This window comes from Pseudomonas sp. FG13 (genome assembly GCF_057809755.1).
Genome location: NZ_JBMDKO010000015.1, coordinates 1 through 115,343 on the forward strand (window position 1 = coordinate 1; position 115,343 = coordinate 115,343).

A 115,343-nucleotide genomic window follows, 5' to 3' on the forward strand; every position below is an offset into this window, starting at 1 on the left:
AGTCAGCATTTCTGTCGACTGACACACCGCATCGCGAGCAGGCTCGCTCCCACAGGGGGAATGTTGTGCGGCAGGAATTCACACCGGCTGCAGCTTCTTCTCGAACACCGCCACCCCTTCCAGATCCCGCAACACCACGTTCATCTCCCCGCTCTGCCCGTCGATGTTCACCTCGCCAAAGAACTGATAGCCGGCAAACGGCGAGGTGTTCTGGGCCGGTGGCGCCTTCTGGAACACCACTTCGGGGCCGAAGGTCTTGTCCAGGACGTTGGGGCCGAAACTACCCGCGTTCAGCGGTCCGGCGACAAACTCCCAGAACGGCTCGAAATCCTGGAACGCGGCCTGTTCCGGGTGGTAGTGGTGGGCGGCGCAATAGTGGACATCGGCGGTGAGCCAGACGTAGTTGCGTACCTGATGCTTGCGCAGGTAGCCGAGCAGCTCGGCCATTTCCACTTCGCGGCCCTGGGCCTGGCCCGGGTCACCGTTGGCGACGGCTTCCCAGCGTTGCACGCCGGGGCTGACTTCGCCGTCGGGCACGCCCAAGCCGATGGGCATGTCGGCGGCGATGACTTTCCATTGGGCACGGGATTGCTTCAACTCGCGCTTGAGCCAATCCAACTGCTCACGACCGAGGAAAGGTTTGGCCGCGCCGAGGTTGGCGTCATTGGCTTCGCGGTAGCTGCGCATGTCGAGCACGAACACATCCAGCATCGGTCCATAGGCGAGCTTGCGATAGATCCGCCCGCCGCCATCGGCCTTCTGCAAGCGCATCGGCGCGTATTCCAACCAGGCCTGGCGCGCGCGGCCCACCAGGGTGCCAATATCCTTGGTCTGGTAGCGCTCGTCCAACTGCTTGCCCGGCGACCAGTTATTGACCACCTCGTGATCGTCCCACTGCCAGATCTGCGGCACCTCAGCGTTGAAACGCCGCACGTTCTCGTCCATCAGGTTGTAGCGGTAGTTGCCGCGATACTCGTCCAGCGTCTCGGCCACCTTGCTCTTGGCTTCGGTGGTGAGGTTGCGCCAGATGCGCCCGCCTTCCGTGGTGATCTGGGCCGGCACCGGGCCGTCGGCGTAAATCGTGTCGCCGCTGTGGATGAAGAAGTCCGGCAGGCGCAGGCGCATGGCTTCGTAGATGCGCATGCCGCCAAGGTCAGGGTTGATCCCGAAGCCCTGGCCGACGGTGTCGCCGCTCCAGACAAAACGGATATTGCGCTTGAACTGCGGGGCGCTGCGCAGATGGCCCAACCAGGGCTCACTGGCAACGCCGCTCCGGGCGTCTTCGAAGTGTACGCGGTAGAAAATCGCCTGGTCGGGCGGCAGGCCGGTGAGCTCGACCCGGGCGGTGAAATCGCTGCGGCTGTCGGCCAGTGGCGAGACAACGCGCCGAGGGTTGGAGAAGCCGCTACGGGTGTCCCAGTCCACCACCATGCGTGCCGGACGGTCGCTGCGACTCCAGATCATCACCCGATCACCCTGCAAGTCACCGGATTGCACACCATCGGTCAGTACCGGCCGATCCTTGACCGAGGCAATCACCGCCGGCGCCAACCCCGGCAACAACAACCCCGCCCCCACGGCCTGCATCACACGACGACGGCCCAGGTCGAATTCGCTCATGGTGTTCCTCCCAAATGGGAAAACTAGAACATGCTCGTGTTAATCGGGTGTGACAACCATCCCCTGGACACCCCAAACAACTGTGGGAGCGAGCCTGCTCGCGATTGCGGAGGGTCAGTCAACAGAGTCGTTGGCTGATACACCGCTATCGCGAGCAGGCTCGCTCCCACAGGAGGATTGCGTTGGGTCAGGCCTTGGCAGGCTCCAACGCCATCTCGACTTGCTCCGGCCGCTTGAGCAGTGCATATGCCACCGCCGTCAGCAGGCTGCCCGCCACAATCGCCAGCAAGTACAGCAACGCATGGTTGATGGCGTTGGGGATCAGCATCACGAACAGCCCGCCGTGGGGCGCCATGAGCTTGCAACCGAAGTACATCGACAGCGCACCGGTCAGCGCACCACCGGCGATGCTGGCCGGGATCACCCGCAGCGGGTCCTTCGCCGCGAACGGAATCGCACCTTCGGAAATGAAGCACAGCCCCAGCACCAAGGCCGCCTTACCGGCCTCGCGCTCGGTCTGGGCAAACTTGCGCCGGGCGATGAAGGTGGCGATGCCCAGGCCAATTGGCGGCACCATGCCAGCGGCCATGGTCGCGGCCATCGGCGCGTAACTCTGCGACGCCAGCAGGCCCACCGAAAACGCGTAGGCGGCCTTGTTGATCGGGCCACCAAGGTCGACACACATCATCGCCCCCAGCAGCACACCCAACAGAATCGCGTTGGTGGTGCCCATGCTGTCGAGGAAATGGGTCAGGCCTGCGAGCATGCCCGCCACTGGCTTGCCCACCACGTAGATCATCACCAGCCCGGTAAACAGACTCGCCAACAGCGGGATGATCAGGATCGGCTTGAGCGCTTCCAGGCTCTGGGGCAGACGTGCGTAACGGTTGATCGCCTTGGCCGCGTAGCCGGCCAGGAAGCCGGCGATGATCCCGCCGATGAACCCGGCACCCAGGGTGCTCGCCAGCATCCCGCCGATCATCCCCGGCGCGAGACCCGGACGGTCGGCAATGGAATAGGCGATGTAACCGGCCAGCAACGGCACCATCAATTTGAATGCGCTTTCGCCACCGATCTGCATCAGCGCGGCGGCCAAGGTGCCAGGCTCCTTGAACGCGGTAATGCCGAACACGAACGACAACGCGATCAACAGACCACCGGCCACCACCATCGGCAGCATGAACGACACGCCAGTCAATAAATGCTTGTAGACGCCGGTCTTCTCCGCCTTGGCCGGCCCCGCACTGCTACTGGACGCCGTTTCCTGCTGCCCTTCGGCCAAGGCTTTTTTCAGCGTGGCCTCCGCTTGTTTCAAGGCGATGCCCGTGCCGCAGCGGTAGATCTTCTTGCCGGCAAAACGCTCGGTGGCGACTTCGATGTCGGTCGCCAGCAGCACCACGTCCGCCTCGGCAATGGCCTGGGGACTCAACGGATTGCGCGCGCCCACCGAACCCTGGGTTTCCACCTGCAAGTCGTAGCCCAATCGCGCCGCGGCCTGCTGCAATGCTTCGGCGGCCATGAAAGTATGGGCCACGCCCGTCGGGCACGCGGTGATGGCAACCAGGCGCGGCGCATGTTCGCTCACTGCTGCGGACGATTGCGCAGCAACAGCCGCCTCCTGCTGAACATCCGACTCCACCAGGACCGCTGCCTCTTCGGCGCCACGGCGCAGCACCGAATCGACATCCTGCAGGGCCTGGGCCGGGGTGCTGCGGAACAACCGCTTGCCGACGAACCGCGACAAGTCCACCGGGCCGCTGGCAACCAGCAACACCCACTCGGCGGCCTCAAGGGTCGCCGCCGACAACTGGCGCTCCGGATGGGCCGCGTCATGGACTTCGACACTGGTGCTCCATCCCTGGCGCTGGGCCGCCGCGTCCAGCAGGCGGGCGCACAACACACTGGTGACCATGCCGTTCGGGCAGGCCGTCACAATGGCTAATTTCATTCTCGCGAACCCTCTTATTGTTCTGTCAGGGGGCGCACGCGCACGCCCTGTTCAAGCGACGCCAGCAACGCGGTGTCATGAATGCCGAAACCGATCTGCGTGACCGCCATCGCGGCGATGGCCGTGGCAGTGCGCAGGGTCTGCTCCGGCGTATGCGCACCGAGCAGGCCATGCAGCATGCCCGCCAGCAGCGAATCCCCGGCGCCCACGGTACTGGCGACGGTGACCTTGGGGGGAGAAGCGTGCAGTGCCGAACCGACACTGAACCAATTCACACCGTCGGCACCGTGGGAAATCACCACATGCTCGACGCCCTGAGCGTGCAGGCGTTGCGCCGCTTGGGCCTGGGCCTGCTCGGTCACCACTTCGCAGCCCAATGCATCGGCCAATTCCTCGGTGTTCGGCTTGATCAGCCACGGCCCGGCGGCCAATGCAACGCGCAAGGCTTCGCCGCTGGTGTCGAGGGCCACCTTCAGGCCGAGGGTTTTCAGGCGTGTGACCAATGCCTGCAACCACTGTGGGCTGACGCCCCGGGGCAAGCTGCCCGCCACCACCACGACATCGTGCCCAGGGGCGATCTGTTCCAGACGCGCCAGCAACGCCTGCTGCGCCGCCTCATCGACCCTCGGGCCGGGGCCGTTGAGGTCGGTGATACGTCCATCCTGCTCGGCCAGCTTGATGTTGCTGCGGGTTTCCCCGGGCACCCGGATAAAGGCGTCGACAAAACCGCGTTGAGCGAACAACGTCTCGAACGCCTGGGCGTTGTCTTCACCCAAAAAGCCGCTGACGGTCAGCGTATGCCCCAGGTCAGCCAGTACCTGGGCCACGTTCACGCCTTTGCCGGCGGCGTGGCTGTGCATGGCATCGCTGCGGTTGACCTGGCCCGGTTCCAGGCGCGCCAGTTCCACCGTGAGGTCGAGCGCCGGGTTGAGGGTCAGGGTAAGAATCTTCGCCATTACAGCGCCTCCACTAATGCGCGCACGTCATTGGCACTGCCCACGACCAGTGCTTCGCGAGCCAGGGTCTGTGCCTGTTCGAGGCTCAGTTCGCGTACTCGCGCCTTGACCTCGGCAATGCTGCGGGCCGACACGCTCAGTTCATCCACCCCCAGGCCCACCAGCACCGGTACGGCCAGCGGGTCGGCCGCCAGTTCGCCACACACACCCACCCATTTGCCATGGGCATGGGCAGCGCGCACGGTGATGTCGATCAATTGCAGCACCGCCGGGTGCAAGCCGTCGGCCTGGGCGGAAAGACTTGGATGGCCGCGGTCGATGGCCAGGGTGTACTGGGTCAGGTCGTTGGTGCCCACGCTGAAGAAGTCGACTTCCTTGGCGAGCACCGGCGCGAGCAACGCGGCGGACGGCACTTCGATCATGATCCCCAGTTGCAGGTCCGCCACCGGGATTTCCAGGCGCAGGCGCTCGGTCATGTCCCGGGCCTGGCGCCATTCTTCGACGCTGCCCACCATCGGGAACATGATCCGCAACGGACGGTTGTCCGCCGAACGCAGCAAGGCACGCAGTTGCGCCTCCATGATCTGCGGGCGCTGCAAGGTCAGGCGGATGCCCCGCACACCGAGGAACGGGTTTTCTTCTTTCGCGATCGGCCAGTACGGCAACGGTTTATCGCCGCCGACATCCAACGTGCGCACCACCAGCGGTCGGCCGGCCAGGCCATCGAGCACCTTGCGGTATTCGGCCTCCTGGGTCGCTTCGTCCGGGGCCTGAGTGTGGGCCATGAAAATCAGTTCGGTGCGCAACAGGCCGATGCCTTCGGCCCCCTGCTCCACCGCGCCGGCGACACCGGCGCTTTCACCGATGTTGGCGAACACCTCTACCGGGTGGCCATCACGGGTCAGCGCAGGTTGGTGACGCTGTTCGGCGGCGGCCTTGAGGCGTTGCTCACGGGTGTCGCGTTCCTCGACGGCGCGCTGCAGGGTGGCGGCATCAGGCTCCACGTGCAGGCGACCGCGCTGGCCGTCCAGCAACAATGAAGTGCCCGGCGCCAGCAGCAACACCGAGGCTCCCGCCCCCACCAGCGCCGGAATACCCAGGGCCCGGGCGACAATCGCGCTGTGAGCGGTGGCGCCACCACGGGCGGTGAGAATCCCCGCTACACGGCTCGGGTCCAGGCGCGCCACGTCGGACGGCCCGACTTCATCCATCACCAGGATGTACGGTTGCTCGGGTTCGTTCGGGGTTTCGACGCCGCATAATTGCGCCAGCACACGGCGGCCGACGTCGCGAAGATCGGCAGCACGCTCGGCGAGCAGTGCATCCTGCAAGGCTTCCTGCTCTTTCGCGGCGGCTTCAATCACGCCCATCCAGGCCGCTTGCGCACTTTCACCGAGCTTCAGACGGGTGTCGACTTCGTCAGTCAGCTCCGGGTCGTCGAGCATTTCCTGGTGAGTAATGAAAATTTCGCGGATGGCCTTGGCCTTGGCGCGCTCGATCAGGCCTTCGATGTCGCGGCGCACCTGATTCAAGGCGTTTTGCAGACGCTCACGCTCGATGGCGGCCGACTCGCCACGCAGCGGATAGTCGATGGCTTGCAGGACCTGGATATGGGCCGGGCCAATGGCGATGCCCGGAGCGGCAGGCACCGCCTGGATCAAGCTGCCGGATTCGGGAGCCAGCATCACGGTCGCAACCTCGGCCATCGGGCTTTCCTGCGGCGTACTCGGTGGCGGCAGCGGTTCGACTTCTTCGCCCAGGCCTTCTTCGATGGCCGCCAGCAATGCTGGCAGCGCATCGGCGGCAATGCTCGGTTCAGCGATGAATTCCAGAACCTGACCGCGACGGGCGCCCAGGCTCAGCAGCTTGCTCAGGCTCTTGGCCGACACGGCGCTATCCTGGCCGTCGACGATGCGCACGCGGATCTCGCCTTCGAAGCTTTTCGCCAGTTGCGCAAGGACCTTGGCCGGACGCGCGTGCAAGCCATGGGCGTTGGCCAGGCCAATTCGAGCACTGGGCCAGTCGGCAGGCAGTTCGCCCCCCAGCACTTCCAGCACCTTGCGGCTGCTGGTGGCACGGCCCAGCTCGTGGCCGCGACCTTCGATCAGCAAGGCGCAGAGTCGTTCGAGCAACGCCTGGTGAGCTTCGCCGAGGCTGGCGAGGCAGAACAGGCCACTCAAGGGCTGTCCCAGATAACGGATGGGCTTGTCCGGGGTCACGAAGGCCAGGCCCGGGCGCTTGACGGTCTGTTCGCTGTGCAGCCACCACAGGCCATCGCCCAGGGGCAGCGCATCGACTTGCTGCAACACCCCGGCAAAGCCGTTACTCACGCAATCGGCCTGGCGCAGCAAACGGGCGCCACGCCACACCAGCTCCTCGAAATCGTCGGCCGACACCCCAAGCCCGATCATTTGCGCATCCAGGGCCAGCTCCTGCGGCGCACCTTGCAGCAACTTCAGCAAGGCTTCGGCGGAGCCGGCACGACGCAGCGCCTGACCCAGGTCGGTCTCGCCGAGGGCGCGGGTCAGCAGTTGCAGCAGGCGCAGGTGCTCATCGGACTTGGCCGCGATACCGATCGCCAGGTAGACGATTTGCCCGTCGCCCCAGTCCACGCCGTCCGGGAATTGCAGCAAACGAACACCGGTCGAGTGCACCAGGTCGCGGGTTTGCGGCGTACCGTGGGGGATGGCGATACCTTGGCCAAGAAAAGTCGAACCCTGGGCTTCGCGGGCCTGCAAGCCGGCGAGATAACCTTCGGCCACCAGGCCATCGGCCACCAGTTTGTCAGCGAGCAATTGCAGCGCGGCGGCTTTATCCACGGCGGTTTGAGCCATGGATATCTGCTCTGGATTGAGCTCGAGCATGCTTTCTCCTTTTTGGCGTCGGGTTGGCGCCAGGTATTGTTTTGAATGACAGCTTAGCGTTACAGGACGGCTTTTGGCGGTATCGCGGCAGTGCGGCCAGAAAAATCCTGCTAGCCTTGAAAATACGCTTGCTGAAACGTTTAATCTAGAAAGATTGGCACGTTACTCGATAATCTCTCATCCTTGAAGTGCAACTTGTCGCCAGTGTTTGGACAACGACCGTCGCGCCGAATCGGGTAGGATGGGCGCTCAGTGTCGGGCAAACTCGAAAAAACAAGGAAAAACGGGTTGAAACTCAGTGATATCGCCCAACTGGCCGGTGTGTCCGTCACCACCGCCAGCTATGTCATCAACGGCAAGGCCGAACAGCAACGCATCAGCAATGCGACCGTCGAACGGGTGCGTGCGGTGGTCGAAGAACATGGCTTCACGCCTAACCCCCAGGCCGCCGGATTGCGCAGTCGGCATACCCGTACCCTGGGCTTCATCCTGCCGGACCTGGAAAACCCCAGTTACGCCCGCATCGCCAAGCTGCTGGAACAGGGCGCCCGGGCGCAGGGCTACCAGTTGCTGATCGCCAGTTCCGATGACGCGCCAGAAAGTGAGCGGCAGCTGTTGCAGCTGTTCCGCGCCCGGCGCTGCGATGCGCTGATCGTCGCCAGTTGCCTGCCGGCCGGGGATGACAGCTACCGCCAGCTCCAGGCCAAAGGCATTCCGATCATCGCCATCGACCGGGTGATGGAGCCTGAGCACTTCTGCTCGGTGATCAGTGACGACCGCCAAGCCAGCCTGCACCTGACCCGCAGCCTGCTGGAGACGCAACCTCGGCAGATCGTGCTGGTCGGCGCGCGTCCCGAGTTGAGTATCAGCCAGGAACGGGCCGCGGGCTTTCGCGAGGCACTGAGCGGATTCGAAGGCCAGGTGCTGGTCGAGCACGGCGAATCGTTCAGCCGTGAATGCGGTCGCCAGTTGATGGACGACTTGCTCATGCGCTTGGGGCATCTGCCCGATGCGCTGATCACCACTTCCTACGTACTGCTGCAAGGGGTGTTCGACGCCCTGCACGACTTCCCGCTCAAGTCGCGCCCGCTGCGCCTGGGCACCTTTGGTGACACGCAACTGCTGGATTTCCTGCCGCTGCCGGTCAATGCCATGTCCCAGCAGCATCAATTGATCGCCAACAAGGCACTGGAACTGGCCCTGGCGGCCATCGAGAACGGCGACTACCAACCTGGCGTGCAGGCCATTGCGCGGACCTTCAAGCAGCGTATCCACCAGGACTGAATCGTGGAGCTGATCGACACGCACACCCACCTGGACTTTCCCGACTTCGACGCGGATCGTCCAGCGCTGCTGGCCGCAAGCCGCGCCCTGGGTGTCCGGCAGATGGTGGTGCTGGGGGTGTATCGGGACAACTGGCAGCGGGTCTGGGACCTGGTACAAAGCGACCCGGACCTGCACGCCGCACTGGGCCTGCACCCGGTGTACCTCGACCAGCATCGCTCCGATGACGTGGCGCACCTGCGCGACTGGCTGGCCCGTCTGGCCGGGCATCGGCAATTGTGCGCGGTGGGTGAAATCGGCCTGGACTACTACGTCGAGGGCCTGGACCGTGAGCGCCAGCAGACGCTGTTCGAAGCGCAACTGCAACTGGCGGTGGAGTTCGAATTACCGGCACTCATCCACGTGCGTCGCAGCCATGCGGCGGTGATCGCAACCCTCAAGCGCCTTCCCCTGAAACGCGCGGGGATCATCCACGCCTTCGCCGGCAGTTTCGAAGAAGCCCGCGAGTACATCAAGCTCGGCTACAAACTCGGCCTCGGCGGCGCCGCCACCTGGCCCCAGGCCCTGCGCATGCACAGGGTACTGGCGAAACTGCCGCTGGAAGCGGTTGTGCTGGAAACCGACTCCCCAGACATGGCCCCAGCAATGTTCCCCGGCCAACGCAACAGCCCGGCGCACCTGCCAGCGATTTGCGAGGCCCTGGCCGCAATCATGGCGATCAGCCCGGAGCAACTGGCCGAGGCCAGCACCGCGAACACCCGGCAATTGTTCGACTGGTGACCGCACTCTCCTGTGCGGACTCGCTCGCGAAAGCGGTCAGCCTGGGTAAGAGAGGTTGGATGTACCGACGCCATCGCGAGCAGGCTCGCTCCCACAGGGGGAACACGTACGCTCAAAAAGCAGGTCGGCGGCAAAGCCGCCTTGCTTTTGCTTTGCTTTGCTTTTGCTTTTGCTTTTGCTTTTGATCTCCGGGCCCCGTTAACCACGACGGCCGAACGCAGGTATTGCGTAGTGGGCAACCCGGCATGGATGCCGGGTTAGCCGCGCTGGGCCATGGATGGCCCTTCGCGGCGGGCCCACGGAGCAATGCCGGAGTGAGGGCACACCGAGCCTAGGCGAGGTGCCGAGTGGTGGGGCCAAGCCTTTTTGGTTACTTTTGGGGCGTCTGCCAAAAGTAACCCGCTGTAAGAGCGGAACCATAAGTAGCCGTTACCGCAGCAATGGATATGTACCCAGTAAGACCGCCATCGCGAGCAGGCTCGCTCCCACACGAGCCTTCACACCCGAAACGCATTGATCAACACCTTGAGCTGCCCCACCTGGACCGACAATTCACGACTGGCATCCTCAGTCTGGTGCGCCCCCTCGGCCGTGCGCTCACCCGCACGGTTAATCTCGACAATGTTCTGATCGATATCATGGGCCACCGCCGTCTGCTGCTCCACCGCAGCGGCGATCTGCTGGTTCTGGTCGACGATCATGCCAACGGCACCGAGGATATTTTCCAACGCCCGCTGCACCTTCTCCGACTGACCGACCGTGCCGCTGGCCATTTCATGACTGGTGCCCATAGCCTTGACGGCGGCGTCCACGCCACCGTGCAGACGGCTGATCATCGCTTCAATCTCCTCGGTCGATTGCTGGGTCCGCTTGGCCAGGGTCCGCACTTCATCGGCCACCACCGCGAAGCCACGTCCCTGCTCACCGGCCCGAGCCGCCTCAATCGCGGCGTTGAGGGCCAGCAGGTTGGTCTGCTCGGCAATGCTCTTGATCACATCCAGCACGCGACTGATGGCCTGGCTATCGGTCGCCAACTGATTGATCACCTGCACCGATTGATCGATCTCGCTGGCCAGGCGGACGATGCTGCCCTGCTGGGATTCCACCAGCCCGCGCCCGCTAAGCGTTTCATCATTCACACTGTGAGCGCTGCTGACCGCCGCAGCGGCACTGCGGGCCACCTCCTGGGCCGTGGCCGACATCTGGTTCATCGCCGTGGCGACCAGTTCGATCTGGCTGCGCTGGCCCGCTACCGCCTGATTACTCTGGGCCGATACCGACTCCACCTGTCCGGCCTGGCGCTCCACCTCGATGACGGTCTGACCCACCCGTTCGATCAGGTCGTGGATCTTCGCCACCGTGCCGTTGAACACCTCCCCCAACTCCCCCAGTTCGTCTTTGCTGCGGGCCACGAAATTGACCGTCATGTCCCCTGCCGCCACTTTGTCCATCATCCGCCCCAGGTACTGGAGGGTGGTGCGAGTGGAGGCATAGAAGCCGGCATACAAATAGAAAATCAGCAGGAACACCGCCACTAACGCCACGGCTTGCAGCACCATGTGGCTGCGATTCTGCTCCAGGCGATGCTGCAATTGGACACCGAGGAAATCCAGCGCTGCGCTATTCAGCCGGTAGGTCTGCTCCATCAGGCTGCTGACCTGATCGAAAAATGCCGACCAGGGTGCATCGAGGGCGTCGGCCATCACCACCTGTTCTTCGATCAGTTCAGCGGCCTTCTTCAAAGTGCCCTTGCTAGCGTCAGCCGGGCCAGCAAGGGCTTGGCCGGCCGCCTGACTGGAGACCAGCGCATCTTGCAGCTTCAAGCCATATTCACCCTGGATTTTTTCGATCTGCGCCAGCAGCTCATCGAACCGGGTGCTGGAGGCAGAATTGAGAAACCCCAGGCCCAAGGCCGAAGCACCCAGCGCGCGGCCCTCACCCAGGATCTGGGTGACATCGGGGGTCACGCCGGTAATCAGTTCGCCGAGCTGACGAATATCGCTCTGGTTGTCACGACTGAGCCCCGCCTGGCTGGCGATGATCTGGCTGAATATCTGCGAGCTGTTGAGCAGCTTGCTGATCAGCGCACTTTTGCTTTGCAGGGAGCTTTCGGCCTGCTGGGCCTTGAACGCGGCGATTATTTCGTCGCGCTTGGCGTCGAAGAGACTCGCCTGTTCAGGCTCCACGGCCATGGCGGTCATGCCTTGCAGCCGCGCAAGGATCTGTTGCTCGAGGGTGCCTATTTTCGCGTCCACATCGCCGGCCTTGCCGGACTGGCCCAGGCTGGCGTTGATCTGCACCAGGTTGTTCAGGGTTTCCAGATCTCGGCGCAGGGTCAGGCTGCTGCCCAGCAGGTCGAGGCTTTGCAGTTCCACGTGCGTTCCTTGGAATTCACGGTAGGAATCGCGCACCAGAAAGAAGTTGGTCGCTAGCATCGGCAGCAGGAACAACACGCTGATCAGGCTGAACTTCATGCCGAAACTCAGGCGGTTCATCAGGGCGACGGCGGGCCAGAGCAAACTCTTCACAAGGAAGTCTCCCGGGAATGTTTTTATTGTTATGGGGCATGCGCACAGAGACAGCAGAAAGCCACTATCGGGCGCTGTCCCTGTATAGCCTAAATCGGAGGGGAGATTTGTAACTTAAGGTTAACGGCGCCGGGATGGGCTCCGTTCCTTTCCTGGGAGGGTATTTGTCCGTGGGAGCAAGGCTTGCCCGCGATTACGGTAAGTCAATCCGCAACAATGTTGACTGGCTTGTCCCTATCGCGAGCAAGGTTTGCTCCTACAGCTTGTTCCACACAATAAAGGATGAACTCGTCGCCTAAGCCAGCACCGTCCACAAGGCAAACCCGGCATACCAGAGCACCGCCGCACGCAGCAGTAATTCCCAGAGCCGATCGAGGCTGTTGATGCCGTCCGGCCCGGCCACGGGCTCAGGAATTTCGCCAGCCACCAGGCCGACCTTGTCGACCAACTGAGCGGCGCTGATGTTCCAGTTCAGCAGCTCATGCAGCATCACCCGGCTGACCGCCACGAAGTTGCCCACCAAGGCGAAACTCGCCGCCAGCAGCCGCACCGGCAACCAATCGAAGGCATGGCGCAGTTGCGCTGCCCGCTCGGCCACGCCGGGGTTCTGGCTGTGCTCGGCGGCCAATGCCAGCAGGCGATAACTCAAGGCCGCCACCGGGCCCAGCAGGAAGTACCAGAAGATCACCGCGAAAAAGCTCTGGTAGGCCTGCCACAGCAGATGGGCCTGAACACGTCCCAGCAACTGCTCGCCACCGTCGGCTTCAATGCCCAGGTCGCGCTTGGCCACGTGGGTGGCCGCTTGCAGGTCTTCGCGGCGCCAGGCATCGCGAAACGGTCCCAGCTCGGCCAACAGATCCCCACGCCCCAGGCTGTAGATCACCACCAGCAGGTGCACCGGTAGCACCAGCAGCCCGTAGGCCAGCGGCTCCAGTACCCACAGCAACAACGCCAGCAGTGCCACGGGCAGCAGGACCATCACCAGCAGCACCATCCAGGGCCAGTTGGCCCACCGCGGACTCGCCTCGATCCGGTTCAGTTCGCCCAGCCACGCGCCATCGCGCTGGAGCCGCTGGCGCAAGGCCGAGAACTTCTCGATCCAGACCGCCAGTAGCAACACCAGAAAACTCATTGTCCTTCCCCTTCTGTCAGGGCCGCTCGATAGCGTGCCCAATCGAACGCTGGTCCCGGATCGGTCTTGCGCCCCGGAGCGATGTCGCTGTGCCCGCAGATGCGCTGCACGGTGATCGCCTTGAAGGCCGCTTGCAACTGCCGCGTCAGTTCCACCAACGCGGTATATTGCGCGTCGGTGAACGGCAGGTCATCGGTGCCCTCGAGCTCGATGCCAATGGAAAAATCGTTGCAGGTTTCCCGCCCCTCGAAACACGACACGCCCGCATGCCACGCACGCTCCAGACAAGAGACAAACTGAGTGACGGTGCCGTCACGCTCGATCAGAAAATGCGCGGAGACACGCAAGTCGGCTATACCGGCAAAGTAGGGATGTTCCGTGACATCCAGGCGATTCTGGAAGAATTCCTGCACCTTACCGGTGGCGAACTGAGCGGGCGGCAGGCTGATGTTGTGGATCACCAGCAGGGAGATTTCGCCCTCGGGGCGCGCATTGAAGTTGGGTGATGGGCAATGACGCACGCCATCGCACCAACCGCTCGCGGGGTCCAGCTGCATACAGGTTCCTTCGAAGACGACGGGTATGCCGTCAGTATGCCGTGATCGACCCGGACTGTGCGATTACTTGCCGCGATTGAGTTGACGCAGATTGCCGAGCACGGACTCCAGCGCCCGGTCGAACAGCAGGGTGTCGTCCAACAGGCGTGCAGCCCCCCGGCGAAACTCCAGGGCCAGGCTGGTGCGACTGTGCTCTTGTACCTTGAGGCCGGTACGATTGACGAAGATATATTTGCCGGTGCTCTGGATGATCGCCGCCAGCTTGCAACGCAGGCTGTTGTCCTCATCCTCCTGGAACTCGACCCAACTCCCCAGGCGCAACTGGTCGACCTGAAGCAGACCCACGTCATCGGCCGGCAAGCGCACCGTCACGTTGTCCGCCGAGGCTTTGTACGCGGGACGCAGGACAATCTTCTCCCGCACCTCGATCATCACCGGCGCATCCGCCGACTGGGCCTGATCCGTGGCTTGGCCCATACGCTGCAAAGCCTGCACGTGCAGGACTTCCAGTTCGCTGAAGAATTCGCTGGTGGCGAACGGGTCGAATGCCGAACGGCTCAGCCCTTCGCGCAAAGCCTTGAGCAGCTCCGGCACCATGGCCAGCAAGCGCAGGCCCGCATCCGGCTCATCGTGATACTGGACACTCCAGATCAGTTGCTCCAGGGTCAGGACATCGGCCTGCCATTCGGCCGACCGCTCGCCATGCTTGAAGCCGGTCAACAGCAGCACCTGGCTCCAGGCCTGCTGCACGAATTCCACTACGGCCTGGGGCAGCACCTTGCCGAACATGACCTGATTCAACGCGCCCTCGACTCGCTGACGGGCCAACTCCGCCTTGGCCCGCCCCTCCTCGGCATCCCGGATGCGCTGTTCGAGCAGTTCGCTGCGGCGCCGCTCATCACTGGTGAAGGCGAGAAACTCAGCCAGCACTTCGGAGAAAATCGCCGGGTCATCGACGAAGTCGTTCAACAGGCGTTGCACCACTTGTTCGATACGCTGATAAAGGCTATCGCGCTGGTGATCGTCGCAATCGCCCCAGCCCATGGCGGCAGCGGCAATTTCGTTGAGCAGTCGGCGGGCGGGATGATTGCCACGACTGAAGAAACTCTTGTCCTGCACCGCGACCTTGAGCATCGGGATTTGCAGGCGGCCGATCAACGCCTTGAGGGTGTCTGGCAGATTGTGGTCATCGAGAATGAATTCGAACATCATCGCGATCAGGTTGATCACGTCCTCGTCGGCGCCTTCGACCACGCGGGACTTGCCGCTCTTGACGCTGACCCGGGTGAGCAGCTGTTCGAGCTGGCTGCGCAGGTCGAACTCGTCCTGGAGCGTGGGCGCCGGCACGTATTGCTGCAAATGGGAAAGCAGGCGCAGCAGGTCACGGGTCGAGATCGGCTGTGCCGGTGCGCTGGGCTCCAGGGTCGGTGCCACGCTGCCACGCACCTGCATCACCAGTTTCTGCAAGGCGGAGAACACTTCCTGCACGCTGTCATCGACCTCGGCGGCCCGGGGCTTGGCCGCACGCTCCGAGGTGGGGCGCGGAGCCTCGTCGACACGATCCGACGCCCGCCGGGACGGCGAAACCTTGAGGTCCGACAAAATACCCGTGGCCGCCAGCAACTGATTGGCCTCGGCATAAAACTGGTCGCACTCGCTGAGGACATAGCGCTCGAACAGCTTGAGCAGGATCAGTTTGACCTTGATCTCCACTCCCAGGTTGCGCCCGGCTTGCAGAAAGGTCTCGCACAACAGCGCCGGGCTCAGGGGGTTCTGTGAGGTCGTCATCGGTCGGGCCAGCAGTACGCTGAGCCGGGCCGTCAGTTGATCCAGGGAAGCCCCATCGCGACTGAGCACCCGGGTGACCATGGCTTCTACTGCCAGATGGCGCTCCAGATCGTCATGGGTCGACTGGACCGGAGCACCGGGGGCGATGGCAGTGTTCAAGGAGGCATGGGTCAGGTCGTACTGGGCGAGGCTGACGAACGCCTCGAAGAACTGCTCGATGAATTCGCGCTCGATACTTTTGCGTTTCAGGCGCAGGTCCCGCATGGCTTCGAAGAACAGATTCTGCTCGACATCGTTGCGCGCCCGGTCGGCCATTTCGAACAAGGTGTCGTCGGCGTTATCGAACAGCCTCTGCAAACCCAGGCGCAGCTGTTGTGCAGCCTTGTCGCGAACCTGGAGCAGAATCACAGGCAAACGGGCGAGTGGCGAGCGATTCGCCTGATCGGTAGGCACCTTATGCAAAGGCACTACATTCCCGTCGTTGTGCATCCTGGCCTCCTGAAACGGTGTTCTTCGGTTGGCAACGTCAAAGCCATGACGTCAATCGAAAGGCGGATTATCTGGCAAAAGAACCCCGTCGCACCAGAGGACTCTGTGACCCAGCTCGAAATACATCCCAATAAATGACCGGGAAATCGGGGAAACGTTGCGAAGAGCCGACCAAATGCAGGTCAAGGTGAACAATGTTTGTACAACAGGACACTGGCCCTATAATCGGCCCACTTTGCCTGTGGAGCCCGTTATGCCGAACCTACGTCTCGCCGACCTGACCGCCGAAATCGAAGCCAACGTGCGCCGCGCCTTGCTCGAAGACATCGGCAGCGGCGACATCACCGCGCAGTTGATCCCCGCCGAACGCCTGGCCAAGGCCACCATCATTACCCGCGAAGCCGCGATCATCAGCGGCACCGCCTGGGTTGACGCCGTGTTCCGGCAACTGGACCCGCGTGTCGCGGTGCACTGGCAAGTGCGTGACGGCGACCGGGCCAACCCCGACCAGGCGCTGTTCCACCTCGAAGGCCCGGCCCGCTCACTGCTGACCGGCGAGCGCAGCGCGCTGAACTTCCTGCAGATGCTCTCGGGTGTCGCCACCCGCGCCCGCTACCTGGCCGACTTCGTCGCGGACACCCAGGTCAAGCTGCTGGACACCCGCAAGACCCTGCCCGGCTTGCGCCTGGCGCAGAAGTACGCCGTCACCTGTGGCGGCTGCCATAACCACCGCATCGGTCTGTACGATGCCTTCCTGATCAAGGAAAACCACATCGCAGCCTGCGGTGGCATCGCCCAGGCAATCGCGGCCGCCCACAAGATCGCACCGGGCAAACCGGTGGAAGTCGAAGTGGAAAGCCTGGCGGAATTGAAAGAAGCGCTGGCGGCCAATGCCGACATCATCATGCTCGACGAACTGAGCCTGGACGATATGCGTGAAGCCGTGCGCCTGAACGGCGACAAGGCGAAGCTGGAAGCCAGCGGCGGGATCAACGAAAACACCTTGCGGCCGATTGCCGAGACCGGGGTGGACTACATCTCGATCGGGGCGATGACCAAGGATGTGAAGGCGGTGGATCTGTCGATGCGCTTGAGTCTCTGAGCATAAAAAAACGCCAGCCCTGAAGGCTGGCGTTTTTTTTCAGACCACCAGATTATTCATCTCGCAGTACTCATCCCAATCCACACCCAGCACCTCGGCAGCCTCCTTGTGCAAGGCAAGACGCTGCGCCTCGAACTCTTCAGGTGTGCTGGTGTACTTGAGCGTCAGCTCCCAAGGCTGCAAGCCCTGGGCTTCGGCCTCGTCTTCGAAAGCCCACTGAATCTGGTCTTTCTGCTCATCGGCGCTCAGGTTCCCGATTTCTTCCAGTAACTGAGGCGTATCCAGGGCATATTTGCGCAGCGCTTCTTCGTGTCTGGCTTCTTGGGTCAGTTCTTTAGCCGTCATGTCGTTCTCGCTGATCGAAGGAATGGAAGATGGGACTGGATCATCAAGGATCTCTCTGACACAGAACCGCTGGCAGCGCGGTTTTCCTGGTCCTTGGAACCATTCGTGGATCATTTGAAAACTGCTGGGCAATGCTCATGCAGGCAACGAATATAGGACGTTTTGCCGATGATTTACACGGCTCTTTACATCTGCCGCACAAAAACCTTATGTCCACGTACGGAAGAGGTCGAGGAACATCTATCAGAATCCCGAGTCATAGCGATGTGCCACATCGGCGCTTCATAAGGATTCTGTAATGCGCAGCTTTCCAAGGTTAACGTCTATTCGGCGGGCTACCACGACCCTGCTACTCGCCAGCCTGGTATTGACCAGCGCTGCGCAAGCGGCAGTTGAGATCTCGTCCAATTATCCAGAGCCATCCGATGAAATTTCGGCCCTTCGTAGCTCATTTGGCAACGACGTCTTCTACAAAACCGGTATCAGCATCGATAACTTGAAGGACATGCAGCAAGCCGCCAAAGCCAACGCTATCGAACTGGAAAGCCAGAAGCGCACCCTCGCCGAGCAGGCCCGGCAGATCGAAGAGCTCAAACGCAACAGCGGTTCCAGTTCCAACTCCAGCAGCCGGGAAATTGAAGAACTTAAACGCACGGTCAAGGAACAGGAGCGCGACCTGAACGACCTTGGCAAGCAAGTGGAAGAGCTCAAGCGTAATAGCGGCTCCAGCTCGAGTTCGAACAACAGCGAGATGTCGACGCTGAAAGGAAAGATCAGCGATCAGGATCGCGAGATGGATCAGCTCAAACGCATGGTTGAGGAGTTGAGCAGGAAGGTGAAATAAGGAGAGAGGAGATCTTGCCCGAGACAGGAATCGAACCTGCGACCTTCGCGTTACGAGTGCGCTGCTCTACCGACTGAGCTACACGGGCGGTGAGCTAACCTAGCATCCAGCCCGTGACCAAGCAACCTGTGCCACAAGGATTTTCCACACACAGCAAAACGCCCCGAACCAGTCGGGGCGTTTTGTTGTTCAGCAGTCAGGCGAAGGGGTGATTAAACGCCCGATGCCTTGGCCGCCGCCACGTCCTTGATGGACAGCTTGATACGGCCGCGGTTGTCCACGTCCAGTACCAGCACTTCCACTTCCTGGCCTTCTTTCAGGATGTCGGTCACTTTCTCGACGCGAGCATCGCTCAGCATGGAGATGTGAACCAGACCGTCCTTGCCCGGCAGGATGTTGACGAAGGCACCGAAGTCGACGATGCGCTCAACCTTGCCGACGTAGATCTTGCCGATCTCGGCTTCGGCGGTGATACCCAGGACGCGCTGGCGTGCTGCTTCTGCCGCTTCCTTGGTTTCGCCGAAGATCTTGATCGAACCGTCGTCTTCGATGTCGATCGAAGCCTTGGTTTCTTCGCAGATCGCACGGATGGTCGCGCCGCCTTTACCGATGACATCACGGATCTTGTCGGTGTCGATCTTCATAGCGATCATGGTCGGAGCGTTTTCCGACAGTTCGGTACGGGACTGACCGATCACCTGGTTCATCTGGCCGAGGATGTTCAGGCGCGCTTCCAGGGCCTGGCCCAGGGCGATTTCCATGATCTCTTCGGTGATGCCCTTGATCTTGATGTCCATCTGCAGTGCGGTCACGCCTTTGGCGGTACCGGCTACTTTGAAGTCCATGTCGCCCAGGTGGTCTTCGTCACCCAGGATGTCGGTCAGGACGGCGAATTTCTCGCCTTCCTTCACCAGGCCCATGGCGATACCGGCAACCGGTGCCTTCATTGGCACACCGGCGTCCATCAAGGCCAGGGAAGCGCCGCAGACCGAAGCCATGGAGCTCGAACCGTTGGACTCGGTGATTTCCGATACTACGCGAATGGTGTACGGGAACACGTCGGCGTCCGGCAGCATGGCCTGGACCGAACGACGGGCCAGACGGCCGTGACCGATTTCGCGGCGACCGGCGCCACCCATGCGACCGCACTCACCCACCGAGAACGGAGGGAAGTTGTAGTGCAGCATGAACGGGTCTTTCTTTTCGCCTTCCAGGGTGTCCAGCAGTTGCGCGTCACGGGCAGTGCCCAGTGTGGCAACGACCAGGGCCTGGGTTTCGCCACGGGTGAACAGCGCCGAACCGTGAGTCTTCGGCAGAACGCCGACTTCGATGTTCAGCGGACGTACGGTGCGGGTGTCGCGACCGTCGATACGTGGCTTGCCGTTGACGATGTTCTCGCGAACGGTCCGGTATTCGATTTCACCGAAAGCGGCCTTGACGTCGGCAGCCGATGGCTGGCCTTCTTCGCCGGACAGCTTGGCAACGACCTGGTCCTTCAACTCGCCCAGACGCGCGTAACGGTCGGCCTTGACGGTGATGGTGTAGGCCTGGGAGATCGCTTCGCCGAACTCGGCACGGATCGCGCCCAGCAGCTCGGTGGCTTCGGCTTGGGGAGCCCAGGTCCAGGTTGGCTTGGCGGCTTCGGCGGCCAGTTCCTTGACGGCGTTGATCACCACCTGGAACTCGTCATGGGCGAACAGTACGGCGCCCAGCATCTGGTCTTCGGTCAGCTCTTTGGCTTCGGACTCAACCATCAGCACGGCTTCGGAAGTACCGGCAACGACCATGTCCAGGCTCGAGGCCTTCAGTTGCTCGTAGGTCGGGTTCAGCAGGTAGCCGGTGCTTTCGTGGAACGCAACGCGGGCAGCGCCGATCGGGCCATCGAAAGGAATACCGGAGATGGCCAGCGCAGCCGAGGTACCGATCATCGCAGCGATGTCCGGATCGGTCTTCTTGCTGGTGGAAACGACGGTGCAGACAACCTGCACTTCGTTCATGAAGCCTTCTGGGAACAGCGGACGGATCGGACGGTCGATCAGTCGGGAAGTCAGGGTTTCTTTCTCGGAAGGACGGCCTTCGCGCTTGAAGAAACCGCCAGGGATCTTACCGGCAGCGTAAGTCTTTTCCTGGTAGTGAACAGACAGAGGGAAGAAGCCCTTGCCTGGATCGGCTTGCTTGGCACCGACAACGGTCACCAATACGCTGACGTCGTCGTCAACGGTGACCAGCACTGCGCCGGAGGCCTGACGGGCGATACGGCCAGTCTCGAGGGTAACGGTCGACTGACCGAACTGGAATTTTTTGATTACCGGGTTCACGGTGTCCTACCTTCTTTGTGGCTCTTGGGGGAACTTGTCTTCTTGCGAAATTCTTGGGCAGTGCGGGGAATCGGCCCAACGACTGTCCAGATAAAACTTGAGGCTGGGAGCCTGCCGGTTGCCGACGCAAAGCGCAGGCAACTGACAGACCACCAACCTCATAGCGCAATCGCTTATTAGCGACGCAGACCCAGGCGGCCGATCAAGGCGCTGTAACGACTTACGTCCTTACCCTTCAGGTAATCCAGCAGCTTGCGACGCTGGTTTACCATGCGGATCAGACCACGACGGGAGTGGTGGTCTTTACCGTTGGCCTTGAAGTGACCTTGCAGTTTGTTGATGTTGGCGGTCAGCAGTGCAACTTGCACTTCTGGCGAACCAGTATCACCAACAGCTTGCTGGTAGTCGGTCACGATCTGAGCTTTTTCTTCAACGCTGAGTGCCATGTGGCTTTCCTCTTGTGAGGTACCGTTTCCGGGGAAACCGTACCAACAGGCCAGGGACAGATCCCTGTATCTATAAATGAGTAGTGACCGTGCCTGTTAACAGCCACACTCGCCCGCCTGCTGTTACACAGACGGGTTCCGGTCATTCCGACCGAATCAGTCGACGCGGCGCAATGCGCCCGTCTTCGCTCACTTCACCGATACCGATGAAGCGACCGTTGTGATCCTGTACCCGAACCATGCCGAATTTCGGCGCATCCGGGGCTCGCACCGGCTGGCCATTGAGCCAGTAGAATGCGCTGTGTTCCGAGAACTGCAACAGCGGCCAATCCAGCAACCCACTGTCCGATGGCATCAGGAAGCGGTCGACCGCTTCGTTGCCGCCTTCGGCATGTACCGCTTCGAGCTCTTCCAGCGTGACCGTCTGGGCCAGCGTGAAGGGTCCGGCCTGGGTCCGGCGCAACTCCGCCACGTACGCACCACAGCCGAGCTGCTCACCAATATCCTCAACCAGGGTCCGGATATAAGTGCCTTTGCTGCAATCCACGGCTAGCCGTGCAGTATTACCGTCAAAGGCCAGCAATTCCAAGCGCGCAATAGTAACAGAACGTGGTTCACGCTCCACTACTTCGCCTGCACGGGCCAATTTGTACAAGGGCTGCCCATCACGCTTCAGGGCCGAGTACATCGGCGGTATCTGACTGATTTGCCCACGAAATCCGGGCAGCACCGCTTCGATATCAGCCTGACCAACGGTCACCGGCCGCTCGCGTAAAACCTCGCCTTCGGCATCCGCCGTGGTGGTGGTCTTACCCAATTGCGCCAGGGTTTCATACCCCTTGTCGGAGTCGAGCAGGTACTGGGAGAACTTGGTCGCCTCGCCGAAACACAGCGGCAGCACGCCGGTGGCCAGCGGATCGAGGCTGCCGGTGTGCCCGGCCTTCTCGGCATTGAGCAGCCAGCGAACCTTCTGCAAGGCGGCGTTGGAGGTGAACCCCAACGGCTTGTCGAGCAGGATGATACCGCTGACGTTACGACGGATACGTTTGACCTGAGCCACCGGTTACTCCTTGGTGTCTTCGGGTTCAGCCGCGTGTTGACTGTCTTCAGCCACCGCGCGCTCGATCAAGGCCGACAGGTGCGCGCCCCGGGCGACGCTCTCGTCGTAGTGGAAATGCAGCTGTGGAACACTGCGCAGCTTCATTTCCCGGGCCAACTGCATGCGCAGGAAACCGGCGGCCGCGTTGAGCACCTTGATGCTCTGGGCGACGTCATCGGCACCGTCCTGCCCCATCACCGTGATGAAAATCTTTGCGTGACCGACGTCACGGCTGACTTCCACAGCGGTAATGGTGACCAGGCCGACACGCGGGTCCTTGACTTCGCGGCGGATCAGTTGGGCCAGCTCGCGCTGCATCTGATCGCCGATTCGTTGGGTACGGCTATATTCTTTTGCCATGTCTTGCTACCTGTTACTGCCCCACGGTGAAACCCGTGAGGTCTGAAAGCGGCAAACGCCCGGCCTGACAAAAGCCAGACCGGGCGTTGCGTTTAGAGTCCGCCAGCGAAGCAGCGCATGTTCATGCGGCTACCCGATGTGGCTCTTGAAGTGCGCGAGTCAGAGGCTGCGAGCAACCTGGACCTTCTCGAAGACTTCGATCTTGTCACCGACCTTGACGTCGTTGTAGCTCTTGACGCCAATACCGCATTCCATGCCGGCACGTACTTCGGAAGCGTCATCCTTGAAGCGACGCAGGGATTCCAGCTCGCCTTCGAAGATCACGATGTCTTCACGCAGTACACGGATCGGACGGTTACGGTGAACGACACCTTCGATCACCATGCAACCGGCGATGGCACCGAATTTCGGCGAACGGAACACGTCGCGAACTTCGGCCACGCCCAGGATGTTCTCCCGCACGTCGCTGCCCAACATACCGGTCAGGGCTTTCTTGACGTCTTCGATGATGTCGTAGATCACGTTGTAGTAACGCATATCCAGACCTTCCTGCTCGACGATCTTGCGAGCACCGGCATCGGCACGCACGTTGAAGCCGAACAGTACTGCATTGGAAGCCAGTGCCAGGTTGGCGTCGCTTTCGGTGATACCACCGACACCGCCGCCGACCACACGCACTTGCACTTCGTCGTTGCCCAGGCCGTTCAGAGCACCCTGCAAGGCTTCCAGCGAACCACGGACGTCGGATTTGAGGACGATGTTGAGCGTCTTCTTCTCTTCCTGGCCCATGTTCTCGAAGATGTTTTCCAGCTTGCCGGCATGAGCGCGAGCCAGTTTGACTTCGCGGAACTTGCCTTGACGGAACAGAGCCACTTCGCGGGCTTTCTTCTCGTCAGCCACAACGCTCATCTCGTCACCAGCGTCCGGCGTACCGTCCAGGCCGAGGATCTCGACCGGGATAGCCGGACCGGCTTCCTTGATCGGCTTGCCGTTCTCGTCGAGCATGGCTCGAACACGACCATAGTTCGAACCGACCAGCACCATGTCGCCCTGACGCAGCGTACCGTCCTGAACCAGGACCGTGGCCACCGGACCGCGGCCCTTGTCCAGGCGCGATTCAACCACGACACCACGGCCAGGGGCCGATGGGGTGGCGGTCAGTTCGAGCACTTCGGCTTGCAGCAATACCGCTTCGAGCAATTCGTCGACGCCGGTACCCATCTTCGCGGAAACCGGAACGAATGGAGTATCGCCACCCCAGTCTTCCGAAGTCACGCCGTGAACCGACAGCTCGCTGCGGATGCGATCGAGGTCGGCGCCCGGCTTGTCGATCTTGTTCACCGCAACCACCAGCGGCACGCCAGCTGCCTGGGCATGCTGAACAGCTTCGATGGTCTGTGGCATCACGCCGTCGTCCGCCGCGACCACCAGGATCACGATGTCGGTCGCCTTGGCACCACGGGCACGCATGGCGGTAAACGCGGCGTGACCCGGGGTATCGAGGAAGGTGACCATGCCACGATCGGTTTCAACGTGGTACGCACCGATGTGCTGGGTGATACCGCCGGCTTCGCCAGCAGCTACCTTGGCACGACGGATGTAGTCGAGCAGCGAGGTCTTACCGTGGTCGACGTGGCCCATGACGGTCACGACCGGCGCACGAGGAACCGCTTCACCTTCGAATTTCAGGGACTCGGCCAGGGAATCTTCCAGGGCGGTGTCGCTGATCAGGGTCACTTTGTGGCCCAGTTCTTCGGCAACCAGCTGGGCAGTTTCCTGATCCAGTACCTGGTTGATGGTGGCCGGCGTACCCAGCTTGAACATGAACTTGATGATCTCGGCAGCCTTGACCGACATCTGCTGGGCCAGATCGCCCACAGTGATGGTCTCGCCGATCTTCACTTCACGCACGACAGGGCCGGTCGGGCTCTGGAAACCGTGGGCGTTGCGTTTCTTCAGCTTGGCCTTGCCGCGACCGCCACGACGGAAGCCATCGCTTTCTTCGTCGGTGGTACGTGGAGCAACCCGTGGAGCCGGCGCCTTTTCCTTGACCGAGGCACGATGCGGAGCGTTCTTGCGCTCGCCATCACCACCGCCACGACGGTTCTCGTCGGCACGTGGCTTGTCCGGACGACGCGGTTCGTCGCGCTTGCGAGCGTCAGCCGCAGGGGCAGGAGCTGCCTCCAGGACCGGTGCACTTTCACGCACGGGTTCAGCCACCTGGGCAGGCGCCGCTACGGCTTCCGCCGGAGCAGGTTGCGCAGCGGCCGGGGCAGGCTGACGACGCGCTTCTTCTTCGGCGCGGCGCTTGGCTTCTTCTTCAGCCTTCTGGCGCGCGGCATTTTCTACTGCGCGACGTTCATCCAGTTCGCGTTTGCGCTCGGCTTCGATTTCTTCCGGGCTGCGCTGGACGAAAACTTTCTTTTTGCGTACTTCTACGCTGATGCTTTTGCTACCGGCAACACGCAGGGTGCTGGTGGTTTTACGCTGCAGAGTGATCTTGCGCGGTTCTTCCACTTTCGCCTTGTGACTGCTCTTCAAGTGGGTCAGCAGGGACTGCTTCTCACTGTCGGTCACATGTTCCTCGGCGGCGGTGTGCGGCAGACCTGCCTCACGCATCTGCTGCAACAGGCGCTCTACCGGTGTTTTGACCTCATCGGCCAGTTGTTTCACCGTGACTTGCGTCATGCACTTCTCTCCTCAGGCCGCGCCTAATTACTCGAACCAGTGGGCTCGGGCGGCCATGATCAACTTGCCGGCACGATCATCGTCAATGCCGTCGATGTCGAGCAGGTCGTCAATAGACTGCTCGGCCAGGTCTTCGCGGGTAATTACGCCGCGCACCGCCAGTTCCATCGCCAAATCCTTGTCCATACCCTCAAGCGAGAGCAGGTCTTCGGCCGGATGGGCGTCTGCCAGCTTTTCCTCAGTAGCGATGGCTTTGGTCAACAAACGATCCTTGGCCCGAGCGCGAAGCTCGTTGACGATGTCTTCGTCAAAGCCGTCGATGTTGAGCATTTCCTCCACCGGCACGTAGGCAATCTCTTCCAGGCTGGTAAAGCCCTCATCCACCAGTACCTGCGCCAGCTCTTCATCGACTTCGAGCTCTTCGATGAAGTTGCGCAGGATGTCACCGGTTTCAGCTTGCTGTTTGGCCTGGATGTCCGATTCGGTCATCACGTTCAGGGTCCAGCCCGTCAGCTGGCTGGCCAGACGCACGTTCTGACCACCACGACCGATGGCCTGAGCCAGATTGTCTGCGCCAACGGCGATGTCCATGGCATGGGCATCTTCGTCAACGATAATTGCTGCCACTTCTGCTGGCGACATCGCGTTGATCACGAACTGAGCCGGGTTATCGTCCCAGAGAACGATGTCCACACGCTCACCGCCGAGCTCGCCGGATACGGCCTGGACACGCGAACCGCGCATGCCGATGCAGGCACCTTGCGGGTCGATGCGCTTGTCCTTGGAACGGACCGCAATCTTGGCACGCGACCCCGGATCACGGGAGGCAGCCATGACTTCGATCAGGCCTTCGGCGATTTCCGGCACTTCGATGCGGAACAACTCGATCAGCATTTCCGGCGCGGTACGCGACAGAATCAGCTGCGGGCCGCGGTTCTCGGTGCGGATTTCCTTGAGCAGCGCACGCAGTCGCACGCCCACTCGGAAAGTTTCGCGAGAAATGATGTCTTCACGAGCCAACAGCGCCTCGGCGTTGTTGCCCAGGTCGACGATCACGTTGTCGCGGGTAACCTTTTTCACGGTGCCGGAGATGATCTCGCCCAGCTTCTCGCGATAAGCGTCAACGACTTGCGCCCGCTCGGCTTCACGAACCTTCTGCACGATGACCTGCTTGGCCGTCTGTGCAGCGATGCGACCGAACTCGATGGACTCGATCTTCTCTTCTACTACGTCACCTACCTTGGCGCCAGGATGCGTTTCTGCAACCTTGCTCGGCCAGGTTTCGATAGCCGGATCATCCAGGTCGGCTTCCTCGACCACCGTCCAGCGACGGAAAGTTTCATAGGAACCGGTGTGGCGATTGATCTCCACACGCAAATCAACTTCGTCTTCAAACCGCTTCTTGGTAGCAGTGGCCAGAGCCAGCTCCAGCGCTTCAAAAATAACGTTAGCCGGTACGCCCTTTTCATTGGATACCGACTCAACAACCAGCAGTACTTCTTTGCTCATCGTACGCCTCGCCTTTCGCAAGCCATTGGATCCGCGGGATCCGCAGTATCTGGCACGTATCAGTCAAAACTGGGAATAATGTTGGCCTTGTCGATCATATCGATCGGCAACAGGAACTCATGGTCATCTACCTGCACCACGACGTCCTGCTCTTCTACACCGCGCAGAAGGCCTTGAAAGTTGCGTCGACCCTCGAAGGGCGAACGCAGCTTGATCTTCACTTGTTCACCGGCAAACGAAGCAAACTGTTCAAGGCTGAACAGTGGGCGTTCCATGCCGGGCGAGGAAACCTCAAGGGTGTATTCGGTGCTGATTGGATCTTCAACATCCAGCACACCGCTGATCTGACGGCTGACGATGGCGCAATCATCCACCAACACACCGCCTTCCTTATCGATATAAACGCGCAACAGTGAGTGGCGACCTTGAGCCGAAAACTCAATACCCCAGCATTCATAGCCAAGGGCCACGACCACCGGGGCCAACAAGGCCTGCAACTGTTCTAGCTTGCTCGACACCTGAACCCCCTCGTGCATGTTTGTGCATGCTGTGCAAATAAAAAAAAATGGGCGAATCGCCCATCCCTGAAACGCCGTTGAACAGCGGCGTTATAAAGTGTCCAGCTAACAAAAAGCCCCTTGGAAGGGGCCCTAAAACTGGTTGCGGGAGCCGGATTTGAACCGACGACCTTCGGGTTATGAGCCCGACGAGCTACCAGGCTGCTCCATCCCGCGACAAAGCTGGGGCGGAAGTATACGACCGATCCTCTACAGGGTCAATGTAACCCTTCCACCTACAAGAAAGCCCGCTATTGCGGGCTTTCCTGATTCAATTGGTACCGAGAAGGGGACTCGAACCCCTACACCCTATGGGCACAACCACCTCAAGGTTGCGTGTCTACCAATTCCACCACCTCGGCAAATACAGCGTTTGAAACCTTCTTACTTCTGCTCTTGAGCTGGAGGTACGTCAGTCGCCGGGTTGGCCGACTTTTGCTCTTGAAGCACCGGGACATCATCAGAAGCCGGTTTTTGCTTTGGCGCTTCCAACACCGCTGGGCTTGGCAAACCTACTTGAGTCAGCTCATGAGCTTTCTCTTTAGCAAAGTAACCTAACCCTAAGCTGGTCATGAAGAAACCGGCGGCAAGTATAGCAGTAAACTTACTAAGAAAGGTAGAGGAACCTTGGCTTCCGAACACAGTATTTGAAGCACCTGCACCGAAAGACGCACCAGCATCCGCACCTTTACCCTGCTGCAGCAATACCAGAGCAACTACGCCCAATGCACCCAGCAGATGAAAAACGACTACGACTGTTTCCAGCATTTTTTCAGTTTCCCGCGGCGCGACAGATCGCACCGAACTCATCTGCATTCAGGGAAGCTCCACCAATGAGCCCCCCATCGATATCCGGCATGCCGAACAGTTCGACCGCATTGGCCGCCTTCACGCTGCCGCCGTATAGAAGCCGCACACCTCGTGCCACTTCAGAATTCTCTGCCGCCAACTGGGCGCGAATGGCGGCGTGCACATCCTGCGCTTGTTGCGGCGAAGCAGTCAGCCCGGTACCAATGGCCCAGACCGGCTCGTAAGCAATGACTGCCTTTGCAAAAGCACCGACACCCAGATCCTCGATGATGCTGCCCAGCTGACGCCCGACAACTTCAAGGGTCTTCCCGGCTTCACGCTGCTCGAGGGTTTCCCCTACACACAGCACCGGAGTCAGACCGCAGGCCTGAGCCGCTGCAAACTTGCGAATCAGGGCCTTGTCCTGCTCACCCATGATCAGGCGACGCTCGGAGTGCCCGACAAGAACCAGGGAACAACCTGCATCCACCAGCTGACTTGGCGCAATTTCACCGGTCAGCGCACCTTGCATGGATTCCACCGCAGAATTCTGCGCGCCGATCGAAATCGACTTGCCCTTCAAGCCATCAATCACTTGATTGATATACAAGCAAGGCGGGAATACCGCGACATCAACACCGCTTGGCAAGGCCAGATGACGAAGGCCATTGATCAGCTCAGCGACGCTGGCGCGGGTACCGTGCATCTTCCAGTTACCAGCTACCATAGGGCGACGCATGCTGTACCTCGTCGGTCAAAGTGGGCGCAGATGTTACCCAACCGTTTCATGACTGGCAAGCCGAATTCAGGCAGAAACTTCAGTAACGAGCTTTGCCAGTTCTTCGGCATAACCGCGAACCTGTGCTTCGTCCTCGCCTTCGACCATGACGCGCACCAACGGCTCCGTGCCAGACTTGCGCAGCAGCACGCGTCCACGCCCCGCCATCGCCTGTGTCACACGCTCGCTGGCCTGCTGGACCGTGGCATGCTCGATGGGATTCGTCCCACCGCCGAAACGCACGTTGATCAATACCTGCGGACATTTGCGCAATGCCTGGCGTGACTGCGCAAGGCTCTCGTTACGTGCCTTGAGCGCCATCAGCACCTGCAAAGCGGCAATGATCGCATCACCGGTGGTGGTGTGATCGAAGCAAACGATGTGACCGGAGTTCTCGCCCCCGACGACCCAGTTGCGCTCCAGCAGCTCCGAGATGACATAGCGGTCACCCACGTTGGCCCGCACGAATGGAATATCCAGATCCGCAAACGCCAGCTCGAGCCCCAGGTTGCTCATCAGCGTGCCGACCACCCCGCCCTGCAGCTTGTCGCGCTCATGCAGATCGCGCGCGATGATGAACAGCAGTTCATCTCCGTCGACAACAGTACCGGTGTGATCCACCATCAGGACACGATCGCCGTCGCCATCGAAGGCGATCCCGAGATCGGCCTGCTCGGCCAGGACCGCGGCCTGCAATGCGTCGGTATGAGTGGAACCACAGTTGTGGTTGATGTTCAGCCCGTTAGGCTGGGCGGACAGCACCACCACCTCGGCACCCAACTCGCGAAATACACTCGGCGCGACTTTATAGGTCGCACCGTGGGCGCAATCGACGACGACTTTCAGCCCCTCGAAGCTGGTGCCGGTCGGCACGCTGCCCTTGCAGAACTCGATATAACGACCCGATGCATCATTGATCCGCGACACTTTGCCGATCTTGCTCGACTCGACCACCGTCATCGGCGTATCCAGCAGCTCTTCGATCATCAGCTCGACTTCATCTGGCAATTTGGTGCCCTTGCCAGAGAAAAACTTGATGCCGTTGTCATCATGGGGGTTATGGGAAGCGCTGATCACGATACCCGCCTGGGCATGGAACGTGCGCGTCAGATAGGCAATGGCAGGAGTCGGCATCGGCCCCAGCAACATCACGTCAGCACCCGCCGAAGTCAGGCCGGCTTCGAGAGCCGACTCGAACATGTAACCGGAAATTCGCGTGTCCTTGCCGACCAACACCTTGCAGGCGCCCATCTTGCGGAACGCCATGCCGGCAGCCCAACCGAGCTTGAGCATGAAATCAGGGGTAATAGGGTATTCGCCGACCCGACCACGGATACCGTCGGTGCCAAAATATTTCTTGCTCATAAGTGCTCCGTCATTCTTATTCGGCTGAATCCACTGCTGCGATCATCCGCACAACATCCATCGTTTCGGTCACATCGTGCACGCGCAATATGCGCGCGCCTTTGGTAATGGCCAGCGCCGCGAGAGCGAGGCCGCCATACAATCGCTCACCCACCGGACGCCCCAAGGCATTGCCTATCATGCTTTTTCGCGAGACCCCGACCAACAGCGGTCGCCCCAGGGCATGCAAGGCTTCCATATGCTTGAACAGGCTCAGATTATGCTCCAGGGTCTTGGCAAAGCCGAAACCGGGATCCAGCACCACCCGCTCGGCAGGAATACCCGCCAGCGCACACTGATTCATGCGCTCGACCAGAAATTCGCCAACCTCCCGGGTCACATCGCCGTAGTGCGGGTCGTTCTGCATGGTTCCCGGCTCACCGAGCATATGCATCAGGCACACCGGCAATCCGGTAGCCGCCGCGGCATCCAGGGCACCATCTCGCTGCAGGGAGCGGACATCGTTGATCAACCCCGCTCCCAACCGAGCCGTCTCGCGCATGACCGCTGGCGTGGACGTATCGACCGAGATTATGACATCCAGTTCACGGTGTATGCGCTCTACAACCGGCGCCACCCGCTCCAGCTCCTCGACAGGCGAAACAGCCCGCGCGCCCGGCCGGGTCGACTCGCCACCGACATCGATCAGCGTCGCACCGGCAGCCACCATGGACTCGGCATGCCGCAGCGCAGCATCGAGCTGACCAAACCGGCCGCCGTCGGAAAAGGAGTCGGGAGTGACATTGAGAATGCCCATGACATGCACACGGGCCAAATCAAGAACCCGGTTGCCACAAGGCAACCGGGTCGAGGACTGAACAGAAGTCATTTCAAGCCTTAGACATCAGCAGCGGGACCGCCGATCGGTGTTTCCGGGCGCTCGCCCTGTACCGCCGGAGGCGTACCAGGCGTACCCGTACCACCCGTCCAATCCCGCGGCTCGCGAGGCGGACGCCCCGCCATGATGTCATCGATCTGTTCGGCATCGATGGTTTCATACTTCATCAAGGCATCAGCCATGGCATCAAGCTTGTCACGGTTGTCCGTGAGGATCTGCTTCGCGGTGCCATAGCACTGGTCGATGATGCTGCGCACTTCGGAATCGATCAGCTTGGCGGTCTCACCGGAGAAACTTGCATGCTGGCCGCTACCGCCGCGACCGAGGAATACTTCACCCTCTTCTTCGGCATACATCAGCGGACCGAGCTTCTCGGAAAGGCCCCACTTGGTCACCATGTTCCGTGCGATCTGGCTGGCACGCATGATGTCGTTCGATGCACCAGTGGTTACACCGTCGAAGCCCAATGTCATCTCTTCGGCGATACGGCCACCGTAGAGCGAACAGATCTGGCTGATCAGCGCCCGCTTGGACAAGCTGTAGCGGTCTTCTTCCGGCAGGAACATGGTCACACCCAGCGCACGACCGCGCGGGATGATCGAAACCTTGTAGACGGGATCATGCTCAGGCACGACGCGACCGACGATGGCGTGACCCGCCTCGTGGTAAGCCGTGTTCTGCTTTTCTTTCTCCGACATGACCATGGATTTGCGCTCGGCGCCCATCATGATCTTGTCTTTAGCCAGTTCGAACTCTTTCATCTCCACGACGCGCTTACCGGCGCGAGCGGCGAACAGCGATGCTTCGTTGACCAGGTTGGCCAGGTCGGCGCCGGAGAAGCCCGGCGTGCCGCGAGCGATAACAGCCGCAACCACATCGTCGCCCATCGGCACTTTACGCATGTGGACCTTGAGAATCTGTTCACGACCGCGGATATCCGGCAGCCCCACCACGACCTGGCGGTCGAAGCGGCCCGGACGCAGCAGCGCGGGGTCGAGCACGTCCGGACGGTTGGTGGCAGCAATGACGATGATGCCGTCATTCATTTCGAAACCGTCCATCTCCACCAGCAACTGGTTGAGGGTCTGCTCACGTTCGTCGTGACCGCCGCCCATGCCCGCGCCACGATGGCGACCAACGGCGTCGATCTCGTCGATGAAGATGATGCATGGTGCGTGCTTCTTGGCCTGTTCGAACATGTCACGAACACGGCTGGCACCCACGCCAACGAACATTTCAACGAAGTCGGAACCGGAAATGGTGAAGAACGGTACCTTGGCTTCGCCGGCGATGGCCTTGGCCAGCAAGGTTTTACCGGTACCCGGCGGGCCGACCATCAGTACGCCACGAGGGATACGACCGCCCAGGCGCTGGAACTTACCCGGATCGCGCAGGAATTCGACCAGCTCGCCCACTTCTTCCTTGGCTTCGTCACAACCTGCGACGTCGGCCAGGGTGGTTTTCACCTGATCTTCGGAAAGCAGCCTTGCCTTGCTCTTGCCGAAACTCATCGGGCCGCCTTTGCCGCCGGCACCGCCCTGCATCTGGCGCATGAAGAACATGAACACCGCGATGATCACCAGGATCGGGAAGCTGGCCACGAGCAGTTGGGTCCAGATGCTTTGTTGTTCAGGCTGCTTGCCTTCGACTACGACATGGTTGTCCACCAGGTCGCCGATCAGGCCATTGTCCTGGATGGCCGGACGAATGGTCTTGAAGTTGTCGCCATCGGTACGCTTGCCGGTGATGACATAGCCATCGACGGCAACGCGCTCGACCTTGCCATCCTTGACCTGCTGAATGAAGTCGGAATAGTTGAGGGTCTGTGGCTCGTTAGGGCTGGAGAAGTTGTTCATCACGGTCACAAGGACAGCGGCGATGATCAACCACAGGATCAGATTCTTTGCCATATCGTTCAATTAACTACCCTCTGAAGCTGGCTCCGCTATCGGCGCGAGCTTCGCATGATATTCACCGGCCTAACTTACTACATTACCTACGACTCTGGCAGGCGCCGTCTGTAACCCTTTGTGAAACCTGGCCGCGCCATTGTCATTACGCGGCGTTTGCAAGGCGAAACAAAAAAACTATCGAGGTCTTTCAAAGACGCTCATCACTGCCCGATCCTTCCCCTCCGCGAAAGCCGCGCGCCAACAGATACTGCTCGCGGGAGCGGTCACGGGACGACAAAGGTTTGCGCATCTGCACCTTGTCGAACAGCTTGCGGATGCCCTTGTGGTATTCGTCGAAGCCTTCCCCCTGGAAGACCTTGATCAGGAAATCACCGCCTGGACGCAGAACCCGCCCAGCAAGATCCAGGGCCAGTTCGCTGAGAAACATTGCACGAGGCATGTCGACAGCCGCTAATCCACTCATATTGGGGGCCATATCGGAAATCACAAGGTCAACCTGTGTATTTCCGACGGCCTCCAGAATTTTTGCCAGGACGGCGTCTTCCGTGAAATCGCCCTGGATGAAGGTCACATCGGGGATGCTGTCCATTTCCAGGATGTCGGAAGCGATCAATCGCCCTTGACCACCGATCAGACGACTGGTCACCTGGGACCACCCGCCCGGCGCGGCGCCGAGGTCGATCACGGTCATGCCCGGACGGATCAATCGATCCTTTTCCTGGATCTCCAGCAATTTATAGCTGGCACGAGAACGATAGCCGTCCTTCTGCGCCATCTTGACGTATGGATCGTTGAAATGCTCTTTGAGCCAGTTCAGGCTAGTCTTGGAACGGGCCACAGGCCACCTCTACATAAAACGGGTCGTGATTAAGTGGGCGGTCCCGGACTCGCTCGGGTAAACTGGCCGCCGCTTTTTTACAAGATCAGACGCAGGGGTCAGATTATGCCGCTCACTCAAGAGCAGAAGAAACAATACAAATCCATTGGCCACCACCTGAAACCGGTTCTGATTGTGGCGGACAACGGCTTGACTGAAGGTGTACTGGCCGAGCTGGAGCGCGCATTGAGCGATCACGAGCTGATCAAGATCAAGCTCAACATCCTCGACCGCGAAGCCCGTCTGGCTGCCATTGCAGAACTGTGCAAGACCGGCAAGGCGGACCTGGTACAGGTCATCGGTAAGATGGCATTGCTTTATCGCAAGAATTTCAGCGTCAACAAGCAACTGTCGAACGTACACCGCTTCAAGTAATGCCAAAGGGTCAAGGGTGCGCTTCGCGCACCCTGCCACTCCATCCAGGCACTGGCTGCAACACCAGCACCAACCCGGAAAGCCCCAGCACCACGTAGCTGAACACTCGCCATTGGCTCGCATCCGGCCAGCCGAGACTCACCGCCAGAAACATCCCACAGGCGTACAACGACATGAGCAGCAATTGCCCACGAATGTCGCGCCATAGGCTGGCACGGCCCTCGGCCTGAACCAGCACCAACGCCTGGAATATCACACAGACCGCTGAAAACGCCACCATCAGCGCCGTCAGCATGTCTACAATTTCATCGATCAGCAGCGGTGCCAGGCCGATTCGCCCCAGCACCGGCAGCAGGCCGATATGCAGCAGCCAAAGGCCACCGACCCAGAGCATCTGGGCAAGTTGCCAGAGCATGGCACCCGCACGCAGCGGGCGCCTTCGTTCAGATGTGGCGGACTTCGACAATCTCATACTCGATGACGCCACCGGGCGTTTTCACTGCCACCACATCGCCCTCTTCCTTGGCAATCAAGGCACGAGCAATCGGTGAACCGACGGAAATCTTGCCCAGCTTGATGTCTGCTTCATCCTCACCCACGATCTGGTAAGTGACGCTTTCATCCGTCTCGACGTTGGCGATTTCCACGGTGGTGCCGAAGATCACCTTGCCGGTGTGGGGGATGGTGGTGACGTCAATGATCACTGCGTTCTGCATGCGACCTTCAATGTCACGCACCCGCGCCTCGACCATGCCCTGCTCTTCGCGAGCGGCATGGTATTCGGCGTTTTCCTTGAGATCGCCCAGTTCACGCGCTTCACCAATGGCCTGGCTCAAGCGCGGGCGCTCGACCTTGGTCAGGAAAGCGTGCTCTTCTTCCAGGGCCTTCGCGCCCTGAACAGTCATCGGGTACTTGGTTATGCTCATGCCTTCAATCCTGCATGTAGATCCTGCAAGCGACGGACGGTCTTCTCGGGACCGAACTTGAGCGCTTCGCAGATCGCTTCGCCCGCAGCAATGGTGGTGGTGCAATAGATCTTGTGCTGCAGCGCATTGCGACGAATGGAGTAGGAGTCGGCGATCGACTGACGCCCCTCAGTGGTGTTGATGATCAGCGTGACTTCGTCATTCTTGATCATATCGACCACATGCGGACGCCCTTCGGTCACCTTGTTCACGCGGCGCACTTTCAGGCCCGCCGCCTCGATCAGCCTGGCGGTACCGGCAGTGGCGACCACTTCGAAGCCCAAGTTGATCAGATCACGGGCCACGCCTGCAACCAGTGGCTTGTCGTCATCACGCACGCTGATGAACGCCGTGCCGCCTGTCGGCAGGACTTCACTGGCGCCCATCTGGGCCTTGGCGAATGCTTCGCCAAAGGTATCGCCAACACCCATCACTTCACCGGTGGATTTCATCTCCGGGCCGAGGATCGGGTCGACACCAGGGAACTTGGCGAACGGGAACACCGCCTCTTTCACGCTGTAGAAGTTCGGAATGATCTCCTTGGTGAAGTTCAGCTCCGCCAGGGTCTTACCGGCCATGACGCGGGCAGCGATCATTGCCAGGGAAACACCGATGCACTTGGAGACGAACGGCACGGTCCGGGAAGCGCGCGGGTTCACTTCGATGACGTAGATGTCTTCGCCCTGAAGCGCCAGTTGCACGTTCATCAGGCCGACCACACCCAGTTCCAGGGCCATTTTCTTGACCTGCTCACGCATCTCGTCCTGGATGTGCGCCGGCAGCGAGTAAGGCGGCAGCGAGCACGCGGAGTCACCGGAGTGAACACCGGCCTGCTCAATGTGCTGCATGATCGCGCCGATCACCACGTCCTTGCCGTCGCAGACCGCATCCACGTCCATCTCGATGGCGCAGTTGAGGAAGTGATCCAGCAGCACCGGGCTGTCGTTGGACACCTGGACCGCTTCACGCAGGTAGCGCTTGAGTTCTTCTTCCTGGTAAACGATTTCCATCGCACGACCGCCCAGTACATAGGACGGGCGCACCACCAGCGGATAACCGATCTTGGCGGCGGCACGAATCGCTTCGTCTTCGCTGCGCACAGTGGCGTTTGGCGGCTGACGCAGGTTCAGGCGCTCGACCATCTGCTGGAAACGCTCACGGTCTTCGGCGCGGTCGATGGCATCCGGGCTGGTACCGATGATCGGTACGCCAGCGGCTTCCAGGGCGCGAGCCAATTTCAATGGGGTCTGGCCGCCGTACTGGACGATCACGCCTTTCGGCTTCTCGACACGGACGATTTCCAGCACGTCTTCCAGGGTCACTGGCTCGAAGTACAGACGGTCGGAGGTGTCGTAGTCGGTGGAGACGGTTTCCGGGTTGCAGTTGACCATGATGGTCTCGTACCCGTCGTCGCGCAGGGCCAGTGCGGCGTGTACGCAGCAATAGTCGAACTCGATGCCCTGGCCGATGCGGTTAGGACCGCCGCCCAGGATCATGATCTTGTCGCGCGTCGATGGCGCGGCTTCGCACTCTTCCTCGTACGTGGAGTACAGGTAGGCGGTGTCGGTGGCGAACTCGGCCGCGCAGGTGTCGACGCGCTTGTAGACCGGGAACACTTCCAGCTTGTGACGATGAGCGCGCAGGCTCTTCTCGGTCACACCCAGCAATTTGGCCAGGCGCTGGTCCGAGAAGCCCTTGCGCTTGAGGCGGAACATCATGTCGCGGTCGATGCTGGACATGCCCAGGGTCTTGACCTTCTCCTCTTCCTTGATCAGATCTTCGATCTGAACCAGGAACCAAGGATCGATCATGTTCATGCCGAAGATCTGCTCCACGGTCATGCCGGCACGGAAGGCATCAGCCACGTACCAGATACGCTCGGCGCCCGGCACGGTCAGCTCGCGCTTGAGCTCGCTCATGCTTTCCGGGTTGCTCAGGTCCAGCTTCGGATCGAGGCCGCAGACACCCACTTCCAGGCCGCGAAGGGCTTTCTGCAGGGATTCCTGGAAGGTCCGGCCGATGGCCATGACTTCACCGACCGACTTCATCTGGGTGGTCAGGCGGGCGTCGGCCTTGGCGAATTTTTCGAAGGCAAAGCGTGGCAGCTTGGTGACGACGTAGTCGATGGACGGTTCGAAGGACGCCGGAGTCTTGCCGCCGGTGATGTCGTTCGACAGCTCGTCCAGGGTATAACCCACGGCCAGCTTGGCGGCGACCTTGGCAATCGGGAAACCGGTGGCTTTCGAAGCCAGGGCCGACGAACGGGAAACCCGCGGGTTCATCTCGATGACCACCATGCGGCCAGTATCCGGGCAGATGCCGAACTGGACGTTGGAGCCGCCGGTTTCCACGCCGATCTCACGCAATACCGCCAGGGAGGCGTTACGCAGGATCTGGTATTCCTTGTCGGTCAGGGTCTGGGCCGGCGCGACGGTGATCGAGTCACCAGTGTGCACGCCCATCGGGTCGAAGTTTTCGATGGAGCAGACGATGATGCAGTTGTCCTTTTTGTCACGGACAACTTCCATTTCGTATTCTTTCCAGCCGATCAGGGATTCGTCGATCAGCAGTTCCTTGGTCGGCGACAGATCCAGACCACGGGCGCAGATTTCTTCGAACTCTTCGCGGTTGTAGGCGATGCCACCACCGGTACCGCCCATGGTGAAGGACGGACGAATGATGCACGGGAAGCCCAGCTTTTCGAGGACCGCATTGGCCTCTTCCATGCTGTGGGCGATACCCGAGCGCGGGCATTCCAGGCCGATGGCTTTCATCGCCTTGTCAAAGCGCGAACGATCTTCGGCCTTGTCGATGGTGTCGGCGTTGGCGCCGATCATTTCCACACCGAATTTTTCCAGGACGCCTTCGCGCTCCAGATCCAGGGCGCAGTTCAGCGCCGTCTGGCCGCCCATGGTCGGCAACAGCGCATCAGGACGTTCTTTCTCGATGATCTTGGCAACGGTCTGCCACTTGATCGGCTCGATGTAGGTGGCGTCGGCCATGGCCGGGTCGGTCATGATGGTGGCAGGGTTGGAGTTCACCAGGATGACGCGATAACCCTCTTCGCGCAGGGCCTTGCAGGCCTGGGCGCCGGAGTAGTCGAACTCGCAGGCCTGGCCGATCACGATCGGGCCGGCGCCGAGAATCAGGATGCTTTTTATGTCTGTACGTTTTGGCATGGGTTTGTCACTCAAATCCGCAGGTCTGTCGGCTAGGCCGTCGAACAATCTTTGAAGCGCCCGCGGGGGCCGCCGTACTCGGGGCCGCCCTCGGGCTTCACGCGGTCAGCGTCGCTTGGCCATCTCATTGATGAAGCGATCGAACAGCGGCGCCACATCGTTCGGGCCCGGGCTCGCTTCAGGGTGGCCCTGGAAGCTGAACGCGCTCTTGTCGGTGCGCTCGATGCCTTGCAGCGTACCGTCGAACAGCGACTTATGGATCGCACGCACGTTGGCCGGCAGGGTCGCTTCATCCACAGCAAAGCCGTGGTTCTGGCTGGTAATCATCACCACACCGGTGTCCAGGTCCTGGACCGGGTGGTTGGCACCGTGGTGACCATGACCCATTTTCAGGGTCTTGGCGCCCGACGCCAGGGCCAGCAGTTGGTGACCGAGGCAGATGCCGAATACCGGGATCTCGGTTTCCAGCACATCCTTGATCGCCTGGATCGCGTAGTCGCAAGGCTCAGGGTCACCCGGGCCGTTGGACAGGAACACGCCATCAGGATTGAGGGCCAGTACATCAGCCGCCGGGGTTTGCGCCGGCACCACGGTCACGCGGCAACCGCGCTCGACCAGCATGCGCAGGATGTTCAACTTGACGCCGTAGTCGTAGGCAACCACATGGTACGGCAGCTCGGACGCTTCGATCGTCGGGTGGCTGTCGGTCTTCAGGTTCCAGACCGAGGAACGCCACTCGTACTGCTTCTTGGTGCTGACGACTTTCGCCAGGTCCATGCCCTTGAGACCCGGGAACCCCTGGGCGGCGGCGATGGCAGCTTCTTCGGAGATATTGTCGCCGGCCATGATGCAGCCGTTTTGCGCGCCCTTCTCCCGCAGGATACGGGTCAGGCGACGGGTGTCGATCCCAGCGATCGCCACGACGTTGTTGGCTTTCAGGTAATCGGACAGGGACATCGTATTACGCCAGTTGCTCGCAACCAGTGGCAGGTCACGGATGACCAGGCCGGCAGACCAGACGCGGTCGGACTCGGCATCCTCCGGCGTAGTGCCGGTATTGCCGATGTGCGGGTAAGTCAGGGTAACGATTTGCTGGGCGTAGGAAGGATCGGTAAGAATTTCCTGATAGCCGGTCATTGCGGTGTTAAACACCACCTCACCAACGGTCTGACCGTCGGCTCCAATGGCTTCGCCGCGAAAAATGCTGCCATCAGCAAGGGCGAGTATGGCTGGCTTAGTCAAGAAGACCTCCCGTAAATAAAGCCTGAAAGGGCGATCGCAGGTTGTAAAAAAGCGGAGTGACGTATGGACACGTCACCCCGCTTTTTTCACTGAATTATTCTGCGCGCTTTTAGTGGACACACTAAAGCTGTAGCTTACAGAAAAAGGCTTTTTTGGTCCACCGCTAATGAGCCTTAAAGGCAGGGGAATGCGACAGGGCGTCGCGAAGCGGTGTAAAACGGGGCGCAGTATAACCTGAACCCCGCCTTCATGGGCATCAACGCAGGTCGAGTACGTCCTGCATATCGTACAAACCAGGCTCGCGGCCATCCAGCCACAGCGCGGCTCGGACGGCACCCTTGGCGAACGTCATCCGGCTGGAAGCCTTGTGGGTGATCTCCAGGCGCTCGCCCTCGGTGGCGAACAGCACCGTGTGATCCCCCACCACATCACCACCGCGTACCGTGGCAAAACCAATGGTTTCCCGCTCACGGGCGCCGGTATGCCCCTCGCGCCCGTACACGGCCACGGCCTGCAGGTCGCGCCCCAACGCATCGGCAATCACTTCACCCATGCGCAAGGCGGTTCCCGAAGGCGCGTCGATCTTGTGCCGGTGATGCGCCTCGATGATCTCGATATCAGCGTCATCCCCCAGGACCCGGGCAGTCAGGTCGAGCAACTTCAGCGACAGGTTTACACCGACGCTGAAGTTCGCCGCGAACACGATCGGAATATCCTTGCCTGCATCGGCCAGCAACTGCTTCTGGGCAGCGTCCAACCCAGTGGTACCGATGACCATGGCCTTGCCGTGCTTGCGGCAGATGGCAAGGTTTTTCAGCATCACTTCCGGCAATGTGAAATCGATCAGGACATCGAACTCGTCGAGCACTTTTTCCAGGCCACCGGACATCGGCACACCGATGCGCCCCAGCGACGCCAGCTCACCCGCGTCGGCACCGACCAACGTGCTGTCAGGCCGAACGATGGCAGCCGTCAGGCCGGAGAGCGGCGAGCGCTGCTGCACCGCCTCCACCAACGCCTTGCCCATGCGCCCAGCGGCGCCCATCACAGCTATACGTCGCATGCGACCTCCTTACAGATCGCCGAAGAAGCGCTTCACGCCTTCGAACCAACCGGTGGTTTTCGGAGAGTGGCTGTTGTCGTCCGCCAGCGAACTGCGGAACTCTTCCAGCAATTCGCGCTGGCGTCGGCTCAGGTTGACCGGCGTCTCGACCGCAACGCGGCACATCAGGTCGCCCGCACCGCCACCGCGCACAGGCGCAACGCCCTTGCCACGGATCCGGAACTGCTTGCCGGTCTGCGTGCCCTCGGGGATCTTCAGCTTCACACGACCGTCGAGCGTTGGAATCTCGAGGTCGCCACCCAGCGCGGCATCGACGAAACCGATCGGCACTTCGCAGAACAAGTGCTTGCCGTCACGCTGGAAGATCGAGTGTTCGCGTACATTGATGACTACGTACAGGTCGCCGGTCGGGCCGCCCTGGGCACCCGCCTCGCCTTCGCCGGACAGGCGAATGCGGTCACCGGTATCGACGCCAGCCGGCACTTTCACCGACAGGGTCTTGTATTCCTCGACGCGCCCTTCGCCATGACAGGAATCGCACGGATCGGAAATGATCTTGCCCTGGCCATGGCAACGCGGGCAGGTCTGCTGCACCGAGAAGAAGCCCTGCTGCATGCGAACCTGACCGATACCGCCGCAGGTCGGGCAAGTGACAGGCGAGGAGCCCTTCTTGGCACCCGAACCATCGCACGGCTTGCAATTGACCAGCGTCGGCACGCGGATATTGACGGTCGTACCACGCACCGCCTCTTCCAGGTTCAACTCCAGCGTGTAGCGCAAGTCGCTGCCACGCTGGGCGCCACCACGGGCACCGCCGCGACCGCCACCGAAGAAATCGCTGAACACGTCGCCGAAGATGTCGGAGAAGTTCTGGCCGCCAAAACCGGCACCGCCGCCGCCCATGCTCGGGTCGACACCGGCATGCCCGTATTGGTCGTAAGCCGCGCGCTTGCTGGAATCGGACAGTACTTCGTAAGCCTCGTTGGCTTCCTTGAACATTTCTTCCGACGCTTTATCGCCGGGATTACGGTCCGGGTGGTGCTTCATCGCCAGGCGACGATAGGCCTTTTTCAGATCCGCCTCGCTCGCCCCCCGCTCGACACCCAATACTTCGTAGAAATCACGCTTTGCCATTAGTCTTTGCACTCTTATAGGACGTCCGGCAAAGCTCTCCTGAGCCTCGCCCAACTCGTTGAGCCCCTACAGGCCCGGACCCAACCACGTCGATTCAGCGATCCTGGTCTCAGGCTTTACGAAAAGCAGGAGCTTTCCCGATCACGCCACCAGCACCCGAACGTTGTCGCATGCTGTAAAAATTCATGGGTTCCAGACACGCCAACGCGGGAGCAAGCTCCCGCGCGGCGACATCCTACCAGCCACCGCACAAACGCAGTCAACCGGCCGACCAACAAGCGATTACTTGTGGTCTTTCACTTCTTCGAACTCAGCGTCGACGACGTCGTCGGCTTTTTCGGCCGATTCGCCTTGCTGCGCGGCGCCTTCAGCTGGTTGAGCCTGTTCGGCATACATTTTCTGGGCCACTGGCGCGGAGACCTTGGACAGCTCTTCGATCTTCGCTTCGATGGCAGCCTTGTCGTCGCCTTTGACGGCGGCTTCCAGGGCAACCACGGCCGCTTCGATGGCAGTCTTCTCTTCAGCAGTCACTTTTTCGCCAGCATCAGCGATCATCTTGCGAGTCGAGTGCACCAGGGCATCGCCCTGGTTGCGGGCACTGGCCAGCTCTTCGAACTTGCGGTCTTCCTCGGCATTGACTTCAGCATCGCGAACCATCTGCTGAATTTCTTCCTCGGACAGGCCGGAGTTGGCCTTGATCACGATCGACTGGGTCTTGCCGGTAGCCTTGTCTTTCGCGCCGACGTGCAGGATGCCGTTGGCGTCGATGTCGAAAGTCACTTCGATTTGCGGAACGCCACGTGGCGCTGGCGGAATCTCGGCCAGGTCGAACTTGCCCAGGGACTTGTTCTGGGCAGCCTGCTTGCGCTCGCCTTGCAGGACGTGGATGGTCACGGCGCCCTGGTTGTCGTCGGCGGTCGAGAACACCTGGGATTTCTTGGTAGGAATCGTGGTGTTCTTCTCGATCAGCGCGGTCATCACGCCACCCATGGTTTCGATACCCAGGGTCAGCGGGCTGACGTCGAGCAGCAGAACGTCCTTCACATCACCGGCCAGAACCGCGCCCTGGATGGCAGCACCCATGGCAACGGCTTCGTCCGGGTTCACGTCCTTACGTGCTTCTTTACCGAAGAAATCGGTCACCAGCTTCTGCACCAGCGGCATACGGGTCTGACCGCCCACCAGGATCACGTCGTTGATCGAGCCAACGTCGATACCGGCGTCTTTCATCGCGATGCGGCAAGGTTCGATGGTGCGCTGAACCAGGTCTTCCACCAGCGCTTCGAGCTTGGCGCGGGAAATTTTTACGTTCAGGTGCTTAGGACCGGTGGCGTCTGCAGTGATGTACGGCAGGTTCACATCGGTCGACTGGCTCGAGGACAGTTCGATCTTGGCTTTTTCAGCGGCTTCTTTCAGGCGCTGCATGGCCAGCGGGTCACCCTTGAGGTTCATGCCGCTTTCTTTCTTGAACTCGTCGACGAGGTAGTCGATCAGGCGAATGTCGAAGTCTTCACCACCGAGGAACGTGTCACCGTTGGTAGCCAATACTTCGAACTGGTGCTCGCCATCGACTTCAGCGATTTCGATCACGGACACGTCGAAGGTACCGCCACCCAGGTCATAAACGATCACGGTGTGATCGCCCTTGGCCTTGTCCATGCCATAGGCCAGGGCTGCCGCGGTAGGTTCGTTGATGATGCGTTTTACGTCCAGGCCCGCGATGCGGCCGGCGTCTTTGGTCGCCTGGCGCTGGCTGTCGTTGAAATAGGCAGGAACGGTAATAACGGCTTCAGTCACCGCTTCGCCGAGGTAATCTTCGGCGGTTTTCTTCATTTTCTTCAGGATTTCAGCCGAGATCTGTGGCGGTGCCATTTTCTGGCCGTTCACTTCAACCCAGGCGTCGCCATTGTCAGCCTTGGCGATTTTGTAAGGCACCATCTTGATGTCTTTCTGAACGACTTCTTCGTCGAACTTACGACCGATCAGACGCTTCACCGCATACAGGGTGTTATGCGGATTGGTCACTGCCTGACGCTTGGCCGATTGGCCAACCAGAATTTCGCCATCGTTGGCGTACGCGATGATCGACGGCGTGGTACGCGCGCCTTCGGCGTTTTCAATGACTTTGGCCTTGCCGTTTTCCAGCACGGAGACGCACGAGTTGGTGGTCCCCAGGTCGATACCGATAATCTTGCCCATGTTAACTCTCCCGGAACTTGGATTTTGTTGCCGCGGCAGTGGTGGTTAACCGCGGTAGCACTTAAACGCTTGACTTCTTAGATGGGGCCGCTGCGCCCGATTTCAAGCCTGCTCGTCAATAGAAGGTGAAACCGGTGCTGGCGCCTTGCTGACCACGACCATGGCCGGGCGCAACAGACGGCCATTGAGCAGGTAACCTTTCTGGAAAACCTTCAAAACGCTGTTTGGCTCGACGTCGGCACTTTCCTGCATCGCCATGGCCTGGTGGTGCTCGGCGTTGAAGGGTTCACCGTGAGGATCGAGGGCTTCGAGCTGATAGCGCTTGAGGGTGTCCTGGAACATTTTCAGGGTCAGCTCGATGCCTTCGCGCATCGGACGAATGTTCTCGTCGTCCGGATTGGACAGCTCCAGGCCGCGCTCCAGGCTGTCGATGATCGGCAGCAGGTCGCCGGCGAAGCGCTCCAGGGCGAATTTGTGAGCCTTTTCCACATCCTGCTCGGCGCGACGGCGGACGTTCTGCAGGTCGGCTGCTACGCGCAACGCCTGATCCTGCGCACCGGCCAGTTGCTCCTCGAGCACTTGTACACGGGCCGCCAGATCGCCACCCGAATCCTGGGAGGTCTGATTGGCCTCTTGGTTTTGCGTATCCTGCGTCTGTTCGTCAGCCATAGTTTTCTCCTCTCAACTTCGTCCGCGAGTTCTACTCGCGCTTCTGTCCCCGTATATGGGGCCGGGTTTTCCAGCTTCAAGGGGTGTTCGACGAATTGACCTTACAAAAAGCAATTGCATATCTATTACCTGCGGCGCTAAGAAATTCGCCTCCCCAAGCAAATCGAGCTAAGCGAAGGCATTGTCAGCCTGAAACAAAACACTGTATAAATAACCAGACCTAACGCCTGGGAGCGGCCTTATGCTGGTGCACCTGTCCGTACACAACTACGCCATCGTCGAACACCTCGACCTCGAACTTGACCGAGGCATGAGCGTGATTACCGGTGAGACCGGTGCCGGCAAGTCGATCATGCTCGACGCCCTGGGTCTGACACTGGGTGATCGCGCCGACAGCGGCGTGGTACGCCCCGGAGCAGACAAGGCCGACATCCTGGCGACCTTCGACCTGGTCGATATCCCCGAAGCCAGCGCCTGGCTGGCCGAGCGCGACCTGGATACCGATGGCCTGTGCATCCTGCGCCGGGTCATCACCGCCGAAGGCCGCTCCCGAGGCTACATCAACGGCACTCCCTGCCCCCTGGGTGACCTCAAGGCTCTCGGGGAATTGCTGATCGACATCCACAGCCAGCACGAACACCAATCCCTGCTCAAGACCGACACCCATCGTCGCCTGCTCGATGAATATGCCGGGGCCACCGACCTGGCCCGCCAGGTCCAACTGGCAGCCCAACGCTGGCGCCAGACCCGGCAGGAGCTGGACCGACTCTCCAACTCCGGCGACGAACAGCGTGCCCGCCACCAACTGCTGAGCTACCAACTTGAAGAGCTGGAGAACCTGGCACTGGGAGAAAACGAGCTGGAAGAACTGGAGCAGGAGCACAAGAACCTGACCAATGCCGAAACCCTGCTGGGCATCTGCCGGCAAGTCGTCGAGCAATGCAGCGAAAGCGACTCGGGCAATGTGCTCAATGCGCTGACGGCGAGCCTGAACAGACTCTCCAGCGTGAACAACTCCGTCGGCGCCCTGAGCGAAGCAACCAACCTGCTGACCAGCGCACAGATCCAGGTCGAAGAAGCCGTGGGGGAACTCAACCGGTTCCTCGATCATTTCGACGCCGACCCGGCGCGCCTGCAATACCTGGAAGAGCGCCTGGACACTATCTATACGCTGGCCCGCAAACACCGCGTCCAGCCCACCGATGTCATCGAGCTGCAGCAACGCCTGCTGGAAGAGCTGGAAACCCTGAATGCCAATGACGAGTCCATCGAACGCCTGGGAGATGAACTGGCCTCCTATGCCCGTCATTACCAGGAGAAGGCCAAGGAGCTCAGCGAGCTGCGCCGTATAGCCGCCACCGGACTGGCCAGCGCCGTGGAGCAGGAAATCCAGCGCCTGGGCATGCCAGGGGGGCGCTTCACTATAGAACTGCGCCCCAACGCAGGGGACGAACTTCAGCCTAACGGGCTGGAGCAGGTGGAGCTGTTGGTCAGTGCCAACCCTGGGCAACCCCTCAAGGCGTTGGCGAAAGTTGCATCCGGCGGCGAGTTGTCGCGAATCAGCCTGGCCATCCAGGTCATCACTGCACAAACCTCACGCGTGCCGACGCTGGTATTCGACGAAGTGGACGTGGGTATTGGCGGGCCGACCGCAGAAATTGTCGGTCAGTTGCTGCGCAGACTGGGGGAGCGTGGCCAGGTGCTGACGGTCACTCACTTGCCTCAGGTCGCCGCACAAGGGCATCAACATCTATTTGTCCACAAGGTGCGTGGCGAGGATGCCACCCGTACCGCAGTGTCCAAGCTCAGCAAGAGCGAGCGCGTTGAAGAAGTGGCAAGGATGCTGGGAGGGATCGATCTCACCAAGGAATCCCTGGCCCATGCGAAAAAAATGGTCGTCGCGGCGAAATCCTGAAGAAGCCGGGACGATCACCCAAATGAAAGAAGGCGACCCTGAGGTCGCCTTCTTTCATTTTCCATGCTTACTTCTTCTCGCGTACATGCAAGACGAGATGGTGATCGATCAGCTCGAAGCCATGTTCTTCAGCAATTGCTTTTTGCAGCTTTTCAATTTCAGGACTGATGAACTCGATAACCTCACGGGTTTCCACATTCACCATGTGGTCGTGGTGTTCCCCATCTGCCAATTCAAAGACCGCATGACCGCCATCGAAATTATGGCGAGCCACGAGGCCGGCAGCCTCGAATTGGGTCAGAACACGGTAAACCGTGGCCAGACCGACGTCCTCGCCTGCTTCCATGAGGGCCTTGTAGACGTCTTCGGCACTCATGTGCCGCTGCTCGGCGGAGTCGAGCATTTGCAGAATCTTGACCCGTGGCAGTGTCACCTTGAGGCCGGCTTTGCGTAGTTCGCTATTTTCAACCATGGTCAGCTTTCTCGCGATGCTGCTTCGCAGCTACTCTTAATGCGGGTATGATCGGCGTTTACGTTGTCCCAGCCAAGATAGTGGAAGTCGCCCACCGATGCAAAACACCAAGCTCTTGCTAACCAGTTTCACCTTCGTGGGACTGCTCGCACTCGCCGGTTGTTCATTCCCCGGGGTTTACAAAATCGACATCCAGCAGGGCAATGTCGTGACGCAGGACATGATAGACCAGTTACGCCCGGGAATGACCCGCCGGCAAGTACGGTTTATCATGGGTAATCCCCTGCTGACCGACACGTTCCACGCCGATCGCTGGGATTATCTCTACAGCTTGCAGCCTGGCGGCGGTGAACGCCAGCAGGAACGCATCAGCGTTATCTTCAATGCCAACGATCAACTCGTCAGCTTGTCAGGCGATTTCATGCCTGGCGTGAGTCGCGACGAGGCCATCATGGGCAAGGACAGCGGCACGACGGTCACGCCAGCCGAAAACGGCGAGAAGGCGAAACCGGAAAAACCGGTCAAGCCAGGTTCGTTGCTGGACCAGATCCAGAAGGATGTGGACAGTGTCGAGACGGTTCCCGTCCCGACGCCAGAACCACTGGACACGACGCCGCAATAAATTGCGACATGAAAAAAACCCGGCATGCCGGGTTTTTTATTGCCTGCAATCCAGGCCTGTTATGGATTCGGCTTACGCGCCTGGGCAGCCTTGGCCGCGCGCAGGCGCCGGATTTCCTTCGGGTCCGCCAGCAACGGCCGGTAAATTTCAAGCCGATCATCCGCCTGGACCACCTGGTGCTCCGGATCGGCAATCACCTTGCTGAAAATCCCCACCGGACAAGTGGCCAGGTCGAGCTCCGGGAACTCATCGGCAATGCCCGATGCCACCAGCGCAGCGCGAACCGTGGTGCCTTGCGGCACCGTAAATTTTCGCAAGACCTGCCGCTGGACAGCGGCATAGACCACTTCTATCTCAATCAACGCTTGAGCTCTGCATGTTGTTTGGCGCGCTGACAGAACGCATCGACCAGGGTATTGGCCGCCTGATTGAACAACGGCCCCAGCGTGGCCCGAACCAGCGGGCCTGCGTAGTCGAACGACAGATCCAGACTGATCTTGCAGGCCTTCTCACCCAGCGGCTTGAACACCCAAACACCGTGGAGCTGATTGAAAGGCCCCTCTTCCAGGTTCATTTCGATGGATTGACCCGGCACCAGGGTATTACGCGTCACGAAATGCTGGCTCAACCCGCCCTTGGCGACGCTCAGGCTGGCACGCATATGGGTCTCGGAGCTCTCGAGCACCTCGGCGGACGAGCACCAGGGCAGGAACTGCGGATAACTCGCCACATCGTTGACCAGGTCGTACAGCACCTGCGCCGGATAGGGCAGCAAGGCCGAGCGTTGAATATGTGTCGTCATGTAAGCGTCACTTCCACAGCTGGGCGGCAAACACCACGAGGATGCCGATCGGCGCCACGTAGCGCATCAGGAACAGACTCAAGGCGAACAATACAGGGCTGCGCAGCGACAACTCATCGCGTACGGCTTCACGCCCCATGATCCACCCTGCAAATACCACGAAACACAAACCACCCAGTGGCAGCATGATCCGTGATGTAAAGAAATCAATCACGCCGAAGAAATCCAGTCCTCCGGTTGCTCCCCATTGGTAGAGGCGGAACAGACCGTCTTCGTTCACGAAAAACTTCGCCTGCTTCCATATATTGAAGGAAAACACCGTCCCCAGCCCCACGAACCAGCAGGTGAAGGCCAGCCAGAACGTCACCCAGGCGCGACGGATCCGGGTCCGCTCAACCAGGTAAGCCACCATGGGCTCCAACAGGGAAATCGCCGAGCTCCAGGCCGCGATGGCGACCAGGACGAAAAATATCACGCCCATCACCTGACCGAACGCCATGTTGCCAAAGGCAAAGGGCAAGCTGACAAACATCAAGCCTGGGCCCTCACTGGGGTTCAGGCCGGCGGCGAACACAATTGGAAACAACGCCATACCTGCCATCAGAGACACGAAGGTATCCAGCAGCGCGACACCGACGACAGTCCTGGTGAGAGAGGCGTTCTTCGGCATGTAGGCGCCATAGATCATGATCGAGCCGACCCCGACGCTCAGGGAGAAGAACGCATGCCCCATGGCTGGCAGCAGGCCGTCCAGGACTTTCTCCGGCTTGAAGTCGAACATGAAGTGCAGGCCTTCCATGAAATGCCCGGTGGTCATGCTGTAGCCCAGCAGCACCAGGATCATCACGAACAGCAGCGGCATCATGATTCGCAGGCTGCGCTCGAGCCCCGCGACCACGCCCTTGGCGATCACCACGGCGGAAAGCAACATGAAGACGGTGTGCCAGAGCGTCAATCTCCAGGGATCCGAGATGACACCGCCGAAGTAGGCGCCCACCTGATCGGGTGCCACGCCTTGAAAGTCGCCGCGCCCCATGTCGATGATGTAATCCAGCGACCAACCGCCGACCACGCTGTAGAACGACAGGATCAGCAGCGCCGTGATCATCCCGGCGAAGGCTCCCCACGACCACTTGGGCGAGTGCCCCGCTTCCACGGCCAGCACCTTCAAGGCATTGGCCGGGCTTTGCCGGGCGCGGCGACCGATCAAGGTCTCGGCCAGCATCACCGGCGCGCCGATGAGTGCTATGCATGCCAGGAACATCAATACGAAGGCACCGCCACCGTAGACGCCGACCATGTAGGGGAATTTCCATATACTACCCAGTCCCACGGCCGAGCCGGTCGCAGCGAGTATGAAGACCCAGCGGCTAGCCCAACTGCCGTGGACAGAAACCTTGTCTGTCGACATCGTGATCACGCCCAAGCGTTCAAAAAAGAGGCCGCATTGTCCGGGATTCATTCAACGTGCTCAAGCATGCTGCTTCACCGTAGCCGACACGCACGCAACTGCCTATAATGCCGCCCCTATGGCTAAACAGAAGAAACACCCCACAGGGACCATCGCGCAAAATAAAAAGGCGCGACACGATTACTTCATCGAACAGCGTTTCGAGGCTGGCATGGTCCTGGCCGGCTGGGAAGTAAAGAGCCTGCGTGCAGGCAAGGCGCAACTGGTCGACAGCTACGTGCTGCTCAAGGATGGCGAAGCCTGGCTGCTGGGCAGCCATATCACGCCACTGACCACCGCCAGTACCCACGTGATTGCCGACCCGGTGCGCTCGCGCAAGCTGCTGCTCAATAAGCGCGAGCTGGAAAAACTCTTCGCTGCCGTACAGCAGAAGGGCTACGCCTGTGTCTGCACCTCGCTGTACTGGAGCAAGCACTTGATCAAGTGCGAAATTGCGCTGGGCAAGGGCAAGAAGGAATACGACAAGCGCGATACCGAGCGTGAGCGCGATGCCGGTCGCGAACTGCAGCGTGCTGTGCGCAACAAGGGCAAGGAAGAGTAAGCCCGCGCACAATCCAATGTGGGAGCGAGCCTGCTCGGCGTGTCCGTCCATGATTGCCTGGTACAGCTCCCGATGCTGGCTGATCAGCATGTCGCGGGTTTCGCTGCGCTGCTTGTACATGCCACCGATGTTGGTCACCACATTGCGCTTGAGCAGGTCGAACAGCCCACGGATGGTATGCAGCAGGACCGCGTTATGACTGGCCTCGGCAATCGCCAGGTGGAACCGGGCATCCGCCGCGCCCTCTTCCGCCCGGCTCACTTCATCGTGGCGGGCATAGCAATCCTGCAACTCATCGAACGCCGCCGTCAGCCGCTCGCGATCCACTTCCGTGGCCCGCAGCGCCGCGTAATAGGCACAGGATGCTTCCAGCGTGTGGCGGAACTCCAACAAGTCACGCTGCGCTTCGGGATTGCTTTCCAATAGCTGCAACAGCGGATCGCTGAACGTCGAGCCCAACGATTCCACTACATAGTTACCACCGCCCTGACGACTGACCAACAAGCCTTTGGCCGTCAGCTTCTGGATCGCCTCGCGCAGCGAGGGACGTGAAACGCCGAACTGTTCGGCCAGGGTCCGTTCGGCCGGCAGCCGCTCACCAGACTTCAGCGTGCCCTCAAGGATCATTCCTTCAAGCCGCTCGACAATATCGTCAGACAAACGGCGCTGACGAATCTGATCAAACCCCATAACTCGACTCTCCACGATCCCGACCGCTCGCCGGGCTCTCTATTCTGGCCCATCCGGGCCCTGCCTACATCCACCAGAAGCCATTTAGGCAAACAGATCAGATGGGATCTGCCGCACTTATTCGACGAAAGTTTCAGGGCGGCAAATTGACACATGACAACCAAGGCTTTTACCCTAGCCGACAGCGCTTGTAAATTGGTATTACCAATTAACCAAAACCGCTGACCAGTGCCTGACCAACAACAATTAGGGGCTCACCCACCATGCAAACCTGGCAACAGCTTTACAGCCCGCTCGGCAGTCTCGGCTTGTCCGCACTTGCGGCCGTCATTCCCATCGTATTTTTCTTCCTGGCCCTGGCGGTGTTTCGCCTCAAGGGGCATGTGGCGGGAAGCATCACCCTGGCCCTGGCGATTGCCGTGGCGATCTTTGCCTTCAACATGCCGGCCGACATGGCCTTCGCCGCCGCCGGCTACGGTTTTGCCTATGGCCTGTGGCCCATCGCCTGGATCATCGTCGCCGCCGTCTTCCTCTACAAATTGACGGTCAAGAGCGGCCAGTTCGAGGTCATCCGCAGCTCGGTGCTGTCGATCACCGATGACCAGCGCCTGCAAGTGCTGTTGATTGGGTTTTGCTTCGGCGCCTTCCTGGAAGGTGCCGCCGGCTTCGGCGCACCGGTGGCGATTACTGCCGCGCTGCTGGTGGGCCTGGGCTTCAACCCGCTGTATGCCGCCGGCCTGTGCCTGATCGCCAACACCGCGCCCGTGGCGTTCGGCGCGCTGGGCATTCCGATTATCGTGGCCGGCCAAGTCACCGGGATCGACGCCGTCAAGATCGGCGCCATGACCGGACGCCAGCTGCCATTACTGTCGCTGTTCGTGCCGTTCTGGCTGGTGTTCATGATGGATGGCCTGCGCGGCGTGCGGGAGACCTGGCCCGCGGCATTGGTGGCGGGCCTGAGCTTCGCCGTCACCCAGTACTTCACCTCCAACTTCATCGGTCCGGAACTGCCGGACATCACCTCGGCCCTCGCCAGCCTGATCTCGCTGACGCTGTTCCTGAAAGTCTGGCAGCCCAAACGCAGCGCAGGCGCGCAGATTGCCGGCGCCACTTCCGGCACAACGGTGACCGCCAGCGTCGGCGGTTTCGGCCAACCGCGCAGCACCGTGGCTTCGCCCTACAGCCTGGGAGAAATCATCAAGGCCTGGTCGCCGTTCCTGATCCTTACCGTACTGGTCACGATCTGGACCTTGAAACCCTTCAAGGCGATGTTCGCCGCCGGCGGCTCGATGTACGCCTGGGTATTCAACTTCGCCATTCCGCACTTGGATCAGATGGTGATCAAGGTCGCCCCCATCGTGGTCAACCCCACCGCCATTCCGGCCGTGTTCAAGCTTGATCCGATTTCTGCCACCGGCACGGCGATTTTCTTCTCAGCGCTGATCTCGATGTTGGTGCTGAAGATCAACCCTAAAACTGGTCTTACCACTTTCAAGGAAACCCTTTTCGAACTGCGCTGGCCCATCCTGTCGATCGGCATGGTGCTGGCCTTCGCCTTCGTCACCAACTACTCGGGCATGTCGTCGACCATGGCCCTGGTGCTGGCCGGCACGGGCGCGGCATTTCCGTTCTTCTCGCCCTTCCTGGGTTGGCTGGGGGTGTTCCTGACCGGCTCCGATACCTCCTCCAACGCCCTGTTCAGCTCGCTGCAAGCCACCACCGCACACCAGATCGGTGTCAACGACACGCTGCTGGTGGCGGCCAATACCAGTGGCGGCGTGACCGGCAAGATGATTTCGCCGCAATCGATCGCGGTGGCCTGCGCAGCCACCGGGCTGGTGGGCAAAGAGTCGGACCTGTTCCGTTTTACCCTGAAACACAGCCTATTCTTTGCAACGATCGTCGGCTTGATCACGTTGGCCCAGGCCTACTGGTTCACCGGCATGCTGGTGCACTGAGTCCTACAAGCTGCATGGAAAAAACCGACGCCGGAACCCTTCGGCGTCCGCTATCGATAACCGGGTCTGCAAGGCTACTGAAAGATTTGATCTCTATATTCAGCAGCCTCAGCGGACGGATAACCGGGACCACCCGGAGACACGCCTGATGAGCGAGCTTTTTTACAACGCCGTGCCGAACGCGACCCGTGTCGCCCCGCCACTGCCCGAGCCTCGGCAATACCCCAGCGAAAAACCGCAACGGGTCTACCTGTTCGGCACCTGCGTGGTGGACCTGTTCTATCCCGAAGCCGGAATGGACGCGATTCACCTTCTGGAGCGCGAAGGGATCCGGGTGGAGTATCCGCAAGGGCAAACCTGTTGCGGGCAACCGGCGTACACCTCGGGCTATACCGAGCAGGCTCGGACGGTGGCGCGGGCGCAACTGGCGTTGTTCGCCGAAGACTATCCGGTGGTAGTGCCCTCGGGTTCCTGCGCCGGCATGATGCGCGAGCATTACGCCGACCTGTTCAAGGACGAGCCCGAAACGCTCAAGCAGATCCAGGCCCTGGCTGCCCGGACCTACGAACTGGCCGAGTTCCTGCTGTTCGTCTGCAAGGTGCAGCTCGAGGACAGCGGCACACCGGTGAAGATTGCGCTGCACACGTCCTGCTCGGCACGGCGTGAAATGAATACCCACCTGCACGGCCGCGCGTTGTTGGCACAGCTACGCAATGTGGAGCGGGTCGAACACAGCCACGAAAGCGAATGCTGCGGCTTTGGTGGGACATTCAGCGTTCGCATGCCGGATATTTCCGGCGCGATGGTGGCCGACAAGACCCGGGCGTTGAAGGAATCCGGCGCGCACAAGGTCATCAGTGCCGACTGCGGCTGCCTGATGAATATCAACGGCGCCCTGGAAAAACAGCAGGAGGCGTTGCGCGGTCAGCACCTGGCGAGCTTCCTCTGGCAGCGTACCGGAGGTGCCGCATGAGCACGCCGACGCTGATTCCGACCGTTGAACTGCAGGACGATTTTCGTGCCCGGGCCCACAAGGCCCTGGGCGACACGCAATTGCGAAACAACTTTCGCAGTGCGATGGATTCACTGATGACCAAGCGGGCAACGTCCTTCAGCGATGCCCACGAAAGAGAACACCTGCGGGTGCTGGGCAATGCCGTCCGCGCCCGTGCGTTATCGAAGCTGCCCGACCTGCTCGAGCGGCTTGAAAGCAACCTGACCCGCAACGGTGTGACTGTGCACTGGGCGGAAACGGTGGACGAAGCCAACGGCATCGTCCTCTCGATCATCCGCGCTCACGAGGCGCGGCAAGTGATCAAGGGTAAATCGATGGTCAGCGAAGAGATGGAGATGAACCATTTCCTCGAGGCTCGGGACATTGAATGTCTCGAATCCGACATGGGGGAATACATCGTCCAGCTCGACCACGAGAAGCCTTCACACATCATTATGCCGGCGATCCACAAGAATGCCGGTCAGGTCGCGTCCTTGTTCCACGACAAACTCGGCGTGGAGTACACCAAGGACGTCGACCAACTCATTCAGATCGGTCGCAAGGTCTTGCGGCAGAAATTCTTCGAGGCCGACATCGGCGTGTCGGGCGTCAATTTCGCCGTCGCCGAGACCGGCACCCTGCTGCTGGTGGAAAACGAAGGCAACGGACGGATGTCCACCACCGTGCCACCGGTGCACATTGCCGTGACCGGCATCGAAAAAGTGGTGGAGAACCTGCGCGATGTCGTGCCGCTGCTCTCGCTGCTGACCCGCTCGGCCCTCGGCCAGCCGATCACCACCTACGTCAACATGATCTCCGGTCCACGCAAGGCCGACGAACTGGACGGCCCCCAGGAAGTGCACCTGGTGCTGCTGGACAACGGTCGCAGCCAGGCGTTTGCCGACAGCGAATTGCGCCAGACCCTGAACTGCATCCGCTGCGGCGCCTGCATGAATCATTGCCCGGTCTACACCCGAATCGGCGGTCATGCCTACGGCGAGGTTTACCCGGGGCCTATCGGAAAAATCATCACACCTCACATGGTCGGCCTCGCCAAGGTCCCGGACCACCCGAGCGCGTCCTCACTGTGTGGTGCCTGCGGTGAAGTGTGCCCGGTGAAGATCCCGATCCCCGCCCTGCTGCGGCGCCTGCGGGAAGAAAACGTCAAGGCACCGGACAGTCCGAATCAAGTGATGCGTGGCCAGGGCAGCAAATATTCGCCCAAGGAACGCTTCATCTGGAATGCCTGGGCCTGGCTCAACAGTTCGCCACGGCTGTATCGGCTGTTCGGCTTTCTGGCCACGCGCCTGCGTGCCCTGACGCCGAGCAACGTCGGCCCCTGGACCCAGAACCACAGCGCCCCGAAACCCGCCGCCCGCTCGTTGCATGACCTGGCCCGCGACCACCTGAAAGCCCAGGGAGACCGCCGATGAGCGCTCGGGACAATATCCTCGCCAAGCTGCGCAAAAGCCTGACCGGCACAACGCCAGTTGCCGACCATTTCGATGTCGACCTGGTCACGCAAACCTATCGCTACGCGCGCGAAGAGCGCATCCCGCAGTTGCGCAAGCTGATGGAAGCGGTGCACACCGAAATCCACCTGACGTCGGGCGAAGGCTGGACGACGCTGCTGGCGCAGTTGCTGCGCGACCGGCAGTTGCCGAGCCTGCTGATCGCCCCAACCACCGCTCATGGGAAAAAAATCACACAGTTCTGGGCGAATAATCCGGACCTGCCGCCTCTCAAGGCCTACGACCGGCCGGTCGAGGAATGGAAAGCCGAACTGTTCAACGACACCCCCGCCAGCCTGACCGGAACCCTGGGTGCAATCGCCGCGACCGGCAGCCTGATCCTGTGGCCGACGCGAGAAGAACCGCGGCTGATGAGCCTCGTACCGCCAGTACATTTCGCCCTGCTCAAGGCCAGCGAGATCCGCGATAACTTCTATGAAGTGCAGCAGGAATTCGAATGGGCCCAAGGCATGCCCACCAACGCCCTGCTGGTGTCAGGTCCCTCGAAAACCGCCGACATCGAACAAGTCCTCGCCTACGGCGCCCACGGTCCCAAGGATCTGGTGGTATTGATTCTGGAGGACCAATGAGCCTTCCAGCCTCTTTCCTGAATGACGTACAGCAACTGATCCCACAAAGGCGCCGTTTCGACGATCCCCTGTCGACCCTGGCCTTCGGCACCGACGCCAGTTTCTATCGGCTGATTCCGAAACTGGTGGTACGGGTCGAAAGCGAAGAAGAAGTGGTCGCCCTGCTGAAACTGGCCCAGCGCGACCACGTTCCCGTCACCTTCCGCGCGGCCGGCACCAGCCTGTCGGGGCAAGCCATCAGCGACTCGGTGCTGATTGTGCTGGGAGACAACTGGAACGGCCGCGAGATTCGCCAACAGGGCACGCAGATCCGTTTGCAGCCGGGCGTGATCGGTGCCCAGGCCAATGCCTGGCTGGCACCGTTCGGACGCAAGATCGGCCCGGATCCGGCGTCGATCAACGCCTGCAAGATCGGCGGCATTGTCGCCAACAACGCCAGCGGTATGTGCTGCGGCACGGCGCAGAACACCTATCACACCCTGGCGGGCATCCGCCTGGTACTGGCCGATGGCACCCGCCTCGACACCGAAGACGACGCCAGCGTGGCCGCGTTCCGAGCCAGTCACGGCGAACTGCTTGAGCGGCTGGCGTCTCTCGGACGCGAGACCCGCGCCAATACCGAACTGGCCGCCCGAATTCGCCACAAATACCGTCTGAAAAATACCACCGGCCTGTCACTCAATGCCCTGGTGGATTTCGACGAGCCTGTGGATATCTTGAGCCACTTGCTGGTGGGGTCCGAAGGCACCCTCGGTTTCATCAGCGCGGTGACCTACAACACAGTAATCGACCATCCGAACAAGGCCTCGGCGCTGATCGTGTTCCCGGACGTGGAAACCTGCTGCAACGCCGTCACCGTGCTGAAAAGCCAACCGGTATCGGCCGTAGAGCTGCTGGACCGGCGCAGCCTGCGCTCGGTTCAGGACAAGCCAGGCATGCCGGATTTCGTTCAACACCTGTCGATAAATGCCTGCGCCCTGCTGATCGAATCCCGCGCCGCGTCTTCGTCTTTGCTGCAAGAACAACTGGCGCAGATCATGGCCTCCCTGGCCGGCTTCCCGGTGGAAAAGCAGATCGACTTCACCGAGGACCCGAAGGAAAACGCCCGACTCTGGGCCATCCGCAAGGACACCTTTCCGGCGGTGGGCGCGGTGCGCAAAACCGGGACCACGGTCATCATCGAAGACGTGACCTTCCCAGTGGAACAGCTGGCAGTGGGCGTGAACCGCCTGATCGAGCTGTTCGACAAACATCATTACGACGAAGCGATCCTTTTCGGACACGCCCTGGAAGGCAATCTGCACTTTGTCTTCACCCAAGGCTTCAACAACCCTGAAGAAGTCGCACGTTACCAAGCGTTCATGGATGACGTGGCGCAGTTGGTCGCGGTGGAATTCGGCGGTTCGCTGAAGGCCGAGCACGGCACAGGACGCAACATGGCGCCCTTCGTCGAATTGGAATGGGGCAGTGACGCCTACCAATTGATGTGGCAACTCAAACGCCTGCTCGATCCCAATGGCATCCTCAATCCGGATGTGGTGCTCAGCGAAGACCCACAGATCCACCTCAAGCACCTCAAACCCCTGCCCGCCGCCGACGAGATCGTCGACAAATGCATCGAATGCGGTTTCTGCGAACCGGTGTGCCCGTCCAAGGACCTGACCTTGAGCCCGCGCCAGCGCATTGTGATCTGGCGGGACATCCAGGCGAAAAAGCGCGCGGGCATCGACACGTCCGAGCTGGAAACGGCCTATCAATATCAAGGCATCGACACCTGCGCCGCCACCGGGCTGTGCGCCCAACGCTGCCCGGTAGGCATCAATACCGGCGATCTGGTGAAAAAGCTCCGCGGCCGTACCGCAACGCGTACGAAAACCGCCGACTGGCTCGTGAGCAACTTCGCCATGGCCCTGCAAGGAGCGCGCTTTACCCTGCACGTTGCCAACGGCGCGCGCATGCTGCTGGGTGCACCTCGGCTGGCGCGCTGGTCAACCGGGCTGAACCGCTTGTCCAAGGGCCAAGTGCCGCAATGGACCCCTGCCATGCCTCAGCCGGAAAGCCCCATCCGCTTCAGCCCGGCCGTGTCGGATGAGCGCCCGAGAGTGGTGTACCTGGCAGCCTGCGTGTCGCGCGTCATGGGCCCTGCGGCCGGAGATAAAGAGCAGGTTTCGCTGTACGAAAAAACCCGACAGTTGCTGGAAAAAGCCGGTTATCAGGTCGTCTTTCCCGACAACGTGGACAGCCTTTGCTGCGGCCAACCTTTCGCCTCAAAAGGTTATGCCGAACAAGCCGAGCACAAACGCCAGGAACTGATCGGTGCCCTATTGCATGCCAGTCGCGGCGGCCTCGACCCCATCTACTGCGACACCAGCCCGTGCACATTGCGGCTAGTCCAAGACCTCGGCGACGTGCGCCTGGACCTGTACGACCCCGTACGCTTCATTCGCACACACCTGATGGAGCGCCTGGCATTCAGCCCTCAGGATGAGCCGATTGCAGTGCATGTCACGTGCAGCACCCAGCACCTCGGCGAAAGTCAGGCGCTGATCGATCTGGTGCGCAAGTGCAGCAAGCACGTGGTCATTCCCGAAGGCATTCATTGCTGCGGTTTCGCCGGCGACAAGGGCTTTACCATGCCTGAACTCAACGCCCACTCGCTGCGCACCCTCAAGGACGCGGTTCAATACTGCACCGAGGGTATCTCCACCAGCCGCACCTGTGAGATTGGTCTGACACAACATGGCGCAATCGACTACCACGGTCTGGTGTACCTGGTAGACCGCGTCACCCAGGCCAAACCCGCCAGCGGTGGAGGGCTTTCTACAGGGCCCGACGAAAAATCGAATTCCTGCGCTTCGCTGTAGTCACTTGAATAGGCCCGGCTCTGTCGGGCCCTACGACAACGACTCGGCCTGTCCGTGACCGGCAGCACCGAGACCACACGTTCAAGGAGATACACATGAAGCACACCGCATTTGCTGGCTTGTTCATTTCCGCTGCACTGTTGGCCTCTCCGGTGTTTGCAGCGGATAACGACCTGTGCACCACCAAGCTTCAGGAGCTGCAGGATAAAGTCACCACGTTGCCGGCAACCTCTGAAAGCACCGCCGTAGACATCAAGCAGCAGCTAGCGAACGCCAAAACGGCCCAGACTGCCGGTGATGAAAAGAAATGCGTCACCGAAGCCACCCAAGCGCTGTCTGACGTGGATAAACTTCGTAACGAACCGAAGCAGTAATCACAGCCAGGCCAACCTCCGGGTTGGCCTCAGCCAGGTATTGGCGTACACTGCACATGCCTGTCGCTCCAACAGCTTCACCGAGTGACAGGTTCGGGGCCGTTTAGGATTCGACGCCGGTTGCGAAACTTTAGGTGCATGCCGAGTTGGTAACAGAACTCGTAAATCCACTGTTGCAACTTCCTATAGTTGCCAATGACGAAACCTACGGGGAATACGCTCTCGCTGCGTAAGCAGCCTTAGCCCTTCCCTTCTGGTACCTTCGGGTCCAGCAATCATCAGGGGATGTCTGTAAACCCAAAGTGATTGTCATATAGAACAGAATCGCCGTGCAGTACGTTGTGGACGAAGCGGCTAAAACTTACACAACTCGCCCAAAGCACCCTGCCCGTCGGGTCGCTGAGGGTTAACTTAATAGACACGGCTACGCATGTAGTACCGACAGCGGAGTACTGGCGGACGGGGGTTCAAATCCCCCCGGCTCCACCACTTCAACATCTAAAGACGTCCACGGACGTCTTTTTTTGTGCCTGAAATCCAGTAAATACGGGGGTTTCAGCGCCATCGAGCTCCATAGCCCTTCACGCTGATCCATTTTGAAATGTATTCCAAGGCGTATTCCAAGCCCAGGGCTGGTAAATTTTGGAATACACGAACAGCGTTGGAGTACCCATGGGCGCCCAAGCCACACGCCTTTCAGACCTGAAAATCAGAGCCGCAAAACCCAAAGCCAAGGACTACATACTGACCGACGGCAACGGCCTCCAGCTGCGAGTCCGTACCAATGGTTCAAGGCTATGGAATTTCAACTACGTCCATCCCCTGACGAAAAAACGGATCAACATGGGACTGGGTACATTCCCTGAGCTCAGCCTGGCTCAAGCGCGAAAACGCACAGTTGAGGCCAGAGAACTGGTTGCCCAGGGGCTGGACCCAAAAGAGCAGCGCGATGCCGATCGCCAAGCGAAAAAAGCCGCGACAGAGCACACCTTTCAAAACGTAGCGACAGCGTGGTTTGAGCTGAAGAAAGATTCCGTAACAACCGCCTACGCTGAAGACATTTGGCGCTCGCTCACGCTGCACGTCTTCCCGGATCTACACGCAACCCCAATTTCCGAAATCAGCGCTCCTCAGGTCATCAAGTTGCTTAAGCCACTTGAGACCAAAGGCAGCTTGGAAACGGTCAAGCGCCTGACCCAACGCCTCAACGAAATCATGACTTACGGGGTGAACTACGGACTCATTCATGCCAACCCCCTGAGCGGAATTCGATCAGTCTTCAAAAAACCAAAGAAGAAAAACATGCCGGCATTGCCCCCCGATGAGCTCAATGAACTCATGGTGGCGATTGCCAACGCCAGCATCAAAAGAACCACCCGGTGTCTCATCGAGTGGCAACTCCACACGATGACTCGGCCAGCAGAAGCTGCGACCACCCGATGGGCTGACATCAACTTCGAGAAGAAGATCTGGACGATTCCAGCGGAGCGAATGAAGAAACGTCGCACACACATCATCCCACTAACGGAGCACGCTTTAGCGCTCCTGGAGACCATCAAGCCCTACAGCGGACACAGGGAGTACGTGTTTCCCTCCGACCGTAATCCTCGTACCCATTGCAACAGCCAGACCGCGAACATGGCGTTGAAACGGATGGGCTTCGAAGGGCGCCTGGTCAGTCATGGAATGCGCTCGATGGCGAGCACCATCCTCAATGAAAAGGGTTGGGATCCCGAGCTGATCGAAGTTGCGCTTGCCCACGTCGATAAGGACGAGGTACGTAGCGCCTATAACCGAGCGGACTACATTGAGCGGAGACGGCCGATGATGCAGTGGTGGAGTGAACACATCCAGGGAGCAGCTACCGGCAATCTCTCGGTATCAGCAACCATCGAAAGCAATGATCGGAAAGTCGTCGCCATACGCTGATGAAGGACTGCCATCGGCTGATATGGAACAGCGATAAACCCGGTGGTGATGCAAATCGTATTGTCGACTTACACGAAGGGTGATCCGCGATGAGATGCAGAGGAACGGGCCGTCTTGGCCCATACCTCGGAGTCATCTCATGGCAGACCTAAGCACTCACCAGAACTCGCAAGACCAAGATGCTCTACTCACCACCTTGATGTCGCTCACACTCGATCAGCGCCTTACCCCGTTGGAGCGCAATGGCTGGCAAGTCCTGCTCATGCTTCGCACCGCGGATGGCCTCAGTCCGCTAGTGAACATGGGGCAGTTGCGCCGCTACCTCACGTGTACTCCCTGTGGGCAGCGAGCGGGCGCTGCAACGGCTTGGCGCGCTTTAGCGGCACTGCGACTTACAGGATGGATCAGCTTCGTAAGGCAACATTGCGATCTCCTGACTGGCAATGTTCAAAGCGTGTTGTATCGGGTCAATGAGCGCGCCCTAAGCTTCCATGAAGCTTGTGCGCTCGACGACAGCCTGGAGGAGCTTATGGCTACCTGCATCGACCATGAGAACAAACAGATCAAGCACCTTGCCGAGCACATTCTGGCGACCTCCGAGCAGACGCCTGAACCTCCCCCTATTGCCATCCGGAAGCAACAAAACAAAGACGATGAACCACCGCCCTCCGCGCCATCGCGAAAGCGCCCTAGGGTCAATCGAACATCCACACCTACCGCTTCCGCAAACAGATCGACCGTTACACAGCAGAACAAACAGACCCGCCAGATACCTCAAGAGCAACACCGTACGTATAAGACGTATTTATACAAAAAAGAACGTACGTACCGTGCGCATACGCGTGAGGAAAGCGATTCACCGCCAGCCCCCCTGTTATTGCCTCCATGCCTGACCAACGCCAAAGCAGATCAGCAAAGAGACGTGCTAATGGCCTTGAAACGGTTGCCGTCACACCATCGCCAGGACGTGCTGGACGAACTACAGGCACGCAGTCAAAGCGGCACGGTTCGCAATGTCGTCGCCTACTTCTTCGCCTTGGTGAAGCGTGTGTTGGCCGGCGAGTTTCGCTTGTGGGCCGGCCGCAAAAAACAGCATCCAGCCAGCGAGCCCGTTGCAATCCAGCCCGCACCCCGCGTTTGCACAGAAGTGCGCAAGAAGCCACCAGCGCGCTCGGGATGGCGCGAAATTGGTCGGCCACACATTGCCAACATGCGAGAAATCCTGGCCGGCCCTAGGGGCGCTGGAGACTTGGCGGCACAGGTGATGAAAGACAAAGGGTGGCAGGCGTGCCCCGTCTAGGGGACGCGTATTCAACGCCTGTAAATCAATAAATGTCCGGCGCTATTACCCAACATCAGGGAACACTGGGTAGCCGGTTTGTGAATTGACAGAGAATGTCCGTGGGAGCACTTTCACGAGTGCATATCAGCCGTCAGGATCATCAAGACGGCGCTGCGGTTTTCCGCAGGATCCTCCCAATGACCGCATCGCTTCCGGCAGCGCGGACAGTCGACTTGAGTGTCGAAGGAAGCAAGCTATCCCATCCCACCCACGACGGGCCTTCCCCGTCCTGGGGCAGGCCTTTCTTTGTTTTTGGAGGCCTTAATGAAAAATCGACTGGCAATGTACAAAGCCCTGAAGGCTATCAACGTGCCCGAGCAGCAAATCGAAGCAGTTATCCAAGCCATGGACTCTGATGTGCATTTATCTTCTGCAGGTAAATCCGATCCCGACATAGCGCAATTTCGGACAGAGCTATCCCGGTTTGAGGTGAGCCTCGTTATGAATATCGGCGTGATGCTCTTCGTCGCGATGGCGATTCTCTTCGCCGCGGTCGCGTTTATTCGTTAACGAGACCGCCTTTTCCGTTGGTACCAGGAGCCACCTGTTCTAGGACAGGTGGTTTTTCCTTGTGCGCAAGTCACTTGATTGCATAGGCCGTAAATACATTTGACCAAGGGCACCTATCGGCCGATTCTGTTGAAAAAGTCGGTTCTTCCAGACCGCCCACATACTGACCGCTGGAGAAGCGTTTTTTGCGCGCCACTACGCGAAATCTGAACCCAGAATCCTCTGCTCAATGTAAAGATTTCAATCTCAAGCGCGTACTTTTCTACCGTGAAAATCAGGGGCGACTTTTTCAACAGAATCGGCCAAAAGCGGACATTCACTATTTAAGAAATCTGGAGCGATTCAAACGGCCAATTGTAGTCATTGGTTGCTCCACGATTCTCTACCGATCAATGCTTTATTGGCGAATCAGCGTTGGGGCAGCCAAGGGGCGGCGTAGTATCATCCTAATGCGTACCTACCGACGCCCTCGGAGCCAATTCACATGGACATGACCCGGTTCAACGATTTCTACCTACACCTTTACAGAGCCAACCTTGAGCAAGATGGTGAGGCCTTGCTGGGCGAGTTCTATGCCCTCTGGCGCGAGGCTGAAACCTCCGGAGTTGAGGCCAATACCCTGGTAGATGAAGCAAAGAACTGCCTCCATCGGGTTGCGTCTACTGACTTGTTTGTCCTGGCTGCCTGCGAATGGATCGGTGACAAAGGCCACCACAGGCTGAGCAAAGCGTTGGCGCACGAGGTTAGCGTCCAGTACCTCCAACATCCCAAGTTGGTGAGGTTCACGCTGTCCGGAGCCACAGAGGCATCCACCAGCGCTGTGGCCCGCAGATTGTGTGCCCTGAACGTTTCGGTACCAGTATCACTTGGCTGGGTGTTGAGCTTGAACGAAGACCTACCCCCAAGCCCTCTGATTTCTGCAACGACCTGTGTGGTCATCGATTTTTTGGCGACAGAGTACCCAGCCACCTGCAAACGTCTCCTTGAAGCAGATCCCTCACCGCTTGCTCAGTCAACTCCCGCCAAGCACCTGGGCGAAAGGCTGTCCGCCGAAAGCAGCGCCTTGGACGCCCTGCCCCACCTCACTGAGCTACAGATGTCATCGGAAATGCGGCGGAGCTTCAGCTACCTTCGCCGGAATGAGAATCGGGCGGTGGCGGAGAAGGCTCACGGCGAATCCCTGTTCGAAATGTTCATGACCGCGCAGCATTTCAAATATTCCAACCAAGTATCAGTGGAATATCAGAACGATCACGAGACCGTCGAGGCGATGATCCCCATGTTCATGCAGGAAATGAGTATTGAATTGCCTCAGACCTGGATTGCCGACCCGTTGCTATATGACCAGAAGATCATGAGCCTATGGAAGGACGCTGATCAATGAGCATCCAACTGGTTCTCTCACACTACCTTTCGGGGCTTCGCGAGCGCGATGAGCTGGATGCACTCCTTCCAGAGCTTCTCCAAGCGATGGGGCATTCGGTGCACAGTCGTGCCCAGATTGGCGTGAATCAGGGTGGTGTCGACGTTATGTCCACCAAGGAGGATGCTCAGGGGCAAACGGAAGTATTCCTGTTCATCATCAAATTTGGCAATGTGAACCGGAACGACTTCTATGGCACTCAGCAGGCGATTTCGCCCTCCATCCGCCAAGCGTACACCGAGTACGTCCGGAATCGGCTGCCAGAGCCTCTGCGGGGCCTAAAAAAGCGAATCGTCCTGATTTCAAACGGCATCCTCAAGCAAGACGCACAGTCAGATTACTCGGCAATCTCGAAGGAGGTGGTCGAATTCTCTCCTTTATGCTCGCTGGATTTCTGGGGCATGGATCAGTTGAGTCCCTACATCGAGGAGTACCTCTTTGACGATGCCTTGCTGCTCGGGAAAGGCAAATCCGACCTGAGGGCAGCCTTGGCCGGGCTTGAGGATACGCAGGCTTCATTCTCCAGGTTCGTTCGGTTTGTTGATGACTGCATGGCCGCACTTGGGGATGACAAGGACGTATCAGAAAATACGCGTGCGAACCGCTTCCACAAGCGAGCAGCGGCGGCGGGCATGGGGTGGGCTGTGCTTCTCGTCTGGGGCGAAAGTGAGGGTAATCAGAAACCAGGCGTGCTCGCAGGTGAGTACCTTTTGCTACGCCTCTGGAGCGAATCGATAACGCTTGGCCTGCAGACCGACATTCAGTTCCTCAATCGTTTCGAAACGCTTGCTCGGCTCCATGCGAACGCCTTGTTACGGTACTACGAGCGCGTGATGCCGTCGCTCCTGAACCGCAGACGTATGCTCCGCTATCGCCCCGATCAGGTGCTCTACATCGACTTGATTTGCGATGAGCTTGGCCGGTTGGGCACCACACTGCTGTTGCTTCAGTCCCTGAAGGTCGATACCGCAACTCTCCGAGCCATGCACGGCTGCCTGGTGTCCTTCATCAACGCGCACAACGGATGCTTGCTACCCGTCTATGACGGACAAGCCATTGACCTTTCGATAGCCATGACCGCGATCATGGCCGTGGGTGATACAGCCAGCACCCAACTCATGGTGCGTGAGTGCATTGATCGCTTTGATGCCGCTCTGCATCGGAACAGGATCCTGCCGGTGGATACCGATGATCTTGAAGATGCCATGGCCCTGTTCTCCGGGAAAGAAACCCAAAGAGGTCGATTCTTCAAAACCACGACTTTGGTGCCGCTCCTGGGAACCATGGCTGCTCTGCTGGGCGACCAGGAGGCCCTTGATCAATTGACTGCGAAGATTGTTCCAAATCTTGAAGGGGTAACCAAGGAAAGGTGGTTCCCCAAAAAGGCACTGCAGATGCTGACGGGTTCCGATGCCTATGTGAATGCCATTGGCATATCACGTGCCCTGACTGGCTTTCGGCCGACGCCAGATGATGAGGTTGAGGCTTCTGTGAAGGTGCCGAGTCAGGCCGCCTCCCCAGAGGATTTCGCTTGGCACAACACCACCTGGGAAGTGCTGATTGCGATCTCAGCTAGGTTGCATCGCCATCCTTTGCCTACCTGGTATGTTGCGAAGCTTGCCAAAGTACATCCGACGCTTTGACCGCACTCACCGGATCAACCTGACCTTCGTCATCGATGAAGAGGGCTCGGGCACTACCAGACGAGCCTTGAACTAGACAATTTATAGGATGGGTACATGTCTATTCAATGAGGCTGCCCACCTATTCCAGTGTGAACCGTCCTTAGTTTTAAAGACCGTCCACTTCTGGCCGATTTCCGGCAGCCCCCACCTGCTGCGATGAGTTGGAAGTAGCGTCCACATACAGCCTTTCGCATCGTCTGCTTTTGGGTTCTTGCGCTCGAGTTCGGTAAAGTGATGCTATATGCAAAACATGACGACTAGCCAATAGTGCGCAGCACGCACGAGACAGATATGGAATCAGGCTACATGAAGAAGAATCAGACTGAACCGGTCCACAAAGAGTACCCACGCTTCAGGTTTCCCGGGTTTGGTTCAGAGGGTACGTGCTTCCTACGGGTCTGGGTACGACCAAGCGGGTTGGTTGTCCTATGCAGTCAGCTCCTCGAATATTACGGTACGTCAGTGACCAACGCCGTGGAGCAAGTCCTTGTGGCGGCTATCGAGCGATTGCAAGAAGATGTGGGATTGGATCACCTTGTTGCTCCTAGGCGTTGGTGGCGATTTCGAGCTGATAACGAAGACTTCATTAGCCAGGTCGTGCGGCGTACGGTGTGGATTGAGCACTACCCACCTGGCGCCGGACTGCATCCCGCTGGTTCGTTTGCATTGGTGGCGTTCGACAGTGGTCTGCATCCTGTCTGGAACTATGTATCCAAGGAAACGGCTGCAGGAGAATGTGGCGTGGACGTAGCACTCCTCGAAGTTGATACGCAGCTTCTAAAATATGAATCGTAGGCGCCTCATCCATCATGGGCCGCGGCTGATCAACATCTTGCACACCCAACTCCCGCACCAGGTAATATCTGAAAACGGCCTTGTAGGTGGTTCGCAGGACGCGCATCAGGCAGAAGCGTCAGTACAGCAATTGATCGTCAAACTGCTCACACCTCACATACCCTCCCCTGACTTGATAAGGAATAACAAGAAGGCTCTTGAGCATCCAAAACTTGGCGTCTGCATTCCCGATGTGATCATTGATCGAATTGGCGGTTCTCCTTGGGGATATTTTGAGTTGAAGACCTTGCTTGCTGAAGACCAGTTGACTGAGGTAGCAGTCGAGCATGATTTGAGAAAGTTATGCGCTTATAAGGACGCTCATCCTGAAGCGGCGGCAGTCTTCGTCCTCGTAGGTACTCGCAAGAGGCTATCGGATAAATTCGCAAAAGCACGCTGGGAAAAAGCTGGAATTAGCGCTGAAGAGTCGGCATTCAGCACGGGGCAGTTGCGACCTCAGAAATTGTTTGATGCGAATTACATTGCTATTCCTTGCGGATGGTCTGGAAGGGCTAACGAAGTGATGACCCTGACATGGGAGGTTCAACCCGCTAGCAAGCTTCGCATTCAATCAGACACGTACCGATTTTTGGCATGTATGGCTGGCCTTTGATCATCAAAGCTAGTTCCTTAAGGTGCTGTTGGATGGCAGTTCAAATCGATCAAACGACTGATCGCTTCGGCTAGGGGGGCATCTCGACGGAAATGAACGTCTCTTTTTGGCCGATTGCTCCTGTCGACGACCAGCGGCTTTCGGCCGATTCTGTTGAAAAAGTCGGTTCTTCCAGACCGCCCACATACTGACCGCTGGAGAAGCGTTTTTTGCGCGCCGCTACGCGAAATCTGAACCCAGAATCCTCTGCTCAATGTAAAGATTTCAATCTCAAGCGCGTACTTTTCTACCGTGGAAATCAGGGGCGACTTTTTCAACAGAATCGGCCAGGAGCAGTCCTTCATGTGCAGTCTTTCTGACGAAAGCTTTAGGCGGTAAGGCGGAAGTTCAACAATGGCCGCTTTGCAGCAGATCAGTCCTGGGCAGGAGTCCAAAGGGCTCCGCCGCGCCAAGGCCCACGTTGAGCACGTGGGTGTAGATCATGGTTGCCATTGCCGAGTTTGTGCACTGCGCTCACCTGTGCGCTGACATTCGAACAAGGTAAGCCCTAGGACGAATGACTCGATGACATCGATAGTCTGGGTCCGCTCGCCGTGCAGCAGCCTTGCGGCGGCATTCGCAATCGGGAACTCGCCTTGAAGAGCGGCATCCACGAGCTGCAGGCCAGCCCCCTTGATGTCATCCGTGAGCGCCAAGTTGCTCCAAGCCTCTCTCGCTTCGTCGAGAGTCTTGGAGACCTCCCGATAGATGCGTTCCTCCTCGGGCGTCCTGGTTCCCTTGCTGCTCCAGTACGCATCAATGCCCTGGAGCTCTGCCAACGGGTTGGTGAGACGAGTAAATGCGTTTAGCGAATCTATCGGAGCTGCCTTTAGTCCTGCGGCGGCGCACCAGGGTTGCGCCAGTTCATTTGGTAGAACCGGAAACAGCCTGTCGAAGCCAGAGGTAGCGAGGCTCGTCAATCCGAGCCTGTTCATGACGGGCAGGACGCAAATCTTGCGCCCGCCTTCAATGAGAGCACGCCAGGCTAGCCAGCCACTCGCCAAGTCCACGCCTGTTCCATCGGTGTTCACAGGCAAGGTGACCAGCACATCCGCAGGCGGCCATACCTCGGGAATGGTGGCCTTAGCCAGCAGATGAACGCCGATGCCAGGGCTAATGGCGGTCAACCCGCTCCTTAGCCTACCTTCCAAGTTGTTGAACTCGGCTTCGCGATATTGGCGCGCGGCGAGTGCCGCCTTACCAAGCGCACTCCCCTTTGGTGCCGTCCGACAACGGTGCGTGAGGAACGGCTGCCGCCCTCTTTTCCCAGACTCACCAGCCATCGTCTGCAACATTTCCATAAGGCGCCGTAGCTCACCCAACTCCTTCGGAGTCTCGATTGACAACACATCCCATGGCTCCTCGGACGCCGCAGTCGCGATGCTCTTTTGTATGTCGGCAAGCCAGCCCATGTAGGCCGGAGCACCCTGCGGCAGCGCAAGAAACCTCCGGACGAGATCCGTGGAGCAACTGGACAGGATCGATGGCAGCCTCGACCACCTCTGGACTCCAGCAGCTGGCGGCTCCTCCTGTGGCGCCACCAAACTGATAGCTGCGTCGTATACGCGCCCCAGGGCGTTGAGCGCAGTGGCATCTGTCTTTCCTCTGAACTGCCCGTCAAGAAGCGCTCTGAGGTTAGGGACGAGCAGATTGAGCAGTTCCAAGCATTGCGCTAGATAGGCGGTGTAACTCTCAGTAGCCAAGTAAGCGTTGAGTATGGCCAGCCACGCACGATTGCGGGCGACCTGCTCGGGCGCAGGAACGTTCGCCCTGGGCATGCGTTTGCGAGCTAGCGGGTAGTCCTCGGCTGTGGACGGGACGATGGCCCCGTCAGCTCCGAGCGCGGTGCTGAACACAATATCTGCCGCAGGAGTAAGCGCCAGCAAGGTCTTACAAGTCTGATACACGTCGTGGTCAAGGTCGGTCTGCACGGAGGTAGCTACAAACCAGATGTCTGAGCGAACCTCTTGACCTTCCTCACATGGACTCAGACTCGGAGCCTCAGCCCAGGCCACACTGTCGGAGAAGCGCTGGAACAACGCGTCTTGCCCCACAGCATTGACCCAGCTGATCGCCAGCGTCCTGTCGACCCTTGCTGTGACTTGGAGTAGCGAAACTACGGCTTGAAAGCCCGCGTCGGCGAGCGGGGGGGAAAAAGTGGCAAGCTCACCCAAGAGCGAAGTCGGGATGACTTGACCGAGTAGCGAAGCCATGAGCCGGGTCAAGTCTCCCACGCTGCTCGCCGCCTGGAGCACGCGGCGCAGATCGCTTGGAGCTAACCGAGCCAAAAAGCGAGCGGTTAAACCTGAAGCGATAACGTCAGCCCTGATTTCAGTGAAGCGTCGGGATGCAGGTACCGTCGGACCGATATCCGGTGGCTCGATGTCGCTAATCGCGAGTCCGGCAGGCGTTCCCTGCAACGACTTCGGCATTGCTTGTGCTTCGACGGTCTGAAGCCAACGTCTGATCACCCGATGCGCGTTAGTGCGGTCCAGACCCGTCAGAATCGCGCCGAGGAGCGCCGGTGTCGGTGCTGTCTCCAATCTAAGCGCCAGACCTTCAATTACTTCGTCATCGCATTCCTCGTGCCTAGAGAGTGTCCGCTCGAGGAACCGAGACATCTCGGATGCCGGCACCAGCCAAACCGCAGTTGCGGCCGTAGTCGACAACAAGGGCGGTGGGAACTCGTGAGACAGGCGAAGGAGCTCTGCAGATCTCAACTCATGTAACCCCGCTATCCTGCCGTCATGTGCGTCTTGAACCAAGTGCTCATTCTTGAGTCTGGTCAGCGCGAGCGAGACCGTGGTCGCGGGCTTGGACAAGACGCGAGGCAACTCTGACACCTCGGCACTGCAACCCGCGGCGTTCACACAAGCCACCGTCCTCAAGACATCTATCTCGTCGTGTCGATTGACGTCGTTAATACGCGCCGCAACCTGCGCGTGCAGCGTCTCGCTCAATCGATGCCCCTGGGTAAGCACGTGGGTGTACTCAAGCAGGTGGCCAGCCGCTAACGTCCAAGGTTCTCGCCATCCTTGCCAAGCGGTTTGCCCTCTATCCCTCAGCTCTCGCCACACTCGTTCAGCCAGAGTGTCGTCACCCTGAACCTTGACCTGGGCAGCGCGACGGCTATCTACCAGCGGGTAGCGATCCTCCTCTCGTACAGATGCCAAGAGCAGCAGCCCGGGAGTGCGATTTACCTCCGCAGTCAACGCGGTCCAACCCTCTGAGAACCCTCGGCCCACGTCATCAATGATGAAGCCTACGGGTGCATCCGCAGTCGCTCGTCTGGATCGCGCAAGCTGGACAAGTGACGCAATGGCTGCCGGCGGCAGGCGCTGAACCTGAAACCAACGCACTGCGTGGCGACTGGCGTACGCGGCTTCCCAAAGGACTGCTGACTTTCCTGAGCCGGAAGCGCCGTGAATGAGCGCGTTTCTGCGGCTCTCCAGTCCATCTAGAACGGCTGCACGCAGCTCAGGACGTTCCACAACGAGTCCTGCGGCTACGTGCGATGCCTGCGCATCGACACCCAAGTAGAACAGCGGATCCTCATCGGGCGTCAAGAAGTCCACAGCTGAACAGAAGCCCTCGGTTAGTGCTGCCTCAACTACCGCTGATGTCATAAGCGGCTGTAGCGCGTCGAACCGCTGCTGCACATCTGACATGGCAATCCCAAGATAGGCGTTCGCCGCGCGTGTGCCATTCTCATCAGAAAGATGCCCCACCACGCCCAGGAGGTCCGCGAAGTACATCTCGGCTTCGAAGGAGGTGCAGGCCTGCCTGGCCGAAATCTGGGCTACTGCGCTTCCGCGAGGGTCAGGCAGCACAAGCACTTTGGTTCGCGCAATGAGGCCAGCCAGCCCCTTGCGCCCCTTCAGCTCGACTACGACGGTCGGATAGGCGGAAAGGTCCTGCAACTGGCGGATAGCAGCGCAACGTTCACCAACATTGCTCTCGAGCACCAGCAAAAATTGGTCGTCCGGTTGAAGCCCCTTTCCGTCCCACATTTTCATGACGAAGCCGGCCACTGAGCGAGCTGAAAACGGGCCCATGTGGTCGCGTCGTGACTTGACCTGCGCGAGCGTTCTAGCACTGGCCGTCCGGAGCTCAAGATCGTCGCCCCCTTCAGGGACGACGCTGCCGTACACAAACTGGCCGACAAATCCTTCCACGGCAAGGCTTGCCGCAACCGCATCCTGATATCGGAACCCACGTCCCGCATGAGAGCCAGCTCTTGTCAAACCAAACCTCCCTTTTCGATGGCCATACAAATTCGTCACGCGTTCGTTCCAAGCGACGGCTAGAGGGCAATATCTCTTAAAGACGTTACCCCTCAAAGTGCAAGTTCTGGAGCAGGGGACGCGAGGAACATGATGTCGTATAACCCTTCATCGAGCGGTAGTCCAAACTGCGAGCCGGCTCCGTCTACTCATGTTAAGCGTCGAACGAAAGTTTACAGGCGTCTAGCTTGACGGATGAAAGGCCGCTCCCGTTACAAAGGAGATGTTATCAACCTGAGGATGAATGTCCGCTATGGGTTGTCAGCCGCCTTGGGCTACAGGCAGCAACCGGCCAAAATCCACCAGTCTCGAACGGCAGTAATCGACCCAAAGCCGCCTGTGTTGAGGAGCAACAAAAGCTACAAGCTGCAGGTATGAGAGCAAATATGAGCCAGCGCGATCACGTTGGATTGATCTAGTGCCAAATGAAATGGCACTAGGAAGCCTCTACCGATATTTCCTAGGAATATAGTGTATAAGACCCTAACCATTTCCTAACTGCCGAAGGGAAAGAAACTCCACAACTGACCTCAAAACATTTTTGAGGCTAGACGAGTGATGAAGAACTGAAGAGAGCAGCGCCCTCGTATCTTCGACATTATTATATTTTCCTTTTGCCCCAGGCTTTATTTGCATGACTTGCTGCCGAATATATCTTTGAAGCGATGTCTTTAGCATCTTCCCAGGAAACGCATTAATCAAAACTTCAGGATGTCGAAAATTTTCTGCAAAATATTCTTCCGCATCTGCAATATCTTTGGGGGTGGGAGCGAGCCTACTTATTAGCGCCAAAATCTGATCAGAACTCAGTTCCCAAGAATTATTTTCGCAAAGAAACACATCACTCCAAGACTGCTTTTCTTTACCATCCAATTTATGAACGGCATGCCGCTGGTAATAAAATAGAACCTTAATCAGCATTTCTATTGATCGGGTGATTTTTTCAACAAACTCCGTCAAGTCAAACGCTTCAACCGCGTCTTGGAGCCTACAACTTATAGCAAACTTTATAGAGTGCGAAATGACTTCTTCGCAGATAAAATAGTTCTCTATGGAATACCGGTCTAACGCAACAACTCTCGGATCTAAAGTTGAAAAGTCATCAAAATCCTTGTCCACAATGAACATAGCATTATTACTTTTATGCTCTGCCAGAAAATCTTGGATTGGCTTTTTTCCTCCTGAATAAATAACATCAAAATCTACATTTTTTAATTCCATCATCAGGCATGATTCGTAAAGAGGTACGTCATCGCTTCCCTCCACCACAACGAAAGTAAGACGTTTTTGCATTTTCAGACGCCGCATATTTTCTTCGACAGAGAACGCCCTAACAGTGGTCACTGAACACACTCCTCTAAGTCTATATCTCTTGCTCCTTTCATTCGAATTGCTGGAGAGTGTGTTGCAATAATAACTTGGGATTTTGGAGAAAGCTTAGCGATAGATGGCAATATCATACGTTGCCAATCGAGATGCAAAGAAAGCTCCGGTTCATCTGCGACAAATATCGCGCCTTCCTTCCTGCTAAGCGCTGCACGCCCCAAGATACTTATGATATGTTTTTCCCCCGACGACAGGTCGGACAATCTGATTGGCGAAGTTCTAGTATATACGCTGAGCTCCCCATCCTCAGACACATGAAACCTTTTTTTCGGCTTAAGGTATAAATTAACTTCCTTTTCGTACTCGCTAAAAACCCTTGTAACCTCAAAGCGAGCCGCCTGCATCAACTCCACATCCTCTACAATAGATAAAAATCTATCGTTAAAATTGCTCATCGCTATAAGATTGTAGTATGAGGAATTAAATTTTTGAGCAGCCTCAGCATTTCTTTTTGTTCCAGCTTCAGTTGTATCCAGAGAGCGCATTACTTTAGAAGCGTCGCGAACGTTGTCGTTCAACTGCTTCCAAATAGAAAAATGCTCTTTGATCTTTACTTCCGGGACATTTATCTGAGCTTCGCTTAGCTTTCTAACATAAGCCGAAACATCGACATCCTCCAAAAAATCCGATGTCATAGCTTTGTGTGCACGCGATAGTGCCTTATTGCTTAATCTGACTAAGCTTTCATCAATCATTACTTTTTCAATGATTTTTGAGCGCAGGTCATCCAATTTTTCTGTGATTTTTTTTCGAGCAGAGTTTGCTTCGCTGACGAACTGTCGTTCGAGTGAGTTTAATACTTTTACACTAGGGTCTAAAATTTCGGTAATTTGTGATTGGGAAATTTGCTTTTGTCGAAGCATTGATTGCAAAAACTCATCCCCACTATCTCGAGACATGTTTATTTCAGAGTCATGCATTCGCAATAGGGGGACGTGCGTTAAATTCAATTTTTCGCGAATAGTAGCTCTAAGCTCTTCAGGTGAGTTCTCGTCTAGTCGATCAGATACCTTCGATACACCGCCTCTGAACTTTATGTCAAACGCGTACGTGACATTGTTTTCAAACTCATAGTAAAGACTCACCACCCCTTGAAGTCTGCGCGAGCGGGTTAATAGTAGATATTTGAAAGGTCGGACCTGTCCGGTCTTGGCAAGAAAAATTGTAATAGAGCCAAAAGAAATTCTAGCCAGCGGCTCTAAATCGACGGATAAGGAGTTGACAATCAAGTTAATAATTGTCGTCTTGCCCGTGCCGTTTGGGCCAAATATACAATTGCAGCCCTCTGATAAATCTATTTTATAATTGTTGCCCACTTCAAATAAGTCTGAAATTACAACGCGCCTAATATAATAATCCAATTTCACATCCCTGATTTTATTGAGTCGGCAGCAATATCAAAAAGCCATATGTTTTATAGGAGTATATACACTGTTTGCATGCGCTTCCACACTGGCGCCCTTACGAATTTCCAGTTCGGGTTGGCGGAGTGAAAACGTATGCACCGCCCTACTGCTATCGATACATTGAATGGCCGCTTCTGGCCGATTTCTGCCTGTTGCGAAGGGCAGCCTCTGGCCGTGAGCCACAGTCCTCGAAGGGCCGCTATGGGTTCCGACTACCACGTTGTGACTGCTAGTTATCATCCGCCCCAGACCTTCGACAGAAAACTCTCGGTCAACCTGCGTTGTCGACTTGCACGTGCGATTCACGGCGTTGATCGGCAACGCAGCTCCGTGCTCCGCCTTTCCCACAAGCTCCCTGCGCAGGCGTGGCATGGGAACCATGCCGCCCCTGCGCAGGGAGCCGACAAGGCCGAAGGCCGCGTCAGTACCACAGGCAATAAATAAATATGCACCTATCGCAGACGGCTTTTGCCCATGGACGCGCAAGTCATGAACTGGGCCGTCACTGCAAACCGCAGTGACGGCCCAGCCGACGCCCCAACATCACGGGCAAATCCTGAACCCTAAAGAGTGCGGCATACATGATGATGCCCCCATACACTGGCCCAGCAAAAACCTCAGACGACAGGTTCGAGAGTCGTCATCCCAACAGCGCGAAACTCCTGCAAGCGCTGATCCAGCAGGATGGAGTTAGCCAGGTATGCAAGGCTCCAGAAGCATACCGAGCCATACCCATGGGCGGAGCCGCTTTCGTCTATCGGATTTATTCCGTGATGTGCTGCTACTGCACCGTCCTACGCAGCGGGCCTTCGCACAATGCCGACTGCTTCCACTTAACAATCCCATTCATTTCCTTGGAGTACTCATCAACACTAAAAACCAGCTCATCTCGCTCCATCTCCGTCCGATCTTCCAGCAAGAAGCAAGACGGACGTCTCAGTCGAGACACCGGTGTTTCCTGAACACCATGCCCCCGCCCTTCGGGGATCTCGTCTAGCGAGTTGGCACCAACACTTACCAATGATTTTCAGGACAGAACAACAACACAGTCAAAGCCTGTGAGCTTGGATCGTATATGGACGATTTGACCTACACCCTGCGGCAACTTTGCCGACGCAATCGCGATGGCAGTCACAACACCCAGGCCGACCGTATCCGTTCACTGGGGCTAATCGCCCGCCAACTGCGCGAGGTTGGTTTCCGACAGATGAAAGCCCCCTCGCTAAAGGGCAAACACGTACTGGCACTGCTGGATCGCTGGCAAGGCGAAGGCCTGTCACCCGGCACCATCAAAAATCGGCTTGCGCACCTTCGATGGTGGGCTGAAAAAATCGGCAAGGCTGGCATTCTCCCCGCCGACAACACACAACTGGGTGTGGCCGACCGGCGCTTCGTCACCAACGTCAGCAAAGCCCAGGAACTGGGAACATACCTTGGCAAGATCACCGACGCCCACGTGTGCATGAGCCTCCGGCTTCAGTCGGCGTTTGGGCTACGCCGTGAGGAAGCGATCAAATTTCAGCCCAAGTATGCGGATCAAGGAGATCACATTCTCCTCAAGGGCTCATGGACGAAGGGTGGGCGTGATCGCTCTGTGCCGATCTCTACTTCGCTACAGCGCGAGGTGCTGAACGCGGCACATCAGCTAGCGGGAGCCGGATCACTCATCCCGGCTCAGAAAACCTATATCCAGCAGAGAAACACCTACGATGGTCAGTGCAAGGCAGCAGGCCTGAGCCACATGCATGGGCTACGTCATCATTATGCACAAAGCCGTTACATAGCTTTGACAGGGTGGAAGGCACCGGCGGCAGGAGGAATCTCTTCCAGGGAATTGACTCCAGTGCAGCGCTCTCAAGACATCATTGCTCGACAAATTATCAGCCGTGAACTCGGGCATGAGAGAACACAAATTACTGCGACCTATCTCGGACGATAACTCAGGGCGTCGACGTCAATAAGCCGTAAGAGTGCGCCCCACTCCGCACCTCGTTAGCGCCTCGACCTGACCAGGCGTATTTCCAGTTAATACGGATATGGGTAGTGGCGCATTTAATCTTTCTACGCTTGCCGGTTGCGTGTCCTATGGGCACGAGAAATGGAATGCCTGCTCGGCGAGCATTCCCGGCTTCAGTCACCTAAACACACCCGCAAGCGTGGATAACTGAGGGCGTCGCAAGAACCCGCCCGCTGCCCCTAGGGAATGCCAACTAATCCGGCCCACTCGCCTCGTGCTTTGCCCACTGACAGGTCTGTCGGTGCTCTGGAGCTAAGCGCTCCCCCATATTCATGAGTGCTGCCTCATGTCGTCGCCAAGTGAATAGCCCCCTTTTTTCTCGACAGGAGCAATTATGTTCTCACTGTTCCACCGCAAGCTTCGGCGTGCACTCGACCCTACGGCTGCAGCCAGCCCAACATCACCCGCCGGTCTGACCACTCCCCAATCTGCGAAATCACTCTTGGCCACTCCCCGTAGACAAAAGTTGCTGGAGCAGATCTGGCAGTGCACCGCCGTATCCCGCCCTCAATTCGATGAACTTTATCTCGACCCAATTAGACGATACGCCGAACTGGTTCAACTTTTCCCTGCATCCGAAAATCAGCACCACGCTTACTTCGGTGGGATGCTGGACCATGGCCTGGAAGTAGTTACGTACGCTCTAAAAATTCGCCGAGCACGATTACTGCCCCCAGGAGCTCAACCAGAAATTCAGCTCGTCCAAGCGGAAGCATGGAGTGCCGCACTGGCATACGCCAGCCTGAGCAAAAACCTTGGCAAGATTGCGATTGATATCCAGGTCGAATATTCGGATGGCTGCGCCTGGCACCCATGGCACGGGCCGCTGGCGCGACCTTACCGATTTCGATACCGAAAAGACCTCGATTATCGACTGCACGGCCCCGCATCCTGCCTGATGATCCAGCAACTATTAAGCAGCAAAATCCTGGACTGGCTTTTCGCTTTCCCCGAACTGTGGGCCTCGCTCATAGCCCACTGGTCTGGCCATAGCGAACATACCGGCGCACTCGGGGCGATCATTGTTCAAGCCGAACAAGCTTTAGTAGCCAAAGCCCCTGCACAGACCACCACGGCAGCTGAGAGCCATAAGCCAGCGACCATCGCCACACAATCAGATCCATCACTGTCAGATACACCGTCAACCGACGATCTCGACTCATTAACGAATCAAATCGGCGGGCCTCCCAAGTGGCCTGAAGATTCCGACTCTGCCCCCATCACCAAATCTGCCCCCTCGTCAGAAGAACCGTCCGAGCCAGACAAGGATGCAAAGCCAAGCGGCGAACACTTCATGGAGTGGCTGATCGAAGGTTTACGCACTCACGAGATCATCATGAATGACGATCAAGCGCTGGTGCACTCCGTCGAAAACTCACTCTTCTTGGTCACTCCTGGAATCTTCCAACGCTACGCGAAAGCATTCCCTCATCTCGCCTCCATCTCGAAAAGCCAGGGGCAGCCTGACTGGGAGGGAGTTCAAAGGCGCTTTGGAAAAATGAAACTGCACCGTATACAAGCGAACGGTCGCAGCATCTGGACATGTGAGCTCAGCGGTGCGCGCAGAACACGTCTCTTACATGGCTACCTCTTGAAAAAGCACTATGGCTTGGTAAGCGATTCGTCCCTTAACAACCCGAAGCTGAAGGTGGTGACGCCAGGCAGTGCGAAGCCTCACACAACATTAGGAAACACTCGATAACCGGTTTCCGGATTGACAGCAAACACCCCCAGCGGCATTTTTGCTATGCATCTCGCTGATTCGTTCAGCACCAGCCGCCTGGATCTTCAAGACGGCGCTGCGGCTCTCCGCAGGATCCATCATATGACCGCATAGCTTCCGGCAGCGCGGACAGTCGACTTGAATGTCGATGGAAGCATGACTTTCCCACCCACGACGGGCCTTTCCCGTCGTGGGGAAGGCCTTTTTTGTTTCAGGAGGCCTTAATGAAAATGGAACTGGCGATGTATCAGGCACTGCGCGCAATCGACGTGCCTGAGCTCAAAGCTGAAGCCGTTATCCAGGCATTGGAATCTGACATGCTCACACTACTCGCGACGAAAAGTGATCTCACAAACCTTGATCAGCGGTTGACTGCCGAAATCGGTAGGACAACTGCTGAAATCGGCAAGGCGACTGCTGAGATCGCTAATACTAATCATCGGTTGACTGCAGAGATCGCTAAATCTGATCTCAAGTTGTCCATTCGTATGGCTTCCATGCTCGCAGTGACGATCGGTATCTTGATCGGGGCGATGAAAGTCTTCTTATAGTTTCCCTCGGCGATTACTGGAACCATCAAAACCACCTATCATTCGATAGGTGGTTTTTTTCGCGACTCTTAGCAACGGGAAGAACAGTGAGATTGATTCTTACAGCGGGCAATCAATCAACACCGTTCCCCCGAATGGCACTTACTTAAGTGGCAGGAATGATTATCCACCAAACGCTCCGGCGAGGATTCGAAACCCAACAACGTCCATATCGGAGCCTACTGCAGAGCCAGAACGTGGTTGCCGGTGGAGATGGTTTCAACCTTGTTGCGTTCCACCGGGTCATCAATGAGCAACCGGGCTCCGTCATCGTGGCGTTGGATGGGGCGACCATTAGGTCTCGTGGATGGCATAACGATCACCCCTACCAGATACGTAGCCAGCCAGGAGGCCTACCGCAATCTCGTGGGCACCTCATTGTTATGCTGTAAATCGGAACCTTGATCGATCTCGGCCGGTAGCTGGTCACCATGGACCGACGAAACACAGTTATACACGCACCACGCTTCGTCTGGCACTATGCCCTTATAGCGCCACCACTCTCGGGATGGCTGGTGACGAACTCAAGGGATGGGACATGGCAGAGAACAGCAACTTCGCCTTTTTCAAAGAACACGATCCGGTTTTTTTCCAACTTGCCAATGCGGCCGAGCGAGTATTTTCCAGTGACCCCAACACGACGCTGATCAAACTGCGCCAACTGGGAGAAGCTCTCGCCCAGGACCTGGCGGTAAGAGCAGGCATTGAGTTCGACGCCACCACGCCCCAGGCTGACTTGCTGTTCCGGTTGAGCCGTGAAATCCAGCTCGACGGTAACATCCGTAACCTATTCCATACGCTGCGCATCGAAGGCAATAAGGCTACCCACGAATTCCGCACCCAGCATCGCGAGGCGCTGGACGGGCTGAGGGTCGCCCGCGCCTTGGCAATCTGGTATCACCAGTCATTTAGCACGGGCGGCAGCACCTTCAAGCCTGGGTCTTTCATGGTACCGGCCGATCCGAGTGAGCCTCTGCGTGAGCTGCAGGGGCAGATCGAAAAGCTTCGCGCAGAGCTGGGCGACAGCCGCCAGCAATTGGAGAACAACCACCAATTAGCCGAGCTATTGGCGCAAGAAAAGCAAGAGCAAGCCAGTCTTGCTGGGCAGATGAACGAGGAAGCCCGCGTCTACGAGCAGATTGCCCTTGAACGCGAGGCAGAGCTATCGAAGGCTCGAGTTGATTTCGAGGCGCGGCTGAAAGTGCTGCAGCAACAGCTTGAAGATCAGCCGCAAGCTGCCCAACAGGTCACGCGCAAAACTCAGCAGGCAAGCAGCCAATTTGACCTCAATGAAGACCTCACCCGTATTCTCATTGATCAACAGTTGAACGATACCGGCTGGGAAGCCGATTCGCTCGATCTTACCTACAGCAAGGGCGCTCGGCCCGAAAAGGGCAAGAACAAAGCCATCGCCGAATGGCCAACCAGCAAGCCGAAAGAAAATGCTGATTACGTGCTATTCGCCGGCCTAATCCCAGTCGCTATCGTCGAAGCCAAGCGCAAGCGCATTAACATAGCGGACCGCATTCCCCAAGCCGAGCGCTATTCACGCCAACTGATCGTTACCGACGATATGCAACCGGCTGGGCAGAGCGTGGGCTGGGCGGATGGTCAGGGGGGCTACTTCAAGGTCCCGTTCGCCTTCGCTTGCAATGGCCGCCCCTTCATTAAGCAGCTCGCCGAGCTATCCGGCACCTGGTTTCGCGACTTGCGCAGCCCGGCCAACCTGCGCCGGCCGCTGCAGGACTTCCACACGCCGGGCGGCCTACTCGACCTGCTCAAACGCAGCCGTGAGGACGCCGAGGCGAAACTACAGCAGGAAGGCTTCGCCTATCTCAAGCTGCGTGACTATCAGGAAAACGCCATCCGCGCCGTCGAACAGGCCCTAGCCGACAATCGCCGCAACTGTCTGCTGGCCATGGCGACCGGAACCGGCAAAACGCGCACTATCATTGGCTTGATTTACCGCCTGCTGAAGGCCGAGCGCTTTCGCCGCATTCTTTTCCTGGTCGATCGCAGCGCCTTGGGGGAACAGGCCATCGAAGCCTTCAATGAGGCGACGCTGGAACAGAACCACACGCTGGCGCAGATCTACGACGTCAAAGAACTAGGTGATATGGCTGCCGAAGCTGAAACACGGGTTCAGGTCGCCACTGTGCAGGCTATGGTCAAGCGCATCTTCCAGTCGGACACCCCGCCGCCCATCGATGCCTTTGATTGCATCATCGTCGACGAAGCCCACCGCGGTTACACCCTCGATCAGGAAATGACTGAAGGCGAGCTGGCACTGCGCGACTTCAACCAGTATCTATCGCAGTATCGTCGCGTGCTCGACTATTTCGACGCCTGCCGCGTTGGGCTCACCGCTACGCCAGCCAAGCACACCAGCGAAGTCTTCGGGGCCCCGATATACACCTACAGCTACCGTGAGGCCGTGGCTGACGACTGGCTGATCGATCACGAACCTCCAATCCGCTACCAGACCCTGCTGAGCCAGAATGGCATCCACTTTGCCAAGGGCGAGAGCGTCAGCGTCATCGATACGAGCACCGGCGAGGTGGATGTCGCCGAGCTCGAGGACGAACTCGACTTTGAAATCGAGTCCTTCAATCGCCGCGTGATTACGCCCGGCTTTGACAAGGTCGTCTGCGAGCAGCTGGCACAAGAGCTCGACCCGTCGGGCGACGAAAAAACGATGATTTTCTGCGTCAACCAGGCCCATGCCGAGCGGGTCAAAAACCTCCTCGACGAAACCTTCAAGGACGTTCACGGCGAGGATTACAACCAGGCGGCTGTACAGATCATTACCGGGCAAAGTGACAAGGTCAAACAACTGATCCGCCAGTACAAGAACGAGCGCTTCCCGAGCATTGCCATCACGGTCGACCTGTTGACCACCGGTATCGACGTACCACGCATTTGCCACTTGGTGTTCATGCGCCGGGTGCGTTCGCGCATTCTCTACGAACAGATGAAGGGCCGCGCGACTCGCCGCTGCGATGAGATCGGCAAGACGGTATTCAAGATCTACGACCCAGTTGACTTGTACGCTGCCCTGGAACCAGTAGATACAATGAAGCCGCTAGTGAAAGACCCAAGCATCAGCCTCGAACAGCTGGTCAGCGAGCTAACCAACCCAGCCAGCCTCGATGCTCCTGGTAACCAGCCAGACACTAGCCACGCTCACGACGTCCTGGACCAGCTCAGCCAGCGGGTCATGCGTATTCTGCGCAAGGCCAGCCATAAGGCCGAGCAAAAGCCACCCCTAAAGGCCAAGCTCGCCGAGTTGGAGAACACTTGGGGCGTAGCCCCGGACAAACTGCATCAGCACCTGCATCAGCTCGGCCCACAGCAAGCTGCCCGGTTCATCCAACAGCATGCCCAACTGCTCGATCAGCTCGCCACGGTTAATGCCCTGCTCGGATCGCTGAACTACCCGGTGATCTCCACTCACACGGACGAACTGATGGTCCGTGAGCAGAACTACGGCGATTACCAAAAGCCCGCGGACTATCTGGAAAGCTTCAACGACTTCATTAAGAATCAGTTGAACCAGTCAGTGGCCCTCGGCGTTGTGGTCAACCGCCCGCAAGACCTGACCCGTGAACAATTGCGCGAAGTGCGCCTGCTGCTCGACGGGCATGGCTACAGTGAGGTGAACCTGCAAAGCGCTTGGCGCAACCAAACCAACCAGGAAATCGCTGCCAGTATTGTCGGCTTCATCCGCCGCGCCGCCCTCGGAGAGGCTTTGCTACCATTCGAGCAGCGCGTAACCAAAGCGATGGAGAAGATTTATACCCTGCAGCCTTGGACTCAAGTTCAGCGTAAGTGGCTGGACCGCTTGGCTAAGCAGCTGGTTCACGAGGTCGTTATTGACAAGAAGCAGATTGGTGAAGCGTTCAAGGGCGATGGCGGCAGTACGCGGCTGGACAAAATGCTCGGCGGCAACCTGGGCGTGGTGCTGGATGCTCTGAACGACAACCTTTGGGCCCAAACGGGATGAGGCCGATCTGGAACGCCGGAATGGCCAGCGTATTCGTTCATAAGGGATAATGCCCCCGCTATATGACTTATCGACCGCGATACCTAGAGACGCCTCATGACCCCTGCTGAGCTTCATCAGATCCTTGCCCGTGGTGAAGACAGTCGCCATCAATTCAAGCGCGATTTCAGCAATATCGATGCCTTGGCAGCCGAGTTAGTGGCGTTCGCCAATACATCCGGTGGATATTTGCTGATTGGCGTAGACGACTCCGGCATGGTTAGCGGGTTAAACAGCGCCGACGTTGCGCGGCTCAATCAGTTGCTTTCCAACGCAGCCTCACAGAATGTCCGCCCGGCGATCAATCCATTGTCCAGCAACTTTCAGACCGAACACGGGCTGGTCATGGTGGTGTCAGTCGAACAAGGGCTGAATAAACCCTATGTCGACAACCAGGGTCGCATCTGGGTAAAGAACGGCGCCGACAAGCGTCGGGTCACGGCCCGTGAAGAACTGCAGCGTTTGTTTCAGCAGGCAGGACTGGTGTGCGCCGATGCGGTACCGGTCGCGGGCAGCAGCGTGGCGGATATCGATGCCAAGGCGCTTGGCGAGTACTTTCAAAGACGCTTTCGGCAGAGTCCCGACCAGATAGGCTTGGAAACCACCCGCATCTTGGAAAATCTTGGCCTCGCCAGTGGCGACACACCCAATTTGGCCGGTTTGCTGCTCTTCGGCCAGGCGCCACAACGTCTGTGCCCGGCGTTCGATATCAAGGCCGTGGCGTTTCCGGGCACGGTTCTGCATGACCGCCACTATCTAGACAGCGAAGATATCGACGGAAATCTGCAGGAGCAGTACCGACGCAGCCTTGCCTTCATAAAGCGCAACCTACGCCACGTGCAGCGTCAGCAGGGCTTCAATACCCTCGGCCAGCTGGAAGTGCCGGAGGAAGTGTTTGAAGAACTGCTGGTGAATGCCCTGATCCACCGCGACTACTTTGTCAGCGCCTCCATCCGGATCATGATCTTCGCCGATCGCATCGAACTGATCAGCCCCGGGCACCTGCCTGACGTGCTCGATACCGAGAAAATTCGATTCGGCCTGTCCAACCGTCGTAACCCGACGCTCACCTCCCATGCTGTGCACATTCTCCCCTATCGCGGTTTAGGCACCGGCATCCCGCGCGCTATCGATGCTTGGCCAATGATCCGACTGGAGGACGACCGGCAGAGTAATCAGTTCAAGGTGGTGATTCAGCGCGCCGTTGAAAAAGGGCCTCTTTCGGGCCCAAGTGGGGACCAAGTAGGGACTAAGTCGGGACCAAGTAGGGACCAAGTAGGGACTGAGTCCGCTGTCGAAGAAGAACAAGCCGAAACTCGCCTGTCTTTGCAGCAGGAGCAGATAACACTGCTGTGCAAGATGGCAGGCGATCACACTGCGCCAGAGCTAATGACCTTCGTCGGGCGCAGCAACCGCAGCAAGTTCCGCGAGCAGGTTTTGGCCCCACTACTGGCGCTTGGCGTGGTCGAGATGACCATTCCAGACAAGCCCAACAGCAGCAAGCAACGCTACCGCCTGACTGCGGCCGGCCGAGCGCTAAAGGCCGAACAACGCTCCTCAGACGACTGAGCCCAGACAACCACTTCTTTGCGCCAGCGCAATCTGGCGCTTTACACACTTCGCCACAGGTGCCCCATGACCAACTCCGACATCGTCCAGAAGCTCTGGAACCTCTGCGACGTCCTGCGCGACGACGGCATCAACTACAGCGACTACGTCACCGAGCTCGTGCTGCTGCTGTTCATCAAGATGGAATACGAACAGGTGCAGAACAACGACAGCTTCGGCCACAAGCTGCCCGAAGGCGCGCGCTGGCCAGACCTGGCTGGCAAGTCCGGCGTTAACCTGCTCGATCACTACCGGCAGATGCTGCTGGACCTTGGCAAAAACCCTGACCCGCTGATTGCCGCCATCTACGCCGACGCTCAGACTCGCCTTAAGGAACCACGCCACCTCGAGCAGTTGATCAAGAGCCTCGACGGTATCGACTGGTTCAGCGCCCGCCAAGACGGTCTCGGCGATCTTTATGAAGGCCTGCTGGAAAAAAACGCCAGCGAGACCAAATCCGGCGCCGGCCAGTACTTCACCCCTCGGCCGCTGATCGACAGTATCATCCGCTGCATCAAGCCGCAGCCGGGCGAGACCATACAAGACCCGGCCGCCGGTACTGCGGGCTTCTTGATCGCTGCTGACGCCTATATCAAAAGTCAAACCGACGATTACTACGACCTCGACGCCAAAGCCCAGGCATTCCAGCGCAATCGCGCCTTTGTTGGCGTAGAACTGGTGCCCGGCACTCGCCGCCTGGCGCTAATGAACACACTGCTGCATGGCATGGAAGGCGACGAAGAAGGCGTGGTGCACCTGGGCAACGCCCTAGGTCAGACCGGGGCCAACTTACCCAAGGTCGACGTCATCCTCTCCAACCCACCGTTCGGCACGGCCAAGGGTGGCGGTGGCCCGACTCGTGATGATCTCACGTACCGCACCAGTAACAAGCAGTTGGCCTTCCTCCAGCACATCTACCGTGGCCTCAAGCCGGGCGGCCGAGCCGCCGTGGTGCTGCCGGATAACGTGCTGTTCGAGACCGGCGTTGGCACCGACGTGCGTCGCGACCTGATGGACAAGTGCAACCTGCACACCATCCTGCGTCTGCCTACCGGCATCTTCTACGCACAGGGTGTGAAAACCAACGTACTGTTCTTTCAGAAGGGCACCGTGGAAAACCCGCGCCAGGAGGAAGGTTGCACTAAGCGCGTGTGGGTCTATGACCTGCGCAGCAACATGCCCAGCTTCGGCAAGCGCACGCCCTTCGGCCCCACGCACCTCAAACCGTTCGAGGACGCCTATGGCGACACCCCCGACGGCGAAAGCCCACGCGCCGAGAACGTCGAAGGTATCGGTGAAAACAGCCGCTTCCGCAGCTTTACCCGGGAATACATCCGCAACGAGCGGAGTGACTCGCTGGACATCAGTTGGCTAAAAGACGACAGCAGCCTGGATGCCGCCGACCTGCCCGCTCCAGAAGTGCTGGCCGGTGAGGCGATGGCTGAGTTGACCGAGGCACTGCGTGAGCTGGAAGAACTGATGAAGGCGCTGGGGGCGGGGGATGAAGTAGTGGCGCAGAAGCAGTTGATGGCGGAGGTGATGGGGCTGAAAGTGGGGACGGAGGAATGAATACTGTAATGCCAACTGGTTGGACGATATTTTCTATAGCGGACCTTGGCGGGGTGTCGGGGGGTAAGACTCCATCGAAGGCCAACCCACATTTCTGGCTGAGTCGTGATGTGCCTTGGGTATCCCCCAAGGACATGAAGAAGAACGTCCTCAATGACGCGGCAGACTGGATTTCGCAGCTCGCCATAAGCCAGGCAGGCATGACGCTTTATCCAGCCAACTCGGTGTTAATGGTAACGCGCAGCGGAATTCTTCAACACACGTTTCCGGTAGCCTTGGCAGCTGTCCAGTTAACGGTTAATCAAGACATCAAAGTCTTCCGGCCTGCCGAAGGCGTCGTACCAAAATTCTTTTTTTATATGCTCAGAAGCTTTGGCACAGACATTCTGTCGGCGTGCTCCAAAGATGGAACGACCGTACAGAGTATCGACTCAGAAAAACTTGAAGCCTTCCCGCTCCCTCTACCGCCTCTGCTCGAACAAACTCGCATCGCCGCCAAGCTTGACGAACTACTGGCCCAGGTCGATACCCTGAAAGCCCGTATCGATGGCATCCCCGCGCTGCTAAAACGCTTTCGTCAATCCGTGCTCGCTGCCGCCGTTTCTGGGAAGTTAACCGAGGAGTGGCGAGCCAAGAAGGCGCCAGAAGGAACTACTTCACCTAATAACGACTGGAAAACTATTCGTATAGATCAGGCCTGCGCTGACGAAAAGTACTCTCTAGCTATTGGGCCTTTCGGTAGCAACCTGAAAGTCTCCGACTACCGAGACGATGGCAAACCTCTCGTCTTTGTCCGAGAAATACGCGCCGGATGTTTTGGAGATAAAAAAACAAAATTCATCACACCAGAAAAATTTGACGAACTTAGCGCTCATCAAATCTCTGCTGGGGACATTCTGGTTACGAAAATGGGCGATCCTCCTGGCGACGTAGCTATTTATCCAGCAACCGCGCCAGATGCGGTGATCACTGCAGACTGCATTAAACTAAGAGTCAATGAGTCCGTTATTCTGCGCGAATATGCCTATTATCAAATGAAATCAAATTTCTTCAGGCAGAAGGTCCAAGAAATTTCAGCTGGGGTAGCGCAGCAAAAGGTCAGCCTTGGTAACTTTAGAGAGATAACGCTGCTCGTTCCCTCGCGGGAAGAGCAAAGAGAAATCGTTCGTCACGTTGGAGAGCTCCTGGCATTCGCCGACCAACTCGAAGTCCGTGTTAAAGCAGCCCAGGTCCGCATTGACGGCCTGACGCAAAGCATCCTCGCCAAAGCTTTCCGCGGCGAACTGGTGCCACAAGATCCGAACGACGAGCCAGCCGGCTTTTTACTGGAGCGCATCAAGGCCCAACGCGCTACCGCGCCCAAGACAAAGCGCGGTCGTCAAGCTGCTACGTTGGGCTAAGCCTTTATCAGGAATAGAAAAGCCATGTCCGTTCCGACCTACGACCAGTTCATCGAGCCCGTCCTCCGTTTTCTCGCAGCCCATCCGGAGGGTGCCACTGCGGGCGAGGCTCACGAAGCAGCCGCCCTGGCGCTTGGCCTTAGCGAAGCGCAACGGCAGGAGACCATCGCCAGCGGCCAGGCCACCTATAAAAACCGTTCAGGCTGGGCACATGATCGGCTCAAGCGCGCCGGCTATTCCAGCAGCGCCAAGCGTGGCTACTGGCAACTGACCGACACCGGCCGCGTATTCGCTCAGGCCAACCCTGCCCCGTTGAGCGCAGAACAGGTCGAGCATCTAGCTGTGAACTTCATGAGCGTGAAACTGAAGACAGCGCCGGACGCCGCCTCGCTGGATGAAAGCAACGACACGACAGCGCCAATTACCAAGACCGACTTCGCCACTAGCAGCCCGCAGGAGCGCTTGAACCAAGCCATCCTCGAACTGCGTACCAGCGTCGCGGGCGACCTGCTGGACAGCCTGCTGCAAGCGAGCCCGACGCGTTTCGAGCACATCGTTCTCGACGTTCTGCACAGCTTGGGCTACGGCGCGAATCGTCAGGCGCTGCAACAAGTCGGCGGAAGTGGCGATGGCGGCATTGACGGCGTGATCTCACTGGACGCACTGGGGTTGGAAAAGGTCTACGTGCAGGCTAAGCGCTGGCAGAGCACCGTTGGCCGCCCCGATTTGCAGGCATTCTATGGCGCCCTGGCAGGGCAGAAAGCCAAACGTGGTGTATTCATCACCACATCAGGCTTCACTGCCCAAGCAGTCGAGTTCGCGCTATCGGTCGAAGGGCTTGTACTGGTCGATGGTAAACGTCTAGTCAATCTCATGCTCGACCACGAGGTGGGCGTTAGCTCGCAGCTTTATAAAGTGCCGAGGCTCGATAGCGATTACTTTGATGAGTCGCTTGGATGAATTCAAAAAATACCGTCTATCGGAAGCCAGATCACACAGCATTCCAAATGATATTCCAAGCAGTTTTTCTAATCAGTCATTAGCCAATAAAAACAGATAGCTACAGCTTTTTTTCAGATCACCCCGGCTCATAGAGCCCGATTTGAACGCTAGTAACACCCACAACGCAGCCCCCTCGAATAACCTCGCCTTTTTCACCCCATCCCCCTCCCCAACTCACCAATCAAAAAATCCCTAAACGCAGAAACCGCCGTAGGCAAATTCCGTCCAGCCATGCTCTGCAGTTCAATACGCCGTGCCTGCATGCCCTCATCAAGGATCGGCAAGCATCGCAACTGCTTGTCCGCTACTTGTTTCTGCAAGGTCATTTCGCTGGCAAGGCTGATCACGCCTTCTTCGCGGACGAAGCTATAGAGCGCGGCAACGTAGTTAGTGGTCAGGACCGGGTCGAACAACAACCCCTGTACACCGCAACAGATGTCGAACAGTTGCCGTATCGTGGTATCGGCTTTCGGTAATGCTATGGGCCAGGGTTGCAGCTCGGCGAGGCTGACCGCTTCGCGTCCGGCCAGGGGATGTGAATTGGAGACCACGGCAAAAATGGCCCCGCTGAGGAAATGTTCGACTTTGACTTCCTTTTGCGGCGACAGGCTGAAGGTCATCGCCAGGTCGGCTTCCCCGGAGCGAACCTTCTCGGTCGCCTCGGCAGGCGCGCAGACCTCCAGCGTGAAATGAATGCCCTGATACTCACGCCTGAATGCGCTGATGCTCCTGGGCATGTATTCCAGTGCAAAACCTTCCGAGCAGGCGACATGCACATGTCCCCGTTGCAGGCCATGCAGTTCGGTAATTTCCAGCACTACCTGCTCGGCCTCAAGTTGCGACTTGCGCGCATAGGCCGCCAATCGCACCCCCGCTTCGCTGAGCACCATGCCCCGGGCACGACGTTCGAACAGGCTGGCGTCCAGGGCCAGTTCAAGCTTGGAGATCTGTCGGCTTACCGCTGATGCTGCAACATTCAGCCGCATTGAGGCTTCGCTGATGGATCCGCATCGCGCCACTTCAAGAAAGTAGCGCAGTGCCGTGGACTGCACGCCATGCAGCTGCATAGGAGCCCCCAAGGGTTGCCTTTTCGGCAAAGGAAGTATCGAAATATTGAACTTGCGGCATTGATACCCTTTCCCTACATTCGTGTCCAGACCAAGAAAACATTGCCTGACCGCTTCATCCTCCTTTGCGCGTTTGCGATTCGCTGCCCTTTGATTCAACCACTCTCGCCAACGGAGACGACGGCATGGGCATCAAAGGTTTCGCCTGCAGTTTTGCGCTGATGGGCCTCATCAGCAGTTTTCCGGCTCATGCCGGTAAAGCCAACGACACCCTGGTTTACGCTTCCGACAGCGAGCCTGAAAACATCAGCCCCTATCACAACGATTTACGCGAAGGGGTGATTCTCGGGCGGCTGATCTGGGACAACCTGATCTACCGCGATCCCAAAAGTGGCGACTACAAACCCATGCTGGCCACCAGCTGGAAACAGGTCGACGACACCACCATCGACTTTGAGCTGCGCAAAGGCGTCAAATTTCACAACGGCGACGCCTTCACCGCCGACGACGTGGTGTTCACCCTCAATTACGTGGTGTCGCCCGAAGCGAAAGTCGTTACCGTGCAAAACGTCGACTGGATCAGCAGCGCTGAAAAAACCGGTGACTACAGCGTCCGCCTTCATTTGAAAAAAGCGTTTCCTGCGGCACTGGAATACCTGTCCAACGCCGTACCGATGTACCCCAAAACGTATTTCGAGAAAGTCGGCCTGGCTGAATTCAGTCGCAAGCCGATTGGCACCGGTCCCTATAAAGCGGTGTCAGTCGTGGCGGGCGAAGGCGTGACCATGGCGCTCAATAAGGACTACTTCAAGGACAGCCCACAGGGCCAACCGCACATCGCGCATCTCACGTTTCGGGTTATCCCGGACGCAGAAACCCGTCTGGCCGAGCTGATGACCGGCGGTGTCGACTGGACCTGGCGCGTCGCCCCGGACCAGGCAGTCAATCTCAAGAGCATGCCGAACCTGACCGTGACCAGCGGCGAAACCATGCGCATCGGTTTCCTGATCCTCGATGCTCGTGGCACTTCGACTGAAAACTCACCGATGAAAAACCTTAAGGTGCGTCAGGCCATCAACCACGCCATCAACCGCGAGGCACTGGCCTCGCAGCTGGTGGGCGGCGAAGCCAAACCCTTGCAGGTCGCCTGCTATCCGGGGCAGTTCGGTTGCGACACCACGGCGGCCACGGTCTACAACTATGACCCGGCCAAGGCCAAGGCGCTGCTCGCTGAAGCCGGTTATCCGAATGGCTTCGAGACAGAAATCTTCGCTTACCGCGACCGTGATTACGTAGAGGCGATCATCGGCAACCTGCGCGCCGTGGGTATCAACGCCAAGCTGCGCTACCTGAAATACGCAGCCCTGCGCGATCAGCAACGTGGCGGCAAAATACCGATGTCGTTCCAGGCCTGGGGTTCGTTCTCGATTCTCGACACCTCGGCGTCCGCAGGGACCTGGTTCAAAGGCAACCCGGACGACAACATCAAGGATCCGCAGGTCCAGGGCTGGTTGCAGACCGCCGACAACGCCCTCGACCCGCAAGTGCGCAAGGACAACTACCGCAAGGCGTTGCAGCGCATCAGCGAGCAGGCCTATTGGGCGCCGCTGTTCAATTACTCGATGAACTACGCCTATACCTCCGAGCTGGCGTTCACGCCCTACCCGGATGAGCTACCGCGTTTCGTTCTGTCCAGCTGGAAGTAATCGACAGGTGCCGTGACGCGCAGTCTTAGCCGCGCTACGGCAAGCCCCCACCTATCAGCCTATGGATATGAGGAAACTTGCCATGCTTGGATTCCTTCTGCGCCGTCTAGGTATCGCATTCTGCGTTGCAATTACCGTGTCGGTGATCAGTTTTTCTCTTTTGCATCTGTCCGGCGACCTGGCCACTGCCATTGGCGGGCCGGAGGCCAGCAGCGAACAAATCGAGCAGATCCGCGTGCAGTACGGTTTGGACAAACCGCTGCCGACCCAGTACTTCAACTGGCTGGGCGATTTGCTGCAGTTGGATCTGGGCAACTCTTTTTTCTTTCAGGAGTCGGTCTACAACCTGATCGTCAATCGCCTGCCCATCACCCTCGGCCTGGGGGCGATGGCATTGGGCATTGCGCTGCTGGTGGCGATTCCGCTTGGGGTGCTGGCCGCAGTCAAACGTGACACCTGGATTGACCGCCTGGCATTGAGCATTGCCGTACTGGGGCAGGCGATGCCAAGTTTCTGGTTTGCGCTGATGTTGATCGTGGTGTTCGCGGTGACGCTCAAGTGGCTGCCGGTGTCCGGCAACTCGACCCTGCTGCACTTCGTCATGCCGGCCATTGCCTTGGGCTACTACGCGACGCCGGCAATCATGCGCCTGACCCGCGCAGGCATGCTGGATGTGCTCAGTTCCGATTACATCCGCACCGCCCGCGCCAAGGGTCTGCGCCCGGCCCGCGTGTTGTTCAAGCATGCACTGCGCAACGCCTTGATTCCGGTCGTCGCGCTGGCGGCGGTGGAGTTCGGCTTCATGCTCGGCGGTTCGGTGGTGATCGAAACCGTGTTCTCCCTGCAAGGCATCGGACAACTCGCCTGGGACGCCATCGCCCGTGACGACTTTCCGGTGGTACAGGCCGTGGTCCTGCTGATCGCGGTGATCTACATCATCCTCACCTTGCTGGCCGATGTGCTCAACGCACTGCTCGACCCGCGCATTCGCGTGCGCTAGGAGGCTTCCATGAGCACCCCCACTACCCTCGCGATCAATGACTACCTGCCACCACCGAGCAGCCTGAGCCGAGTCCTTGGCAAGAGCTTTCGTCATCGTGGTTTCGCCATCGGCGCGGTGTTGTTGCTGATCATCTTCGCCGGCGCATTGTTCGCCCCGTGGCTGGCACCTTACGACCCTTATGGGCAAGACGTGATGCTGCGCATGAAGCCGCCGGTATGGATGGCCCAGGGCACCTGGGAACACATCCTCGGCACCGACAAGCTGGGCCGCGATTACCTGTCGCGACTGCTCTATGGCGCACGTATTTCGCTGTTCATCGGCATTTCCGCCGCGCTGATTTCCGGTTTCATCGGCACAGTGATGGGCCTGCTGGCCGGTTACTACGGCGGCAAGGTCGATGCACTCATCAGTTACTTGATCACAACCCGGTTGGCGATGCCGGTGGTGATGGTCGCGCTGGCCTCAGCCTCGCTGATGGGCGGCTCACTGAAAGTGGTCATCGTGCTGCTCGGCTGCCTGTTATGGGATCGCTTCGCGGTGGTGGTCAGGGCCTCGGCGCAACAGATTCGCGATGCCGAATACATCGCTTCGGCCCAAGCCCTGGGTTGCTCGACGTTGCGCATCCTGGCCAGTGAAATCCTGCCCAACCTGATCGGCGCATTGATCGTGGTCGCCACCCTGGAAATGGCCCACGCGATCCTGCTGGAGTCGGCGCTGTCATTCCTCGGGGTTGGCGTGCAACCGCCAACGCCATCCTGGGGCTTGATGATCGCCGAAGGCAAACCCTACATGTTCTTTTCCCCGTGGGTCATCGCCATTCCCGGCGTCGCCCTGATGGTTCTGGTACTGGGCATCAACCTGGTCGGCGACGGCCTGCGTGATCTGATCCTGCCCGACGGCCGTAATTGAAAGGAGTACCGGACATGGCACTACTCCATGTTGAAAACCTGCGCGTGGACATTCCCATGGGCAACAGTCCGACGCCGGATGACATGCTGCATGCCGTGCGCGGTCTGGACTTTGAAGTCGAGCGCGGTGAAATGTTGTGCATCGTCGGCGAATCCGGCTGTGGTAAATCCCTGACCTCGTTGGCGCTGATGGACCTGTTGCCACGCAAGGCTAAACGCAGTGCGTCCCGGCTGACCCTGGACGGCATCGACATACTTGGCCAGAGCGAGCGGCGCATGTGCGACCTGCGCGGCAACCGCCTGGCCATGATCTTCCAGGAACCGATGACCTCGTTGAACCCGGCCTACAGCATTGGCGATCAGCTCAGCGAAGTGCTGACTCAGCATCGCAAAGTGTCACGCAAGGATGCCCTGGTTCGCGCCGCGCAAATGCTGGAGAAAGTCGGCATCAGCAATGCTGCCGAGCGCTTGCGTCAGTATCCGCATCAACTGTCTGGCGGGTTGCGCCAGAGGGTGATCATTGCCATGGCGTTGATGTGCGAACCGGACCTGATCATCGCCGATGAGCCAACCACGGCATTGGACGTGACCATTCAAGCGCAGATATTGCGCTTGATCCGCGACATTCAGAAAGAACTCGGCCTGGCGGTGATCTTCATCACCCACGACCTTGGGCTGGTGGCACGGATCGCCGATCGGGTCGCCGTGATGTACGCCGGGGAAATCGTCGAAACCGCCCCGGCCTTGCAACTGTTCGAGAACCCGCAGCATCCATACACCCGCGGTCTGCTGGCCAGTATTCCAATCCCTGGCCGGACCAAGCCGGGCGAAGCGCTGGGCTCGATTCCAGGCCTGGTGCCAAGCCTGGTAGGCGAACAGCACGGTTGTGCGTTCCGCAATCGCTGCGGCCAGGCGATACCTGCCTGTGCACAACACATCCCCGAAGTCGAGCAGGACGGACACATGGCGCGCTGCCTGTTCGCCGCACCCGCCCCGGCACCGATTCGCCTTCAGGAGAGTGTGAGGTCATGAAAAAAGACATCGCTTTGGAGCTGTGCGACATCCGTCGCGAGTTCCGGATCAACAAGGGCTTTTTCAAACCCGCCGCCACCCTGAAAGCTGTCGACGGCGTGTCCCTGCGTCTGATACGTGGCGAGACCCTCGGTCTGGTAGGCGAGTCCGGTTGTGGAAAAAGTACCCTGGCCAAGATGCTGCTCGGTCTGTTGCCGCCTACCAGCGGCGATGTGCTGGTCAACGGCAAACATCTGGCGGCGACTGATCGCAAGGAAATGTCCCGGCACATCCAGCCGATATTCCAGGACCCGTATTCGTCGCTGAACCCACGCAAGACACTGCGCGAAATCGTTACCCTGCCGCTGATCGTGCATGGCATCGGCACCGCCGCCGAGCGGCGTAAGCGGACCGAAGAGATGCTTGAGGTGGTCGGGCTGCCCAAACGAGTCATCGACAGCTATCCGAGCCAACTGTCCGGCGGCCAGCGGCAACGGGTGGCCATTGCCCGGGCGTTGATCATGCGCCCTGACGTGTTGATCTGCGACGAACCCACCTCCGCGCTGGACGTTTCGGTGCAGGCGCAGATTCTCAACCTGTTGCAAGACCTCAAGCGCGAGCTCGGCCTGACCTATCTATTGATCAGCCATAACCTGGCGGTCATCGAACACCTCGCCGACCGGGTCGCGGTGATGTATCTGGGGCGCATCGTCGAAGAACGCACCCGCGAATCGTTGTTCGCTCACCCCGACCATCCTTATACCCGCGCCTTGCTGGATTCGGTGCTCACGCCCGATCCGCGCCTGGGCATTCCCGATATCGGCCTGCACGGGACTTTTCCCAATCCGATGTCACCGCCGTCCGGCTGCGCGTTCCATCCCCGCTGCCCGAGCTGCTTCGCACCGTGCAAGACGGCCTACCCGGCCAATGATTCGATTATCGGGGGCAACGTGCGTTGCCACCTTCACGACCATCCTGCCCAAACATCGGAGCTTGCCCACTCATGAGTCGTTCATTGGCAATCAGCAACACCACGGAGCAATTCGACAACGGCGCATTTTTCAACCTGCTCGAACGTAGCGTCGCCTTGCACACCGAAAGCCAGGCAATGGACAGCCGGCCTGAGTTGTACCGCTATCTCAGTGACTTCATCACCCCGCATGTCGAGGCGATGGGCTTCAGCGTCAAGATCTACGACAACCCGGTGGCAGAGCGCGGGCCCTTCCTGATCGCCACACGCATTGAGCATCCGGAGCTGCCGACCGTTCTCAGTTACGGCCACGGTGATGTGGTGCGTGGCTATGAAGCGCAATGGCGTGAAGGCCTGTCGCCGTGGCAAGTCACTGTCGAAGGCGATCGCTGGTACGGTCGTGGCACGGCCGATAACAAAGGCCAGCACCTGATCAACCTGACCGCGCTGGAGCAAACACTCAAGGCTCGCGACGGCAAACTGGGTTTCAACGTCAAACTACTGCTGGAAATGGGCGAAGAAGAAGGCTCGCCGGGCTTGAATGCATTCTGTGCAGCGCACAGTGAAGAACTCGCGGCGGATATTTTCATCGCCTCGGACGGCCCGCGCCTGGCAGCATCACGACCGACGATTTTTCTCGGCTCACGCGGGGTGTTCAACTTCGAGCTGGCGGTCCATTTACGCGAAGGTGCGCATCACTCAGGCAACTGGGGCGGGCTGCTGGCCAACCCCGGCATCATTCTGGCCAATGCCATCGCGAGCATGGTCGATGAACACGGTCGGGTGAAAGTGGCGGGGCTGATGCCCGAGACACTGCCGGAGCCGGTTCGGCAGGCACTGGCCGATATTGACGTCGGTGGCGGCCCGGGCGATCCGGAAATCGACGCCAACTGGGGTCATCCGGAGCTCTCGCTGAGCGAAAAGGTATTCGGCTGGAACACCCTCGACGTCATCGCCTTCAAGACCGGCAACCCGGACGCCCCCGTGCATGCGATCCCTGGCAAGGCCAACGCCCACTGCCATATCCGCTTCGTGGTGAACAGCGACTACACGACCTTTATTCCGGCGGTGCGCACCCACCTGGATGCCCATGGTTTCAGCAATGTAGAGGTCAGGCAAAGCCGTATCGATGTGATGCATGCCACTCGGCTGGACCCGCAAAGCCCATGGGTCGATTGGGCGCTCAGCTCCTTGGCACAGACCACCGGCAAAAAACCTGCGCTGCTGCCAAACCTCGGTGGCTCGCTGCCCAACGATGTGTTCGCGGACGTGCTCGGCCTGCCAACATTGTGGGTACCGCACTCGTACCCGGCATGCTCACAACATGCGCCGAACGAGCACTTGCTGGCACCGGTGGTCAAGGAAAGTCTGCAGATCATGGCCGGGCTGTTCTGGGACCTGGGCAACGACGCGGCACGCCTGACTCAGGAACATCTGGCACGGGAGCAGGCGCAATGAGCGCCTCTCCACAACAGGCGCTGGACTGGCTAGCTGACCAGCGCCAAGCCATGGAAGCGCTGCTACAGCGTATCGTCGACACCGACTCCAACAGCTATGACAAAGCGGGCGTCGACGCGGTGGGCGCACTGCTCGCGGCGGAGCTGGAAGCCGACGGCATCCTGCTCAAGCGCATGCCGGTCGATGGTTTTGGCGACGTGATACTCGCCGAGGTGCCAGGCGAATCTGGCAAACCGGTGCTGTTACTGGGCCATCGAGACACGGTATTCCCCAAAGGCACCACCACGACGCGCGGCTACAGCCGCGACGCCAACCACGCCTATGGCCCCGGCGTCGCCGACATGAAAGGCGGCCTGGTGCTCAATTGCTTCGCCCTCATGGCACTCAAGCGCGCCGGTCAGTTGCCCTATCCGGTGCAGGTTCTGTACACCGGTGACGAAGAAATCGGCTCCGGCAGCGCCAGGCCCCATATTGAACGCGCAGCCCGTGCCGCTCGCGCCGTGCTCAATACCGAACCCGGCCGGGCGAGCGGTAACGTGGTCAGCGCACGCAAAGGCGGTGCCACGCTGATCATCGAAGTCAGCGGCCGCGCGGCGCACGCTGGGGTCAACCATGCCGACGGAGCCAGCGCCATCGAGGCCCTGGCGCGCAAGATCGTCAAGCTCCATGCTTTGACCGACTACTCGGCAGGTATCACCACCAACGTTGGCCTGATATCCGGTGGCACGTCCAGCAACACCGTTGCGCCTAGCGCCTCCGCTCGGCTGGACGTACGCTTCATCGAACTCAAGCACTGGGATCAGATCCTGACCGCCATCCTGGCCATCGTCGCAGAGGAAGAACTGATCGGTACCAGCACTATCCTCAAGGAAGCGACGACCTTTCTACCGATGGAAGCCCATCACAGCGAGCGGCTGCTGAACATCTACCAACAAAAGGCGCTGGCGCTGGGTTTCAGCGTCGAAGGCGAGTTCACCGGCGGTTGCGCCGACTCGGGATTCACCGCCAGCCTGGGCATTCCAACCCTGTGTGGCCTCGGGCCGGTGGGTGGCAAGGTCCACACCGATCGCGAATACCTGGAACTGGACACGCTGGTGCCTCGCGCCCAAGCCTTGGTGGCGACTATTCTGGCGGTCGGCGAGAGCTGTTGAGATAACGGGGCGTCGAGATCAAAGTCCAAAGCAAGAACAAGAGCAGGACGCACGTCCAGCCTCTACGTAGCTGAACCACCGCTATCGCGAGCAGGCTCGCTCCCACATGGGCTCACGGGTGTTCACAGCATCTGCACACGACACAAAAAACTGTGGGAGCGAGCCTGCTCGCGATGAGGCCAGCAAGCCCAACATCCATGTGACTCAACCATCGCTATCGCGAGCAGGCTCGCTCCCACATGGACTCACGGGTGTTCACAGCATCTGCACACGACACAAAAAACTGTGGGAGCGAGCTTGCTCGCGATGAGGCCAGCAAGCCCAACATCCATGTGACTCAACCACCGCTATCGCGAGCAGGCTCGCTCCCACAGGATGAAGCTGGTTTCAAGCGTCCCATGGGGCCACGGCGTCAACGTCAATGGCGTAGCGTTCAATGGCCTGGGCACAGACACTGGCGTCCAGACGCCCCTCGTGTACCAGTGAGGTCAGCGCACTCAAGACAATCTGGTGGCGGTCCACTTCGAAGAACCTGCGCAGCTGGTGGCGGGTATCGCTGCGGCCAAACCCGTCGGTGCCGAGCACGGTGTAACGGGCGTCGAGATAACTGGCGATCAACTGGGGCAAGGCGCGCACGTAATCGGTACAGGCAATGATCGGCGCCGAGTCGTCGAGGCATTCTTGAACATGGCTGCATCTGGCCGGTTGTCCGGGATGCAGGCGATTCCAGCGCTCCACTTCCCGCGCATCCCGGGCCAGCTCGGTGAAGCTGGTGACGCTCCAGACCTGACTGTCGATGCTCCAATCGCCGGCCAACAACTCGGCAGCGGCAATGACTTCCCGCAGGACAGTGCCGGAACCCAGCAACTGCACGGTACCGCGGGCATTCGTCACTTCGTGCCGGGCAAATGCATACATGCCCTTGATGATCGCCTGCTCGACACCGTCGGGAAGGTTGGGCTGCGGGTAGTTCTCGTTCATCAAGGTGACGTAGTAAAACTCGTCGACCTGGCGCTCCAGCATCTGGCGCATGCCGTGATCCAGAATCACCGCAAACTCACCGGCGAACGCGGGATCGTAGGCACGACAGTTGGGCACCATCGACGCCATCACGTGACTGTTGCCGTCCTGGTGCTGCAAGCCTTCGCCGCCCAGGGTCGTGCGCCCCGCCGTCGCGCCGAGCAGGAACCCGCGAGCCCGCTGATCCGCCGCGGCCCAGATCAGGTCGCCGATGCGCTGGAAGCCGAACATCGAGTAATAGATGTAGAACGGCAACATCGGCAGGCCATGCACCGAGTAGCTGGTCGCGGCAGCCACCCAGGAACTGATGGCGCCGGCCTCGCTGATGCCCTCTTCGAGAATCTGCCCGTCCAGGGCTTCTCGATAACTCAGGATCGAACCGATGTCCTCCGGCTCATAACGCTGCCCCACGCTGGAGTAGATGCCGATCTGCTTGAACAGGCTGGCCATGCCGAAGGTACGCGCTTCATCCGCCACGATCGGTACGATTCGCGGCCCCAGTCGCTTGTCCCGCAGCAAACCGCTGAGCATGCGCACGAAGGCCATGGTGGTGGACATTTTCTTGCCTTCGGCGGCGAGGGCAAACCCGGCGTAGCTGGCTACATCGGGCACGGCCAATGACTCGCAAGTCGAAGACCGCGTAGGCAGGTAACCGCCCAACGCACGACGGCGTTCATGCAGGTAGCGCATTTCGGCACTGTCGTCGCCCGGCTTGAAGAAGCTCAGCGAGATGGCCTGTTCATCGGTCAACGGCAGGTTGAAACGGTTGCGGAATGCGATCAACGCCTCATTATCGAGTTTCTTCTGCTGATGCACGGTCATCTTGCCCTGCCCGGCGTCGCCCATGCCGAAGCCTTTCTTGGTCTGGGCCAGGATGACCGTAGGCTTCTTGCCCTCGCGCATTGCGCTTTGATACGCGGCAAAGATTTTCACCAGGTCATGACCACCGCGCTTGAGGCGGTCGATCTGCTCGTCGGTCAGGCCTTGGGCCAGATGCGCCAGGGCTTCGTCCTGGCCGAAGAAATGCTCGCGGTTGAAGCGCCCATCCTTGGCCGCGAACGTCTGGAACTGGCCATCGACCGTAGCCGACAATGCCCGCACCAGCGCGCCCTCTTTATCCCGGGCAAACAATCCGTCCCAGTCGGAGCCCCAGACCAGTTTGATGACGTTCCAGCCGGCCCCGCCGAACAGCGACTCCAGCTCATCGATGATGCGACCGTTGCCACGCACCGGACCGTCCAGGCGCTGAAGGTTGCAGTTGACCACCCACACCAGATTATCCAGCCCTTCACGCGCCGCCAGGGTCAGTGCCGACATGCTTTCCGGCTCATCCATTTCACCGTCGCCAAACACCCCCCAGACGGTTCGCCCCGAAGTGTTTTGCAAGCCGCGATGCTCCAGATAACGCATGAACCGCGCCTGGTAGATCGAGCTTATGGGACCGATGCCCATCGAGCCGGTCGGAAATTGCCAGAAGTCCGGCATCAACCACGGATGCGGGTAACTCGACAAACCCCGAGCGCCATTGGCACGTGCGCTGATCTCTTGCCGATAATGTCGTAGATCCTGTTCCTCCAGGCGCCCTTCCAGAAAGGCCCGCGCATAAACGCCCGGTGCCGAGTGTGGCTGGTAAAACACCAGATCACCGCCATGAGTGTCGGTGCGTGCCTTGAAAAAATGGTTGAAACCCACTTCAAACAAATCGGCGGCGCTGGCGTAACTGGCGATGTGACCACCCAGTTCCCCATAGGCCTGGTTGGCCCTGGCGACCATGACCAGCGCGTTCCAGCGCATGATCGACGCCAGTCGCTCTTCCAGCGCCAGGTCGCCTGGAAACACCGGCTGCTGCTCGACGCTGATCGTATTGATATAGGGCGTGCCGTGGCTGGGACGCCAACCGATCTCGGAAGTGCTCGCCACGGTCGCCAGCATGTCGAGGATCTGTTTTGCCCGGACCGTGCCACTGTGGGCGATGACGGACAGCAACGCCTCCTGCCACTCGGCTGTTTCCAGTGCATCTTCATCTGTCTGGCCCGGTAATTGGGTCTGGATATCGGACGGGCTCATGAGCAACTCCTGCAGGTGTCGGGTAACACTTCAAAGTGGTGCGAACGGTTCGCTCGGGCGAGGCTTTTCACCTGCTCTACCGCCGCAATGACCGAACGTTCGGCCGCCCCGTCCGATGCAATCGGGTAGATGCAGGGCTGACCGATGGAAAGGTCGTGCAACAAACGCTCATCCAGTTCACCGAGCACTACAAAACAGTAGTCCTCCGTGGCCATTCGCACTTCAGCGAGCCGGCCAGGTACGGTGCTCACAGCATCGACATGGATCAGCGCAACATTGTCAAAACAGCTGAAACCCTGATGGATCAAGTCAATATGATCACTATCAAGCCCACACGCGATGACCACGATGCGTGTGCAATTTGAAGGCTCGCGCATCCACTTCAGAGCGTGGGTACGACAGTCGGCAGCTTGGCTCATAGGCGTTGCCTTGGTTGCTTGAGGTGATTGATTCACAGGCGAATGGGCGCAGCACTGGCTAAATGACGCCGCGCGCCTGCAACACGCTTTTCGCCAGACTGCGGGTCGTCGAAAGCACGTGTTCTACCTGTTGATCCATCGCTGCGGTGGACGAGGCTATCGCTCCCAGTTCGATGACGCGCAACGTGTGACCGAGCACGGACCCCAGCCAGGTCAGGCCGGGTACCGCGCCGACTTCGACATCCAGCAAAAAACTGCCGTGGGAGACGGAGCGCAACAATTGACTGGCATCACAGGTGGGGTTCCCAGCGGATTGCTCCGGACCAGATCCGACCCGCAGCCAGTCGAGCATCAACGCCTCGGATTGCTTGACGGCTAGATAAGCCACCTGATCCCAGTCATCTATCGCCACGTGCAGCTTGTCGATCATGTATTTGGGAAACGCGGCGCTGGTAACGATGACCACTCCGGCATCCGCCGAAGGTTCCTTGATCCAGACTGCGGATTGCGATAACGCATGCATGGCGGTACTCCCGGCGCGTGGTAGGAGCTGCTTGCTCCGGGCGGCGATGAGGCCGTGACAGTCCACATGGATGCCGACTCACCCCACCGCTTCCTGAGCAAACTCGCTTCTACAGGTCATTGGCGTTAATCAACCGTTGCGGAACAGGAAACTGTAGGCGTTCAGCGCAGGTGCCCCGCCCAGGTGTGCGTAAAGCACTTTCGAGCCTTCGGGGAATTCGCCACGGCGGACCATTTCAATCATCCCGTGCATGGATTTGCCTTCATACACGGGGTCGGTCAACACACCTTCCAGGCGGCCGCACAGACGAATGGCTTCCAGCGTACCTTCGTTGGGCAAACCATATTCCGGGTAGGCGAAGCGGGTATCGAGCACCACGTCGTCTTCGGTGATCTCGCGCCCCAGTTCCACCAACTCAGCGGTGTGCCGGGCGATACGCAGTATCTGTGCCTTGGTTTGCGCTGGCTTGGCCGAGGCATCAATGCCGATAACCTTCTTCGAACGGCCATCCGCGGCGAAACCGACGACCATGCCGGCCTGAGTACTGCCGGTCACGGAGCAGACCACGATGTAGTCGAACTTGAACCCCAGTTGTTTTTCCTGCTCCCGCACTTCCTCGGCAAAACCGACGAACCCGAGGCCCCCGTAGGGATGTTCGGAACAACCCGCCGGTATCGGGAACGGCTTGCCGCCCTGCTCCACCACGTCGCTCATGGCCTTCTCCCAGCTGGGCCGGATGCCGATGTCGAACCCGGCGGCGTCCAGTCGTACATCCGCGCCCATGATGCGAGACATCTCGATGTTGCCAACGCGGTCATACACCGCATCGGAGTAGTTCACCCAGTTCTCCTGAACCAGCACGCACTTCATGCCCAGATGCGCGGCGACGGCCGCGACCTGGCGGGTCTGGTTCGACTGGATCCCGCCGATGGACACCAGGGTGTCGCAACCCTGTTCGAGTGCTTCGGGAATCAGGTATTCGAGCTTGCGCGTCTTGTTGCCACCGAAGGCCAGGCCACTGTTGCAGTCTTCACGTTTGGCATACAGATCGACCTTGCCGCCCAGGTGTTCGCTGAGACGTTTCAAGGGCGTGATGGGAGAAGGACCGAAGGTCAGCGGATAACGTTTGAAACGATTCAGGTTCATGACTCTGCTCCTTGTTTATTGAATATCCAAGCGCCAGACCGAAAGGCAAAAGGCTGCGTTCCAGGTTCTTTCAGAGGGGCTTCGACACGTTCAATATTAAGAACAAAGCCAAAAATATGTGTTGCAAGTTTTAATCAATTAAAGAAACATAAATTATCAGTTACCACTTAAAACATATTTTTATTGTGTAGAAACAAACATGAACGCAACAAATCATCACAAGAAACCCGCCACCCCAGGTGCGGAGCCGCACCCGCTGGACCGGACCGACCGCGCCATTCTCAAGACCCTGCAGCGAGACGCCTCTATCTCTAATGTGGCGCTCGCCGAGAAGGTGAAACTGAGCGCGCCGGCCTGCCTGCGACGCGTCGAACGCCTCAAGCAGGCGGGCCTGATCAAGGGCATTGTCGCGTTGCTGGACAATCAAGCGCTCGATGCAGGGATGGTGGTGTTGATCGGCGTGGTGCTGGACCGCTCGACGCCGGAATCTTTCGCCGCCTTCGAAGCCGCGGCGCAAAAGGTGTTCGGCTGCATGGAATGCCATGTGGTGACGGGGGAATTCGACTACTTCATGTTGATACGAACCAAGGACAGCAACAGTTTCAACCGGCTCCATGCGGAGCAATTGCTTTACCTGCCCGGGGTTCGTCAGATTCGCTCGTTCATGGGGTTGCGCCAGGTCTTGTCGACAACCCACATCCCCCTTTGAAGCTCAATTTAAATTGATGCAGATCAAACCTGGCACTTCGATGTGCTGTACGTTAAAAACCAGAACCCGCTAATCAGTACCGGAGATTCTCCATGTTCTGGTTTCGCCATCGTCAACCAGCGTTCCTACGCCTCGCCATCGTGCTGTGGGTGTTAGCGTTTGGTCTCGCGGCGGCCCAGGGGTGTCTGGTTCAGCCCAGCCACAATCCGGCGACAACTCATGCCTCGTTGAACACCGCGCAAGATGACGATGGCCACGAAGCCCATGCCGTCGGTTGCCTTCAGCACTGCGCCGATGCGGCGATAGCGGTAAGCCCTTCGCTCCCTTTTCAAATACTTGATCTGTTCAGTTGGCCCCTTCTGTTCCTGATCCCTGCGCTGCTGATTTTTTATCCCGCCACCCCCTCCGCTTTTGCCTTTCTTGCATTACGGCGTCCTGTACCCGCCAGCCCGCCTGTCCGTCTGATTTTCGTGCGCTTGAACGATTAATCCGACCCTCTGCGCGCCGATCTGCGGCGCACTGTCTGACTGCGCCAGCCCGGCGCGGCTCGGTATTACCTGAGTTGTCCTCATCCTTTGGAGATTGCCATGCATGCCTCATTGAAACTTATCCTCGCCACCCTGCTCGTGAGCAGCCCACTCATGGCCTCGGCGGTCGAGCAGACGCCGACCGCGCCCGCCCAGACAAGCGAAGCCACTGAGGCAACGCGAAACAATGTCATGACCGAGCATATGCAGAAAATGCAGGCTGCCTACGACAAGGCAGCCGCCGCCAAGACCCCTGCCGAGCGCCGCGCCGCCATGCAGGAGAGCATGAAGACGATGAAGGACAGCATGGCCATGCTGCATGAGAACTGTAATGGCATGGGCATGGGCATGGGCAAAGCCGGCAATCAGGACGGCATGGGGAGGGGAATGATGAACATGATGATGAAAATGATGGATCAGCAATCGAGCATGATGAAAATGCCGATGGGCAAGTGACGCGCACAAGCCTGTAGACGATGCATGTCGGTTTACCTTTGCCAATACGCCAAGGTTAAACCGACGCCCATCGACCAAACGACGTATCACCCACAGCGCGTTTCTCGGGAGTACAGAACCATGACGGACTCACCACCTTCTGCTGACACCTCTCCTACATTCTGGAGGAGCAGACCTGGCATAGCGCTCGGTATGTTGCTGGTGATCGTGCTGTTCTATCTGGCAAGAGAACACTACGGCCATGTGCTGGGTTTACTGCCTTACATGATTTTGCTGCTGTGCCCGCTGATGCATGTTTTCGGACATCACCATGGTGGCCACAATCATCACGGCGACACCTCAACCTCAATCAAGGATGCGAACAGGAGGTAGCTCATGAACACCCCTGAGGTTGCTCCAGAGCACGGCCCGATGCAGAACACTGGCCCCCAACTCATCGGCGCCCATGATCCGGTATGTGGCATGCCCGTCAGTCACGACAGCCCGTTCAGCACGGAATATGAGGGGCAGAACTACCGGTTCTGCAGTCAGAAATGCCAAGCGACCTTCCGGGCAGCGCCCGAGCGTTATCGAATAGCTCAAGTGAATATCGAACACGTCCACCAGGCAGCAGCAGAACCGTTAACGGATGCCGCTGAATACACATGCCCCATGCATCCGGAAATTCGACAGATCGGCCCCGGCGTCTGCCCCAAGTGCGGCATGACCTTGGAGCCGGTGATTCCCGAACTGGAGGAAGAGGAGAACCCGGAACTCAAGGACTTCACCCAGCGCTTTTGGTGGACATTGCCACTGACAATAATCGTCACCGTCTTGGCCATGGGCGGCCATGCCTGGGTGCTGTTTCACGGCCCCACGCAAAACTGGATCGAGTTCGGACTGGCCGCCCCCGTGGTGCTTTGGGCGGGCTGGCCGTTTTACGTGCGCGGTGTGCGCTCGGTGATTCAGCGAAGTCCGAACATGTGGACGCTGATCGCCCTCGGCACGGCGGCGGCCTTCCTTTACAGCGTCGTGGCCACCCTGGCCCCCGAGGTATTCCCCAGCAACTTCATGATGGACGGCCGCATCGGAGTGTACTTCGAAGCGGCGGCGGTGATCATCTCACTGACCCTTCTCGGCCAGATGCTCGAGCTCAGGGCTCGCTCGCAAACCTCGGCTGCCATCAAGTCGCTGCTTGGACTGGCGCCAAAGACTGCCCGTCGGATCAATGCCGACGGCACGGAAGAAGACATCCCACTGACGCACGTACACAGTGGCGACACATTACGTGTGCGCCCTGGCGAAAAAGTGCCTGTCGATGGCCAGGTGTTGCAAGGCGAAAGCGCTGTGGATGAGTCGATGCTTACCGGCGAACCCATACCGATAATGAAGCGGGCCGGCGACGCGCTGATCGGCGCCACCCTCAACATCCACGGCAGTCTGGTGATGCAGGCACAGAAGATAGGGTCGGCGACCCTGCTCGCACAGATTGTGCAGATGGTGGTGCAGGCACAACGCTCAAAAGCGCCGATGCAACGGCTGGCAGACGTGATTGCCAGCTACTTCGTGATGGTGGTGATTAGTATCGCCGCGCTGACTCTTCTCGGTTGGGGGCTGTGGGGGCCCGAGCCGAGTTGGGTGTTCGGGCTGATCAACGCTGTCGCGGTCATGATCATCGCCTGTCCGTGCGCCCTTGGCCTGGCGACACCGATGTCCGTCATGGTCGCCACCGGGAAAGCCGCTGGCAGCGGCGTATTGTTTCGCGATGCCGCGTCCATCGAAAACCTGCGCAAGATAGACACCCTGATAGTCGACAAAACCGGCACCCTCACTGAGGGTCGACCAGCGTTCCATAGCGTCGAAGCCGTATCCGGTTTTACTCAGGATGAAGTGCTGCGCCTGGCCGCCAGCCTGGATCAGGGCAGTGAGCATCCATTGGCCCACGCCATCGTCGAACAGGCTCGTGCCGCTGGGCTGCAACTGGCAACACCTGAAACCTTCGAGTCAGCCTCGGGCATTGGTGTAAGTGGTCAGGTCGAGGGGCGGCGCCTGATGCTGGGCAATACCGCGTTGATGCAGGACGCGGGCGTTTCCACCGAGAGTTTGCACGTGCATGCCGAAAAGCTGCGCGACGACGGTACGAGCATCATGTACCTGGCAGTCAATGGTGCCCTGGCGGGTTTGCTGGCGGTTGCCGACCCCATCAAACCCACCACGAAGCTGGCCGTCGAGCGTTTGCAGGCGGATGGCGTCAAGGTCATCATGGCCACGGGTGACGGTCTTACGACGGCTCTCTCGGTCGCTCGCCAGTTGGGCATCGAGGAGGTGCATGGCGAGGTCAAGCCGCAAGATAAAGAACGTCTGGTGGCCGCTCTGCAACAAGCCGGACACCGCGTGGCGATGGCCGGCGACGGCATCAATGACGCCCCCGCATTGGCTCGCGCGGATGTCGGTATCGCCATGGGCACTGGCACTGACGTGGCGATGAACAGCGCTCAGGTCACCCTGGTGAAGGGCGATCTGCTCGGTATCCTGCGTGCCCGCAGCCTGTCAGTAGCAACGGTGAGAAACATGCACCAGAACCTGACCTTCGCCTTCCTTTACAACGCCATGGGCATCCCACTCGCCGCCGGCTTGTTCTTCCCGCTTACCGGCCACCTCCTGTCACCACTCGTTGCCGCACTGGCCATGAGCGTGAGCTCGGCGTCGGTGGTATTCAACGCCTTGCGTCTGCGGCAGGCTTCCATTGATTGAGTGAAAGCCCCCCCTTGACCTTGCCATGGCGGCAAGGTTGAGGATAAGCCAGCGTCGCAGAAAAGCCTCATGCGTCTGTCTTTCCATGATCACTTTTTGTGAGGAGTCACCGATGAAGACTGTAGAACTGCAAGTCCAAGGCATGAGCTGTGGTTCATGCGTCAAACATGTCACCGAAGCGCTGCGCCCACTTGAAGGCGTCAGTGACGTCACAGTGGATCTGCAAGCCGGACGGGTGAAGGTCAGCGGCGTTTCGGACGGCCACGCGCTGCTTGCAGCCCTGGAGGACGCGGGCTACCCCGCACAGCTGGCGACAGTGGAAAGCGTAGCGAGCAAGAAAACCTCGGGGTGTGGCGGGAACGGCGGCGGGTGCTGCTGCCGGTAAGCGTTATTTTTAAATTCGCGACTACTCCGGCAATCGCCCCTGGCCAGCCCCAGGCAAGCCATCCCGCTGCGCCTGGGCCATCAACCATTCACAAAACAACTCCAATTTCTTACTACGTTCCGGACTCCGCTTCGCCACATAGCAATAGCTGCTCTGATGAAACCCGAACGGTGCCAGCAGACGGCCAAGGCGAATGTCGTCAGCCACCAGGTGCCAGGGGGCAACGCAGATCCCCAGCCCGGCAATCGCGGCTTCCAACGTGAAATAGTAATGCTCGTACTCCAAGCCGGCCGGTGCACTGGCCTGATAGCCAATCGCATCTCCCCAGTTTGCCCAGGCATTCGGGCGCGTTTTGGTGTGCAGGAGTGGGTGCAGGAAAATCGAACTGAGTTCAGTCAACTGGATACGCGCGGATAACGCCGGTGACAGGACGATGCCCAATCGCTCAGGGAATAACAGGAGGGTGTTTTCCTGACCATCGAGCCGACCCTGCTCAGCCGTGATCATCACGTCATACCGATCACGCCCCGGATCGCTCGTGTCGCCTGAAGAGCTCAAGCGAACCTTGATGTCCGGGTACTTCACATTGAAATCGAAAAGGCGGGGGATCAACCATTTGACCGTGAAGGTGCTGAAGCAGGACACGTCCAGAATGCCCGTCGCGGTATCCCTGATTCGGCCGACCGCGGCTTCGATCCTATCCAGTGCAGCCGTGAGATCCGGCAGAAGTTCTTTGCCGGCGGCGGTGAGTTGCGGTTTGTTCTTGGTGCCCTCGAACAGCTCGACCCCAAGACTCAACTCCAACTGGCGTACCTGGCGACTCACCGCCCCGGGCGTGACCGAAAGTTCATCGGCGGCAGACGTCATTCTTCCCAGCCGGGCGGCGGCCTCGAAGGAGCGCAGAGCATTCAATGGGGGGAGGCGACGTTTCATTAAGTGACTTTAACTCAATTACTTCAGGCCCATAAATCGTTTTCCTGGCACGCCTCGTTTTTGCAGAATCCCGCTGCACCAGCACATCCGGCTGCCTGTCCTGGATGCCGGAACGGCAGGAGCCCCACCCAAAGCAATTGAGAGAGCCTCACATGCCATTCGTTCGCACAGCCGTCATCAAGGGCACCAGCCCGCAGCAACGCCAACACATCGTCGATGGTATCCATCAAGCGCTGGTCGAGAGCATCGGCATGCCCGAGGATGAACTGTTCAACCTGGTCACTGACTATGATCCGGAGCAGTTCTTCTACAGCCGCACCTTCAATGGCATCGCTCGTTCAGACAAGCTCGTCGTGATTGAAATCACGCTGCGCAGGGGGCGCAGTGACGCCATGAAACGCGACCTGTACAAAAAAATCGCTGACCATCTCGGCGCCCAGGCGCAGGTTCGCCCGCAGGATATTTTCATCTTCATGCATGAGAACGACTATTCGGATTGGTCGGTGGGCCTGGGCAAGTTCGCAATGGCGTTGGTGCAGCAAACTGGCGATGCCCCTGCGGTGTAAAGGCGAAGCTTTAGGTCTCCTCCGATTGCCTCTAACGCCTCAGGGGCAATCGACCAAACTCAGTCACTAATGCGACGAAACATAACCAGACGACCCAGACGTCGCCGGCAATGCATAAGTCGCCTTCATCCATTCGATCTCAGCCTGGGGCGCCCGACCGAACAGACGCTTGAACTCACGACTGAATTGCGAGGCGCTTTCGTAACCGACGTTGAACGCCGCCGTCGAAGCGCTCATCGCGTTGCGCAGCATCAGCAGCCTCGCTTGATGCAGGCGCGTCGACTTCAAGTACTGCATGGGTGAGGCGTCCGTCACGTTGCGAAAGTGCAAGTAAAAGGTGGGCACGCTCATGTTGGCTTCCCGGGCAAGCGTCTCGACACTGAGACGTTCCGCGTAGCAGCTGTGGATTTTCCGGATCGCGCGGGTGATCTGGCCGAAGTGCCCTTGGCGACTCAACGCGGCGCGCATCGAGCCGCCCTGCTCGCCGGTCAGGATGCGGTAGTAGATCTCCCGTATCAGCGACGGCCCAAGTATTTGTGCTTCGCCCGGGTGGCTCATGGCTTCAAGAAAGCGCAGCGTCGAGGCACACAACTGATCGTCCATGGGCGAGGCGTACATGCCCTTGGGCGGGGCATCGCTTGGGCCAAGTGCTTCGTCGACCTGCAGCATCAATTCGCTGGCCAGCTGCAAGTCGAGGCGCATGTAGACCGCCAGCATCGGCTCGGCTTCGCTGGCGTCGGTTTCCATGGTAAACGGCACCGGGACCGACACCACCAGGTAGTGCTGGGCGTCGTAGACGTAGACGTCATCGCCCAGATAACCGCGCTTGCGCCCCTGGCACAGAATCACGATACCGGGGTCATACAACACCGGTGTGCGCGCCAGCGGGCGGTTCGAACGCAGGAAACGGATGTCCTCCAGCGCGCTGAGATTGTAGCCCTCGACCGGCGCCAGCTTCTCCATCAACTGCACCATCCGCGAAGTGCGTGAATCGGCCTCAGTCATCGACACCCTCCTGTTTGCCGGTCATCCGTCGGTCGAACGGGTCAGCGCTTCCCATTGATCAATCTCGTTGGCCGCACGGCTCAGTTTGGCCCGCACCAGGCCCAACGCATCGCTGCCCAACAACAGGTGCGCAGGTGGCGTCGGGCTGGCAATCACTTGCAGCATCGCTTGCGCAGCCTTCTGCGGATCGCCGAGCTGCTTACCGCTTTTCTCCTCACGCGCCCTGCGTACCGGATCGAAACTGGCGTCGTAGTCGGCAATGCTACGCGCCGTGCGGCGCATCGAACGACCCGCCCAATCCGTTCGAAACGAGCCGGGCGCGACGGCTGTGACGAAGATGTTGAACGGTCGCAGTTCCTGGCTCAGCGTATCGGAGATGCCCTCTAGGGCGAACTTGCTCCCGCAATAGTAAGCGATGCCCGGCATCGTGATGGTGCCACCCATGGAGGTGATATTGAGAATGTGACCGGCACGCCGCGTGCGGAAATAAGGCAGGAAGGCCTTGATCACCGCCACTGCGCCGAACACATTGACGTCGAACTGACGCCGCACCTCCTCCAGCGGCGACTCTTCGAGAATACCCTCATGCCCGTAGCCGGCATTGTTGACCAACACATCGACCGGACCATGAGCGGCCTCCGTCGCCGCGACAACGCTGTCGACCCGGTCGAAGTCCGTGACATCCAGGATGACGCCGTGGGCACGATCCGCTGAAAGCGCTTCAAAGGCCTGCAAGGCCGCCTCACTGCGCACGGTTCCGATGACCCGGTGACCCGCGGCAAGTGCCTCCCGGGCCAGGGCGTTGCCAAAGCCACTGCTCACGCCGGTGATGAATAGGGTTTTGCTGCTGTGCATGGCGAGCTCCAATCGATAGGTACGGGGTTATGGTAGCTATCGAGAAATGGGGCACCTATGCCGGTTTGCCTGGGAGCCTTGCCTATTTCTATCGAGGCCCGGATTTAAAGTACGGGCGTCAAATACCAGGCCCGCTCACGTGGGCCGACAACCGTGCCAAGCGATCCCAACCCTCTGCGCTGATCCCCGAGCCATTGCGCAACGACAGCCTCTCCAGCGGCAACCGCTCCAGCACCGACACCATGGCTGACGTAAGCTGCGATTCCCCCGGCCCCGCCTCAAGGGTCAGGTCTCGCAACGGCAGCCCCGCAAGATGAGCGACGCCGGCATCGGTCAACCACGGGCTTTCATACAAGCCGAGGCGTTGCAGCGGCACGTCACGCAGGCAAGCCAGGTCGGCATCACGCAGGTCCAGGCCACTGATTTCAAGTTGCTCCAACGGCAGGCCCAGCTCGGTCAGTTTGCGCAATGTCTTGCCATCCATGCCCTGACAGAAACTGAGATTCAGCCGCTTCAGCGGCAGGCCGGCCAGTTGTTTCAGCATCTTCCAGCTCACCTCGTTCAACGACAGGTCCAGCGATTCCAGGCCCAGCCCCTCCAGATCACGCAATGTCTGCGCGTCGATGCCTTGCACATCGGAAAGCCCCAGATGCTTGAGTGGAAACTCGTGCAGCACGTCCAGACGCTCGATCACCTGGCGTGAGCATTTGAGATCCAGATCGGCAAGCGGCATGCCTTCGAGTCCCTCGAAGTCGTCCTCGCAGAGGTACGCGGAATGCAACGAAAGCCGTTCGATCGGAAGCTCGCGGATGGCATCAAGCAGGGTGTCCGAGGCGTAACAGTCATCGAGACTCAGCGAGCGCAAGGCTGTCATATCGGCAAGCCAGGAAGGATCCCGCAAGATGGCGCCGCTTGAGCTGATGGTCAGTTGTTCGAGTGGATGCGTGCACAAGTGCCGCATTCCCGCTGAAGTCAGCTCTCCGGCGCGTTTCAAGGTGAGTGAGCGCAACCTGAATGACGACAGCGCCCGAAGGCCGTCGTCCGTGAGGTCATCGCAACGGTTCAATGACAACTCTTGCAGCCTGCTGCTGCCCAGTTGCCGGAGGAAACTGTCGTCGAAGTCTTCACCATAGGTGTCCAACTTGAGGCAGCGCAGGCGTTCGAGTGACGGCAGACTGGTCGCGTCATCGTCGCGGGAAAAGCTGCTGATCTCCAGATGTTCCAGGGCAACACCCGGCAAACGCCGCCATATATCCGGACCGCAACGGAACCTCGGGCCGTTGAGTATCAGCGTACGCAACGGCAGCCCGGCCAATGCATCAAGCCAATGCGGCTCGGCATCGTCCAGCGCCACATGATCCACCGGCAGTCCGCGAAGCTGCGGCAACAAGGGACCGGGACGATTCCTGTGGGGTGTGGTGTTCAACTGGGCAATCACGGCCATGGCGGCCGGATCGCAGAGGCCAGCGGCAACGCGCAACGCCTCCAGCGAAACCTCCGCCGTATCAAGCAGGACGCGATAAAGCGCGGCACGCGCGGCAATGTCATCGGGTGCGGTGGCGAGTTGGGCGATCAGGGCACTGCGGTTGGAGGTCTGCACGGTCTATGCGTCCGAAGTGAGCAGGTTGCGTATGCTGCCGCAAAAAACGGGTTTGATCATCGACCAAACCCAAACTTTAAGTTTCTATCGAGGATCGACGGTGTCCAGTGCCCGGTTTGCCAAGAGCTGGCCCAGTTCGATCAACTGCTGCAGCCCCAAGGCAAAATGTCGCCGAGAACCTTCCAGCTCGAACGCCAGGTCACCGGCCATGACATTGGCGGAAGCCAGGGTTTCGCTGAGGTTGGCCAACAGGCTTTCAGCATCGACGCCATCCACGATGGTGAAGAGTTGGTCGGGGGATGGTTTCTCGTCGGATTGGGCGGGTTTGGGGTTCAGGTAGGAATCGATGACGCGTTCGGCATTGGCATCGGCGGCGATGTCCAGGTGCAGCGGTGGGATGGGTGGGTCTGGGATGAGTTTGTCCATGGGTACTCCTAACGTCAGTTGGAGCCGCCACTGCTCGCGACTAAACGAGGTTGGGTGGCGGCTGTACGCAGGTTAGTCGACCGGGACGTTAGGAAACCGGCGCACCCGAGGGTGCCCTGCGCACAGCCACCATAAAATCAGCGACAACACTGTAGCCTGACTTCAAGGAGACCTTGCGCCTAACGGAATACCGAGCGACTAAACCCGACCGCTGAATTGGCAGCGGTGGACGAAGACTAGGCACCGAAAACGGCAGGCGCAAGGGGTTGGGATTTTCTAGGAAATGTCCTGCAAGTCAATGGGAAAGGTCTTTATACAAAGTGTTTCGTTCTCTTCGACTTTGCCAATTCATATGGCTATCTCGGACAACGCGACACAAACGAGATAGGCTACGTCGGCATGGCGAGGCGCTTTACCACGGACACGCTCACCCTTGTGACCATTTCTGAAAAATCCAGGATGGGCAGTTGCCACTCGCTCAAAGAATGACATTGAGGCTTCAAGCAGTATGGATACCAAGCGACTCAACGAGACCAGCAAGTTTCTTAGTTATGTCCTCAGGCATGAACCACAAGCGATTGGCTTGCAACTGGACAGCGAAGGCTGGGCCGATATCGAATCTTTGATAGCCGGTGCGGCTGAAGATGGGCGCCCGTTGGATATGGATCTTATCCAAGCCGTCGTCAGCAGCAGTGATAAAAAGCGCTTCAGTCTCTCCGACGACGGTCTGCGCATTCGCGCCGTACAGGGGCATTCAACCGGTACCGTCAGTCTTCAATATGTAGAGAAAGAACCTCCGGAGCTTCTTTACCATGGCACCGCCACGCGCTTTCTGGAGTCGATCGGGGAAAAAGGGCTGATTCCAGGCTCCCGTCACCACGTGCATCTGTCGCAGGACATGCAAACGGCTATTGCTGTTGGGCAGCGTTACGGAAAGCCTGTGGTACTGAAAGTTGACGCCCTTCGAATGCACCGACTGGGTTTCAAGTTCTTCCAGGCCGAAAATGGGGTTTGGTTAACGGAGCATGTGCCAGCAAGCTTGATTTCAGAGTGAGTCATTTCAAAAAACATAGAGAAAAAAAATAAAACAGGGGCGGACTTTTCATCTCATATTAAATAGATCCGCCCCCCTTTTCCCACTTTCATGCCCCACGCCCTCAATATTACAACCTCTTGTTTTCATCTAGGAAAAGTGGAGTTTCCTCAGGGACTGCCCCCTTCCCAAATACTTCCGCAGTATATTTTACGAATTCGCATAATACGCATAAATACCCGCATCCGACCAAAAATTATCATATGCAGTCAATACGCTTCTAAGAGCCTCACTACGAGGATCCTGCGAAGGATTCATTCTTGAAACTACAAACTCTTTAATTTCTGACCACTGAAGCTCTCGCATGCAAAACGCTACCGCTTCAAATGGCGAATCATTCGAAACTAAGATCATCTTAAATCTGTCAATAAAATCCGCCCTATACTCCGGATGCTTCTTCACAAAATTTAAAATATTCAATAAAGATGCTTCATAGGAAATTTCCAACTCCTCATTAAAAGCTGCCATGGAGGCATCGCAAAACATGTCGAATTGCTTAATAATTTCACTCATTTAGGCACCATACACCTGTTCTGAAAAAGCAAAAAAAGGACGGATTTATTTTTCACCTCAAAATTTTATCGATCCGCCTCCTTCCCCCGCAAGAAGTTTTCCCTCTATCCCTCGCGCCTAGTGCTTAAATTTCGTTTTTACACTTTCGCCTTGGTGATAACTCATAACAAATGAATACCAACCTTCACCCCGACAAACAGCATTTCCTTTTAGCTGCTCAACCAAATCGAAAATTAGAAAGCTATCAAA

Annotated in this window: 93 protein-coding genes, 3 tRNA genes, 1 other RNA gene and 2 pseudogenes (1 of these 99 running past the window's edge); 45 read left to right on the plus strand and 54 right to left on the minus strand. The window is 58.9% G+C overall.

The genetic code is table 11. The annotated features are described in order from the left end of the window. Nucleotides 1-78: 78 nt before the first annotated feature. The 4 genes from ACODTO_RS14240 to ptsP all read right to left on the minus strand — a co-directional run bounded on the left by ACODTO_RS14240 (nucleotide 79) and on the right by ptsP (nucleotide 7,388). A complete protein-coding gene (locus ACODTO_RS14240; protein WP_139648225.1) occupies nucleotides 79-1,620 on the minus strand; it encodes an alkaline phosphatase D family protein in 1,542 nt (513 codons plus the stop codon). A gap of 187 nt (nucleotides 1,621-1,807) precedes the next feature. Next, a complete protein-coding gene (locus ACODTO_RS14245; RefSeq protein ID WP_175385541.1) occupies nucleotides 1,808-3,568 on the minus strand; it encodes a PTS fructose-like transporter subunit IIB in 1,761 nt (586 codons plus the stop codon). Nucleotides 3,569-3,582: 14 nt separating this feature from the next. Next, entirely contained in the window at nucleotides 3,583-4,524 is a 942-nt protein-coding gene (gene pfkB / locus ACODTO_RS14250) for a 1-phosphofructokinase (RefSeq protein ID WP_139648222.1), read from the minus strand. Then, on the minus strand, nucleotides 4,524-7,388 hold the full coding sequence (ptsP, locus tag ACODTO_RS14255; protein ID WP_175361772.1) for a phosphoenolpyruvate--protein phosphotransferase: 2,865 nt from the start codon (nucleotides 7,386-7,388) through the stop codon (nucleotides 4,524-4,526). The genes pfkB and ptsP overlap by 1 nt, the downstream gene beginning before the upstream one ends. Nucleotides 7,389-7,676: 288 nt before the next feature. On the opposite strand from ptsP, the gene cra reads away from it, so the two are divergent. After that, complete coding sequence (gene cra, locus ACODTO_RS14260; RefSeq protein ID WP_139648218.1) at nucleotides 7,677-8,672, plus strand: catabolite repressor/activator; 996 nt, start codon at nucleotides 7,677-7,679, stop codon at nucleotides 8,670-8,672. Between the two features lie 3 nt (nucleotides 8,673-8,675). Next, entirely contained in the window at nucleotides 8,676-9,452 is a 777-nt protein-coding gene (locus tag ACODTO_RS14265; protein ID WP_489106607.1) for a TatD family hydrolase, read from the plus strand. A 497-nt stretch (nucleotides 9,453-9,949) separates the two neighbouring features. Here the strand turns inward: ACODTO_RS14265 and ACODTO_RS14270 are convergent, their stop codons facing one another. From ACODTO_RS14270 to ACODTO_RS14290, 5 genes and pseudogenes are all read right to left on the minus strand, one after another. Then, complete coding sequence (locus ACODTO_RS14270; RefSeq protein WP_489106655.1) at nucleotides 9,950-10,879, minus strand: methyl-accepting chemotaxis protein; 930 nt, start codon at nucleotides 10,877-10,879, stop codon at nucleotides 9,950-9,952. Continuing rightward, nucleotides 10,856-11,947, minus strand: a pseudogene (locus ACODTO_RS14275) (methyl-accepting chemotaxis protein); the annotation flags it as partial. The gene ACODTO_RS14270 and the pseudogene ACODTO_RS14275, both read right to left, overlap by 24 nt. Before the next feature lie 328 nt (nucleotides 11,948-12,275). Continuing rightward, the gene (ampE, locus tag ACODTO_RS14280; protein WP_139648212.1) at nucleotides 12,276-13,112 is read right to left on the minus strand and encodes a regulatory signaling modulator protein AmpE; all 837 of its coding nucleotides are present in this window, start codon (nucleotides 13,110-13,112) and stop codon (nucleotides 12,276-12,278) included. Further along, complete coding sequence (ampD, locus tag ACODTO_RS14285) at nucleotides 13,109-13,669, minus strand: 1,6-anhydro-N-acetylmuramyl-L-alanine amidase AmpD (RefSeq protein ID WP_139648210.1); 561 nt, start codon at nucleotides 13,667-13,669, stop codon at nucleotides 13,109-13,111. Before ampD ends, ampE begins: the two co-directional genes overlap by 4 nt. A gap of 63 nt (nucleotides 13,670-13,732) precedes the next feature. Beyond that, nucleotides 13,733-15,946 carry a DUF1631 domain-containing protein gene (locus tag ACODTO_RS14290; protein WP_175363289.1) on the minus strand — a complete coding sequence of 738 codons (2,214 nt, stop codon included), beginning with the start codon at nucleotides 15,944-15,946 and terminating at the stop codon, nucleotides 13,733-13,735. Nucleotides 15,947-16,199: 253 nt separating this feature from the next. Here ACODTO_RS14290 and nadC point away from each other — a divergent pair, with 253 nt between their 5' ends. Further along, entirely contained in the window at nucleotides 16,200-17,048 is an 849-nt protein-coding gene (nadC, locus tag ACODTO_RS14295) for a carboxylating nicotinate-nucleotide diphosphorylase (protein ID WP_489106608.1), read from the plus strand. Between the two features lie 39 nt (nucleotides 17,049-17,087). On the opposite strand, the gene ACODTO_RS14300 is transcribed toward nadC, so the two are convergent. Further along, nucleotides 17,088-17,393, minus strand: coding sequence for a DUF6388 family protein (locus ACODTO_RS14300; RefSeq protein ID WP_024779938.1), 306 nt, complete (start codon nucleotides 17,391-17,393; stop codon nucleotides 17,088-17,090). 298 nt (nucleotides 17,394-17,691) lie between these two features. Here ACODTO_RS14300 and ACODTO_RS14305 point away from each other — a divergent pair, with 298 nt between their 5' ends. Beyond that, nucleotides 17,692-18,237: a hypothetical protein gene (locus tag ACODTO_RS14305; RefSeq protein ID WP_489106609.1), complete on the plus strand. Its 546-nt coding sequence runs from the start codon at nucleotides 17,692-17,694 to the stop codon at nucleotides 18,235-18,237. A 15-nt stretch (nucleotides 18,238-18,252) separates the two neighbouring features. Here the strand turns inward: ACODTO_RS14305 and ACODTO_RS14310 are convergent. From ACODTO_RS14310 to rlmE, 16 genes are all read right to left on the minus strand, one after another. Beyond that, nucleotides 18,253-18,325 (minus strand) — tRNA-Thr (locus ACODTO_RS14310). 124 nt (nucleotides 18,326-18,449) lie between these two features. Beyond that, the gene (gene pnp, locus ACODTO_RS14315; RefSeq protein ID WP_024779940.1) at nucleotides 18,450-20,555 is read right to left on the minus strand and encodes a polyribonucleotide nucleotidyltransferase; all 2,106 of its coding nucleotides are present in this window, start codon (nucleotides 20,553-20,555) and stop codon (nucleotides 18,450-18,452) included. Between the two features lie 176 nt (nucleotides 20,556-20,731). Beyond that, the gene (rpsO, locus tag ACODTO_RS14320) at nucleotides 20,732-21,001 is read right to left on the minus strand and encodes a 30S ribosomal protein S15 (RefSeq protein ID WP_002555121.1); all 270 of its coding nucleotides are present in this window, start codon (nucleotides 20,999-21,001) and stop codon (nucleotides 20,732-20,734) included. A gap of 142 nt (nucleotides 21,002-21,143) precedes the next feature. Continuing rightward, nucleotides 21,144-22,061, minus strand: coding sequence for a tRNA pseudouridine(55) synthase TruB (gene truB / locus ACODTO_RS14325; protein ID WP_024779941.1), 918 nt, complete (start codon nucleotides 22,059-22,061; stop codon nucleotides 21,144-21,146). 3 nt (nucleotides 22,062-22,064) lie between these two features. Then, the gene (gene rbfA / locus ACODTO_RS14330) at nucleotides 22,065-22,460 is read right to left on the minus strand and encodes a 30S ribosome-binding factor RbfA (protein ID WP_053193010.1); all 396 of its coding nucleotides are present in this window, start codon (nucleotides 22,458-22,460) and stop codon (nucleotides 22,065-22,067) included. A gap of 159 nt (nucleotides 22,461-22,619) precedes the next feature. Beyond that, nucleotides 22,620-25,148 carry a translation initiation factor IF-2 gene (gene infB / locus ACODTO_RS14335; RefSeq protein WP_053193009.1) on the minus strand — a complete coding sequence of 843 codons (2,529 nt, stop codon included), beginning with the start codon at nucleotides 25,146-25,148 and terminating at the stop codon, nucleotides 22,620-22,622. Nucleotides 25,149-25,175: 27 nt separating this feature from the next. Then, complete coding sequence (gene nusA / locus ACODTO_RS14340) at nucleotides 25,176-26,657, minus strand: transcription termination factor NusA (protein ID WP_024779944.1); 1,482 nt, start codon at nucleotides 26,655-26,657, stop codon at nucleotides 25,176-25,178. Between the two features lie 59 nt (nucleotides 26,658-26,716). Continuing rightward, nucleotides 26,717-27,175 carry a ribosome maturation factor RimP gene (gene rimP, locus ACODTO_RS14345; protein WP_024779945.1) on the minus strand — a complete coding sequence of 153 codons (459 nt, stop codon included), beginning with the start codon at nucleotides 27,173-27,175 and terminating at the stop codon, nucleotides 26,717-26,719. 139 nt (nucleotides 27,176-27,314) lie between these two features. Beyond that, nucleotides 27,315-27,391 (minus strand) — tRNA-Met (locus ACODTO_RS14350). A gap of 99 nt (nucleotides 27,392-27,490) precedes the next feature. Continuing rightward, nucleotides 27,491-27,576: transfer RNA gene (locus ACODTO_RS14355), tRNA-Leu, on the minus strand. Nucleotides 27,577-27,598: 22 nt separating this feature from the next. Beyond that, nucleotides 27,599-27,982, minus strand: coding sequence for a preprotein translocase subunit SecG (gene secG, locus ACODTO_RS14360; RefSeq protein WP_024779946.1), 384 nt, complete (start codon nucleotides 27,980-27,982; stop codon nucleotides 27,599-27,601). A gap of 4 nt (nucleotides 27,983-27,986) precedes the next feature. Further along, entirely contained in the window at nucleotides 27,987-28,742 is a 756-nt protein-coding gene (tpiA, locus tag ACODTO_RS14365) for a triose-phosphate isomerase (RefSeq protein WP_139648202.1), read from the minus strand. A 66-nt stretch (nucleotides 28,743-28,808) separates the two neighbouring features. Next, entirely contained in the window at nucleotides 28,809-30,146 is a 1,338-nt protein-coding gene (glmM, locus tag ACODTO_RS14370) for a phosphoglucosamine mutase (RefSeq protein WP_489106610.1), read from the minus strand. A 16-nt stretch (nucleotides 30,147-30,162) separates the two neighbouring features. Beyond that, on the minus strand, nucleotides 30,163-31,014 hold the full coding sequence (gene folP / locus ACODTO_RS14375; RefSeq protein ID WP_175385920.1) for a dihydropteroate synthase: 852 nt from the start codon (nucleotides 31,012-31,014) through the stop codon (nucleotides 30,163-30,165). A gap of 8 nt (nucleotides 31,015-31,022) precedes the next feature. After that, a complete protein-coding gene (ftsH, locus tag ACODTO_RS14380) occupies nucleotides 31,023-32,933 on the minus strand; it encodes an ATP-dependent zinc metalloprotease FtsH (protein ID WP_139648196.1) in 1,911 nt (636 codons plus the stop codon). A 190-nt stretch (nucleotides 32,934-33,123) separates the two neighbouring features. Further along, nucleotides 33,124-33,774, minus strand: a complete 651-nt coding sequence (gene rlmE / locus ACODTO_RS14385; protein ID WP_041024996.1) for a 23S rRNA (uridine(2552)-2'-O)-methyltransferase RlmE — start codon at nucleotides 33,772-33,774, stop codon at nucleotides 33,124-33,126. Between the two features lie 105 nt (nucleotides 33,775-33,879). On the opposite strand from rlmE, the gene ACODTO_RS14390 reads away from it, so the two are divergent. Continuing rightward, nucleotides 33,880-34,188: a YhbY family RNA-binding protein gene (locus ACODTO_RS14390; RefSeq protein ID WP_024779952.1), complete on the plus strand. Its 309-nt coding sequence runs from the start codon at nucleotides 33,880-33,882 to the stop codon at nucleotides 34,186-34,188. Between the two features lie 10 nt (nucleotides 34,189-34,198). On the opposite strand, the gene ACODTO_RS14395 is transcribed toward ACODTO_RS14390, so the two are convergent. The 8 genes from ACODTO_RS14395 to grpE form a co-directional block, all read right to left on the minus strand. Beyond that, complete coding sequence (locus ACODTO_RS14395; RefSeq protein ID WP_041024998.1) at nucleotides 34,199-34,603, minus strand: hypothetical protein; 405 nt, start codon at nucleotides 34,601-34,603, stop codon at nucleotides 34,199-34,201. A 28-nt stretch (nucleotides 34,604-34,631) separates the two neighbouring features. Further along, on the minus strand, nucleotides 34,632-35,108 hold the full coding sequence (greA, locus tag ACODTO_RS14400) for a transcription elongation factor GreA (RefSeq protein ID WP_030139783.1): 477 nt from the start codon (nucleotides 35,106-35,108) through the stop codon (nucleotides 34,632-34,634). A 2-nt stretch (nucleotides 35,109-35,110) separates the two neighbouring features. Further along, nucleotides 35,111-38,332: a carbamoyl-phosphate synthase large subunit gene (gene carB / locus ACODTO_RS14405; RefSeq protein ID WP_041024999.1), complete on the minus strand. Its 3,222-nt coding sequence runs from the start codon at nucleotides 38,330-38,332 to the stop codon at nucleotides 35,111-35,113. Nucleotides 38,333-38,437: 105 nt separating this feature from the next. Continuing rightward, entirely contained in the window at nucleotides 38,438-39,574 is a 1,137-nt protein-coding gene (carA, locus tag ACODTO_RS14410; RefSeq protein WP_053152119.1) for a glutamine-hydrolyzing carbamoyl-phosphate synthase small subunit, read from the minus strand. Between the two features lie 256 nt (nucleotides 39,575-39,830). Continuing rightward, nucleotides 39,831-40,637 carry a 4-hydroxy-tetrahydrodipicolinate reductase gene (gene dapB, locus ACODTO_RS14415; RefSeq protein WP_139648195.1) on the minus strand — a complete coding sequence of 269 codons (807 nt, stop codon included), beginning with the start codon at nucleotides 40,635-40,637 and terminating at the stop codon, nucleotides 39,831-39,833. Between the two features lie 9 nt (nucleotides 40,638-40,646). Continuing rightward, nucleotides 40,647-41,771: a molecular chaperone DnaJ gene (gene dnaJ / locus ACODTO_RS14420; RefSeq protein ID WP_489106611.1), complete on the minus strand. Its 1,125-nt coding sequence runs from the start codon at nucleotides 41,769-41,771 to the stop codon at nucleotides 40,647-40,649. A gap of 282 nt (nucleotides 41,772-42,053) precedes the next feature. Further along, nucleotides 42,054-43,970 (minus strand): molecular chaperone DnaK, encoded by a 1,917-nt coding sequence (dnaK, locus tag ACODTO_RS14425; RefSeq protein WP_139648193.1) that lies wholly within the window; start codon nucleotides 43,968-43,970, stop codon nucleotides 42,054-42,056. A 102-nt stretch (nucleotides 43,971-44,072) separates the two neighbouring features. Next, nucleotides 44,073-44,639 carry a nucleotide exchange factor GrpE gene (gene grpE, locus ACODTO_RS14430; protein ID WP_024779959.1) on the minus strand — a complete coding sequence of 189 codons (567 nt, stop codon included), beginning with the start codon at nucleotides 44,637-44,639 and terminating at the stop codon, nucleotides 44,073-44,075. A 241-nt stretch (nucleotides 44,640-44,880) separates the two neighbouring features. On the opposite strand from grpE, the gene recN reads away from it, so the two are divergent. Then, nucleotides 44,881-46,554 carry a DNA repair protein RecN gene (gene recN, locus ACODTO_RS14435; protein ID WP_139648191.1) on the plus strand — a complete coding sequence of 558 codons (1,674 nt, stop codon included), beginning with the start codon at nucleotides 44,881-44,883 and terminating at the stop codon, nucleotides 46,552-46,554. Nucleotides 46,555-46,621: 67 nt separating this feature from the next. Here recN and fur read toward each other — a convergent pair whose 3' ends face one another. After that, nucleotides 46,622-47,026 (minus strand): ferric iron uptake transcriptional regulator, encoded by a 405-nt coding sequence (gene fur / locus ACODTO_RS14440; RefSeq protein ID WP_041025006.1) that lies wholly within the window; start codon nucleotides 47,024-47,026, stop codon nucleotides 46,622-46,624. A 97-nt stretch (nucleotides 47,027-47,123) separates the two neighbouring features. Between fur and ACODTO_RS14445 the strand changes: the two genes are divergently transcribed. Further along, complete coding sequence (locus tag ACODTO_RS14445) at nucleotides 47,124-47,648, plus strand: outer membrane protein assembly factor BamE (RefSeq protein WP_041025007.1); 525 nt, start codon at nucleotides 47,124-47,126, stop codon at nucleotides 47,646-47,648. Between the two features lie 59 nt (nucleotides 47,649-47,707). On the opposite strand, the gene ACODTO_RS14450 is transcribed toward ACODTO_RS14445, so the two are convergent. From ACODTO_RS14450 to ACODTO_RS14460, 3 genes are read right to left on the minus strand one after another with little or no spacing between them, the layout of a single operon-like run. Continuing rightward, nucleotides 47,708-48,010: an RnfH family protein gene (locus tag ACODTO_RS14450; protein WP_489106612.1), complete on the minus strand. Its 303-nt coding sequence runs from the start codon at nucleotides 48,008-48,010 to the stop codon at nucleotides 47,708-47,710. Next, nucleotides 48,007-48,450, minus strand: a complete 444-nt coding sequence (locus tag ACODTO_RS14455; RefSeq protein ID WP_139648187.1) for a type II toxin-antitoxin system RatA family toxin — start codon at nucleotides 48,448-48,450, stop codon at nucleotides 48,007-48,009. The genes ACODTO_RS14450 and ACODTO_RS14455 overlap by 4 nt, the downstream gene beginning before the upstream one ends. A 7-nt stretch (nucleotides 48,451-48,457) precedes the next feature. Then, on the minus strand, nucleotides 48,458-49,861 hold the full coding sequence (locus ACODTO_RS14460; protein WP_139648184.1) for a sodium-dependent transporter: 1,404 nt from the start codon (nucleotides 49,859-49,861) through the stop codon (nucleotides 48,458-48,460). A 118-nt stretch (nucleotides 49,862-49,979) separates the two neighbouring features. Here ACODTO_RS14460 and smpB point away from each other — a divergent pair, with 118 nt between their 5' ends. Continuing rightward, nucleotides 49,980-50,462, plus strand: coding sequence for an SsrA-binding protein SmpB (smpB, locus tag ACODTO_RS14465; RefSeq protein ID WP_024779966.1), 483 nt, complete (start codon nucleotides 49,980-49,982; stop codon nucleotides 50,460-50,462). A 24-nt stretch (nucleotides 50,463-50,486) separates the two neighbouring features. Here smpB and ACODTO_RS14470 read toward each other — a convergent pair. Further along, nucleotides 50,487-51,152, minus strand: a pseudogene (locus tag ACODTO_RS14470) (GntR family transcriptional regulator); the annotation flags it as partial. 263 nt (nucleotides 51,153-51,415) lie between these two features. Between ACODTO_RS14470 and ACODTO_RS14475 the strand changes: the two are divergent. The 14 genes from ACODTO_RS14475 (at nucleotide 51,416) to ACODTO_RS14540 (ending at nucleotide 67,779) form a co-directional block, all read left to right on the plus strand. Further along, nucleotides 51,416-53,110: a lactate permease LctP family transporter gene (locus ACODTO_RS14475; protein ID WP_175385918.1), complete on the plus strand. Its 1,695-nt coding sequence runs from the start codon at nucleotides 51,416-51,418 to the stop codon at nucleotides 53,108-53,110. A 148-nt stretch (nucleotides 53,111-53,258) separates the two neighbouring features. Beyond that, nucleotides 53,259-54,083, plus strand: a complete 825-nt coding sequence (locus ACODTO_RS14480; RefSeq protein ID WP_489106613.1) for a (Fe-S)-binding protein — start codon at nucleotides 53,259-53,261, stop codon at nucleotides 54,081-54,083. After that, nucleotides 54,080-55,537, plus strand: a complete 1,458-nt coding sequence (locus ACODTO_RS14485; protein ID WP_175363280.1) for a LutB/LldF family L-lactate oxidation iron-sulfur protein — start codon at nucleotides 54,080-54,082, stop codon at nucleotides 55,535-55,537. Before ACODTO_RS14480 ends, ACODTO_RS14485 begins: the two co-directional genes overlap by 4 nt. After that, nucleotides 55,534-56,205, plus strand: a complete 672-nt coding sequence (locus ACODTO_RS14490) for a LutC/YkgG family protein (protein ID WP_489106614.1) — start codon at nucleotides 55,534-55,536, stop codon at nucleotides 56,203-56,205. The genes ACODTO_RS14485 and ACODTO_RS14490 overlap by 4 nt, the downstream gene beginning before the upstream one ends. Further along, entirely contained in the window at nucleotides 56,202-59,069 is a 2,868-nt protein-coding gene (locus ACODTO_RS14495) for an FAD-binding and (Fe-S)-binding domain-containing protein (RefSeq protein ID WP_489106615.1), read from the plus strand. Before ACODTO_RS14490 ends, ACODTO_RS14495 begins: the two co-directional genes overlap by 4 nt. A 95-nt stretch (nucleotides 59,070-59,164) precedes the next feature. Next, nucleotides 59,165-59,443, plus strand: a complete 279-nt coding sequence (locus ACODTO_RS14500) for a hypothetical protein (protein ID WP_139648171.1) — start codon at nucleotides 59,165-59,167, stop codon at nucleotides 59,441-59,443. Between the two features lie 95 nt (nucleotides 59,444-59,538). After that, nucleotides 59,539-59,932: a transfer-messenger RNA gene (ssrA, locus tag ACODTO_RS14505) on the plus strand. A 183-nt stretch (nucleotides 59,933-60,115) separates the two neighbouring features. After that, nucleotides 60,116-61,372, plus strand: a complete 1,257-nt coding sequence (locus ACODTO_RS14510) for an integrase domain-containing protein (RefSeq protein WP_489106616.1) — start codon at nucleotides 60,116-60,118, stop codon at nucleotides 61,370-61,372. A gap of 139 nt (nucleotides 61,373-61,511) precedes the next feature. After that, a complete protein-coding gene (locus ACODTO_RS14515) occupies nucleotides 61,512-62,672 on the plus strand; it encodes an STY4528 family pathogenicity island replication protein (RefSeq protein WP_489106617.1) in 1,161 nt (386 codons plus the stop codon). A 306-nt stretch (nucleotides 62,673-62,978) separates the two neighbouring features. Further along, entirely contained in the window at nucleotides 62,979-63,224 is a 246-nt protein-coding gene (locus tag ACODTO_RS14520) for a hypothetical protein (protein WP_489106618.1), read from the plus strand. A 484-nt stretch (nucleotides 63,225-63,708) separates the two neighbouring features. After that, nucleotides 63,709-64,608: a hypothetical protein gene (locus ACODTO_RS14525; RefSeq protein WP_489106619.1), complete on the plus strand. Its 900-nt coding sequence runs from the start codon at nucleotides 63,709-63,711 to the stop codon at nucleotides 64,606-64,608. Beyond that, a complete protein-coding gene (locus tag ACODTO_RS14530; RefSeq protein ID WP_489106620.1) occupies nucleotides 64,605-66,290 on the plus strand; it encodes a hypothetical protein in 1,686 nt (561 codons plus the stop codon). The genes ACODTO_RS14525 and ACODTO_RS14530 overlap by 4 nt, the downstream gene beginning before the upstream one ends. Nucleotides 66,291-66,794: 504 nt before the next feature. Then, the gene (locus ACODTO_RS14535) at nucleotides 66,795-67,127 is read left to right on the plus strand and encodes a hypothetical protein (protein ID WP_489106621.1); all 333 of its coding nucleotides are present in this window, start codon (nucleotides 66,795-66,797) and stop codon (nucleotides 67,125-67,127) included. A gap of 37 nt (nucleotides 67,128-67,164) precedes the next feature. Further along, entirely contained in the window at nucleotides 67,165-67,779 is a 615-nt protein-coding gene (locus ACODTO_RS14540; protein ID WP_489106622.1) for a hypothetical protein, read from the plus strand. Nucleotides 67,780-68,258: 479 nt separating this feature from the next. Here the strand turns inward: ACODTO_RS14540 and ACODTO_RS14545 are convergent, their stop codons facing one another. The 3 genes from ACODTO_RS14545 to ACODTO_RS14555 form a co-directional block, all read right to left on the minus strand. Continuing rightward, nucleotides 68,259-72,101, minus strand: coding sequence for a hypothetical protein (locus ACODTO_RS14545; protein ID WP_489106623.1), 3,843 nt, complete (start codon nucleotides 72,099-72,101; stop codon nucleotides 68,259-68,261). 483 nt (nucleotides 72,102-72,584) lie between these two features. Further along, on the minus strand, nucleotides 72,585-73,394 hold the full coding sequence (locus ACODTO_RS14550; RefSeq protein ID WP_489106624.1) for a DUF4435 domain-containing protein: 810 nt from the start codon (nucleotides 73,392-73,394) through the stop codon (nucleotides 72,585-72,587). A gap of 47 nt (nucleotides 73,395-73,441) precedes the next feature. Beyond that, nucleotides 73,442-74,848 (minus strand): AAA family ATPase, encoded by a 1,407-nt coding sequence (locus tag ACODTO_RS14555; protein ID WP_489106625.1) that lies wholly within the window; start codon nucleotides 74,846-74,848, stop codon nucleotides 73,442-73,444. 1,120 nt (nucleotides 74,849-75,968) lie between these two features. Between ACODTO_RS14555 and ACODTO_RS14560 the strand changes: the two genes are divergently transcribed. The 8 genes from ACODTO_RS14560 to ACODTO_RS14595 all read left to right on the plus strand — a co-directional run bounded on the left by ACODTO_RS14560 (nucleotide 75,969) and on the right by ACODTO_RS14595 (nucleotide 88,802). Next, nucleotides 75,969-76,832, plus strand: a complete 864-nt coding sequence (locus ACODTO_RS14560; protein WP_489106626.1) for a phage integrase N-terminal domain-containing protein — start codon at nucleotides 75,969-75,971, stop codon at nucleotides 76,830-76,832. Between the two features lie 412 nt (nucleotides 76,833-77,244). Further along, nucleotides 77,245-78,612: a MobH family relaxase gene (gene mobH, locus ACODTO_RS14565; RefSeq protein WP_489106627.1), complete on the plus strand. Its 1,368-nt coding sequence runs from the start codon at nucleotides 77,245-77,247 to the stop codon at nucleotides 78,610-78,612. 245 nt (nucleotides 78,613-78,857) lie between these two features. Next, the gene (locus ACODTO_RS14570) at nucleotides 78,858-79,184 is read left to right on the plus strand and encodes a hypothetical protein (protein WP_058543814.1); all 327 of its coding nucleotides are present in this window, start codon (nucleotides 78,858-78,860) and stop codon (nucleotides 79,182-79,184) included. A gap of 577 nt (nucleotides 79,185-79,761) precedes the next feature. Then, nucleotides 79,762-83,226: a type I restriction-modification system endonuclease gene (hsdR, locus tag ACODTO_RS14575; RefSeq protein WP_489106628.1), complete on the plus strand. Its 3,465-nt coding sequence runs from the start codon at nucleotides 79,762-79,764 to the stop codon at nucleotides 83,224-83,226. 96 nt (nucleotides 83,227-83,322) lie between these two features. After that, a complete protein-coding gene (locus ACODTO_RS14580) occupies nucleotides 83,323-84,834 on the plus strand; it encodes an RNA/DNA-binding domain-containing protein (RefSeq protein WP_175385900.1) in 1,512 nt (503 codons plus the stop codon). 66 nt (nucleotides 84,835-84,900) lie between these two features. Further along, a complete protein-coding gene (locus ACODTO_RS14585) occupies nucleotides 84,901-86,442 on the plus strand; it encodes a class I SAM-dependent DNA methyltransferase (protein WP_175385899.1) in 1,542 nt (513 codons plus the stop codon). Next, the gene (locus ACODTO_RS14590) at nucleotides 86,439-87,842 is read left to right on the plus strand and encodes a restriction endonuclease subunit S (RefSeq protein WP_241801582.1); all 1,404 of its coding nucleotides are present in this window, start codon (nucleotides 86,439-86,441) and stop codon (nucleotides 87,840-87,842) included. Before ACODTO_RS14585 ends, ACODTO_RS14590 begins: the two co-directional genes overlap by 4 nt. Before the next feature lie 24 nt (nucleotides 87,843-87,866). Next, complete coding sequence (locus ACODTO_RS14595) at nucleotides 87,867-88,802, plus strand: restriction endonuclease (RefSeq protein ID WP_489106629.1); 936 nt, start codon at nucleotides 87,867-87,869, stop codon at nucleotides 88,800-88,802. Nucleotides 88,803-88,996: 194 nt separating this feature from the next. Here ACODTO_RS14595 and ACODTO_RS14600 read toward each other — a convergent pair whose 3' ends face one another. Then, on the minus strand, nucleotides 88,997-89,911 hold the full coding sequence (locus ACODTO_RS14600; RefSeq protein WP_489106656.1) for a LysR substrate-binding domain-containing protein: 915 nt from the start codon (nucleotides 89,909-89,911) through the stop codon (nucleotides 88,997-88,999). A gap of 185 nt (nucleotides 89,912-90,096) precedes the next feature. On the opposite strand from ACODTO_RS14600, the gene ACODTO_RS14605 reads away from it, so the two are divergent. The 7 genes from ACODTO_RS14605 to ACODTO_RS14635 all read left to right on the plus strand — a co-directional run bounded on the left by ACODTO_RS14605 (nucleotide 90,097) and on the right by ACODTO_RS14635 (nucleotide 98,118). Then, on the plus strand, nucleotides 90,097-91,617 hold the full coding sequence (locus tag ACODTO_RS14605; RefSeq protein WP_489106630.1) for an ABC transporter substrate-binding protein: 1,521 nt from the start codon (nucleotides 90,097-90,099) through the stop codon (nucleotides 91,615-91,617). An 82-nt stretch (nucleotides 91,618-91,699) separates the two neighbouring features. Then, the gene (locus tag ACODTO_RS14610; protein WP_139648140.1) at nucleotides 91,700-92,617 is read left to right on the plus strand and encodes an ABC transporter permease; all 918 of its coding nucleotides are present in this window, start codon (nucleotides 91,700-91,702) and stop codon (nucleotides 92,615-92,617) included. 9 nt (nucleotides 92,618-92,626) lie between these two features. After that, nucleotides 92,627-93,529, plus strand: coding sequence for an ABC transporter permease (locus ACODTO_RS14615; RefSeq protein ID WP_489106631.1), 903 nt, complete (start codon nucleotides 92,627-92,629; stop codon nucleotides 93,527-93,529). A gap of 14 nt (nucleotides 93,530-93,543) precedes the next feature. Next, on the plus strand, nucleotides 93,544-94,560 hold the full coding sequence (locus ACODTO_RS14620) for an ABC transporter ATP-binding protein (RefSeq protein ID WP_489106632.1): 1,017 nt from the start codon (nucleotides 93,544-93,546) through the stop codon (nucleotides 94,558-94,560). Further along, on the plus strand, nucleotides 94,557-95,546 hold the full coding sequence (locus tag ACODTO_RS14625) for an ABC transporter ATP-binding protein (RefSeq protein WP_489106633.1): 990 nt from the start codon (nucleotides 94,557-94,559) through the stop codon (nucleotides 95,544-95,546). Before ACODTO_RS14620 ends, ACODTO_RS14625 begins: the two co-directional genes overlap by 4 nt. After that, nucleotides 95,543-96,967 (plus strand): M20 family metallopeptidase, encoded by a 1,425-nt coding sequence (locus ACODTO_RS14630; RefSeq protein WP_489106634.1) that lies wholly within the window; start codon nucleotides 95,543-95,545, stop codon nucleotides 96,965-96,967. Before ACODTO_RS14625 ends, ACODTO_RS14630 begins: the two co-directional genes overlap by 4 nt. Beyond that, nucleotides 96,964-98,118 (plus strand): M20 family metallopeptidase, encoded by a 1,155-nt coding sequence (locus ACODTO_RS14635; RefSeq protein ID WP_489106635.1) that lies wholly within the window; start codon nucleotides 96,964-96,966, stop codon nucleotides 98,116-98,118. Before ACODTO_RS14630 ends, ACODTO_RS14635 begins: the two co-directional genes overlap by 4 nt. A 387-nt stretch (nucleotides 98,119-98,505) precedes the next feature. On the opposite strand, the gene mdeB is transcribed toward ACODTO_RS14635, so the two are convergent. The 4 genes from mdeB to ACODTO_RS14655 form a co-directional block, all read right to left on the minus strand. Further along, nucleotides 98,506-101,205, minus strand: coding sequence for an alpha-ketoglutarate dehydrogenase (mdeB, locus tag ACODTO_RS14640; protein ID WP_489106636.1), 2,700 nt, complete (start codon nucleotides 101,203-101,205; stop codon nucleotides 98,506-98,508). After that, the gene (locus ACODTO_RS14645) at nucleotides 101,202-101,624 is read right to left on the minus strand and encodes a hypothetical protein (protein WP_489106637.1); all 423 of its coding nucleotides are present in this window, start codon (nucleotides 101,622-101,624) and stop codon (nucleotides 101,202-101,204) included. Before ACODTO_RS14645 ends, mdeB begins: the two co-directional genes overlap by 4 nt. 58 nt (nucleotides 101,625-101,682) lie before the next feature. After that, nucleotides 101,683-102,147, minus strand: a complete 465-nt coding sequence (locus ACODTO_RS14650) for a transketolase (protein WP_489106638.1) — start codon at nucleotides 102,145-102,147, stop codon at nucleotides 101,683-101,685. 129 nt (nucleotides 102,148-102,276) lie between these two features. After that, a complete protein-coding gene (locus ACODTO_RS14655; RefSeq protein WP_489106639.1) occupies nucleotides 102,277-103,293 on the minus strand; it encodes a 1-aminocyclopropane-1-carboxylate deaminase in 1,017 nt (338 codons plus the stop codon). Nucleotides 103,294-103,492: 199 nt separating this feature from the next. Here ACODTO_RS14655 and ACODTO_RS14660 point away from each other — a divergent pair, with 199 nt between their 5' ends. The 6 genes from ACODTO_RS14660 (at nucleotide 103,493) to ACODTO_RS14685 (ending at nucleotide 108,103) form a co-directional block, all read left to right on the plus strand. Continuing rightward, entirely contained in the window at nucleotides 103,493-104,002 is a 510-nt protein-coding gene (locus ACODTO_RS14660; protein ID WP_489106640.1) for an Lrp/AsnC family transcriptional regulator, read from the plus strand. A 92-nt stretch (nucleotides 104,003-104,094) separates the two neighbouring features. Continuing rightward, the gene (locus ACODTO_RS14665) at nucleotides 104,095-104,490 is read left to right on the plus strand and encodes a hypothetical protein (protein ID WP_432780164.1); all 396 of its coding nucleotides are present in this window, start codon (nucleotides 104,095-104,097) and stop codon (nucleotides 104,488-104,490) included. Nucleotides 104,491-104,589: 99 nt separating this feature from the next. Then, the gene (locus tag ACODTO_RS14670) at nucleotides 104,590-104,985 is read left to right on the plus strand and encodes a hypothetical protein (RefSeq protein WP_489106641.1); all 396 of its coding nucleotides are present in this window, start codon (nucleotides 104,590-104,592) and stop codon (nucleotides 104,983-104,985) included. Between the two features lie 192 nt (nucleotides 104,986-105,177). After that, entirely contained in the window at nucleotides 105,178-105,357 is a 180-nt protein-coding gene (locus ACODTO_RS14675) for a DUF2933 domain-containing protein (protein WP_373682513.1), read from the plus strand. A gap of 90 nt (nucleotides 105,358-105,447) precedes the next feature. Then, entirely contained in the window at nucleotides 105,448-107,718 is a 2,271-nt protein-coding gene (locus ACODTO_RS14680) for a heavy metal translocating P-type ATPase (RefSeq protein ID WP_489106657.1), read from the plus strand. 112 nt (nucleotides 107,719-107,830) lie between these two features. Beyond that, on the plus strand, nucleotides 107,831-108,103 hold the full coding sequence (locus tag ACODTO_RS14685) for a heavy-metal-associated domain-containing protein (RefSeq protein ID WP_139648115.1): 273 nt from the start codon (nucleotides 107,831-107,833) through the stop codon (nucleotides 108,101-108,103). Between the two features lie 21 nt (nucleotides 108,104-108,124). Here ACODTO_RS14685 and ACODTO_RS14690 read toward each other — a convergent pair whose 3' ends face one another. After that, nucleotides 108,125-109,036, minus strand: coding sequence for a LysR substrate-binding domain-containing protein (locus ACODTO_RS14690; protein WP_175363240.1), 912 nt, complete (start codon nucleotides 109,034-109,036; stop codon nucleotides 108,125-108,127). A gap of 152 nt (nucleotides 109,037-109,188) precedes the next feature. Here ACODTO_RS14690 and ACODTO_RS14695 point away from each other — a divergent pair, with 152 nt between their 5' ends. Then, the gene (locus ACODTO_RS14695) at nucleotides 109,189-109,602 is read left to right on the plus strand and encodes a tautomerase family protein (RefSeq protein ID WP_489106642.1); all 414 of its coding nucleotides are present in this window, start codon (nucleotides 109,189-109,191) and stop codon (nucleotides 109,600-109,602) included. Between the two features lie 66 nt (nucleotides 109,603-109,668). On the opposite strand, the gene ACODTO_RS14700 is transcribed toward ACODTO_RS14695, so the two are convergent. The 4 genes from ACODTO_RS14700 to ACODTO_RS14715 all read right to left on the minus strand — a co-directional run bounded on the left by ACODTO_RS14700 (nucleotide 109,669) and on the right by ACODTO_RS14715 (nucleotide 113,488). Continuing rightward, complete coding sequence (locus tag ACODTO_RS14700; RefSeq protein WP_489106643.1) at nucleotides 109,669-110,607, minus strand: AraC family transcriptional regulator; 939 nt, start codon at nucleotides 110,605-110,607, stop codon at nucleotides 109,669-109,671. A gap of 21 nt (nucleotides 110,608-110,628) precedes the next feature. After that, nucleotides 110,629-111,462: an oxidoreductase gene (locus ACODTO_RS14705; RefSeq protein ID WP_489106644.1), complete on the minus strand. Its 834-nt coding sequence runs from the start codon at nucleotides 111,460-111,462 to the stop codon at nucleotides 110,629-110,631. Between the two features lie 118 nt (nucleotides 111,463-111,580). Then, nucleotides 111,581-113,062: a leucine-rich repeat domain-containing protein gene (locus tag ACODTO_RS14710; protein WP_489106645.1), complete on the minus strand. Its 1,482-nt coding sequence runs from the start codon at nucleotides 113,060-113,062 to the stop codon at nucleotides 111,581-111,583. 84 nt (nucleotides 113,063-113,146) lie between these two features. Then, entirely contained in the window at nucleotides 113,147-113,488 is a 342-nt protein-coding gene (locus tag ACODTO_RS14715; RefSeq protein ID WP_053194354.1) for a DUF6124 family protein, read from the minus strand. A 508-nt stretch (nucleotides 113,489-113,996) separates the two neighbouring features. On the opposite strand from ACODTO_RS14715, the gene ACODTO_RS14720 reads away from it, so the two are divergent. Continuing rightward, nucleotides 113,997-114,542 (plus strand): RNA 2'-phosphotransferase, encoded by a 546-nt coding sequence (locus ACODTO_RS14720; protein ID WP_489106646.1) that lies wholly within the window; start codon nucleotides 113,997-113,999, stop codon nucleotides 114,540-114,542. 189 nt (nucleotides 114,543-114,731) lie between these two features. Here ACODTO_RS14720 and ACODTO_RS14725 read toward each other — a convergent pair whose 3' ends face one another. Beyond that, on the minus strand, nucleotides 114,732-115,094 hold the full coding sequence (locus ACODTO_RS14725) for a hypothetical protein (RefSeq protein WP_489106647.1): 363 nt from the start codon (nucleotides 115,092-115,094) through the stop codon (nucleotides 114,732-114,734). Between the two features lie 117 nt (nucleotides 115,095-115,211). Then, a protein-coding gene (locus ACODTO_RS14730) for a hypothetical protein (protein ID WP_489106648.1) crosses the window boundary here: on the minus strand, nucleotides 115,212-115,343 show its final stretch. It continues 171 nt past the right edge of the window; only the last 132 of its 303 coding nucleotides appear in the window; the start codon falls outside the window, past its right edge — the gene reads right to left on this strand; it ends in the stop codon at nucleotides 115,212-115,214.

What these genes read in the sequence shown, in the direction of transcription:
- ACODTO_RS14240 (WP_139648225.1), bottom strand. Translation starts at nt 1,620, where the DNA reads ATGAGCGAATTCGACCTGGGCCGTCGTCGTGTGATGCAGGCCGTGGGG.
- ACODTO_RS14245 (WP_175385541.1), bottom strand. Translation starts at nt 3,568, where the DNA reads ATGAAATTAGCCATTGTGACGGCCTGCCCGAACGGCATGGTCACCAGT.
- pfkB (WP_139648222.1), bottom strand. Translation starts at nt 4,524, where the DNA reads ATGGCGAAGATTCTTACCCTGACCCTCAACCCGGCGCTCGACCTCACG.
- ptsP (WP_175361772.1), bottom strand. Translation starts at nt 7,388, where the DNA reads ATGCTCGAGCTCAATCCAGAGCAGATATCCATGGCTCAAACCGCCGTG.
- ACODTO_RS14270 (WP_489106655.1), bottom strand. Translation starts at nt 10,879, where the DNA reads ATGACGGTCAATTTCGTGGCCCGCAGCAAAGACGAACTGGGGGAGTTG.
- ampE (WP_139648212.1), bottom strand. Translation starts at nt 13,112, where the DNA reads ATGAGTTTTCTGGTGTTGCTACTGGCGGTCTGGATCGAGAAGTTCTCG.
- ampD (WP_139648210.1), bottom strand. Translation starts at nt 13,669, where the DNA reads ATGCAGCTGGACCCCGCGAGCGGTTGGTGCGATGGCGTGCGTCATTGC.
- ACODTO_RS14290 (WP_175363289.1), bottom strand. Translation starts at nt 15,946, where the DNA reads ATGCACAACGACGGGAATGTAGTGCCTTTGCATAAGGTGCCTACCGAT.
- nadC (WP_489106608.1), top strand. Translation starts at nt 16,200, where the DNA reads ATGCCGAACCTACGTCTCGCCGACCTGACCGCCGAAATCGAAGCCAAC.
- ACODTO_RS14300 (WP_024779938.1), bottom strand. Translation starts at nt 17,393, where the DNA reads ATGACGGCTAAAGAACTGACCCAAGAAGCCAGACACGAAGAAGCGCTG.
- ACODTO_RS14305 (WP_489106609.1), top strand. Translation starts at nt 17,692, where the DNA reads ATGCGCAGCTTTCCAAGGTTAACGTCTATTCGGCGGGCTACCACGACC.
- rpsO (WP_002555121.1), bottom strand. Translation starts at nt 21,001, where the DNA reads ATGGCACTCAGCGTTGAAGAAAAAGCTCAGATCGTGACCGACTACCAG.
- rbfA (WP_053193010.1), bottom strand. Translation starts at nt 22,460, where the DNA reads ATGGCAAAAGAATATAGCCGTACCCAACGAATCGGCGATCAGATGCAG.
- infB (WP_053193009.1), bottom strand. Translation starts at nt 25,148, where the DNA reads ATGACGCAAGTCACGGTGAAACAACTGGCCGATGAGGTCAAAACACCG.
- nusA (WP_024779944.1), bottom strand. Translation starts at nt 26,657, where the DNA reads ATGAGCAAAGAAGTACTGCTGGTTGTTGAGTCGGTATCCAATGAAAAG.
- secG (WP_024779946.1), bottom strand. Translation starts at nt 27,982, where the DNA reads ATGCTGGAAACAGTCGTAGTCGTTTTTCATCTGCTGGGTGCATTGGGC.
- tpiA (WP_139648202.1), bottom strand. Translation starts at nt 28,742, where the DNA reads ATGCGTCGCCCTATGGTAGCTGGTAACTGGAAGATGCACGGTACCCGC.
- glmM (WP_489106610.1), bottom strand. Translation starts at nt 30,146, where the DNA reads ATGAGCAAGAAATATTTTGGCACCGACGGTATCCGTGGTCGGGTCGGC.
- folP (WP_175385920.1), bottom strand. Translation starts at nt 31,014, where the DNA reads ATGACTTCTGTTCAGTCCTCGACCCGGTTGCCTTGTGGCAACCGGGTT.
- ftsH (WP_139648196.1), bottom strand. Translation starts at nt 32,933, where the DNA reads ATGGCAAAGAATCTGATCCTGTGGTTGATCATCGCCGCTGTCCTTGTG.
- ACODTO_RS14390 (WP_024779952.1), top strand. Translation starts at nt 33,880, where the DNA reads ATGCCGCTCACTCAAGAGCAGAAGAAACAATACAAATCCATTGGCCAC.
- ACODTO_RS14395 (WP_041024998.1), bottom strand. Translation starts at nt 34,603, where the DNA reads ATGCTCTGGCAACTTGCCCAGATGCTCTGGGTCGGTGGCCTTTGGCTG.
- carB (WP_041024999.1), bottom strand. Translation starts at nt 38,332, where the DNA reads ATGCCAAAACGTACAGACATAAAAAGCATCCTGATTCTCGGCGCCGGC.
- dapB (WP_139648195.1), bottom strand. Translation starts at nt 40,637, where the DNA reads ATGCGACGTATAGCTGTGATGGGCGCCGCTGGGCGCATGGGCAAGGCG.
- dnaJ (WP_489106611.1), bottom strand. Translation starts at nt 41,771, where the DNA reads ATGGCAAAGCGTGATTTCTACGAAGTATTGGGTGTCGAGCGGGGGGCG.
- dnaK (WP_139648193.1), bottom strand. Translation starts at nt 43,970, where the DNA reads ATGGGCAAGATTATCGGTATCGACCTGGGGACCACCAACTCGTGCGTC.
- grpE (WP_024779959.1), bottom strand. Translation starts at nt 44,639, where the DNA reads ATGGCTGACGAACAGACGCAGGATACGCAAAACCAAGAGGCCAATCAG.
- recN (WP_139648191.1), top strand. Translation starts at nt 44,881, where the DNA reads ATGCTGGTGCACCTGTCCGTACACAACTACGCCATCGTCGAACACCTC.
- fur (WP_041025006.1), bottom strand. Translation starts at nt 47,026, where the DNA reads ATGGTTGAAAATAGCGAACTACGCAAAGCCGGCCTCAAGGTGACACTG.
- ACODTO_RS14445 (WP_041025007.1), top strand. Translation starts at nt 47,124, where the DNA reads ATGCAAAACACCAAGCTCTTGCTAACCAGTTTCACCTTCGTGGGACTG.
- ACODTO_RS14455 (WP_139648187.1), bottom strand. Translation starts at nt 48,450, where the DNA reads ATGACGACACATATTCAACGCTCGGCCTTGCTGCCCTATCCGGCGCAG.
- ACODTO_RS14460 (WP_139648184.1), bottom strand. Translation starts at nt 49,861, where the DNA reads ATGTCGACAGACAAGGTTTCTGTCCACGGCAGTTGGGCTAGCCGCTGG.
- smpB (WP_024779966.1), top strand. Translation starts at nt 49,980, where the DNA reads ATGGCTAAACAGAAGAAACACCCCACAGGGACCATCGCGCAAAATAAA.
- ACODTO_RS14475 (WP_175385918.1), top strand. Translation starts at nt 51,416, where the DNA reads ATGCAAACCTGGCAACAGCTTTACAGCCCGCTCGGCAGTCTCGGCTTG.
- ACODTO_RS14480 (WP_489106613.1), top strand. Translation starts at nt 53,259, where the DNA reads ATGAGCGAGCTTTTTTACAACGCCGTGCCGAACGCGACCCGTGTCGCC.
- ACODTO_RS14485 (WP_175363280.1), top strand. Translation starts at nt 54,080, where the DNA reads ATGAGCACGCCGACGCTGATTCCGACCGTTGAACTGCAGGACGATTTT.
- ACODTO_RS14490 (WP_489106614.1), top strand. Translation starts at nt 55,534, where the DNA reads ATGAGCGCTCGGGACAATATCCTCGCCAAGCTGCGCAAAAGCCTGACC.
- ACODTO_RS14495 (WP_489106615.1), top strand. Translation starts at nt 56,202, where the DNA reads ATGAGCCTTCCAGCCTCTTTCCTGAATGACGTACAGCAACTGATCCCA.
- ACODTO_RS14500 (WP_139648171.1), top strand. Translation starts at nt 59,165, where the DNA reads ATGAAGCACACCGCATTTGCTGGCTTGTTCATTTCCGCTGCACTGTTG.
- ACODTO_RS14510 (WP_489106616.1), top strand. Translation starts at nt 60,116, where the DNA reads ATGGGCGCCCAAGCCACACGCCTTTCAGACCTGAAAATCAGAGCCGCA.
- ACODTO_RS14515 (WP_489106617.1), top strand. Translation starts at nt 61,512, where the DNA reads ATGGCAGACCTAAGCACTCACCAGAACTCGCAAGACCAAGATGCTCTA.
- ACODTO_RS14520 (WP_489106618.1), top strand. Translation starts at nt 62,979, where the DNA reads ATGAAAAATCGACTGGCAATGTACAAAGCCCTGAAGGCTATCAACGTG.
- ACODTO_RS14525 (WP_489106619.1), top strand. Translation starts at nt 63,709, where the DNA reads ATGGACATGACCCGGTTCAACGATTTCTACCTACACCTTTACAGAGCC.
- ACODTO_RS14530 (WP_489106620.1), top strand. Translation starts at nt 64,605, where the DNA reads ATGAGCATCCAACTGGTTCTCTCACACTACCTTTCGGGGCTTCGCGAG.
- ACODTO_RS14550 (WP_489106624.1), bottom strand. Translation starts at nt 73,394, where the DNA reads ATGCAAAAACGTCTTACTTTCGTTGTGGTGGAGGGAAGCGATGACGTA.
- ACODTO_RS14560 (WP_489106626.1), top strand. Translation starts at nt 75,969, where the DNA reads ATGGACGATTTGACCTACACCCTGCGGCAACTTTGCCGACGCAATCGC.
- mobH (WP_489106627.1), top strand. Translation starts at nt 77,245, where the DNA reads ATGTTCTCACTGTTCCACCGCAAGCTTCGGCGTGCACTCGACCCTACG.
- ACODTO_RS14570 (WP_058543814.1), top strand. Translation starts at nt 78,858, where the DNA reads ATGAAAATGGAACTGGCGATGTATCAGGCACTGCGCGCAATCGACGTG.
- hsdR (WP_489106628.1), top strand. Translation starts at nt 79,762, where the DNA reads ATGGCAGAGAACAGCAACTTCGCCTTTTTCAAAGAACACGATCCGGTT.
- ACODTO_RS14580 (WP_175385900.1), top strand. Translation starts at nt 83,323, where the DNA reads ATGACCCCTGCTGAGCTTCATCAGATCCTTGCCCGTGGTGAAGACAGT.
- ACODTO_RS14585 (WP_175385899.1), top strand. Translation starts at nt 84,901, where the DNA reads ATGACCAACTCCGACATCGTCCAGAAGCTCTGGAACCTCTGCGACGTC.
- ACODTO_RS14590 (WP_241801582.1), top strand. Translation starts at nt 86,439, where the DNA reads ATGAATACTGTAATGCCAACTGGTTGGACGATATTTTCTATAGCGGAC.
- ACODTO_RS14595 (WP_489106629.1), top strand. Translation starts at nt 87,867, where the DNA reads ATGTCCGTTCCGACCTACGACCAGTTCATCGAGCCCGTCCTCCGTTTT.
- ACODTO_RS14600 (WP_489106656.1), bottom strand. Translation starts at nt 89,911, where the DNA reads ATGCAGCTGCATGGCGTGCAGTCCACGGCACTGCGCTACTTTCTTGAA.
- ACODTO_RS14605 (WP_489106630.1), top strand. Translation starts at nt 90,097, where the DNA reads ATGGGCATCAAAGGTTTCGCCTGCAGTTTTGCGCTGATGGGCCTCATC.
- ACODTO_RS14610 (WP_139648140.1), top strand. Translation starts at nt 91,700, where the DNA reads ATGCTTGGATTCCTTCTGCGCCGTCTAGGTATCGCATTCTGCGTTGCA.
- ACODTO_RS14615 (WP_489106631.1), top strand. Translation starts at nt 92,627, where the DNA reads ATGAGCACCCCCACTACCCTCGCGATCAATGACTACCTGCCACCACCG.
- ACODTO_RS14620 (WP_489106632.1), top strand. Translation starts at nt 93,544, where the DNA reads ATGGCACTACTCCATGTTGAAAACCTGCGCGTGGACATTCCCATGGGC.
- ACODTO_RS14625 (WP_489106633.1), top strand. Translation starts at nt 94,557, where the DNA reads ATGAAAAAAGACATCGCTTTGGAGCTGTGCGACATCCGTCGCGAGTTC.
- ACODTO_RS14630 (WP_489106634.1), top strand. Translation starts at nt 95,543, where the DNA reads ATGAGTCGTTCATTGGCAATCAGCAACACCACGGAGCAATTCGACAAC.
- ACODTO_RS14635 (WP_489106635.1), top strand. Translation starts at nt 96,964, where the DNA reads ATGAGCGCCTCTCCACAACAGGCGCTGGACTGGCTAGCTGACCAGCGC.
- mdeB (WP_489106636.1), bottom strand. Translation starts at nt 101,205, where the DNA reads ATGAGCCCGTCCGATATCCAGACCCAATTACCGGGCCAGACAGATGAA.
- ACODTO_RS14645 (WP_489106637.1), bottom strand. Translation starts at nt 101,624, where the DNA reads ATGAGCCAAGCTGCCGACTGTCGTACCCACGCTCTGAAGTGGATGCGC.
- ACODTO_RS14650 (WP_489106638.1), bottom strand. Translation starts at nt 102,147, where the DNA reads ATGCATGCGTTATCGCAATCCGCAGTCTGGATCAAGGAACCTTCGGCG.
- ACODTO_RS14655 (WP_489106639.1), bottom strand. Translation starts at nt 103,293, where the DNA reads ATGAACCTGAATCGTTTCAAACGTTATCCGCTGACCTTCGGTCCTTCT.
- ACODTO_RS14660 (WP_489106640.1), top strand. Translation starts at nt 103,493, where the DNA reads ATGAACGCAACAAATCATCACAAGAAACCCGCCACCCCAGGTGCGGAG.
- ACODTO_RS14665 (WP_432780164.1), top strand. Translation starts at nt 104,095, where the DNA reads ATGTTCTGGTTTCGCCATCGTCAACCAGCGTTCCTACGCCTCGCCATC.
- ACODTO_RS14670 (WP_489106641.1), top strand. Translation starts at nt 104,590, where the DNA reads ATGCATGCCTCATTGAAACTTATCCTCGCCACCCTGCTCGTGAGCAGC.
- ACODTO_RS14675 (WP_373682513.1), top strand. Translation starts at nt 105,178, where the DNA reads ATGTTGCTGGTGATCGTGCTGTTCTATCTGGCAAGAGAACACTACGGC.
- ACODTO_RS14680 (WP_489106657.1), top strand. Translation starts at nt 105,448, where the DNA reads ATGCCCGTCAGTCACGACAGCCCGTTCAGCACGGAATATGAGGGGCAG.
- ACODTO_RS14685 (WP_139648115.1), top strand. Translation starts at nt 107,831, where the DNA reads ATGAAGACTGTAGAACTGCAAGTCCAAGGCATGAGCTGTGGTTCATGC.
- ACODTO_RS14690 (WP_175363240.1), bottom strand. Translation starts at nt 109,036, where the DNA reads ATGAAACGTCGCCTCCCCCCATTGAATGCTCTGCGCTCCTTCGAGGCC.
- ACODTO_RS14695 (WP_489106642.1), top strand. Translation starts at nt 109,189, where the DNA reads ATGCCATTCGTTCGCACAGCCGTCATCAAGGGCACCAGCCCGCAGCAA.
- ACODTO_RS14700 (WP_489106643.1), bottom strand. Translation starts at nt 110,607, where the DNA reads ATGACTGAGGCCGATTCACGCACTTCGCGGATGGTGCAGTTGATGGAG.
- ACODTO_RS14705 (WP_489106644.1), bottom strand. Translation starts at nt 111,462, where the DNA reads ATGCACAGCAGCAAAACCCTATTCATCACCGGCGTGAGCAGTGGCTTT.
- ACODTO_RS14715 (WP_053194354.1), bottom strand. Translation starts at nt 113,488, where the DNA reads ATGGACAAACTCATCCCAGACCCACCCATCCCACCGCTGCACCTGGAC.
- ACODTO_RS14720 (WP_489106646.1), top strand. Translation starts at nt 113,997, where the DNA reads ATGGATACCAAGCGACTCAACGAGACCAGCAAGTTTCTTAGTTATGTC.
- ACODTO_RS14725 (WP_489106647.1), bottom strand. Translation starts at nt 115,094, where the DNA reads ATGAGTGAAATTATTAAGCAATTCGACATGTTTTGCGATGCCTCCATG.